Below are 115343 nucleotides of genomic sequence, written 5' to 3' on the forward strand. Positions count from 1 at the left end.
CCGCGCGTCGCGTCCCCGTGGGTGTCCCGCCCGGGGGGGGGGGGGGGGGGGGGTGGGGGGGGGGGGGGGGGCGGCGCCCGCCCCCCCCCCCCCCCCCCCCCCCCCCCCCCCGACAGGCTCTCAGTCCGAGGTCAGCCGCTGCTCGGCGAACTCGGCCAGGGAGCGTGCGCTGGGGTGGTCCATGACCTCGGACACCGTGGTCCGGCGGCCCAGCGCGGTGCCCAGCCGCCCGCTGAGCCGGGCGGCGGCCAGCGAGTCGAGGCCCAGGTCGAGGAAGTGCGCACCGGGCTCGATCTCCGCGGGGTCGTCGAACTGAAGCTCGGAGGCCATCAGCGCGCGGATGTGTCCGGTGAGGGCGGCGAGGCGTTCGGCCTGGCCCATGGAGAGCAGCCGTCCGGTGTCCAGCTCCGCCGGGCCGGTGGCGGCGGACCCGGCGGCGGACCCGGCCGGGGCACCGTCCGCCGGGCCGCCCCCGGCTCCGCTCTCCTGCCCGCCCAGTGCTGTCCTGGGCGAGGGGCGGCGGGGGTTGGCCGACCGGAGCCAGTACTCCTGGCGGTCGAACGCGTAGCCCGGCAGCACCACCCGGCGCATCCGCCGCTCCGCGTGGAAGCCGGTCCAGGACACCGGGTATCCGGCCGCGTACAGCTTGGCCACCGACGACAGCAGGGCCAGATCGTCCTGTTGGGCGGGGCGCAGGCTGGTCAGCCAGGTGTCGCTGCCCGGGGTGTCGAGGTTCTCCTTGGCCAGCGAGGACAGGGTGGCGGACGGCCCGATCTCGATGAACGCGTGCCGGCCGCGCCGGGCCACGGTCCGCATGCCGGCCGCGAAGTCCACCGGTTCGGCGATGTGCCGTACCCAGTAGTCGGGCTTGGAGATGTCCCGCCACCGGGCCACCTGGCCCGTGAGGTTGGAGATCAGGGTGAACTCGGGCTCGTGGAAGGTGATGCCGTCGAAGGCCGCGCGGAACTCCTCGGTGACCACGCCCATCAGCGGCGAGTGGAAGGCGTGCGAGACGGGCAGCCGCTTGACCCGTACGCCCCGGGCGGACAGCTCGGCGGTCGCCGCGTCCAGCGAGGCGGCACCTCCCGAAATGACGCACTGCGCCGGTGCGTTGTACGCGGCCACGGCGAGGTCGTCGTACGGCTCCACCAGGGCGGTGACCGTCTCCGCACCGGCGCCGACGGCCGCCATGCCGCCGGGTGCGGTGACCGAGTCCATCAGCCGGGCCCGGACCGCGACCAGCCGGACCGCGTCGGCCACGGTGAAGAGCCCGGCGACGGCTGCGGCGACCACTTCGCCGATGCTGTGCCCGATGACGGCGGAGGGCCGCACCCCCCAGGACAGCCAGAGCCGCGCCAGCGCGTACTCCAGGACGAACAGGGCGGGCTGGGTGTACCGGGTGCGGTGCAGCTCGGCGGAGTCCTCGGTACGGCCGAACATCAACTCCCGGATGGACCGGCCCAGATGCGGGGCGAACAGCTCGTCCAGCTCGTCGACGGTCCGGCGGAAGAGCGGGTGCCGCTCGTACAGGGCCAGGCCCATGCCCGGGTGCTGCGCGCCCTGCCCGGTGAACAGGAAGACCGCCTTGCGGACGGCCTCCGGCCTGACCGTCGCGGACCCTGCCGCGGCCGCCGACCGGGCGGCCCGGTCGGCGAGCAGCGCGGCGAGCCCGGCGTGGTCGCGGACGACTCCGGCGATCCGGTGGTCGAAATGGGCACGCCCGGTGCTGCCCGTGTAGCAGAGGGCGGCGACCGGCAGATCGGGGCGGTCGGCCAGCAGCCGCTGATAGCGCTCGATCTGCAGGGCGAGCGACCGGGCCGACTTGGCGGACAGCGTGAAGACATGACCGCCGGGCTCGTCCGCCGCCCCAGCCGGCGCGTCCTGCTCGTGGGCGCGATCGTCCGCGGCGGGCGGCGCCTCTTCCAGTACGGCGGACGCCAACGTGCCCGCGAAGCCGAAGGAGTTGACCATTGCCCGCCGGGTGCCGGACTTCCAGGGGCGGGTCTTCGTGGGGATCTCGACCGGGGAGACCTCCCAGGGGATGCGGGTCGAGGGCTTGTCGAAGTTGAGGTGCGGGAAGATCTCGCCGCTGCGCAGCTGGGCAACGGCCTTGATGACACCGCCGATCCCCGCCGCCGGCTCCATGTGCCCGACGTTGGTCTTGGCCGAGGCGACGATCACCGGGTCGTTCCTGCTGTGCGAGTCGGCGAAGACCTCGCTGATCGCGCCGATCTCGATCGGGTCCCCGAGGGGCGTTCCGGTGCCGTGCGCCTCCACGTACTGGATGTCACCGGGCTCCAGCCGGGCGCTGACGAGCGCCCGGCGCAACAGGTTCTCCTGGGCGGCGCCGTTGGGCACGGTGAGGCCGGCGCTCTCGCCGTCCTGCCCGACGGCGCTGCCCCGGACGAGTGCCAGGACGGTGTCGCCGTCGCGCCGGGCGTCCGACAGCCGCTTCAGCACGATCATGCCGCAGCCCTCGGCCCGGCCGTAGCCGTCGGCCGCATCGTCGAAGGTCTTGCACCGGCCGTCGGGCGAGAGCGCGGTCAGATCGGAGAAGAGCGCGGTGCTGCGGGGGTGGTGGATGGCGTTGACCCCGCCGGCCAGGGCGATGTCGCACTCGCGGTGGCGCAGCCCCTGGACGGCGAGGTGGAGTGCGACGAGGGAGGCGGAGCAGGCGGTGTCCACGGTGATGGAGGGGCCGCGCCAGCCGAGGAAGTACGAGAGCCTGCCGCAGATGCCCGCGTGCGAGACTCCGGCCGCTATCCGGCCGTCCAGTTCGTCGTCCGCGAGCTCGTCCATCTCCATCACGTAGTCGAGGGAGCTGGCCCCCACGTAGATGCCGCCGTTGCCGTGCCGCAGCGCCGTCGGGTCGATCCCGGCGTGTTCGAGGGACTCCCACGCGGTCTCCAGCACCAGCCGCTGCTGCGGGTCCAGGCAGTGCGCCTCGGCGGGGGCCGTCTTGAAGAACTTGGGGTCGAAGCGTTCGAGGCCGTCGAGGAATCCGCCGCCCGAGGTCCGGATGACGCCCCGGCCCTCGCCGGACGCGTATGCCTCGACGTCCCAGCGGTCCTTCGGGAGCGGGCCGATGGCACTGCGCCCCTCGCGCAGGAACTCGGTGAATTCCTCCAGGGAGTTGTTCCCGCCGGGGAAGCGCAGGCCGACACCCACGATCGCGATCGGCTCGTACTTCTCCCGCAGCAGCTCCTTCAGGAGCTCGCGCTGTCTGCTCAGTTCTTCGTGAGCCTGCTTCAGGGCGCGGTCGGTGGTCGTCGCGTCGTCCGGATCTGCCATGTCTCCTACCCCTGGTAGAGGTTCTTGAGGGCTTCGTCGACCAGGTCGTCCGCCGAGGGGCCGGCCGGGCCGGTGGCAGCGGCGGACGCGGGCCCTTCGGCGGGCGCGGACACGCCCGCGGGACCGGACACGCTCGCGGGGCGGAACAGACCGGGGAGCAGCTCGTCGCAGATGTGGTCCATCAGCTGGCCCACGGTGGGGCTGTTGAACAGCAGGCTCGCGCTGAGTTCGTGCCCGATCATCGACTCCAGGCTCTGCTTCAGATCGGTGATCGTCAGAGAGGTGAGCCCCAGATCGAAGTAGCTCTCGTCCAGAGGGAGTTCGTCGTCGTCCTCCATGAGAAGCACGATCTTGAACTCGGCGACGACGAGGTCCTCCAACGCCTGCCGCCGCTCGGACCGGGCCAGATCGAGCAGGTCGTCCACCACCGTGGTGGCGCCCGCCGTCCCGGGCCCCGAAGGGCGTTCGTCCACCGCACTCACTGCCATCGCCTCCGCCACGTCGAGCCTCCGCAAGAGCCCCCGTACCGCGTTCCGTGGGTGCCTGCTCCATTCCAGTCGACGAGCACGAGAGCAGTCCAGCGCCGTCGGAGCGGTGGTACGGGCATGTGCGCCCGGCGTCAGCGGCATGTCAGGGCGGTATCGGCGGGCACGGCGACGGCCCGCACGGAAGGAGCTTCCGTACGGGCCGTCGGGGCCGGGCGACCGAGGGGATCAGTGGTTGCGCGGGAAGCCCAGGTCCACGCCCGCCGGGGCGTCGGCCGGGTCCGGCCAGCGGGTGGTGACGACCTTGCCGCGGGTGTAGAAGTGCACGCCGTCGTTGCCGTAGATGTGGTGGTCGCCGAAGAGGGAGTCCTTCCAGCCACCGAAGGAGTGGTAGCCGACCGGCACCGGGATCGGCACGTTGACGCCGACCATGCCGGCCTCGATCTCCAGCTGGAAGCGGCGGGCGGCGCCGCCGTCGCGGGTGAAGATCGCGGTGCCGTTGCCGAACGGCGAGGCGTTCATGAGGGCGACGCCCTCCTCGTACGTCTCGGTGCGCAGGACGCACAGGACCGGGCCGAAGATCTCGTCCTTGTACGCGTCCGAGTCGGTGGAGACGTTGTCGAGGAGGGAGAGGCCGATCCAGTGGCCGTCCTCGAAGCCCTCGACGGTGAAGCCCGTGCCGTCGAGGACGACGTCGGCGCCCTGGGCGGCCGCGCCCGTGACGTAGGAGGCGACCTTGTCGCGGTGGGCGGCGGTGATCAGCGGGCCCATCTCGGACGCCGGGTCGTTGCCGGGGCCGATCTTGATCTTCTCGGCGCGCTCCTTGATCTTGGCGACGAGCTCGTCCGCGACGGAGCCGACCGCGACGACCGCGGAGATCGCCATGCAGCGCTCGCCGGCGGAGCCGTACGCGGCGGAGACGGCGGCGTCGGCCGCGGCGTCGAGGTCCGCGTCCGGCAGCACCAGCATGTGGTTCTTCGCACCGCCGAGCGCCTGGACGCGCTTGCCGTTGGCGGTGGCGGTCGTGTGGATGTACCGGGCGATCGGGGTGGAGCCCACGAAGGAGACCGCGGCCACGTCGGGGTGGGCGAGGAGCCCGTCGACGGCGACCTTGTCACCGTGCAGGACGTTCAGCACGCCGTCCGGCAGACCGGCCTCGGCGGCCAGCTCGGCCAGCAGGTTGGCGGCCGACGGGTCCTTCTCGCTGGGCTTGAGCACAAAGGTGTTCCCACAGGCGATGGCGAGCGGGAACATCCACATCGGCACCATGGCCGGGAAGTTGAACGGGGTGATACCGGCGACGACACCGAGCGACTGGCGGATCGAGGAGACGTCGACCCGGCTGGAGACCTGGGTGGACAGCTCGCCCTTGAGCTGGGTGGTGATGCCGCAGGCCAGCTCGACGATCTCCAGACCGCGGGCGACCTCGCCCAGCGCGTCCGAGTGCACCTTGCCGTGCTCGGCGGTGATCAGCGCGGCGATCTCGTCGCGGTGGGCGTCGAGCAGCGCGCGGTAGCGGAAGAGGACCGCGGTGCGGGCGGCCAGCGAGGACGTGCCCCAGGTGGCGTAGGCGTCCTTGGCGGCGGCCACCGCGGCGTCGACCTCTTCGAGGGAGGCGAGCGCGACCTGGGTGGTGACGGCACCGGTGGCCGGGTCGGTGACCGGGCCGTAGTTGCCCGACGCGCCCTCGACGGTCTTGCCACCAATCCAGTGGTTGACGGTCTTCATGACAGAACTCCTTCAGTGGCGTCTTCAGAGGTGGCGGCGTCGGTCGGCGACGTGTCGGTCGTACTCTTCGCGGGCTTTCACGGCCGACGGCCGGGTGGCCGTTTCGGCTACGGGAACATCCCACCACGCCTGCGCCGGAGGGGACCCCGACACTGTGTCTGCCGTTTCGGTCTCGACGTAGACACAAGTGGGACGGTCCGCCGCACGTGCCTCGGCCAGGGCTTCGCGCAGGTCACGCACGGTCTGGGCGCGCAGCACCCGCATCCCGAGCGAGCCGGCGTTGGCCGCGAGGTCGACGGGCAGCGGGGGGCCGGTGAAGGCGCCGTCCGCGGCGCGGTGGCGGTAGGCGGTGCCGAAGCGCTCGCCGCCGACCGTCTCGGAGAGGCCGCCGATGGACGCGTAGCCGTGGTTCTGGAGGACGACCAGCTTCACGGGGAGTTCCTGCTGCACGGCGGTGACGATCTCGGTGGGGTTCATCAGATACGTACCGTCGCCGACGAGGGCCCAGACGGGGCGGCCGGGGGCGGCCAGCTGGACCCCGATCGCGGCCGGGATCTCGTAGCCCATGCAGGAGTATCCGTACTCGACGTGGTACTGGTCCGGGGACCGGGTCCGCCAGAGCTTGTGCAGGTCGCCGGGGAGCGAACCGGCCGCGTTGATCAGGATGTCGTCCTCGGTGACCAGCGCGTCGAGGAGGCCGAGGACCTGTGCCTGGGTGGGGCGGGCGTGCGGGTCGTCGGCGGCGAACGCGTCGGTGACGCGCTGCTCCCACTCCGCCTTGGCCTCGGTGTACTCGGTCTCGTAGGCCGGGTCGACGCGGTGACCCTGCGCGGCGAGCGCGGCGGTGAGGGCTTCGAGGGCGGTGCGGGCGTCGGCGACGAGCGGGAGCGCGCCGAGCTTGTGGGCGTCGAAGTCGGTGATATTGAGGCCGACGAAGCGGACGGCCGGGTTCTGGAAGAGCGTGGCGGAGGCGGTGGTGAAGTCGGAGCAGCGGGTGCCGATGCCGATCACCAGGTCGGCGGTGCGGGCCAGTTCGTCGGCGGTCGCGGTGCCGGTGTGGCCGATGCCGCCGACGTCGGCGGGGTGGTCGTGGCGCAGGGAGCCCTTGCCGGCCTGGGTGGCGGCGACGGGGATACGGGTGGCGGCGGCGAACGCGGCGAGGGTCTCCTCCGCCGCGCTGTGATGGACACCGCCGCCCGCCACGATCAGCGGCCGGCGGGCGCTGCGCACGGCCCGTACCGCCCGGTCGAGCTCATGCGGATCGGGGGCGGGGCGGCGTACGTACCAGACGCGCTCGGCGAAGAACTCCTCCGGCCAGTCGTACGCCTGGGCCTGCACGTCCTGGGGCAGCGCCAGGGTGACGGCACCGGTCTCCGCCGGGTCGGCGAGGGTCCGCATGGCCTGGAGCGCGGCCGGGATCAGGGCCTCGGGGCGAGTGATCCGGTCGAAGTAGCGGGAGACGGGGCGCAGGCAGTCGTTGACCGAGATGTCGCCCGCGGCCGGGACTTCGAGCTGCTGGAGCACGGGGTCGGCGGGCCGGGTCGCGAAGGTGTCCCCGGGCAGGAGGAGGACGGGGAGGCGGTTGACCGTGGCGAGGGCGGCGCCGGTGACGAGGTTGGTGGCGCCGGGGCCGATGGAGGTGGTGACGGCGTGCGCGGACAGCCGCCCGGACTGGCGGGCGTAGCCGACGGCGGCGTGCACCATGGCCTGCTCGTTGCGGCCCTGGAGGTAGGGCATCGCACGGCCGGACTCGACGAGCGCCTGGCCGACTCCGGCGACGTTGCCGTGGCCGAAGATGCCCCAGGTGGCACCGATCAGCCGCTGCCGTCGGCCGTCGCGCTCGGTGTACTGGCGGGAGAGGAAGGACACCAGGGCCTGGGCGGTGGTCAGTCTGCGGGTACGCGGTGCGCTCATGCGGTCGCCTCCGTCCCGTACAGCGGGAGTCTGGGATCCACCGGCAGGGCCGGCCAGGTGTCGCGGATCCAGCGGTGGTCGGGATGGTCGGTGATCAGCCACTCCCGCTGCTCCCCCGGGCCCGCCATCACATTGAGGTAGTACAGGGTGCGGCCGGGGGAGGCGATGGACGGGCCGTGCCACCCGTCGGGGATGAGGACCGCGTCGCCGCTGCGGACCTCGGCGAGAACGTCCGTGCCGCCGGCCCGGGACGGCGACACCCGGTGGTAGCCGAGGCCGTCGCGCTCCACCTCGAAGTAGTAGATCTCCTCCAGCACGGATTCGGCACCGGGGCGGTGCTCGTCGTGTTTGTGCGGCGGGTAGGACGACCAGTTGCCGCCGGGGGTGAGGACCTCGACGGCGATCAGCCGGTCGCACTCGAAGGTGTCGGCGGCGGCGAAGTTGTTGACCTGGCGGGAGCAGTTCCCGGAGCCGCGCAGCTCGACGGGTACCTCCGGCGCGGGGCCGTAGCGAGCGGGGAGTCGTCGCTCGCACTTCGCTCCTGCCAGGGCGAAGCGGCCCCCTGCGCCGGAGGCGATCTGTGCACGGGCGTCACGCGGTACATAGGCGAAGTCGGATACGCCGCTGAACACGCCTTCCCGGCCCAGCAGTTCAAAGATCTCATCTGAGGTGTGCACCGTACAGCCACCGGTCAACGGCAGGATGATCCACTCGCTCTCTCCGGTGACGAGCGTGTGAACTCCGCCCGGCCCCAGCTCCAGCACCCGCAGGCTCGACCGGTCCCAGCCGGCGCGCTCCGGGCCGATGTCCAGGGTGTAGGGGCCGCTCGCCGCGGACCCGGCGCGGAGGTGGTGGCTGCGTTCCCGGCGTTCTTGGCGTTCTCGGCGTTCCCGGCGTTCTTGGCGTTCTCGGGCTTCTCGGGGTTCTCCGTCGTACATCGTCATACCCATCCCCTACCCGATACCCGGTCCCCGCCCGTTTCTCCGGGTTCCAGCAGCGATACGGCCGTGTCGACGGCCGCGGCCACCTTCCCGTCGGCCGGGTAGAGCAGCGAACGCCCCACCACCAGCCCCTGGACGGTGGGCAGTCGCAGCGCCGTGCGCCACTTCTCGAACGCGCCGTCGAGGTCGTCGCCCACCTCGCCGCCCAGCAGCACGGCGGGCAGCGTCGAGGACGCCATCACCCGGGCCATGTCGTCGGGGTTCTCGGTGACGGGGACCTTGAGCCAGGTGTACGCGGACGTCCCGGCCAGCCCCGAGGCGATGGCGATCGAGGTGGTGACGGCCTCCGCACCGAGGTCGTTGCGGAGCCGGCCGTCCGTGCGGCGGCAGAGGAACGGTTCGACGAAGACCGGCAGCCGGTGTGCGGCCATGGCGTCGATGGCGCGGGCGGTGGCGTGCATGGTGTCGAGCGAGCCGGGGTCGCCGTAGTCGATGCGGAGCAGCAGCTTGCCCGCGTCGAAACGGAGCCGGGCGAGGTCCTCGGGGCGGTGGCCGGTGAACCGGTCGTCGAGTTCGAAGGCGGCGCCCGCGAGGCCGCCGCGGTTCATCGAGCCGATGACGACCTTGTTCTCCAGCGCCCCGAGGAGCAGCAGGTCGTCGAGGATGTCGGCGGTGGCGAGGACGCCGTCGACGCCGGGGCGGGCGAGGGCGAGGCAGAGCCGTTCGAGGAGCTCGAAGCGGTTGGCCATGGCCAGTTCGCGGTCGCCGACGGCGAGGGAGCCACGGGCCGGATGGTCCGCCGCGATGATCATCAGGCGGCCGCCGTCGTCGACGAGGGGCCGTCTGCGGCGGCGCGCGGCGGCCTCGGCGACGGCCTCGGGGTGGCGCATGCGCAGCTGGACGAGTTCAAAGACCGAGGAGGCCGGGGGTGTCATGGGGTGGCTCCGGCGGGGCGGGGGGTGACGGCGCCCGCGGTCAGGGCCGCTTCGACCTCGTACGGGAACGGCATGGCGGGCGAGCAGGCGAGCCGGGACGCGACGATGGCACCGGCGGCGTTGGCGTACCGCATGACGCGGGCGGTCTCCCAGCCGGCGAGGAGCCCGTGGCAGAGCGCCCCGCCGAAGGCGTCACCGGCGCCGAGGCCGTTGACGACCTCGACGGGCAGCGGTGGCACCTCGGCCACCGTGCCGTCGTGGTGGACGGCGAGGACGCCTTTGGGGCCCTGTTTGACGACGGCCAGCTCGGCACCCGCGGCGATCAGGGCGCGTGCGGCCGCGTACGGTTCGCGCTCGCCGGTCGCGATCTCGCACTCGTCGAGGTTGCCGACGGCGACGGTGGCACGGGCGAGGGCCTCGCGGTAGCGGGCGGTGGGGGTGGCGGAGCCGGCGTCCCAGAACATCGGGCGCCAGTCGAGGTCGAAGACGGTGATGCCGGACCGGTCGCGGGCGTGGAGTGCCGCGAGGGTCGCGGAACGGCTCGGCTCGGCGCACAGCCCGGTGCCCGTCATCCAGAAGACCCGGGCCGAACGAATGGCGTGGAGGTCCAGCTCCGACGTGTGGATCTCCAGGTCGGGGGCCTTGGGGCGGCGGTAGAAGTAGAGCGGGAAGTCGTCGGGCGGGAAGATCTCGCAGAAGGTGACCGGCGTCGGATAGGCGTCGACGGGCGTCACCCACCGGTCGTCCACCCCGAACTCCCGCAACTGCTGGTGGAGATACTCCCCGAAGGCGTCCCGGCCGGTGCGGGTCACCACCGCGGTCCGCCGGCCGAGCCGGGCCGCCGCGACGGCGACATTGGTGGGTGAGCCGCCGAGGAACTTCCCGAAGGTGTCGACCCGGGCCAGGGGCAGACCGGTCTGCAGGGGGTAGAGATCCACACCGATCCGGCCCATGGTGATCACGTCGTACAGCTCAGGCATCTGCGTCCCTTCGACCGGCGGCCGGGCGGCTGTTCCCAGGTCTAGCCCTCCCCCGTACCCCTGTCAACGCTTTGTCCGGACATACGGACGAATCATTGACACCGCCCCCTCGGGGCCGGGACGCTGGGCGGCATGACCTCCTCCGCAGCGGCTCCGCCCCGTATCCGCATCGGTTCGGCACCCGACTCGTGGGGGGTGTGGTTCCCCGACGATCCGCGGCAAGTGCCCTGGCAGCGCTTCCTCGACGAGGTCGCGACGGCGGGTTACGAGTGGATCGAGCTCGGCCCGTACGGCTACCTCCCGACCGACCCGGCCCGCCTCGCCGAGGAGACCGGCCGCCGCGGACTCGCGGTCTCGGCCGGGACCGTCTTCACCGGATTGCACCACGGCCCCGGCGTCTGGGACCGGACCTGGGCGCATGTCGCCGACATCGCGGCACTCACCCGGGCGATGGGCGCCGGGCATCTGGTGGTCATCCCGTCGTTCTGGCGCGACGACAGGACGGGCGAAGTCCTGGAGGACCGCGAGCTCACCGCGGAACAGTGGCGCGACCTCACTACCCTGACGGAGCGGCTGGGCCGCGAGGTGCAAGACCGGTTCGGGCTGCGCATCGTCGTCCATCCGCACGCCGACACCCATATCGACGACGCGGAGAACGTCGCCCGCTTCCTCGACGCCACCGATCCCGGCCTGGTCTCGCTCTGCCTCGACACCGGCCACTACGCCTACTGCGGCGGCGACAGCGTCGAGCTGATCGAGACCTACGGCGAACGGATCGGCTATCTGCACCTCAAGCAGGTCGATCCGGAGGTCCTGGCCGAAGTCGTGGCGGACGAGGTGCCGTTCGGGCCCGCCGTGGCGCGCGGCGTGATGTGCGAACCGCCGCACGGGGTGCCCGCGCTGGAACCCGTACTCGACGCCGCCCGCAAGCTGGACGTCGACCTCTTCGCCATCGTCGAGCAGGACATGTATCCCTGCCCGCCCGACAAGCCCCTCCCCATCGCCCGCCGCACCCGGGACTTCCTCCGCTCCTGCGGCGGCCCGCACCGGGCCCGTGACACGCCGAACGGCTCCGGGATGTGACGTAGCGGCGGTACGCGGTGGTGTCCTCGGTGAGAAGCCGGCGCGCGGCCCTCGTCGCGCACCCCGCCATGCCGCACGAGGAGCAACTCACCATGATCCGGAAGATGCTGTCGTCCCGCAGGACGGCCGGGGCCCCGGCCCTGGCCGCGGTCGCCCTGGCCGTCGCCCTCGCCGCGGCCCCGGGCGCCTCGGCCGACGAGCGCAACCCGCTGCCCCCGCCCGGTTCCAGCCCGGTCTGCGTCTTCTACGACGGCGACGGTCCGACCGGCTACGGCGAGCGGGGCGAGCGGGTCTCCCAGGTGCAGTGCATGCTGGCCAACCGCCACTACCTGCCCTGGTCCGCGGTCGACGGAACCTTCGGAGTGCGGACCCTCCTCGCCGTACAGCGCTTCCAGGCGGACCACCCGCCGCTCACCCCGGACGGCCTGGTCACCCCGGCCACCTGGTCGGCGCTCTGGCACGCGGGGCCGAGCCGCGCGACACCCCTCCTCCTTCCGGCGGCGTGACGCCGCGGACCGCCCCTCCCTCCCGTCTCCCGCGACCCCGCGCCGCACGTGTCCGCGGGGCGTGGGGTCTTTCTGTTCACACCCCTCCCGGTGTTCATACCCCTCCTGGTGGGCGGCACGGACGTGATCGCGCCCGTCGCGCCGGCCCGGCCGCGGTCGTCGGCGCGCCCTGCGCGCGAGGGATGGCGGGGCGCTCGCATTCATACCCCCTAGGGGTATAGTGTGATGACCGTCGAGGAACACCGGATCTCCCGGGTTCCCGACACCACAGCCTTCCGCGCCCACCCAAGAGGAGAACACCATGACCGCCGAGACCCAGCTCCCCCAGGCCACCGGTTCCTGCTGCTCACCGAGCGGCTCCTGCCACGACGGCGCGGACAGCGGCGACGCGGCGGGCGCGGTGACCACCGTCTACCAGGTGTCCGGCATGACCTGCGGCCACTGCGAGGGCGCCATCTCCGAGGAGATCTCCAGCATCGAGGGTGTCACCTCGGTGAAGGCCGTCGCCTCCACCGGCCAGGTGACCGTCGTCTCCCATGCCCCGCTGGCGGAGGACGCCGTGCGCGCCGCCGTGGACGAGGCCGGTTACGAGCTCGTCGGCCGGGCCTGAACACCATCGGGCTCACCCGATACGCCGGATACACCCGTATCACCCCCCTTTGCCCTCCGGGCCGGACCGACCAGCAGATACTGGTGGGGTACGGCCCGGTCGGCGTTTCAGGAGTTCGGACATGCACAGCGCAACAGAGACGGAGACCCCGGCAGCGGAGACTTCCCGGGCAGAGCTCACGATCGGCGGGATGACCTGCGCCTCCTGCGCCGCCCGCGTCGAGAAGAAGCTCAACCGGATGGACGGCGTCACCGCCAGCGTGAACTACGCGACCGAGAAGGCCCGCGTCTCCTTCGGTCCGGGGACCGGCCTCGCGGACCTGATCGCCACGGTCGAGAAGACCGGTTACACGGCGCGGCCCGCCCACAGCCCCGGACCGGCGGCGCCCGCCGCACCCGCCGCACCCACCGCACCCACCGCACCCACGGACACCGTCGAGGGCGGATCCAGCGGCAGCGGCACGGAAGCCGGCACCGGAGTCACAACCGGCACCGGAGCCGGAACCGGAGCCGACAGCACCCCGGCCGACGCCGCCGACGCCGCCGCCGATACCGATGCCGATGCCGATGCCCGCGACCCGGCCGAGCGGAGCGCCGCCGCCGCGCTCGCCGCGCTGCGTCAGCGCCTGATCGTCTCGGCCGCCCTCGCCATCCCCGTCGTCGTGCTCGCGATGGTCCCGGCCCTTCAGTTCGACAACTGGCAGTGGCTCTCCCTCACTCTCGCCTCCCCCGTCGTCGTCTGGGGCGGGCTGCCCTTCCACCGCGCGACCTGGGCCAACCTCCGGCACGGCGCGGCCACCATGGACACCCTGGTCTCGATCGGCACCCTGGCCGCCTTCGGCTGGTCCCTGTGGGCACTGTTCTTCGGCACGGCGGGCATGACCGGGATGCGGCACGGCTTCGACTTCACCGTCTCGCGCGACGGAGCCTCCTCCACCATCTATCTGGAGGTCGCCGCCGGTGTCATCACCTTTATCCTGCTGGGCCGCTACCTGGAGGCGAAGTCCAAGCGGAAGGCCGGTTCCGCCCTGCGGGCGCTGCTGCACCTGGGCGCGAAGGACGTCACCGTCCTCAAGGGCGGTACGGAGGTACGCGTCCCCACCGGCCGGCTCACCGTCGGCGACCGCTTCGTCGTCCGCCCCGGCGAGAAGATCGCCACCGACGGCACCGTCGTCGAGGGCGCCTCGACCGTGGACGCCTCCATGCTCACCGGCGAGTCCGTACCCGTCGATGTCGGCGTCGGCGACGCCGTCACCGGGGCGACCGTGAACACCTCCGGCCGGCTCGTCGTCGAGGCGACCCGGGTCGGCGCCGACACCCAGCTGGCCCGGATGGCCAAGCTCGTCGAGGAGGCACAGAGCGGCAAGGCCGAGGTGCAGCGGCTCGCCGACCGGATCTCCGCGGTCTTCGTCCCCGTGGTACTGGTGCTGGCGCTGGCCACCCTGATCGTGTGGCTGCTCGTCACGGGCGACGTGACGGCCGCGTTCACCGCCGCCGTCGCCGTACTGATCATCGCCTGCCCCTGCGCCCTGGGCCTCGCCACCCCGACCGCCCTCATGGTCGGCACCGGGCGCGGCGCCCAGCTCGGCATCCTGATCAAGGGCCCGGAAGTCCTGGAAACCACCCGCCGCGTCGACACGATCGTCCTCGACAAGACCGGCACCGTCACCACCGGCCGGATGACCCTGCTGGACGTACACACCGCGCCCGGCACCGACGAGAACCAGCTTCTGCGACTGGCCGGCGCCCTGGAGCACTCCTCCGAGCACCCCATCGCCCAGGCCGTCGCCACCGGAGCCGCCGAACGCACCGGCGCCGCCCTGCCCGTGCCCGAGGACTTCGCCAACATCGCCGGACTCGGCGTCCAGGGGATCGTCGAGGGCCACGCCGTCCTCGTCGGCCGCGAGCAGCTACTCGCCAACGCGGGCATCGCCGTCCCCGGGGCACTGTCCGGTGCGGTGGCGGACGCGGCGGCCCGGGGCCGTACGGCGATCGCGGTCGCCTGGGACGGGCGGGCGCGCGGCGTCCTCGCCGTCGCCGACGCGGTCAAGGAGTCCAGCGCCGACGCCATCGCCGCACTGCGCGCGCTCGGTCTCCGTCCCGTCCTGCTGACCGGTGACAACCGGGCCGTGGCGGAATCCGTGGCCCGGGCCGTCGGGATCGACGAGGTCCACGCCGAGGTCCTGCCCGAGGAGAAGGTCCACGCCATCGAACAGCTCCAGGCCGGGGGGCACGCCGTCGCCATGGTCGGCGACGGCGTCAACGACGCGGCCGCCCTGGCCACCGCCGATCTCGGCCTGGCGATGGGAACCGGAACGGACGCCGCGATCGAAGCCGGCGATCTCACCCTCGTTCGTGGAGATCTCAAGGTGGCAGCCGATGCGATCAGGCTGTCCCGGCGCACCCTGGCCACCATCAGGGGAAACCTCTTCTGGGCATTCGGTTATAACGTTGCAGCCCTACCCCTTGCGGCATTTGGCCTGCTCAACCCTATGATTGCGGGAGCGGCGATGGCGTTCTCATCGGTCTTCGTCGTAACGAACAGCCTGCGGTTGCGTGCCTTCACGTAACATCCACAAAGAGATTTAGATCACACCGATTTCAGGGTAACCATCCGGTGGGTTCGCGAGTCTAAGAGTGCGATGCCAAGGATGTCTTGGGGGACGTCCGTTGAAGTGTCTTGGGGGACGCTTCGGGCAAGCGTTGGCCGGGGCACGTGCACCGGGGAGCTTTGAGCGGCCCTCCCGTGCGTACGTACCCCGGCAGATCGCACCGGAAGTACAGGTGAAGACCGCAGCACAGAGCGGGCGGAAATCGCCCGTGCGCAGGAGTGGGGAACGCTCAAGGAGCTTCGGCTCCCACAGACGCCCGGCCGGATCCCGTGGGGGGAATCCGCTCCGGGATATGGGAAGCGCCTCGCTGTCGGCCCGTGGGGGGATCGATGGCGGGGCGCTTCTCGCTGCCGGGCCCGGTGGACGGCCCGGACCCGTTGGGCCCGGTGGACCGCACGGGACTGCACGGCACTGCACGGCACGGCACGGCACTGCACACGACTGCATGGCACTGCACCGGACAAGGGACCCGTTGGGCCGGACCGGACCAGCACATCGCCCCGGACACCGCGCTCTGTGCGAAAGCGTGGTACACGGGGCGAAGAAGACCGGCCTCGACGGCCGGGGCGGTGCGGGGGGTGGTGCGGGACTCAGCGGCCCTCGACCGGGACGAAGTCGCGCAGGACCTCGCCGGTGTAGATCTGGCGCGGGCGGCCGATGCGGGAACCCGGCTCCTTGATCATCTCGTGCCACTGGGCGATCCAGCCGGGGAGCCGGCCGAGCGCGAAGAGCACGGTGAACATCTCGGTCGGGAAGCCCATGGCCCGGTAGATGAGACCGGTGTAGAAGTCCACGTTCGGGTAGAGGTTGCGCGAGACGAAGTACTCGTCGGAGAGCGCGTGCTCCTCCAGCTTCAGCGCGATGTCGAGCAGCTCGTCGGACTTGCCGAGCGCGGACAGCACGTCGTGCGCCGCGGCCTTGATGATCTTGGCGCGCGGGTCGAAGGACTTGTAGACGCGGTGGCCGAAGCCCATCAGCCGGACGCCGTCCTCCTTGTTCTTCACCTTGCGGATGAAGGAGTCGACATCGCCGCCGTTGGCCTGGATGCCTTCGAGCATCTCCAGCACCGACTGGTTGGCGCCGCCGTGCAGCGGGCCCCACAGCGCCGAGATACCGGCGGAGATCGAGGCGAACATGTTGGCCTGCGAGGAGCCGACCAGACGCACGGTGGAGGTCGAACAGTTCTGCTCGTGGTCCGCGTGCAGGATGAGCAGCTTGTCGAGCGCGGAGACGACGACCGGGTCCAGGTCGTACTCCTGGGCCGGGACCGAGAAGGTCATGCGCAGGAAGTTCTCGACGTACCCGAGGTCGTTGCGCGGGTAGACGAAGGGGTGGCCGATCGACTTCTTGTACGCGTACGCCGCGATCGTGGGCAGCTTGGCCAGCAGCCGGATCGTCGAGAGGTGGCGCTGCTCCTCGTCGAACGGGTTGTGGCTGTCCTGGTAGAACGTGGACAGCGCGCTGACGACCGAGGACAGCATGGCCATCGGGTGGGCGTCGCGCGGGAAGCCGTCGAAGAACCGCTTGACGTCCTCGTGCAGCAGCGTGTGCTGGGTGATCTCGTTCTTGAAGGCCGACAGCTCGTCGACCTTGGGAAGCTCACCGTTGATGAGCGTGTACGCGACCTCAAGGAACGTCGAGCGCTCGGCGAGCTGCTCGATCGGGTAGCCGCGGTAGCGCAGGATGCCCTGCTCACCGTCGAGGTAGGTGATGGCGGACTTATAGGCCGCAGTGTTGCCGTATCCGCTGTCCAGCGTCACCAGACCGGTATTGGCCCGGAGCTTCCCGATGTCGAAGCCCTTGTCGCCGACGGTGCTGTCGATCACCGGGTAGGTGTACTCGCCGTCGCCGTACCGCAGTACTACAGCGTTGCTGGTGTGCTCGCTCACGTCATCCCTCACCGACGTAGTGCCTCTTCTTCGAGGTTCCCTGACTGTCTCCACCCTCCCCCATTTGGCTCAGGAGAGTGCACTCGGGGTCGTCCATTGGACCTACTCGCGGCACTGAGTGCCGCGAGCTTACTCATCCTGCCCCCCTGACACCGGTTCCGGAAGGCCTCCGTGATGTTTCCCACCGATTTGATCGATCATTTTTTCCGCGGATCCTCCTCCCGAGCCCCCCGACAGCCGGTAATCCAGCGCCGTACAGCGCCTGCCCGCGGAAACCGTGCGGACGGCCTGGCCGATCGCCTGCCGTGACCCGACCAGCACGACGAGCTTCTTGGCCCTGGTCACGGCGGTGTACAGGAGGTTCCGCTGGAGCATCATCCACGCGCTCCTGGTGACGGGGATGACCACGGCCGGGTACTCGCTGCCCTGGGAGCGGTGGATCGTCATGGCGTACGCGTGGGCCAGCTCGTCCAGCTCGTCGAAGTCGTAGCCGATCTCCTCCTCCTCGTCGGTGAGGACGGTCAGCCGCTGTTCGTCCAGATCGAGGGCGGTGACGACGCCGACCGTGCCGTTGAAGACGCCGTTCTCCCCCTTGTCGTAGTTGTTGCGGATCTGGGTGACCTTGTCGCCGACCCGGAACACCCGGCCGCCGAACCGCTTCTCGGGGAGGTTCGGGCGGCCCGGGGTGATGGCCTGCTGGAGCAGCCCGTTGAGCGTGCCCGCGCCGGCCGGGCCGCGGTGCATGGGGGCGAGGACCTGTACGTCCCGCCTCGGATCGAGGCCGAATTTGGCCGGGATGCGACGGGCGGCGACATCCACCGCGAGAACACCCGCCTCCTCCGTCTCGTCCTCGACAAAGAGGAAGAAGTCGTCCAGGCCCTGAGTGAGGGGCGGCGTCCCGGTGTTGATGCGGTGCGCGTTGGTGACGACGCCGGACTTCTGGGCCTGCCGGAAGATCGTCGTCAGCCGGACCGCCGGAACGGGTCCGCCCTCGGCCAGCAGATCGCGCAGCACCTCCCCCGCGCCGACCGACGGCAGTTGGTCGACATCCCCGACGAGCAGCAGGTGGGCACCGGGTGCCACGGCCTTGAACAGCTTGTTGGCGAGCAGCAGGTCGAGCATCGACGCCTCGTCGACGACGACCAGATCGGCGTCCAGCGGCCGGTCCCGGTCGTAGGCCGCGTCCCCGCCCGGCTTCAGTTCGAGCAGCCGGTGCACGGTGGACGCCTCGGCGCCGGTCAGTTCGGAAAGCCGCTTGGCCGCCCGCCCGGTGGGCGCGGCCAGCACCACCTTGGCGCGTTTGGCGCGGGCGAGTTCGACCACGGAGCGCACGGTGAACGACTTGCCGCAGCCGGGCCCCCCGGTCAGGACGGCGACCTTGCGGCTGAGCGCGAGCCGGACGGCGGCCTCCTGCTCGGGGGCCAGCGTCGCCCCCGTCCGGCCCGCGAGCCAGGTCAACGCCTTGTCCCAGTCGACGTCCTGGAAGGCCGGCATCCGGTCCTCCGGCGTCCGCAGCAGCCGCTGCACCTGCGCGGCGAGCGCGACCTCGGCGCGGTGGAACGGCACGAGGTAGATGGCCGTGACCGGCTCGCCGCCCTCGGGCGACGGCACTTTCTCCCGTACGACGCCCTCCGGGTCCGCGGCCAGTTCGGCGAGGCACTCGATGACGAGCCCCGTATCGACCTGGAGCAGCTTCACGCCGTCGGCGATCAGCCGCTCCTCGGGGAGGAAGCAGTGCCCCTGGTCGGTGGACTGGGACAGCGCGTACTGCAACCCGGCCTTGACCCGCTCCGGGCTGTCGTGCGGGATGCCGACGGCCTGGGCGATCTTGTCGGCGGTGAGGAAGCCGATACCCCAGACGTCCGCGGCCAGCCGGTAGGGCTGGTTCTTCACGACGGAGATCGAGGCATCCTCGTACTTCTTGTAGATGCGGACGGCGATGGAGGTGGAGACCCCGACCCCCTGGAGGAAGACCATCACCTCCTTGATCGCCTTCTGCTCCTCCCAGGCGGCGGCGATCATCTTCGTCCGCTTCGGCCCGAGCCCGTCGACTTCGATCAGGCGCTTCGGCTCCTGCTCGATGATGTCGAGGGTGTCGACGCCGAAATGAGTGGTGATCCGGTCCGCCATGACCGGGCCGATGCCCTTGATCAGGCCGGAGCCGAGGTAGCGGCGGATGCCCTGGATGGTGGCGGGCAGCACGGTCGTGTAGTTCTCGACCGTGAACTGCTTGCCGTACTGCGAGTGCGAGCTCCAGCGCCCCTCCATCCGCAGGGACTCACCGACCTGGGCGCCGAGCAGCGAGCCGACCACGGTCAGCAGATCCCCCGCGCCGCGGCCCGTGTCGACGCGGGCGACGGTGTACCCGTTCTCCTCGTTGGCGTACGTGATGCGCTCGAGCACACCTTCGAGGACGGCCATGTTGGACATGTTCCGACGGTATCGGGTGCCGCTGACAACGCGGGGCCGGGCTTCGGAGCCTTCCCACCTTCCCACCTTCCCGCCGTCCCGCCGTCCCACCGTCCCGCCGTCCCTGGTGGATCAGCGCCCGGCGTCGGATGCGGTGCATCGCAAGGCGGAGAGGCGCGGCGCGTACTGGCTGCGTTCCGGCGCCCATGGCCTCATCTGTCGGTGATCCCGGAGAGCCATGCCGGGTCCTCCGGGCCCGGCGCTTCGGGGCCGGGCGCGGGCAGCCGGCGGACCTCGCCCGTTGCCAGGTCGACCGTGGCCCGTGGCCGCATGGGCCCGTCCCCCCTGCGTGAGAGCAGGACGAGTTCCCAGACCGTCGCCGTCATGGCATCGAGCCGGGTGGCGCAGTCGGCGGCAACGCGCCGCGGATCCCGGGTCCGGCCCAGGGACAGATGCGGGGTGAAGTTCTTGGCGGGCCCGCTGCAACGCGGGAAACGCTGCTGCAGTACGCGGTGCAGGCGGGCCCACGGCTCCTTGCCGGCTGCCGTCGGGTCGAGCCACACGGTGAAGTACGCCCTGTGCCGGAAGGTGCGCACCCCGTCCAGCCGGGCGGTGAAGACCGGCGTCTCGGCCGTCGCCGCAGTGAGCAGCGGAGCAGCCCGCTCGAAGTCGGGCTCCGGTACGAAGCCGAAGAGCACATTGACGTGCGGCGGCCACCGGTGGATCTGTGGATCGTGATCCCGGCGGATGTCCTGGATCGGCGGCCACAGCTCCGCAGGCGGGATCCAGGCCACCGCTGTGCGGGCCGTCGGGGACACGTCGAGGACGGCTGTCGGGGACACGGCGAGGGCGTCTGTCGGGGACACGTCGAAGGCGGCTGTCGGGGGCACGTCGAGGGCGTCGGCGGGCTCGCCCCTGCCCGGGTTCGTGTCGAAGCTCAGGTCGGCCTGCGGGTCCCGCAGCCGGCCGGCGCCCGACGCGTCGATGCGGTCCACGCCGGTGGCCCGGTCCCAGACCACCTCGCCGTCCGCCTCGATGAACACCACCCGGTGCCATGGGATGTCGCCCCCGGGCACGAATGAAGGCAGCGGGATGCGCTTGGCGGCATCCCCGCGCTGGCTGATCCCCAGCACGAACCGGGCCGGGTCGAACCGCGGGTCCCAGCGGACCCGGTGATAGATCTCGTCACTGGTTCGCATCACGCCTCCTCACCCGCTCGCACCGCGACCGGCCGGGCCGCCGCTTCAGTGGGGCTTCACATACTCCACCTTCACCGCGTCCGGCACGTCGGGCAGCTTCTCCCGGCCGGTCAGGAGTGCCTCCGCCGACGTGTCGCCCAGGAGGTACTGGCGGAAGAAGGCGACGGTGTAGCCGGTGGCGATCCGGCGCTGGGTGGCCTCGTCGAGCCCCTGGTGCTGCTGGTTCGTACCGTCCTGTGAGACGCACTGTCCGCGCTGTTTGCCGGGGATCGCGTCGTCCACACCGGCCACCTGGCCGCTGCTGGGAGACCACTGGGTGTTGAAGTAGTTGTGGTTGCCGCCGGTGAGGGTGATGCCGTGCAGGGGTGTCTTGTTGTCGCCCTTGTTCCACTTCACGTACTCACCGGTGTTGACCTGGTCGCACGTTCCCCACAGTACGGCCAGCGGGACCTCGGTGACCGGCTCGACGTCCCAGGTGGCGGTGGGCGCGAGGCCGAGCGCGGCCTTGACCTTCACTCCGGCGGGCCAGTCGCCGTGCCGTTTGTCGGAGACCTGTTGCATCACGCCTCCGCCGCCCATGGAGTGACCGAGGGTGCCGACGCGCTGGAGATCCAGGTGCCCCGTGAAGACGGCATCGTTGGCTCCACCGGTCTTCGGATCCTTGAGCTTGCCCTTCAACGGACCCTTGCCCGCGTCGAGTTGGCGCCACAGGTCCAGGTGCTTGTTGATGAGGGCGGCACGCGCCTGGTACACCGAATCCGCCTGGCCGGCGCTGGTCGCGTTGATTCCGTTGGCCCCCATGGAGACCACCACGAAACCCTGCCGAGCCAGGCTCTCGGCCAGATAGTCGTAGCCGGAACTGCTCGGCAGCGAGGGGATCCCCGCCTGGCACGGCCAGGCCCACAACCGGTCGCTCATCTTGCCGATGACCGCCTGCTGCCTGGCCACCTCGGCATCGTCCCCGGCCTCCTCCGCCAGGGCCAGCGCCTTCTGTGCCTTCACCAACGCGTCCTGTGCGGCACGATCCGCGCAGGTGGCCCAGTGCCCGTGCTGCATGACGATCAGCGGATGCCTGCCCCGGGCCAGCCCCTTGCCGCCCGGCCCGTCGGGATAGCGCACTACGGCGGCGATCTCGCTCTTCCCCTCGTACGGCGCGCCAGGAGCAAAGGCCAGGTCACCCAGGTCGTAGGTCGCCCGCCCCACCGATGGCGCACCGGCCTCCGCGGTACCCGAAGCGGGCGCGGACGCACCGTCCGCGGCCAGGGCGGGGGACATCGCCGTGAGCGCGACAACAGCGGCACCCGTGACAAGCGCCACCGCGCGACCTCGGCCGCCGAAAGCCCTGCCGCCGTGCTTCCCCACCGCCATGTACGGTCCTGCCTCTCAGTTCACTTCGCCGGAACGACCACCCGCGACCGGGCCGCCGTACCACGCACACCGCGTACGGACGCCCCCACACACTGACCAGCACTTGTCAGAAACCTGTGAGCACGGCGTAGGGATGCCGTTTACCCCGACACGCGACTTCCCCAGGAACACCCGCCGTTCACCCCCACGCGCTCCGACAACCGACGACGCTGCTCCGTTCCGCTCCGTTCCGCTCCGCTCCGCTCCGTTCCGCTCCGTTCCGCTCGTCTCCGTTCTGCTCGTCGCCGGAGCCGTGGTCGACGTGCTCGTGCTGATCGGGCCGGCCTTCTGGCCGGCCGCCGGACAGCGGTGTGGTGACCTCTACGTCACCGGGGTTCCCACGAGTCGCATGACGCCGCCCCCTGCCCGGTCAGCTGCGCCAGCCGGGCACCCCGGCTCTCCGCGACCCGTTTGACGTCATGCAGGGACTCGGTCAGCCGCGAGGCGAGATAGTGCAGTTCGTTGCCGGTCACCCGGCGGTTCGCCAGGAGATCGCCGGCGTGATCGAGAAGGTCGCCCGCCATGCCGAGCTGGACGCTCTCGATGCCATCCGCGACCCGTGACACGTAACCCGTACCGTCCCCGATGACGTAGCACGGCTTGCCCTCCGCCCCCGCCCAGGGCAACAACCGCATGGTGTCCGGCTCGCCCGTACCGCCGCTCACGCCACCGTCCCTGCTCCCGCTGCCCGGCGCATGTAACACACCTCGCCGTCCACGCCGCGCACAGCGACCCACAGCGTGCGCCGCCGCCGACGCCGCATCTCGGCCATCTGCCGTTCATGCGCCACGAGATACGGCCGGACCAGCGGGCTGTCCTCCCCACGCGGCGGACGTTCACCGGTGCGGCGCACGGTCGGCCCGGCCACGTACACACAGGAGTACGGGTGGACGGTGGCGGAGGCCGGACGTACCAGCCGCACCAGCGACTTGGTGAACCGGTGGACGAGATCCTTCATATCGACGCGCTCTCCCTCTGACTTGCCCACGAACGGATGCGTTCTGTGGCGAACTCATCACAGAGTGGGGTCACGAGTGCCTACGCTCCAGAGGTTCGGGCTTGACAGCCCGCCGGTCAGACGAGGGAGTTGGGGCTGTATGGCGATGAACCGGAAGCCGCGTACACCGAGGGAGAAGTACGGGGAGGAGCTGAGACTGCGACGGACGGCGGCGGGGCTGACTCAGGAGGCCCTGGGCGATCAGGCGACGCCACCGGGAGCCGATCCGACGGCGGTGACCTGCGAGGAGACCGGAGAGGTGTTGCAGGACGCGGCTGGACAGATCGATACCGGACGGGTAGACAAGCACGCGAATGCTCCTGGCGGACTGGTGATCTTGGTCGTGAACCCGTCTACCAGGAGCTTTCTTCATGCCCGCCGTCGGGGTCACCCGTCCAACCACCCGTCAGGTTGGAATCGGCTCAGATTTCGTGCCGGGTTCGTCGGGGTGCATGAACAGGCCGTCACGGATTCGTCGGCCTGGACCAACAGCGTTGCCTGATCTCCCTCCTAGGGTCGCACTGGAGACCAGCAGGTGCTCCAATGCGTCCTCGACGAGGAGACGAAAGCATGCAGACACTTTTGCGTGGCGGCCGTGTCATTGATCCGGGAACAGAGTTCGACGGCATCGCCGACGTCCTCGTATCCGACGGCGTGGTCAGCGCCGTCGCTGCAGGGCTCGACGCGCCACCGGGATGCGCGGTCGTCGACGTCACGGGTTTGGTCGTCGGTCCGGGGTTCGTCGACCTGCACAGCCACGTGCACTCCATCGCGGGGCAGCGGCTGCAGGCCATGGACGGCGTGACGACGGCCCTCGACCTGGAAGCGGGCCTCATGCCCATCGGGCGTGCGTACGCCGAGGCCGCCGCGGCCGGACGCCCGCTGCACTACGGCTTCTCCGCCTCGTGGGGTGATGCCCGGGCCCAGGTGCTCGCCGGCATCCAGCCCGACGCACAGATCGGGAGCGGCCTCGCGGTGCTGGGAAACCGCGCATGGCAGCGCTCCTCCACCGATCGTGAACTCGCCGAGTGGCTGGCCCTGATCGAGGGTGAGCTGAGCGCCGGAGCGCTCGGCATCGGAGTCCTCCTCGGGTACGCGCCCCACAGTGAGCCTGCCGAGTTCCTTGCTGTCGCCCGGCTTGCCGCGAAGGCCGGCGTGCCGACGTACACCCACGTCCGCGAGCTGGTCGAGGTGGATCCCGGAACTCCCGCAGACGGCTCCGAGGAGATCGTCATCGCCGCGGCCGAGACCGGCGCAGCGATGCACCACTGCCACGTCAACAGCACTTCGGGCCACCACATCGACCGGGTACTCGGCGCGTTGGACGGTTCACGGCGGTCGGGATCTCGGGTGACGGTCGAGGCCTACCCGTACGGGGCCGGCAGCACGGCCATCGGAGCGGCCTTCCTCGACGCCGAACGCCTGCGGATGAAGGGCCTGTCCCCGTCGAGCGTCGTGATGCTCGAATCGGGGGAGCGCATCGCCGACGAGGGGCGCCTGCGGCAGTTGCGGAACAGCGACCCCGGGGCGCCCTGCATTCTGGAGTTCCTCGACGAGGGCAACCCGCGCGAGCTCGCGATGCTGCACCAGGCGCTGGCCTTCCCGGACGCGATTGTCGCCAGTGACGCGATGCCCGTCTTCTGGCCCGACGGCAGCAACGACAGCACCGAGTGGCCACTGCCGCCCGGGGGAACGACGCACCCGCGCACCGCGGGAACGTTCACCAGGACGCTGCGCGTGATGGTGCGGGAGAGCGGTGCCTGGGACTGGCCGGAGGCGTTCCGGCGGTGTGCCCACCTGCCGGCGCGGGTCCTCGACGAGGTGGCGCCGGGCGCTCGGGCGAAGGGACACCTCGGGGTCGGGGCGGACGCCGACATCGTCGTACTCGACCCCGTGGCGATCACCGATTGCGCGACCTACTTCGACCCCACGCGGCCGTCCGTGGGCGTGCGTCACTTGTTTGTCGGTGGTGTCCCGGTGGTCAGTGAGGGGGAGCTGCAGGTCGACGCGCTTCCCGGACAGCCGCTGCGAGGTGAGCCGCGATGACCGCGACGCGCGCCGACGTGGCGGTGGAGGCCCTCCTCGCGGACATCGAAACCCTGGTGCGGCATCACGGTGACACGCCAGGTAAGCCCTGAAAGGACAGTCCCGTGACAGATCTTGCGACACATGAGTCAGGTCTGGTTTCCCCGGCCGTGAGCGCAGCCGCGCTGGCCGCCGCGACCGCTGCTGCCGCCGCCTCACGTGTGGAAATCCGGGACCTGACCGAGGTGTCCGATCTGACCGATGTCTGTCGGCTCTTCGCATCGATCTGGCAGCCGGGCGCCGGTGCCCAACCGGTGACGACAGAGCTGCTGAGGGCGATGGCCGCGGCCGGGAACTATGTCGCGGGCGCGTATGAGGGGGACGAGCTGCTGGGAGCCTGCCTCGGCTTCTTCGGCAGCCCGGCCAAGGCGAGCCTGCACAGCCACATCGCCGGCGTGGCGCCGCGAGGGCTCGGGAGGGGGATCGGATTCGTCCTCAAACTGCACCAGCGCGCCTGGGCGTTGCGCCAGGACGTCTCGCTCGTCACCTGGACGTTCGATCCCCTGGTGCGGCGGAACGCGTATTTCAACCTGGCCAAACTCGGCGCCGGCCCGGCGCGCTACCTGCCCGACTTCTACGGGCCGATGCGCGACGGCATCAACGGCGCGGGTGACACCGACCGGCTGATGGTCCGTTGGGAGCTTTCCGGCCCGGCTGCGTCCGCCGCTTCGCTCGGTGAGGCTGTCCGAGTCGACGCCGCCGCGCTGCGACAGCGCGGTGCGGCAGCTGCGCTGTCGGTCGCACCTGATGGGGGACCGCTGACCGCAGTGGCCGACGGGCCGGTCGTGCTGGTCGCCGTGCCGCCCGACATCGAGACACTCCGGCGCACGGACCCGGATCAGGGCCAGGCGTGGCGCATCGCGCTGCGGGAGGTTTTGGGAGGCCTGATGGCGGAGGAAGCCAGGGTCATCGGATTCGATCGTGCCGGCTGGTACGTGGTCTCAAGGGAGAAGTCGTCATGAAGCCCAGTGGTGTGGAACTTCTGCGTGTCCAGATGCCTTTGGTGGCACCGTTCCGGACGTCGTTCGGTACGCAGAACGTACGGGAACTACTGCTCATACGAGTCGTGACGCCGAACGGCGAGGGCTGGGGCGAATGCGTCACGATGGGAGAGCCGCTCTACTCCTCGGAGTACGTCGACGGGGCCGAGCACGTGCTGCGGAACTTCCTGGTCCCGGCCCTGATGGAGGGCGAGGTCACCGCGAGCCGAGTCGCGCCCCGCCTGGCCCGGTTCAAGGGGCACCGGATGGCGAAGGCCGCACTCGAAATGGCCGTGCTCGACGCTGAACTCCGAGCACACAACCTGTCCTTCGCCACCGCGCTCGGGTCCACCCGGGACTCCGTGCCGTGCGGGGTTTCGGTGGGCATCATGGACTCCGTCCCGCAACTCCTGGACGTCGTAGGCGGCTATCTCGACGCCGGCTACGTGCGGATCAAGCTGAAGATCGAACCCGGTTGGGACATCGAGCCGGTGCGAGCGGTGAGGGAGCGCTTCGGCGACGATGTGCTGCTGCAGGTCGACGCCAACACGGCGTACACGCTGTCCGACGTGTCCCAGCTCGCCCGTCTGGACCCCTTCGAGCTCCTCCTCATCGAGCAGCCCCTGGACGAGGAGGACCTCCTGGGCCACGCCGAGCTGGCCCGTCGCATCCGCACGCCGATCTGCCTCGACGAGTCGATCGTGTCAGCCCGTTCCGCTGCCGACGCGATCACGCTGGGCGCCTGTCGCATCGTGAACGTCAAGCCCGGCCGGGTCGGTGGTTACCTCGAGGCTCGGCGGGTGCATGACGTCTGCGCTGCCCACGGGATCCCCGTGTGGTGCGGTGGCATGATCGAGACTGGGCTCGGGCGGGCGGCCAACGTCGCCCTCGCCTCGCTGCCCGGGTTCACCCTGCCCGGCGACACCTCGGCGTCGGACCGGTTCTACCGGACCGACATCACTGAACCGTTCGTCCTGAAGGACGGACACCTGCCCGTGCCCCAGGGGCCGGGTCTCGGCGTCACCCCGATTCCCGACCTGCTGGCGGAGGTCACCACCTCGACGGAGTGGCTCGGTTCGTAGCACGCGACGAATTCGTTGTGAAATCCGGTCGGATCGGACCACCAGGTTCCGGTGCGGCCGGAGTTACCTTTGGGCGGTGCTGACACCGACGTCTGGCAAGCCACACACAAGCCTGGCGCGCGTTCTCGAAGACCTCGGGGACGTGTTGCTGGAGTCGATCGCCGGCGGCGGGAGCACGCGCCGGCAACTGAGCGCTGTACTCATCCACGACCCGCTCGACGAAGCGCAGTTCCCCGCACAGGCGGTCGTCCTGGGGGTGGGCGTCCACGAACCGGACGACGTGGTCCGCCTCCTGTACGACCTCGGCCGCAAGGGCGCGGCGGCGCTCGTCGTACGGTCACCCTTCACCGCGACCGTGGAAATCCGGCGGGCCGCCGACGAGTCCGGCGTCGCACTGCTCGGACTCACCCGCGGCGCCTCCTGGGCGCAGGTCGCCGCCATGCTCCGCACCCTGCTCGTCGAGGGAGACATCGGCGACATCTCACCGCAGACGCTGGGCGGCATGCCGTCGGGCGACCTGTTCGCGCTGGCCAACGCCGTGGCCGCGCTGCTGGACGCGCCGGTCACCATCGAGGACCGCAGCTCACGGGTGCTCGCCTTCTCCGGCCGCCAGGACGAGGCCGACCAGTCCCGAGTGGAGACGATCCTGGGCCGCCAGGTACCGGAACGCTTCACCCTCGACCTGGCGCGCAACGGCGTCTTCGAGCGACTCCATCGCGGCCATGCGCCCGTGTACGTCGATCCGCTCCACGACGAGACGATGACCGTTCCCCGCGTGGCGCTGGCGGTGCGGGCCGGCGACGAGATCCTCGGCTCGATCTGGGCGGCGGTGCCCGGGCCCTTGTCCAAAGAGCGCACGCAGGCGCTGATCGACGCCGGCAAGCTCGTCGCGCTCCACATGTTGCGCTTGCGTGCGGGCTCCGATGTCGAACGCCGCCTGCGCGCCGACCTGGTGAGCACCGCGCTCGAAGGCGGCACGGGGGCACCGGAGGCGATTGCGCGGCTCGGGCTGGTGGGGCAGCCCGCGATCGTGCTGGCACTGGGTCTGTTCGGCAGTTCGGACGCCGATCCGTCGACGGAGGACGGCCTGCGCCGGGTCGCGGACCGCCAGCGGGTCGCGGACGCGCTGGCCATGCACCTGAGTGCGGTCCAGGCGCGTTCGGCTGTGGCGCTGGTGGGCGACGTGGCCTACGGCATCGTGCCGATGCCGGGGAGCCAGGCGGACTGCCAGGAGCGGTCGATCCGCATTGCGTCGACCTTCCTGGAGCGCACCGGGCAGCGCGTGGATGCGGCGATCGGCATCGGCCCGCCCGCACTCGACGGCTCCGGACTCGGCCGCTCGCGCGACGGCGCGGACCGGGCGCTGCGGGTGCTGCTCGCCAACGGGGGCGCCCGGCGGGTGGCCACGGCGGAGGAAGTCCACGTCGACGCGCTCATGCTGGACCTCGCTGATTTGGCCGCCGCGCGCGGGGACGTGGCGACCGGGCCCGTCGCCCGTCTGCTCGACTATGACGCCCGGCACCAGTCGCAGCTCGTCCACACGCTGTCGTGCTGGCTGGACGCTTTCGGTGACGTGGGTGCCGCGTCCGCCACGGCGTACGTGCACCCGAACACCTTCCGGTACCGACTGCGACGGGTCGCAGAGGTCGGTGGGATCAATCTCGACGACCCCGGCGAGCGGTTCGCGGCGATGCTGCAACTCCGGCTTCACCCGGCCCGGCACCGCGAGTAGGAGCCGGACACTGCAACGGGACAACGTTCGTCCGCACCGCCCGAACACCACCTGAAGGTTTGTGGAACTCCACGAATCCGCTGCGTCAACTGATGTCCAGGATGGGCGATCAACCCCGACGCAGCGGTACGGAGGTAGCCATGACTGTGGTGGTCGCCGAGGACACCTGGACACCTAAGCGGGTCAACCGGACAGCAGCGATCACGATGGTGGTCATGCTGTGCGCCTGGTCGATCGACTACATCGACCGGTTCTCCATCAGCATGGCTCTGCCGTCGATCGGAGAGGAGTTCCATCTCGGCAAGACCGCACAGGGCTCGCTGGTCACTGTCTTCGCGCTGGTCTACATGATCTGCCAGATACCGGCGGGCTTCCTGGCCGATCGGTACGGCTCCCGCAAACCGATGCTGATCACGCTTTTGCTGTGGTCGCTGTTCACCGCGCTGACCGGGATGGCCGGCACGTTCGGTCTGCTCCTGCTGTTCCGTGGCCTGTTCGGTGCTTGTCAGGGTGCGTTCCCGGCGGCGTCGTTCAAAGCAATCGCGGAACGAACGACACCGGAGAGACGGGGGACCGCCACCAGCGTGATGTTGTCCGCCAGTGGGATCGCCGGCCTTGCCCCCTTGCTCGTCGCCCCCCTGCTGACGGGCATCGGCTGGCGGCACACCTTCCTCTGGATGGCGGGTTGTGGCGCTGCCATCGGCATCGGTTTGTGGGCGCTCCTGCCCAAGGCGTTGCCGGACCGGCTCAGCCGGCTCCCGCAAACGGTGGTGACGACGCCCGAAATCTCGCGGGCACAAGTGCTGAAGTCCCTGGCGGTGTGGAAGTTCGCGGTGCTGTTCTGCGCGATGAACATGCTCAGCTACGGCCTGGTCACCTGGGTGCCCAGCTATCTGCTCGAGGCCAGACACCTGTCGCTGAACGAGACCGGCGTGCTGTCGGCGATCCCGAGTCTGGTGGGCTTCGCGACGACCATCTTCGGCGGCTGGCTGTTCGACCGGTACTTCCATGACAAGGCCAGGTGGTACCTGGTGTCCATCGCGACGGTGACCGCGGTCCTGCTCGCCCTGATGGTGTCGGCGGGCAGCGCGGCGACATTCACGATCTACGGAACGCTGGCCGTCGGAGTGTTCGGGATGGCGACGATGTGCGTCTTCGGCCTTCCGCTGCGGGTGCTTCCCACGGCGGTGGCCGGACTCGCTTCCGGGATTAACAACTTCGGCGGCCAGGTCGCCGGAGTAATCGCGCCGCTGGCGATGGGCTGGCTGGCGGACGCGTTCTCCTACACCGCTGCGTTCAGCTTCCTGATCGGCACCACGCTGCTCACCGCGGTACTCGCGTTCTGGGTGCCGCAGCGCGCCGAACAGTTCAACTTCCCGTCGACCGGCACCAATTAGCCGGCCGGCGCACCCAGTAAACGGATCCGGTCCGGACAGACAGTCCACACCGGACAGACAGAAGGGACCACTCCATGGTCACCGAATCGGAACTGGTCGGGACAATCACCGCCCGAGCGGCGGAAGTCGGCGTCCAGGTCTGGCTGCACGCAGCTGATCTGGACGGCCCGCGACAGGTGGGCATCGACGCCGAGGAGCCGGTGGTCACCGCCTCCGTGTTCAAGGTTCCCGTAGCAGTGGAACTTGCCCGGCAGGCGGCCGACGGCGAAGTCGACCTCGCCGAGCGGATCGCGGTGGCACCGGGACATCCGACCGCCAGCCCGTACGGCCTCGCGACGTTCCGCCATGACGTCACGATGTCCTGGTACGACCTGGCCGTCCTGATGATCGGCATCAGCGACAACGTCGCCACAGACCTGATTCTCGGGAAGGTGGGAAAGGCCGCGGTCGCCAGGACGCTGCGGCGGCTCGACCTCCTGCATACGGCCGTCCCCCACGACTGTGGGGAGCTGTTGCGCACGATCGGCGAGGACCTTGGGATCGACTACCAGGACGACGAACGGATCCTGGCCGCGTTGTCGGCCGAACAACTCGCCAGGCTGCGTGCGTTGACGCCCGAAGAGACCTGCCGGACCACCGCTGCGGAAAGCACCCGGTTGCTGGGCCTGATCTGGCGTGACGAAGCAGCGCCCGCGGCGGCGTGCGCCGACGTCCGGCGCTGGCTGGAACTGCAGCTGTGGCCGCATCGGCTGCGTTCCGGCTTCGCGGACGACGACGTCAGGATCAGCGGCAAGACCGGAACGCTGCCCTCGCTGCGCAACGAGATCGGCGTGGTGGAGTACTCGGACGGCGGCCGGTACGCAGTCGGTGTCTTCACCAGGGCTGTCGACGCCCGATCGAGAGTTCCCGAGCGTGACGCCTTCATCGGGTTCGCCGCCGCCCAGGCGGTGGACTGGCTTCGGCGGTAACCCATACCGGCTGCCGGGTGTTTCGTCGGCCGCGATGAAGGTTTCGCCAGTTCTCGTCGTTTCTCACGAATCGGCCATGAGCGCGCAGGTCATACCCTCCCGGAAACACCCGTTCTCCCTCGCAGAGACAAGAGGTGCACATGTCCGAACTCAATCAACTCCGTGGCTGGTTGGAAAGTCGCCTTCCCGAGTTGCTGGCCGAGTACAAGGTGCCGGCCGCATCGATCGCCGTATACGCACACGGTGAGATGATCGACCGCGCGGCCGGGGTACTGAACAAGGACACCGGCGTCGAGGCCACTGCGGACTCCGTCTTCCAGATCGGTTCGATCACCAAGGTCTGGACGACCACGCTGGCGATGCAGCTCGCCGACGAGGGCGCGCTCGACATCGACGCGCCGGTCCGGGCGTACCTGCCCGAATTCGCCGTCGGTGACGAGACAGCATCCGCGAAGATCACCGTCCGTCAGCTGATGTGCCACACCTCCGGTTTTGAGGGCGACATCTTCCTCGACACCGGACGCGGCGACGACGCGGTGCGCAAGCTCGTCACCCTCCTCGCCGACGTGCCCCAGTTGTTCGCGCCGGGCGAGATGTTCTCGTACAACAACGCCGCCTTCTGTGTGCTCGGACGCATCGTCGAGGTGCTGCGCGGCAAGTCCTACGACGACTGCCTGCGCGACCACCTGTTCACGCCACTGGGGCTGACCCACGCCGCCCCCAGCCCGTACGAGGCTGTCAGGTTCCGTGCCGCGCTGGGGCACCTCTCGCCGGAGCAGGACGCCGAGCCGCAGCCCGCGCAGGCCTGGGCACTGCCCCGGTCGAACGCACCCGCCGGATCGATGCTGGCGATGCGACCGCAGGACCTGCTGACTTTCGCGCGGATGCATCTCGACGGGGGCAGGGGGCCCGACGGAACGGCGGTGCTCACGCCGGAGAGCGCGCTCGCCATGCGGCACCGCGAGGTGGAACTGCTGGATCTCGGCCTGATGGGCGACGCCTGGGGACTCGGCTGGTCGCTCTTCGACTGGCCAGGCGGCGCGGTGGTCGGCCACGACGGCGGCACGCTCGGCCAGTCCGCCTTCCTGCGGGTAGTTCCCGACCGCGACATCGCGGTGGCACTGCTGACCAACGGCGGCAACCCGCTCCCGCTCTACGTCGAACTCGTCGGCCGAGTGCTGCGCGAGCTGGCCGGAGTGGAAATGCCGGCGCTCCCGGTGCCGGACGCCAACGCCCCACGCGTCGAGACGGCAAGGTTCGTGGGCGAGTACTCGTCGTCCGTCAGCGACACCGTGGTCAGCGAGGACGCCGACGGCCGGCTCTGGGTCCAGCGGAACCCGAAGGGGGTGTTTGTCGAGCTCGACGGCGGTCCGTCGGAAAGGATCGAACTGGTCGCGTACGACGGCGACAAGCTGATCCCGGCCGAGCCGCAGCACGGCATGCACATGGTGCACGCGTTCGTCGGTGACGACGGGAACGGGCGGGCGCAGTTCCTTCACACCGGCCGGGCCGATCGGCGGGTGAGCAGGTGAACGCCATCGCTCGAAGAGATCGAAGCCGCCCGCACGCCGGCTGGCGGCTGGAAGCGTGACCAGCTTGCCGCCTGGGGCGTTCCGTGGCACCCGCCGAAGGGCTGGAAGGACAAGCTGACCGAGCTCTGGAAGGCCGCACAGCAGGACGGCGCACCACTGCCCCGCCTGACCCCGGCCGGGCCACGCCCCCGCGACCCAGCAGCGGTTCGGGGTACCAGCGACGAAGTCTCGGCCGAGGAGGTCCGGGGCTCGCCCGGCGGCCGGATCGGTGATCGCCGTGATCACCTTCTTGCCGCGGACGGCGCCGGTGATGCCGAGCTCGCGCATGAGGTGCTCGACGGTGCAGCGGGCCACGGCGTGTTCCTGCCGGTTCAGCTCGCGCCAGATCTTCCGGGCTCCGTAGACACGGTAGTTGGACGTGTAGCCCTCTTGGATCCGCTCCTTGAGTTCCTTGTCGCGCGCAGAACGGGCGGAGGGAGTTTCGAGGCGTTTCTTGTGGGCGTAGTACGTGGAAGGGGCGATCTTGCAGTCGTGCTCGGTGAGGGTTCTGCAGATCGGCTCGACGCCGCCGAAGCGGTCCCGGTGCACGTCGATGAACGCTATGAGCGTGTGTGTGGCCGGTCGAGCTCGGCCGCGAAGAAACCTGCCGAGGCCTTCAGGATCTCGTTGGCCCGCTTGAGTTCGGCGTTTTCCTTCTTCAACGCCGGGTCTTGCGGCGGCGTACTGCGACGGCGGTGCCGCCACCGGCGACGATCAGCGCGGCGGCTACACCAGTGATCGCCGGGGTGTTGATGCTGATCGACGCCCCCATCGGCGCGGACAACGTCTTCGTCGTCGTCACATCCGACGAAGACGCCGCACCGGCGCGCTTGTCGCAAGTCTGATTCTTCGTCGGCAGTTTGCCGGTAGCCAGGTACCTGTTGACCTCGGCGTCCACGCAGCCGTTGCCGTAGCGGCCGAAGAGGGCGTGCCGGTTTGCGCCCTTGAGGGTGAGCAGCTTGGAGCCGGGCAGTTGCTCGTGCAGGGTCACGCTGCTCTTGTAGGTGGTGCGGGGGTCGCCGGTGGCTGCCACGATCAGTACCGGGGCGTCGCGGCGGACCTGGGTGGGTTCCTCGCGGGGGCGGTCCCAGAAGGCGCAGGGGCCGATGTTGTTGGTCATGGGGCCGAACACCGGGTGCGCGGCCCGGCTGCGTTCGATGTCGCGCCAGTAGACCTCGGGGTCGCGCGGGGCGGCCACGTCCCCGCAGAGGACCGCGGCCTGGACTCCCGACGGTTCGGCCGCGCCGTGCAGTAGGTACCGGAGTGTCGCGGCGAACTCCGGCGAGAGCGGCGTCGGCGCCGTGCCCCGTGCGGCCCTGCTCAGCACGGCCAGCTGCTCGGCGAGGAACGCCCGGGTCGGGTCGGTGTCGTCCCCGATGCTGGAGTAGAGGAGGACCGGCACCTGGGTGTCGTCGATCCGGAAGGTGTCCGGGCCGGTGCCGACGGTCAGCGGGCCGCTGGCGGACGCGTTGAGGACGCGGTCGACGGTGGTGAGCACTTGGGCGCGGGTGCGGCCGAGGCCGTATTCGGCGTCGCGGTCCGCCGCCCACGCGGCCCAGGCGGACAGTGCCTTCTCGCTCGCGCGCTCGGTGCCCTTCGTCAGGCGGGGGCCGTAGTCGGCGGGGGCGACCGCGCCGTCGAGCACGAAGCGGTCGTAGCGGCCGGGGAACATCTGGGTGTAGACCGTGCCCAGGTAGGTGCCGTACGAGTAGCCGAGGTAGGAGATCTTCCGCTCGCCGAGCGCGCCGCGGATGACGTCCATGTCACGGGCCGTGTTGCGGGTGCTGATGTACGGCAGCACTGAGGCGTCGTGGGTGCGGCACTTCTTGGCAAGGCTCTTCTGCAGGGCGACCTGGCGGTCGAAGCCTGCCCGGCTGGTGCCGGCCGAGAACCAGGACGTACCGACGGGCCAGCCGCAGTCCAGTGGGGTGCTGCGGCCGACGAAGCGTGGGTCGAAGCCGACGATGTCGTAGCGCGCGCCGACGTCCTTCATCGCCTTGCGGACGTCCGGCGGCGACTGGACCGAAGGTCCGCCCGGCCCGCCGTTGTTCAGCAGGATCGAGCCGATGCGGTGGTGGGTGTCAGTGGCCTTGAGCCGGGATATCGCGACGGTGATCGTGCGCCCCGCAGGGCGGGCGTAGTCGAGCGGCACGGTGACGTCCGCGCACTGCACACCGGCCTTGTCCAGATCGCGGCCCGCCGTGTCGACGGGGCCCGTGACGCAGCTGCCCCAGCCGAGGTGTTGCCGGTAGTACTGGTCGAGCCCGGCTCCGGTGCCGTTCTTGGCGGGGGCCTCAGAAGCTGAGGCCAGGGCGGGGGAAGTGATGAAGCAGGCGGCAAGGGCGAGGCTCGCGGCGGAGGCGCGCCGCGCGGTGGGGCTGAGGATGGTCACGGGTTTCCTTGGGTTGGTGGGTCGGTGGCGCGGAACGCGGTGTCCAGGACGGCGCGGAAGCCGGCTTCGGCTCGGTACCAGGGACCTCGTGCTGTGGCCTTAGAAGTCCGATGAAGATCTTGTTTTGACTGCCTGACTCAACCGCTTCGCCCCTGAATATCGATCGGGGCAAACCTGCCTGGGCCGGGCGCGATTTCAAGATTTCCAGTGGGCTTCCAGGGTGTTTCTGACGGCTCTTGAAACATCTGGTGGCTGTCACGGGTGCGCACGCTCAACCATGCGAGGCCACGCCGGACAGATGAGGTGCTCACGGGTCACCTGAGCCGTTCGGTCAGTCCGCCATCACGACCCGGTCGGTTTCCGGGGCAGGTGCGTTCGCACGGTGCTGGCCGCCCTTGGTGGGCCGTGGGCGGACCGGCCACCAGATGCTCCGTCCGAGGAGTGCGGCAAGGGCGGGGACCAGCACCAGCGAGAGGACGAGCGCGGAGAGCAGGATGCCGAGCGTCATCGCGAAGGCGATCTGCTCGTTTCCCGGGGTCGTGGCGAGGGTGGCGAAGGAGCCGGCAAGGACCAGCCCGGCCGTCGCGATGGCCGGTGTCGTGTGCTGCAGCGCGCGGGCCACGGCGGCGCGGGCCGGGCCCGGCCGCTGCATCTCCTCCCGGATCCGGTCGCTGATCAGGATGTTGTAGTCGGTGCCCAGGGCCACGACGAACAGAAACAGCACGAGCGGGAGGGAGAAGTTGACGCCCGGATTGCCGAGGCCGTGCTGGAAGAGCAGGGTGGCGGCGCCGAGGGTGGCGGCGAAGCCGAGCCCGACGGAGAGCATCAGGACCACCGGTGCGAGCAGGCTGCGCAGGAGGAGCAGGAGGATGAGCGCGATGAGCGCGGCCGCGACCGGGAAAACGATCTTCAGGTCGTGATCGACGGCGGTGGAGATGTCGGCGTAGATCGCCGCCGTTCCGCCCACGTGTGCCGTCGTTCCGGCGGGTGTGTGCCGGGCGACCACTGCCCGCACGGGTCCGGAGGCCAGGTCGCGGGCCTGCTGGCTCTGCGGGTCCGCGGTCGGGTAGAGGTCGATCCGGGCGGCGCGGTGGTCCTTGTTCAGGACGGTCCGTGCGACCTGGCCCACGCCCTTGACCTGGGTGAGAGCACGGGAGAGGCCGTCGAGCCGGCCTGCGGTGAGGGTGCCGCCGTCAGTGGCGGTGACGAAGACGCTCGTCGGGTCCGACACTCCGGCCGGAAGCGCACGGGATATCTCGGTCGCGGTGGCCGCCGCAGCGGTCTTGGCAGCGGCGTTGCCCTGGCCGTAGTCCATGCGGATCCCCATCAGCCCGGCGGCCAGCGCGGCAAGCAGGGCGACGGAGGCGAACGTCATCGTCATCGGCCGTCGTGCGACCCTCGCCCCGAAGCGGGCGGCACGGCCCTCGCCGGGCTCGTGTCCAAGGGCCTTGGAGGGCCAGAACATCTTGCGCCCGGCGGCCGCGAGCAGCGCCGGCAGCAGGGTGAGGCTGCCGAGCAGCATCACCAGGACCGCGACGGCGATCGCGGGGCCCAGCGAGCGGAACTGGCCGAAGGTCGCCACGCCCAGCGTGGCGAACGCGGCCACGATGGTCAGCGCCGCCGAGGTGATCGCGGTGCCCACCCGTCCCGAGACCTGCCCGGCCGCCTCGCGGGCGGACTGCTCCGGCCGGGCGCGCAGTTGCTCGCGGAAGCGGAACAGCAGGAACAGCAGGTAGTCGATGCCGATGCCGAGCAGGACCACGCTGATCAGATCAGGGGTGCCCGCGTCGAGCTTGCGCCCGGTGAGTATCGCGGCACCCGCGACGGCTCCCCCCGCCACGCCGATGATCATGGCGACCGCGACCAGCGGCAGCAGGGCCGCCAGCACGCTGCGGAACACCAGCACGTTGATCAGCAGGATGAGCCCCATGAGGAGACCGCCCCCGACCTTCGCGGCGGTCTCGTGGGAATCGGTGGTATCGACGGTGTCGGCGAGACTTCCGGTGAAGCCGGTGCGCATCCCCGCCTCGGAGAACTGCGTCCGGGCGGCGTCCCGGAAGGCCCGGTAGACGCCCTGGACCCCCTTGTCCGTACGGTTCCCGATCAGCTCGACGGAGAGCAGTTCGAAACTCCGGTCGGGTGCCACCATCGCCGGGGCGATCCGGGGCGTCTGGGAGCGGTCCGGGACCAGGAATTTCGGCCTGTCGTCCTCCCTGGGCATCATCACCCGGCGCTGCGCCAGCTTCGCCGCCTCGGCCTCGACCCGCTTCTGGTCGGCGGCGCCGAGAGCCTTGCCGTCGGACCGGGCGACCAGCATCGTCACGGTGGTGGCGTCGGGGTTCACCCCGAACTGCTCCTCGGCGATCTCCAGGGCGGCGGCCGAGTCGTAGCTCTTGGGCAGGAAATCCCCGGTCTGGTTCTGGGTGACGCGGCCGATCAGTGTCGGGGCCAGGGCGCTCAGCACGACACCCAGCACCGCCCAGAGGGCGATGACCTTCCACGGGTGTCTGGTGGAATATCCGGTCAGGGCGCGGATCACGAGGTCCTCCGGCGGACGGACTTGAATGCGGACGGCTGCCGGGGGCCCCCGGCCGGTCTCCAGACCATCACCCCGAGAGGCCGGAAAGCGTCGTGGCAGCGGATGATCCGGACCGGGGCCCTGGGTCCTGCCCCGGCCAGAGACCAGGACCCAGGTCCTGGTCCCCATCCTGGTCGCGGGCCGCGAGCTGCCGCCGACGGTGCTGCCACTGCGGCTGCTGTGAAACTCTGTACCGGAGGCCGTAAGGCCGGACACAGGGAGAACAGACATGCGCAGGCGCCGACACATCGGGCCCGGCGATGCCCGGGAGCCGCTGCGCATCGACAGCGCCGGGCCGCCGTGGTCCCGCAACGACGCACTCGTGACCGGCGGGGCCTGCGCGATGAACCTGCTCAGCTACGTGTTCTTCGACGACCCCGACGGCCGATACGCCGTGAGCGTGGCCGGGTTCCTCCTCGTCGCCCTGGCGGCCCTGCCGCTGCTCGTCCGGCGCAGCCACCCGGTGGTGGCGCTCGCTGCCGTACTGGCACTCGATACGACAGCCACCCTGACCGCGCCGCTGCCCAGACACTTCGGTGCCGTCCTGCTGGTCGCCCTGTACTCAGTCGCCAGGGCCTGCACCGGCCGGGTGACAGCGGTCGCGGCCGTCGCGACGGTGTCGCTGACGTTGCTGAGCCAGAGCCACGGCCGGATTCCGCCCTGGCAGGACGCCGCTGTCACGCCCCTCTCCGCCCTGATCGTCGTCGGCACCGCCATGGCGGTCAACCGCTGGCAGCGGGAGGTGGCGGCGAACCGCAGACTTCTCGCCGACCGTGCGGTGGCCGACGAACGCCGCCGCATCGCACGGGAGCTGCACGACATCGTGGCCCACCACATCACCACCATGCAGCTGATGGCCGGCGGAGCCCGGGCCAACCTCGCCGAACCGGAGGTGGTCCGGGATGCCCTGGTCACCCTGGAATCCTCCGGGCGGCTCGCCCTGCGCGAGATGCGCCAGCTCCTCGATGTGCTGCGGGCCGGTGACGAACCGGAGTCCGCGCCGTCGCAGCCCCAGCCGGGCGTCGACGACCTCGACCGTCTGGTGGCCGAGTCCCGCCTTGCCGGACTGCCGACCGAGTTCAGCGTCCACGGGCCGCAGCGCCCGCTGCCGCCGACCGTCGGCCTCACGGTGTTCAGGATCACCCAGGAAGCCCTCACCAACGCCCGCAAGTACGCGGGGCCCGCCCGCGCGTCCGTAAGGCTGACGTATCGCCAGGATCGGGTCACGGTCGAAGTGCGGGACGACGGTGGGAGCACACCGCCGCAGGAGGGGGCGTCGTCGGTGGGCTCGGGCGGTTACGGCCTGATCGGCATGCGCGAGCGCGTCGCCCTGCACGGCGGCAACCTCGCCGTCGGCCCGCAGGCCGACGGCGGATTCGCAGTGGTGGCCGACCTGCCGCTGACCACGGACGAGGCGGCCGAAGCAGCCGTCCAGCACGAGGGGGCTCACCGATGATCGGGACCCGGCCGAACACACCGAGGATCAGAGTGCTGATCGCGGACGACCAGCCGCTGGTCCGGCGCGGCCTGTCGCTGATCCTCTCCCCCGACCCGTCCTTCGAGGTCGTGGGAGAGGCCGAGGACGGCGCGCAGGCTGTCGCCCTTGCCCGCCGACTGCGCCCCGACGTCGTGGTGATGGACATCCGGATGCCCGTCCTCGATGGTGTCGGCGCGACCGGGGAACTCGCCGCCACCGTGCCCGGCTGCCGGGTCCTGGCCCTCAGCACCTTCGACATGGACGAGTACGTCGTGGGTGCCCTGCGCGCCGGAGCCTGCGGGTTCCTGCCCAAGGACAGCTCGCCGGAGGACCTGAGCGCGGCGATCCGCACCGTCCACGCAGGCGAGGCCGTCGTCGCGCCCCGTCTGCTCACCCGGCTGATCTCCACCTACGTACGGGCCCCTCACGGCGCGTCGCAGCCACTCCCCACCGACCTGGGCGAACTCACAACCCGGGAGGTCGAGGTGTGGCGTCTGATGGCCACCGGTCTCGGCAACGCCGAGATCGCCCACACCCTGCACATCAGCGTCTCCACGGTCAAGAACTACATCACCAGCATCTTCGACAAGCTCGACGTCCGTGACCGCGCCCAGGCGGTCATCGCGGCCTACGAATCGGGGCTGGTCACCGCCCGCGCGGCAACCGGCAACCCGCGCGACGACGCAAACACCGCATAGCCGGGCCGACCGGTGCGCTCACTGCTTGCCCAGGGTGGTGCCGAGGAGGGCCGGGTCATCGGCAGGGCCTACCGGAACTCCCGTGCGGCCCGCCGCGAAACCGGGTAACTCCCCGATTTCCCATGGCCGGGCCCGCCCCGGCGGACGGCCGACAACTCCGGCGCGGCGGAGGTCTCGTGGGCTGCCGCCTGGCGCCCGATCGCCCTCGGAGTGCCCGGCGCCGACGCGGGAATCCGCGGCGATGACGCTGCGGGCGCGTGACGAGCAGGGGCCGCCGATCCCGTGCCGCGCCGAGTGATTGTGCGGACGCGGTGACGGCAGCGCCCGCTTCCAAGACGCAGCGACCGCGCCGGCCGGCGACGCGAGCCCGTCGGCCGGCCCCGGTCCGGGACCTCTTGAGTCCATCCGGATGCCGTCCACCGCGTGGGTGTGCCGGGTGTACGGGCCGAGGTGCGCGAGGCCGGCCGGATAGGGCGCGGCGCGCCCGGGATCGCCGATTGCGGATTCCTCAGGGAAGCCGCAGCACCAGCCCATCGACGACGCGCTGACGGCTGTGCACCGGGAAGCGACGCGCGGCAGATGAACGGCCCGGGCGAAGAGTGGCGCGCAGGACCCGGGCTCCGACCAGCGGGGTCAGAGCGCCGCGTGCTCGGCGGCGTACTCGGCGGCGGCGCCCGGTCCCGGGGGGTAGCCCTACCTGGAGCCCGCCGGGTAGCGGGATCGGCCCGGGCGGTCGCATCCGGAAATACTGGTTCCGGCACATACCGCTGTTTCGCATTGTTTGCAGAGGAGTTGGCTCGTGCGCGAGCAGGCATGGCAGAAGGTTCGTTCTTCCGGGCAGCGGCGGGGCCGCCGGCGCGCAGCCGCGGCCGCAATGGTCGTGGGCGTCATGACGATGGGTGTACTGACATCGCCCGCGGCGTCCGCCGCCCCCGGGCCGGACACCGTCCAGCAGGGCCTGAACGCACTGCTGCGCTCCGATGGTCTGCCCGCCGCGCTGGCGAGCGTCACGGACCGTGCGGGGCATACCGGTACCTACACCGCAGGAGTCGGCGATCTGGCCACCGGCTCGAAGGTGCCCAGGGACGGGCAGGTGCGGATCGGCAGCAACACCAAGACGTTCACCGCGGTGGTCGTGCTGCAACTGGTCGGCGAAGGGAAGATCCGCCTCGACGAACCGGTCGACACCTATCTGCCGGGGCTGGTGCACGGGGAGGGCATCGACGGACGCCGCATCACCGTCCGTCAGCTCCTCCAGCACACCAGCGGACTCCCCAACTACAGCAACTACCTCGGCGACGACGTCCGGTACTTCGCCCCCCGCGAGCTTCTCGGCATCGCTCTCCAGCACAAGGCCGACTTCGACCCCGGGAAGGGCTGGAAGTACAGCAACACGAACTACGTGCTGGCCGGGCTGATCGTCGAGAAGGTCACCCGCCACACTCTCGCCAGTGAGATGGACCGGCGCATCATCAAGCGCATCGGTCTGCACCACACCTACTTCCCCGCACCGGGCGACGCCACCATCCGTGAGGCCCATCCCAAGGGCTACTACCGGGTTTCGGCCGACGAGCCGTTGGTCGATGTCACGGAGATCGACCCCTCCTGGGGGTGGGCCGCAGGTCAGTTGGTCTCCACCGACTCCGATCTCAACCGGTTCTTCACCGCGCTCCTGTCCGGCGACCTCCTCCAGGAAGCCCAGCTCACCCAGATGCGCACCGGCACCAAACCCGCCGACGCCACTTTCGGCCCCGGCGCACGCTACGGGCTGGGGCTCGTGAGCAAACCACTGCCGTGCGGCGGCCTCTACTGGGGCCATGGCGGCAGCTTCCCGGGATACGAGACCAGGGGAGGCGCCACCGACGACGGCCGCGCCGCCAACGTCGCAGTGACCATGCAGTTGTCCGACGAGGCGGCCAGGAAGCGTGTCGACCATGTCGTGAACAGGGCCCTGTGCCGCTGAGCCACGCCTGACAGCGGTCCGCCCGCACCGACCGGGGGGCGCTCCCCGGCATCTCGTAATGCCCGCCATGCGCGCACCGGCGGCGGCCGGTGCGCGGGCCGGTGCGCGTGCGCGCCAACGGCCGGTCGCAGGGGCGCCCCGTCGTACGCGCGCGTCATCCCCTCCCTGCCCGGGTGAGGGCGTCCGCGGGCCCCGGCAGCAAGTGCGGCAACGAGACCGGGCGGTTCAGGCCCTTGGGCGAGCGGTGTTCGACCGACGGCATGGCGTCGCGGTGGGCGGCGCCGTAGGAGCGGAGCTCGTCCGTGACGATCACCCGGGGCACCGACCGGGTCGTGGTTCATCAGCGTTCGGGACGAGGACCTCGATGGTGCGGACGTTCCTCGCGAAATAGCCAGCGTCACTGTAGGCCCTGGCCAGGGTGTTGGGCGTGAGCTTCGCGTAATGGGTGGTTGCTTCTGGTGTCTGGTGACCGAGCCATTCCTGCAGCTCGAAGAGCGTCATCGGCTCCTTGGCGTTGTAGAGCTGACTGGCGATGGTGGACCGGGCCCGGTGGCTGGTGATGTTGCCGCGGATGTCTGCGGTGGGGACGCTGCCAGCCAGACGTGATCCGGACTGCCGCCGACGCCCTCTCAGTCGGCCAGCGCGGCAGTGACGATCGCCTGGATGTGCTGGAAGTCGGAGCCGGTCCCCGTCGGGTTCAGGGAGTACACCACGCGGTGACTGAGGCTTTTGGTGGCGAAGAACCCGTTGTCCCAGCCGGGGCGGGAACCCGTCTTGCCCCATGCGTACGCGCCGCCCGGCAGCTTGTAGCGCATCATCCCTCCGACGCTGAAGCAGGCATCCGTGCCGAAGCAGTTCTTGTTGTTTTCGGCGCTGTCCGCCTTGGGTACGTCGAACGCCAGCTTCTGCTGGGCGGGCGGGAGCAGACGGCCCCGGAACAGTGCCGTGATGAAGCGGTCCAGGTCGGCGGCGGTGGAGATCATGCCGCCCTCGGCCCACGGGTAGGGGCTCTGCTCGGACACGTCCTGCCCGTCCACAAAGACCTGCGCGTGGGGCGAGGGGATCCTCGGGTCGTCGGCGGCGGGCAGGCTCGTGTGGTTCAGGTGCAGCGGCTGAAGGATCCGGCGCTCCAGTTCGTGGGCGAAGGAGTGACCCGTGACCTTCTCGACGATCAGGCCGAGAACAAGGGAGTTGAGCCCGTTGTACTGCTGCTCGTCGCCGGGAGGGGGCGGCGTGCCAGGAGCTGCGGCGAACGAGTCACGCAGGGCGTCCTGGGGCGTCACGCTCATGAGCCACCATCCCGGCCCGTCGGCCGGGCCGGGAGTCGCGGCGGGTTTGGGCAGGCCGCTCGTATGATCCAGGAGTTGGCGCACGGTGACGCGGTCGTAGGCGGCGGGCATCAACCCGGGGACATACCGTCGCGCCGGTGCTTCCACGTCGATCCGGTGCTCGGCGACGAGTTGGAGCACCACCGTGTTGGTGAACACTTTGGTGACACTGCCGATCCGGAAATGCGCGTCAGCGGTGACCGGACCGGCAGTGGCCCCCACGCCGTCCCGTCTGATCAGCGCGCCCGCCACGACGTCGTCGGGCAGCTCGTCGAGGATGTCCTGGACCGTGGGTTTCGCAGAAGCCGGGGCGCTGGACGCGGCACTGTCGGCGGTCGCGGGCAGCGCGGTGCCGGCGGTGAGAGCAGTGGCCAGGGCGAGGGCGGTGACGGCAAGGCGGCTACGCATCGGGGTTCCTCCAGAGCGGTGTCGATGGACTTGGTGACAAGCTCAACTCTGGTGTGTGCAGCCGCCGTTACCCATCGGGATTACCCTGACCGGGCCCTGAACCGGCCCTGAGCCGCCCCTGAGAGACGCTTCCTGGTGCTGTCGCCACTGCTGAGCAGGGGCACTCGCCAGATCGATCCCCTTCGCGGTGAGCGCCAGGGCCTGATCGGCACCTGACGATCAGGACCGTGGAACTCGTCCCTGCTCAGGAGGCCACCCAGACCTGTTCACCTCAGTTCCTCAGGGCCTTGACCAGCGCCTCATCGGCCGCCGATACGCACGGCGGGCCCGCGCCCGCCCCGGCACAACGAAACGGGGCCCGGTCGAAACGACCGGACCCCCCTCGTATTCCCCCTCCGTCAGCGCTTCCCAATCCCCCCGGATCCCTCCCCGGAAGCGCCCGACGGGAGATATGACTCGGTGGAGTGCCGAACGGTTGCACTCCTTGGCGATCTCTTTACCCTGACGGCAAAATGCCCTGTCAGCAGGCGTGTTCGGCGTAGCGGGCGGCGACCTCCGCGAGGACTTCCGCGCCGTCCCGGGCCCAGAGGTCCTCGTTGAAGATCTCCACCTCGATGGGGCCGTCGAAGCCGGTGCCCTCGACCATGGTGCGGAACGCGCGGAAGTCCACGGCGCCGTCGCCCAGTTGGCCCCGGCCGACCAGGACTCCCGCCGGGAGCGGGGTGATCCAGTCGGCCAGTTGGAAGGAGTGGATGCGGCCGCTCGCGCCCGCCCTGGCGATCTGTGCGGGGGCCTGGTCGTCCCACCAGATGTGGTAGGTGTCGACGACCACTCCGACCTGGTCGGCGGGGAACCGTTCCGCGATGTCCAGGGCCTGGGAGAGCGTGGAGACGACGCAGCGGTCCGAGGCGAACATCGGGTGCAACGGTTCGATCGCGAGGCGTACTCCGCGTTCGGCCGCGTACGGCGCCAGTTGCCCCAGGGCGTCCGCGATGCGTTCGCGGGCGCCGTGCAGGTCCTTGCTGCCCGCCGGGAGGCCGCCGGAGACCAGGACCAGGGTGTCGGTGGACAGGGCCGCCGCCTCGTCGAGCGCGGCGCGGTTGTCGTCCAGGGCGCGGGCCCGTTCCGCCGGGTCCAGGGCGGTGAAGAAGCCGCCCCGGCAGAGGCTGGTGACACAGATGCCGGAGTCGGCGAGGAGCCGGGCGGCGCTCTCGATGCCGTACGACTGGACGGGGGCCCGCCACAGGCCGACCTTGTCGATGCCCGCCTTGACGCAGCCCTCGGCCAGCTCGGGCAGCGACCACTGCTTGATGGTCTCCTGGTTGATGGAGAGGCGACCGTCGCTCATCGGCTGCCTCCGTTGACCGCGAGCAGGGCGCGCATCCGGGACCCGGCCAGCTCCGGGTCGGGGAACAGGCCCAGCCGGTCGGCGAGTTCGTACGCCTTCGCCAGGTGCGGCAGCGAGCGGGCGGACTGGAGGCCGCCGACCATGGTGAAGTGGTCCTGGTGGCCGGCCAGCCAGGCGAGGAACACGACGCCCGTCTTGTAGAAACGGGTGGGGGTCCGGAAGAGGTGCCGGGACAGCTCGACCGTCGGGTCGAGGAGGTCGCGGAAGCCCTGGGTGTCGCCCGTGTCGAGGACCCGCACCGCGTGCGCGGCCAGCGGGCCCAGCGGGTCGAAGATGCCGAGCAGGGCGTGGCTGAAGCCGCGGTCGTCGCCCGCGATCAGCTCGGGGTAGTTGAAGTCGTCGCCGGTGTAGCAGCGGACCCCGCCGGGCAGGCGGCGGCGTACCTCGATCTCGCGCTCGGCGTCCAGGAGCGAGATCTTGATGCCGTCGACCTTGTCCGGGTGTTCGGTGATGACCTTCAGGAAGGTGTCGGTGGCGGCGTCGAGGTCCGAGGAGCCCCAGTAGCCCTCCAGAGCGGGGTCGAACATCGGGCCCAGCCAGTGCAGGACGACCGGTTCGGAGGCCTGGCGCAGCAGGTGGGCGTACGTCTCCAGGTAGTCCTCCGGCCCCTGTGCCGCCGCGGCGAGCGCGCGGGAGGCCATCAGGATGGCCTGGGCGCCGCTCTCCTCGACGAGGGCGAGCTGCTCCTCGTACGCCGCCCGCACCTGCGCGAGCGTGGCGGGCCCGGCGGGCAGCTGGTCGGTGCCGACGCCGCACGCGATCCGGCCGCCGACCGCCTTGGCCTCGGCGGCGGAGCGGCGGATCAGTTCGGCCGCGCCGGCCCAGTCCAGGCCCATGCCGCGCTGGGCGGTGTCCATGGCCTCGGCGACGCCGAGTCCGTGCGACCAGAGGTGACGGCGGAAGGCGAGGGTGGCGTCCCAGTCGACGGCCACGGGGTCGTCGGGGCTGATGTCGGCGTACGGGTCGGCGACGACGTGGGCGGCCGAGAAGACCGTACGGGAGGCGAGCGGTGTGCCGCCGGGGGCGAGGCCGAGCGGGGTGGTCCGGGGTTCGTACGGCCCCTGCGGGAGGTGGATGGTCATGGGATCAGCTCCGTTGTGCCGTACGCGAGGCGGCTCGTCACAGTGTCAGCTCCGGTACGTCGAAGCGGCGTCCCTCGGCGGAGGACTTCAGGCCCAGTTCGGCGAGCTGGACACCGCGGGCACCGGCCATCAGGTCCCAGGTGTACGGCTCGTCGAGCACGATGTGGCGCAGGAAGAGCTCCCACTGGGCCTTGAAGCCGTTGTCGAAGACGGCGTTGTCGGGGACTTCCTGCCACTGGTCGCGGAACGGCTCGGTGACCGGGAGGTCGGGGTTCCAGACCGGCTTGGGGGTGGCCGAGCGGTGCTGGACGCGGCAGTTGCGCAGACCGGCGACGGCGGAGCCGTGCGTGCCGTCGACCTGGAACTCGACGAGCTCGTCGCGGTTGACCCGGACCGCCCAGGAGGAGTTGATCTGCGCGACGGCACCGCTCTCCAGCTGGAAGGTGCCGTACGCGGCGTCGTCGGCGGTGGCGGCGTACGGCTTCCCCTGCTCGTCCCAGCGCTGCGGGATGTGCGTCTGGACGTGCGCCTGGACGGTGGAGACCCGGCCGAACAGCTCGTGGAGCACGTACTCCCAGTGCGGGAACATGTCGACGACGATGCCGCCGCCGTCCTCGGCGCGGTAGTTCCAGGACGGGCGCTGGGCCTCCTGCCAGTCCCCCTCGAAGACCCAGTAGCCGAACTCTCCGCGCACGGAGAGGATCTCGCCGAAGAAGCCGCCGTCGATGAGGCGCTTCAGCTTCAGCAGACCCGGCAGGAAGATCTTGTCCTGGACGACGCCGTGCTTGATCCCGGCGTCGCGGGCCAGACGGGCCAGCTCCAGGGCGCCCTCGACGTCCGTGGCGGTGGGCTTCTCGGTGTAGATGTGCTTGCCCGCGGCGATCGCCTTCTTGATCGCCTCGACACGGGCCGAGGTGACCTGGGCGTCGAAGTAGATGTCGATGGTGTCGTCGGCGAGGACCGCGTCGAGGTCGGTCGACCACTCGGTCAGGGCGTGCCGCGCGGCGAGCTCCTCCAGGGCGTGGGCGCGGCGGCCGACCAGGACCGGCTCGGGCCACAGCACGTCGCCGTCGCCGAGATCGAGGCCGCCCTGCTCGCGGATCGCGAGGATCGAGCGCACCAGGTGCTGCCGGTATCCCATGCGACCCGTGACGCCGTTCATGGCGATGCGCACTGTCCTGCGTGTCACGAAGTTCCCTCCATACAGCCGTAGCAAGCGCTTTCTATCTCGTATGACGCTAGCCTGCCGACAGCGGCCCGGACAAGAGGGGTCGGTCCAAAACCCTCGGAGGAAGCGATGACAGTCACCCTGGCGGATGTGGCGGCTCGCGCCCGGGTGTCCGCGGCCACCGTCTCCCGCGTGCTGAACGGCAACTACCCGGTGGCCGCGTCCACCCGGGAGCGGGTGCTGCGTGCGGTGGACGACCTCGACTACGTGCTGAACGGGCCGGCCAGCTCGCTCGCCGCCGCCACCTCCGACCTGGTCGGCATCCTGGTCAACGACATCGCCGACCCGTTCTTCGGGATCATGGCGGGCGCGGCGCAGACCGAGATCGGCGGTCCGGGTGACGGCTCCGGGCGGGCCGGCGGCGAGAAGCTCGCCGTCATCTGCAACACCGGCGGCTCCCCCGAGCGCGAGCTGACCTACCTCACTTTGCTCCAGCGCCAGCGTGCCGCCGCCGTCGTCCTCACCGGCGGCGCGGTGGAGGACCCGGCGCACCAGGCGGCGATCTCCGCCAAGCTGGCGAAACTCGCGGACGCGGGCACCCGGGTGGTGCTGTGCGGGCGGCCCCCGCTGCCGGGCAGCGAGGCGGTGGTGGCCGCGCTCGCCTTCGACAACCGGGGCGGCGGGCGTCGCCTCACCGAGCATCTGCTCTCGCTCGGCCACCGGCGGATCGGCTACGTCGCGGGTCCGTTGGAGCGGACGACGACCCGCCACCGGCTCGAAGGCCACCGGGACGCGCTGAGGGCGGCGGGGCTCATCGGCGACGGGAGGGGGGCGAAGGGACGCGCGGCGGGCGCGTACGACGAGGAGCGTCTCACCGTCCACGGCCCCTACGACCGCCGCTCCGGCTACGACGCCACCCTCGAACTCCTGCGCCGTGAACCGGAGGTGACGGCGATCGTCGCCGCCAACGACACCGTGGCCCTGGGGGCGAGCGCGGCGGTCCGGGACCGTGGTCTGCGCATCCCCGAGGACGTCTCGGTGGCGGGCTTCGACGATCTGCCGTTCTCGGTGGACGCGGTCCCGGCGCTCACGACCGTACGGCTGCCGCTCTTCGAGGCGGGCGCGCGGGCCGGGCGGCTGGCGATGGGCAAGGAGTCCCCGCCGCCGGGAGGCATCGCGACGATCGCGGCCGAGCTGATGATCCGGGGGTCGACGGCGCCGCCGCGGGCGCAGTAGGCCCGCGGGGCGCCCGGGTGCGGTGCGCCCCACTCACGGCTGTGGCCGCTTCGGGCCGCCCGGGTGCGGTGCGGCCCGCGGCCGCCGCGGCGCTGCGGGTGGTGTCCTGCGCTCCGGCCGACGCGGTCCGGCCGGAGCCGGGCGAGCGGCTGGGACCGCGGCAGCGGGCGGACGCGCTGAGGCTGCTGGGTAACCTGGAGCAGCTGCTCCGGGAGCCCTGCCGACCCCGGCCCGACCAGCGGCGGCCGGTGGATCCGATGGAAGGAACACGCACGTGAAGCTCGCTTTCTCGACCCTCGGGGTGCCGGGCATGCCGATCGCCGACGTCGTCCGGCTCGCCGCCGGGCACGGCTATCAGGGGGTGGAGCTGCGCGCCCACCCCGAGGAGCCGGTGCACCCGGGCCTTTCGGCGCCCGAACGGGCCCGTGTCGTGGAGGAGTTCGAGAACGGTGGCGTCGAGATCCTGACCGTCGCCGGGTACGTCCGGGCCGCCGCCGAGGGCGACGACGAGCCCGTGCTGGCCGAGCTCGCCGGGCTGGTGGAACTGGCCCACGACCTGGGCGCGCGGAACGTCCGGGTGTTCCCGGGCGGCGGCGGCCAGGACCCCGCCGCGGCCGACGCGGCCGCCGCCCGCCGACTGGCCGCCGCCGCCCCGCACGCCGCCGACAAGGGCGTACGCATCCTGCTGGAAACCCATGACTCGCACCGGGCCGGGGTCGACGTGGCCCGGGTCGTCGGCGCGGTCGGGCACGGGTCGGTCGGTGCGCTGTGGGACATCATGCACACCTGGCTGGCGGGCGAGGACCCGGCCGCGAGCCATGCGGTGCTGGCCCCGCATCTGGGCTACGTACAGGTGAAGGACATCGCGTCGGCGGAGGAGACCGAGCCGTTGGCGCTGGGGGCCGGGGTGCTCCCGCTGAGGGCCTGTCTGGACACCCTGGACGCGGACAGCTGGGTCTGCTGGGAGTACGAGAAGCGGTGGCACCCGGGCGCGGCGGAAGTGCCGGGGCTGCTGGCCGCCGGGCGGGAGCACCTGCTGCGGGCGGGACGGTAGCCGCTGCCCGACCCGGCGGCGTACCCGCTCGCGGGTGACCGCCGTGACGCCCCGCGAGCGGGCGGATCTCACCCCTGGTCACGCATCTCGGCCAGGCGGACCGCCCGGGTCTGCTGCAGCCAGAGCAGGTCTGCCAGAACCGGGTTGTTCTTCGCCTTCTGCTCGTCCTCCGCATCTCCCTTCCGGCGGGCTGCCTCGTCCCTGCGAGGAGTGGGCTCGGTGGGCGTTATGTTGCTCAAGATCGCTCCTCGCGTGGTGGGCTGGTGCAGGTGTGGCAGGGACAGGCACAGCGGAGGCGCTCGACAACCACGTCGCGGACCCTCACGGTGACCGGCCCTGGGCATTCCGCATGAATCCCTACGCGGCACGCGGGCGCGAGGGCTCTACGGACCGGCGCGGTCACCGCTGCTCAGACGCCAGGCGAAGGCCCCGCTGCTCCCGGCACGGCGCGCACGCGTACCGGGGAGTCGCGGTGCCCGACCCCTCGCTGATGACATCGATCGGGACGGCGGTACCGGACGGACCCTTGTGCCAGTCGCACCAGCCGGTCGTGCCGGTGCACCGCTTGCACCAGCACGCCGGGAACACGTGGCAGAGGGGGATGAAATCGGCCGGGGCGACCTCGGTCTTGGGCTTCACGACGCGCGTCGTGAAACCGTGCCGGTTGACCTCGTACACCTTGATCGTCATCGACATGCCGGCCACCGGAGCGGGCATCCGCACGAGACGGCCGGCCAGACACGTTCCAAGCCCTTCAGGACTGCTGCCTCGGCCGACGCAAGCCGCCGAGCCACGGCAGCGCAGTGCCAGCAGTCTGCGCTGCTGAGCCGGGCGACACTCACTCGCCCGGCCACGAGCCCAAGTGCGGTCATGGCCCCTCCTCTACCTGTGTGGTGTGGACAGGTAGAGCGTGGCCCCAGGGAAGGGAGGTAACTGCTACAAGGTGTAGCAGTTCTCAGACGGCACCGATCCAATGTGCGAAGTGCGACAGGGACTCGGCATCGGCGCGGTGGAACCGCCTGAGGCTGCTGGTGACTTCGCGCGCCCACGGGTGTTCGCGGGTGTGCTGAGGGGCGGCCGCGCGGGCGGCCTTCAGACTCTCGAACGCGTCACCCGGGAGGTTGGCCCACTCCTGCGCGCGGGCCAGTTCAATGTAGAAACCGCTCCGGCGCTCGGCCGGGAGACTGGCGGGCGGCATCCACTCGGTGGCCACGCGCAACGCACGATCGACGTGGTTCGACCCGAGGCTGACGGCGACGGACATCTCGTGGATGCGGACCGAGTCCGGGCCGAAGGTAGTGCCCAGGTAGACGCCCTCGCGCGCGACTTGGTCACCGAGCTGCCGGGCATGCGTCAGGTGGGTGTCGGCTCCGTTCGCATCTCCACCCCGTCCGGCGATCACGGCTGCCCGCATGTGAAGGGCGCCGCGAGCAGCAGCGGCCGAGCGGGACGACGGTGCCGGAGCCGCGTGGATAGCCTGCTCCAGCGCGGCGAGACCAACGGCATGGGCCCGAGCGGCAAAGAAGATTTCGGTTCGGACGTACGCAGCGGCGGCTTGGACGAGGGGGTCGGCGGCACGGTCGGCGGCCCACCGCATCAGGTCGATCAGCCGGGCGGAGAGGTCGTGCTCCCGGTACTTGAAGGCGATCGCGTCGCCCGCGCGTGCGGTGGCGACCAGCATCCGGGCCGCCGTCTGTTGCTCGGCGGCCCGTGCGGTGTGGACGTACCTGATGACGTCGCACAGCAGGGCGGGGACCTCCGTGGCGATCCGGCCGTACTGTGCTCCGAGCCGCCAGTCGACCACCTCGTCGACCGCCACGGCCAGTTCGGCGTGGCCACGGGTCGGAGGACCCTGCGGGATGTCATACCCGGCGATCACCGCGGACAGTGCGGGCAGGGCCTGATGCACGCGGCGCTCGGTTCCGACGTATCCCGTACGCAGCTGCGTGGCGTCCACCGCGAGGGCAGCGGCGAGCGCTTCGAGCACCTCGTCGCTGGGGCGTCGGGCCCCGCGCTCGACAGCTCGAACGGTGGCGTAGGAGACGTGCGAGGCGGTGGCGAGGCCGGTTTGGGTGAGGCGGCGCGCCCGTCTGCGGGCGGCGATCCGCTCACCGACTTCTCGCAAGGAGTCGACGGACATGACCTGACCGTATCCGGGCAGTCACTGAACGGGGGCGGGAATGGGGTTGGTGCCTACTCGCTGACGATTGCGGTCAGATCCATGAGCGAGTCGATCACCCAGTCCGCGGCCTCATGCACCCGCGGATCGTCGGCCCACAGGTGCCCCCACGGCCCGCGGCGCAGATGTGCCGCGCGGAGACCGGCCGCACGGGCAGGGAAGACATCGTTCATGGGATGGTCGCCCACATAAAGGGTTTCCCGGGCCAGGGCCCCGGAGACATCGAGCACACGAGTGAAGAACTCAGGGTTCGGCTTGGCACAGCCCCATTCCCCGGAGGTGGCGACGAGGTCGGCCGGCAGATCCAGCGCTCGCAGCAGTTGCCCGGCCTTCACTGTCTGGTTGCCCGCGACGACGACCCGCACGCCGAGGTCCCGCAGCTCGCCGAGCGCGGGACGTACATCGTTGTACAGGTCGGTTTCGTCGAGGTGCTCGCCGTGCCCGGCGGCCTCGCGTGCGGCGTACTCGGCCGCGATATCGATGCCGGGCTTCAGGAGGCGGAGGGCTTCGGCGTTGTCGAGGCCCTGCGCGGTGACAGCGCCGACGAGCGCGGACAGGGTGTGCCGAGGGACACCCAACCAGTCGGCCCAGGAAGCCCAGTACCGATCGTCGCGCACGAGGGTCTCGCCGATGTCGAACACGATCGTCTTCACCCGGACGAGCCTACGAAACCCGCGGCGGCTACCGCCCGGCCGCGACCGGTTCGGAGCCGACCAGGTCCGCCGCGGGTGTCACCGCCGCCCGGCCCCGCCGTCCCCCCGCCAGCGACGTCAGGGCCACCCCGCCCACCAGCAGCACCGCCGCGCACCACCGCAGCGGGCTCACCGACTCGCCGAGGAACAGCGCGGCCGAGGACATTCCGAAGACCGGGACGAGCAGGGTGAACGGGGCCACCGACGAGGCCGGGTGGTGGCGCAGCAGGAAGCCCCAGGCGCCGAAGCCGAAGACGGTGGTGATCCAGGCGACGTAGACGATGATGCCGACGCCGCTCCAGTCGAGCGCGGCGAGCGCGTCGGCGTCGCGGTCCCAGCCCTCGAAGAGGAGGGAGAGGCCGAGCAGCGGGAGCACGGGGACGGTCGAGACCCAGACCATGAAGTTGAGGGAGTCGGGCGGGGCGGCCTTGCGGGTCAGTACGTTGGAGACGCCCCAGCAGGCCGCCGCCGCGATCACCAGGACGAAGGCGAGTACTGGTCCGCCCGCGCCCTCGTCGACCGCCGCCACCCCGATGCCCGCGAGAGCCACTCCCATCCCCAGCACCCGTATTCTGCCCGGCCGTTCACCGAGAGCGAGCGCCGCGAAGAGGGCCGTGAAGACCGCCTGGACCTGGAGCACGAGGGAGGAGAGGCCGGCGGGCATGCCGCGGTCCATGCCGATGAAGAGCAGCCCGAACTTCGCCACCCCGAGGGCCAGCCCGACGCCGACGATCCATTTCCAGGCGACCTTGGGCCGGCCGACGAAGAAGACCGCGGGCAGCGCGGCGACCAGGAAGCGCAGGGCGGAGAAGAGGAGCGGCGGGAAGTGCCCGAGGCCGATCTCGATGACGACGAAATTGACACCCCAGACGGCGGCGACCAGCGCGGCCAGGGCGATGTGGAGGGGACGCATGCAGCGAGGATCACCCGCACCGACCATGTAGCACCAGCACGGATTTCTTCATGGTGGAATTGAGTGTTGCTAATGAATCGCGAGATCCTACGTCCGGGAGGTTCCGGTGCTCGATCTGTCCCGGCTGCGCGCACTGCACGCCATCTCCGTCCATGGCTCCGTCGCGGGCGCCGCCACGGCGCTCGGTTACACCCCGTCGGCGGTCTCGCAGCAGATCACCAAGCTGGAACGGGAGACCCGTACGACACTTCTCGAACGCCGCGGGCGTGGTGTCGCGCTGACCGAGGAGGCGCTCCATCTCGCCGCGACGGCCCAGCAGTTGCTGGCGATCGTGGAACGCGCGGAGACCACGCTGGAGGAGCGCAGGGGGCTGCCGACCGGGCGGCTGTCGATCGGCGCGTTCGCGTCCGCGGCGCGCGGACTGCTGCCCGGGGTGCTGGCCGGGCTGGACCGGGACCACCCCGCCCTGGATGTCCGGATGACCGAGGTCGATCCGCACCTCTCGGTCGACCTGGTGGCCAAAGGCGTGATCGATCTGGCGGTCGCGCACGACTGGGACATCGCCCCGCTGCCCGCCCCGGAGGGCGTCGCGCAGGCGGTGGTCGGGGACGACCGGTGCGATCTGCTGGTGCCCGAGGGCCATCGGCTCGCCGGGCGGGACTCGGTGCGGCGCGAGGAACTCGCGAAGGAGCGGTGGATCTGCCAGCCGCCGGGGACGGTCTGCCACGACTGGCTCGTACGGACGCTGCGCGCGGCGGGGTACGAGCCCGACATCCGGCATCAGGCGGAGGAGAACCACACCCAACTGGCCCTGCTCGCCGCCGGTCTCGGGGTCGCGATGATCCCCCGGCTGGGGCGGGGGCCGCTGCCCGCGGGCGTGGTGGCGGTGCCGCTCGATCCGGTACCGGTACGCAGGCTGTACGCGCTGTGGCGCACAGAGGCGGCCCGGCGGCCCGCGATCACGGCGGCGGTGTCGGCGCTCCAGGCGCACGGGGCAGCGGTGGGGCTGAGGTAGGGGGCCGGCGGGGGCCCTGGCACCGGGCCCCGATCGCCGGACGGGACCGGATCGCCCGCGCCCCCGCAAGCAGCGGACAGGCCGGAAACGGTCCAGACCCTTGACCGGAAGTTATTTTCTGTATATCCGTGCTCCTTGGAAGTTTCTTTCACCACCCCCCTCTCGTCCCCCGAGTACGGCCGAAGGAGCTCACGTGCACCACCGCACCTCCAGACGCACCCTCCTCACCGCCACCGCCGCGGCCGCCGCAGTCGCCGTCACGGGCGGGGTCCTCGCCCCCGGCGCCGTCGCCGCCGAGAGGTCCGCGAGCAGCGGGCCCGGTGCCGGGCACCACACCTCAGCCGCCACCACCCGTCGCCTCAAGCGGCTCATCTCCCGGATGAGTCTGGAGGAGAAGGTCGGGCAGCTCTTCGTGATGCGGGTGTACGGGCACTCCGCCACCGAGCCCGACCAGACCGACATCGACGCCAACATGGCCGAGATCGGGGTCCGTACCGCCGCCGAGCTGATCGCCAAGTACCACGTCGGCGGGATCATCTACTTCGCCTGGGCGCACAACACCCGCGACCCGCACCAGATCGCCGACCTCTCCAACGGCATCCAGCGCGCCGGTCTCGCCGGCCCCACTCCCCTGCCGCTCCTCGTCTCCACCGACCAGGAGCACGGCATCGTCTGCCGCGTCGGCGCGCCCGCCACCCTGATGCCGGGCGCGATGGCCCTGGGCGCGGGCGGTTCGCGCTCCGACGCCCGCCGGGCCGGGCAGATCGCGGGCGCCGAACTCGCCGCGGTCGGCATCAACCAGAACTACGCCCCGGACGCCGACGTCAACGTCAACCCGGCCAACCCGGTGATCGGCGTACGCTCCTTCGGCTCCGACCCGCAGTCCGTGGCGGGGATGGTCGCCGCCCAGGTGAAGGGGTATCAGAGCAGCGGCATCGCCTCGACGGCCAAGCACTTCCCGGGCCACGGCGACACCAACACCGACAGCCACACCGGCCTGCCCGTCATCCGCCACACCCGGGAGCAGTGGGCGGAGCTGGACGAGCCGCCGTTCCGGGCCGCGATCGCCGCGGGCATCGACTCGATCATGACCGCGCACATCGTCGTCCCGGCCCTGGACCCGGCGGAGGACCCGGCGACCCTGTCCCACCCGATCCTCACCGGCATCCTGCGCGAGGAGCTCGGCTACGAGGGCGTCGTGGTGACCGACTCGCTCGGCATGGAGGGCGTGCGGACGAAGTACGGCGACGAGCGCGTTCCGGTACTCGCGCTGAAGGCCGGTGTCGACCAGCTGCTCAACCCGCCGGACCTGGACCTCTCCTGGAACGCCGTTCTGGAGGCCGTGAAGAGCGGTGAGATCAGTGAGGCCAGGATCGAGGAATCGATCCTGCGCATCCTGCGGCTGAAGACGAAGCTCGGACTGTTCGACGACCCGTTCGTCGGCCACAAGGGCGTGGACCGTACCGTCGGGACGCGGGCCCATCTCGCCGCCGCCGACCGGATCGCCGAGCGGACCACCACGCTGCTCGCCAACGACGGCGCGGTGCTGCCGCTCTCCCGCCGCTCCCACAAGAACCTGCTGGTGGTCGGCGCCGACCCGGCCTCCCCGTCCGGCACCACCGGACCGCCGACCACCACCCTGGCCACCGCCTTCGGCGAACTGGGCCACACGGCCACCGCGCTGTCCACCGGCACCGCCCCCACCGGGGCGAAGATCGACGAAGCGGTGGCGGCCGCCCAGGGCAAGGACGCGGTGATCGTGGGGACGTACAACGTCTCGGCGGCCGGCTCGCAGCGCACCCTGGTGAGCGCGCTGGCCGCGACCGGCGTCCCGGTGATCACGGTCGCGATCCGCAATCCGTACGACATCGCCCAGCTGGCCGGGACCGGGTTCGCGGCGAACCTGGCCACGTACTCCTGGACCGATGTCGAACTGCGGGCCGCCGCCCGGGTGATCGCGGGCCACGCCGAACCCGAGGGCACCCTGCCGGTGCCGGTGCAGCGCGCGGACGATCCGGCGCGGGTGCTGTACCCGGTCGGCTACGGGCTGACGTATTAACGCCCCTGCGATCGCGGCACCGGAGAAGGCCCGGGGAAGGGGCTGCGCACCCGCGCAGCCCCTTCCCCGGCACGACCCGGTGGAGCGGGGAGCGGTTACGGCCGCAGCCCGCGTTCGTTCATCACGTCCCGCTTGTCGAGCCGCGCGTCGAACTTCGCGAGCGGCTTCGCCTTCGCCGGGTCCTCCTGCACCGCGGCCGGGGCGACGCCCGCCCAGCGCAGGATGGCCGCGGTGGCCTTCGCCTTGTCGTCGTCGGCGAGCCCGGCCACGTTGGAGCCGTGGTTGCCGCCCGCCACGGTCATGACGTAGCTGTCACGGGCGCCCGCCCCGAGCCGGAAGCGCTCCGCGCCCCACGGGTCGTTCTGCCCGTACACGTACAGCATGCGGTGGGCGTGGTGCTTCACCCAGTTGTCGACGTCGCGCATCACCGACGGCTGGAACTTCATCGGGATGGAGCGGGGCACGTAGTTGCGCGGCGGCTGGTACCCGTACCGGCTCAGCTTGCCGAGCCACGGCTGCTTGATGTCCGGCGAACCGAGCTGGGTGCCCGCCTGGTAGTAGTACGGGGTGTACTTCTCCAGGCCCTGGTCGGTGTAGGCGGAGAATCCGGAGATCGAGTCGATCGAGTCCCAGATCGCCTGGTCGGGGGCGTTCTCGGCGTCGGCGGGGATGGTGTCGCAGCCGGACAGCAGGCTGTACTGCCAGTACGCCCAGACGTAGTCCATGACGACGGCCTCGTACGCCCGGTCGAGCGAGCCGACCGTCTTGAAGGTGTAGCTGTTCGCGGCGGCGTACTCCCGGAACTTCTTCTCCAGCGGCTCGCGGCGGACCAGTGCCTCGCGCTGCACCCCGTTCAGCCTGTCGCGGCACTCCTTGGTGCCGACATTCTCGAAGAACCGGTCGTACGCCGAATCCTCCTTGTCGACCACGTCGTTGGGCGCGACGTACGCGACGACGCCGTCCATGTCCTCGGGGTAGAAGCGCTCGAAGTAGGTGGCGGTCATGCCGCCCTTGGAGCCGCCGGTGGTCAGCCAGTTCTTGCTGTAGATCTGCTTCAGCGCGGTGAAGACGCGGTGCTGGTCGCTGGCGGCCTGCCAGATGTCGAGCTTGGACCAGTCGGCGGGTGCCGGGCGGGACGGGGTGAAGAACCGATACTCCAGAGAGACCTGGTTGCCGTCGACGATCCGGGTCGGCTCGGAACGGCTGGGGTTCGTGGAGACGTTGTAGCCGCTGGTGTAGAAGACCGTCGGGCGGGAGGTGTCCTTGTGCAGCAGGGTGATGCGCTGCTGGAAGGTGCCCTTGGACGGGTGCCGGTGATCGATCGGCTGGGTGTATTCGAGGACGAAGTAGCGGTAGCCGTCGTACGGCTTCTCCTCGACGAGACTCATTCCCGGGATGGCCAGGATGCGGTCCTTGATGTCCGTGCTCGTGCCGCTGTCACTGCCGGCCGCATTCCGGAACGCGGTCGGTTCGGCGGCGGTGGCCGCCCCGGCCGAGGCGCCCGTCGCACTCACCGTGCCGATGAGCACCGCGAGCGACAGGAACCCTCTGAGCGCCTTGCGCATGCACCCTCCCCATGATTCACAACATTCGTCGTGAACCTAGCGGCGCAACACCTGTGCCGCCAGACCCTGTTGGTACGGGGATTGGTACGGGGAAAAAAACGGGGCGGGTGCGTCAGCAGAGAATCCAGCCCGTGGAGCCGGACTTTCCGGAAATCGTGGCCGATGCCCGGACGCACCGGTTCAGCGCGTGCACCGTCACCGGGCCGGCCTGTTTCGTGAACCGGCCGCTGTCGACGACGGGGTTGCCGCCGCGCGGCTGGAGCGTCACGGACATCGGGCGGCGCGACCCCGGCTTCTTGGCGACCGCGACGGCGCAGGCATAGGAGCGGGTCTTGAAGACGCGCAGCTCACCGGTCTTGAACGAGACCGTCTTCACGGGTCGTCCGGTGCAGGCCGTCGCGGCGTCGGCGCTGCTCACCGCAGCACCGGTCAGCACCAGACCGACGGCCACCAGCGGCGGGACGAACAGCCGTACAAGCGTCCCGCGTGGCCCGCCGCGTTCGCTCCCGCCGGCTCTTCCGGTCTCTCTGGTCACCAGCCGCCCCATCATCCGATCGAACGCATGTGCCCTTATTCGGCACATGCACATACATGTGTACGACGCAGGAGGCCATCCGGAGGTTGCACCCGGCGCGCCCCGCCTCCCGGGCCACCGAATCGCCACCGCATGAATCAACTGCGGACCGGCCAGATCTGCGTCATCGGCGGGTGAACCGGTGGACGGGCCCGTCTCTCACACCCCCGCGGGCTCGTCCTCCCCGATGAACGTGCGCCACAACGCGGCGTAGTACCCGTCACGGGCGAGGAGTTCGTCGTGCGCGCCGTCCTCGACGACCCGGCCGTGGTCCATCACCACGACCCGGTCGGCGCGGGCCGCGGTGGTGAGCCGGTGGGCGACGACCAGAGTGGTGCGGCGGCCGGTGAGGCGGTCGGTCGCCTGGTTGACCAGGGCCTCGGAGGCCAGGTCCAGGGAGGCGGTCGCCTCATCGAGCAGCAGGACGTCCGGGTCGACGAGTTCGGCGCGGGCCAGCGCGATCAGCTGACGCTGTCCGGCCGAGAGGTTGCGGCCCCGCTCGGCGACCCCGTGCAGATACCCGCCGTCCAGGGTGGCGATCATGTCGTGGGCGCCGACCGCCCGCGCCGCCGCCTCCACCTCGGCGTCGGTGGCCTCGGGCCGCCCGTAGGCGATGGCGTCGCGGACCGTACCGGCGAAGAGGTACGCCTCCTGCGGTACGACTCCGAGCCGGTGCCGGTACGCGGTGAGGTCGAGGCGGCGCAGATCGGTGCCGTCCACCGTGACCCGGCCGCCCGTCGGGTCGTAGAACCGGGCGACGAGCTTGACGAGGGTGGACTTCCCGGCGCCCGTCTCGCCCACGAAGGCGACCGTCTGACCGGCCGGTATGCGCAGGTCGACGGCGGTGAGGGCGTCCTCCGCGTCGTCGCCGGAGCCGTACGCGAAGGACACGTCCTCGAAGGCGATCTCGCCGCGCAGCGACAGCACGTCCAGCGGTTCGTCCGGGGCTTCGGTGGAGGTCGGCTCCCGCAGGAGTTCCTGGATGCGGCCGAGGGAGACGGTGGCCTGCTGGTAGCCGTCGAAGACCTGGGAGAGCTGCTGCACCGGGGCGAAGAACAGGTCGATGTAGAGGAGGTACGCGACCAGCGCACCGGTGGTGAGCGTGCCGTTGTCGATCCGGCCCGCGCCGACGATCAGAACGGCGGCCGCGGCCACCGACGACAGCAGCTGCACGAACGGGAAGTAGACCGAGATCAGCCACTGACCGCGGACCCTGGCCTCGCGGTAGTGGTCGCTGCGCCCCGCGAACCGGTCCGCGCCGTCGCGCTCGCGGCGGAACGCCTGCACGATCCGCAGCCCGGAGACGGACTCCTGGAGGTCGGCGTTGACGGCGCTGATCCGCTCCCGGGCCAGTTCGTACGCCTGGACGCTCTTGCGGCGGAAGAAGAACGTACCGATGACCAGCACCGGCAGCGTCGCGAAGACGACGAGGGCCAGCTGCACGTCCAGGACGAGCAGCGCGACCATGATGCCGAAGAAGGTGACGACGGAGACGAAGGCCGTGACCAGACCGGTCTGCAGGAACGTCGACAACGCGTCCACGTCCGTCGTCATCCGGGTCATGATGCGGCCGGTCAGCTCGCGCTCGTAGTAGTCCAGGCCGAGCCGCTGGAGCTGCGCGAAGATCTTCAGCCGCAGCGAGTACAGCACCCGCTCGCCGGTGCGGCCCGTCATCCGGGTCTCGCCGATCTGGGCCGCCCACTGCACGAACACGACCACCAGGGCCAGCGCGGACGCCGCCCAGACGGCACCGAGGGCGAGCTGCGAGACACCCTGGTCGATGCCGTGCCGGATCAGTACGGGCAGCAGGAGCCCGCCGCCCGCGTCCACGGCCACCAGCGCCAGGCTCACCAGCAGCGGCAGCCCGAAGCCGCGCAGCAGTCTGCGCAGTCCGTAGGACTGCTCGGCGCGGACGGCCCGTGCCTCGTCGATGCCGGGTGTGTCGGTGGCCGGCGGCAGCGCCTCGACCTGGGCGAGCAGCTCGGGGGTGGCGGGCATGCCGGCCGCCCCGGTGTCGTGCGGCTCGTCCTTGCGGACCCACAGGTGCGGGCTGATGCCGCGCTCGGCGTCGAACTCGGCGTCCAGTTCCTCCTGGAGCGCCCGGTCGTCCTCGGGGGCCGGATCGGCGACGGCCGACGGCTGGTGTCCGGGCGAGGTGCCGCCCAGCTCGTCCGGGTCGGTGAGCAGCCGCCGGTAGAGCGCGGAGCGGCGCTCCAGCTCCTCGTGCGTGCCGATGTCGGCGAGCCTGCCGTGCTCCAGGACGGCGATCCGGTCGGCGAGGCCGAGGGTGGAGCGGCGGTGGGCGATCAGGAGGGTCGTCCGCCCGGCCATCACCTGGCGGAGCGCCTCGTGGATCTCGTGCTCGACGCGGGCGTCGACGGCGGAGGTGGCGTCGTCGAGGAGGAGCAGCCGGGGGTCGGTGAGGATGGCGCGGGCGAGCGCCACGCGCTGGCGCTGTCCGCCGGAGAGGGTGAGTCCGTGTTCGCCGACCTTGGTGTCGTAGCCCTCGGGCAGGTCCGCGATGAACCGGTCGGCCTGGGCGGCGCGGGCCGCCTGCTCGATCTGTTCCTGCGTGGCGTCCGGGAACCCGTAGGCGATGTTGGCGCGGACGGTGTCGGAGAACAGGAAGCTGTCCTCCGGTACGAGGCCGATGGCGGCGCGCAGGGACTGCTGGGTCAGCTCGCGGACGTCGTGGCCGCCGACCAGGACGGCGCCGTGCGTCACATCGTAGAAGCGGGGCAGCAGCAGCGAGACGGTGGATTTGCCGCTGCCGGAGGCTCCGACGACGGCGACGGTCTCACCGGGCTCGATGGTCAGCGAGAACCCGTCAAGGACGGGACGGTCCGAGGCTCCGTCTCCGGGGTCCTCGTTGCGGGCGTAGCCGAACCGTACGTCGTCGAATTCGACGCTCGCGGGGGCGTCGGCCGGGAGTTCCTTGGTGCCGTCCTTCATGGTCGGCTCGGTGTCGATCAGCTCCAGTACGCGTTCGACGCCGGCCCGGGCCTGCTGTCCGACGGTGAGGACCATGGCGAGCATCCGGACCGGGCCGACGAGCTGGGCGAGGTAGCTGGAGAACGCGACGAACGTGCCGAGGGTGATCTCACCGCGGGTGGCGAGCCAGCCGCCGAGGGCCAGCATCGCGACCTGGCCGAGCGCGGGGACGGCCTGGAGGGCGGGGGTGTAGCGGGAATTCAGCCGGATCGTCCGCAGCCGCCCGGCGAACAGCTTCCGCCCGACCTCGCGCAGCTTGCCGGTCTCCTGCTCCTCCTGTCCGAACCCCTTGACGACCCGGACCCCGGAGACGGCCCCGTCGACGACCCCGGCGACGGCGGCGGCCTGCCCCTGGGCGTACCAGGTGGCGGGGAAGAGACGGGCGCGGGAGCGGCGGGCGATGTACCAGAGGGCGGGGGCGACGGCGACCGCGACCAGGGTGAGCAGGGGCGAGAGCCACGCCATGATCACCAGCGAGACGAGGAAGAGCAGCACGTTCCCGATGGTCATCGGGAGCATGAACAGGAGCCCCTGGATCAGCTGGAGGTCGCTGGTGGCCCGCCCGACGACCTGCCCGGTGGACAGTTCGTCCTGGCGCCTCCCGTCGAGGCGGGTGATCGTCCCGTACATCTCGGTACGGAGGTCGTGCTGTACGTCGAGGGCGAGCCGGCCGCCGTAGTAGCGGCGGATGTACGTGGCCACGTACACCAGCACGGCGGCGGCTATGAGGAGCCCGGTCCAGGCGGCGAGGGACCGCGTGTGGTCGCCGACGACGTCGTCGATGATCACCTTGGTGATCAGCGGGACGAGGGCCAGCACCGCCATGCCGGCGAGCGACGAACCGAGCGCCAGCAGCACATTGCGCCGGTAGCGCCACGCGTAACCGCTCAGCCGCCGGGCCCAGCCCGGTGCCCGCACCGTGCGTTCCGCGCCCTCTGCTTCCGTCACCGGTGCCTCCCGTTCGACCTGGTCTACCGGATGGCACCAACGCGGTGGGCAGCGGATTTCATCCCGCCGTCACAAAGACGGGTCCTTCGGCGTAGTACGGTCCGCCGGCCGGCCTACGCCCGGCTGCGCCGAACCGGCGGGACGTGCCCACCCGTCCGGACCGGGGCGGTCTCCCCGGCCTCTCCCCGTCCGGACCGGGACGGCCTCCCCGGCCTCCCCCGTCCGGGGCCTTCCCCGTCCGGGGCCTTCCCCGGCCCCGGACGGGCGGTGCCGCGTCCGGGCGGCCGGGGACGGCCGCGGACGCGTCCGCTACGGCTGCGGCGTCGCGGTGAGCATCCGTACCGCCGGAGCCTCCGGCACCGCGGGCACCGCTTCCTGCGGGGCGGCGGGCGGGGCGATGGTCGCGTTCGCGGCGGCCACCGGACTGAGGTCCTTGTGGACGGCGCGGGCGACGGCCTGAATGGTGTCGATGCCGTCGTTCATCGTCTTGTTGTCATGGGTGAGCACGGTGATCGCGTAGTCGTGCCCCTTGCCGGTGAACGCGCCGGTGCTGTGCACCCGCCAGCCATGCGTGGCGCGGGGCAGCCAGCCGTTCTTGAGCTGGGCGGTCACTCCGGACGGCGCGCCGGCGGGCGTGCCCCAGCGCTGGGAGGAGACGACCTTGCGCATCAGGTCCAGCTCGTACGTCCGCGCGCTGTCGCTCAGCACGGAGTTCTTGGCGGTCAGCAGGGTCAGCAGCCGCTGCTCGTCCTGGGCGGTGATCTGGGTCAGCCCCCAGTAGCCACCGGAGCCGGGCACGGTGTGCGTCATCCCGGCGGCCTTCAGGAACGCCTTGACCTTGGCCGCCCCGAGCTGCTTCCACAGGCTGGTGGTCGCGTTGTTGTCGGACTTGGTGATCATGGCGGTGGTGAGGTCGATCTCGCGCTGGGTGAGATAGCGGTTGTGCTTCTTGTTGTCCCAGAGGAGCGTCGCCAGCACGGTCGCCTTCACGACGCTGGCGGAGTCGTACGTCGTCGTCGCCCGCAGGGAGCAGTTCGTCTGGGTGGTCCGGTCGTAGAGCGCGACGGCGGTCGTGGACTTCCGTCCCTTGAGCGCGGCGGTGATGTCCTTCGACAGCTTGGCCGCCAGCCCCGCCTTGCCGGAGGTGCAGCTCACCGTCGGCGTCGCGGCGACGGCGGGCGCGGCGCCGAGCACGACGGGTGCCAGTACGCCTGCGGCGAGGGCGAGGGACAGCGCGCCCCGCGCGCGGCCGGATATTCGGGATGTACCGGTCTGTTTCATAGGGCTTTTCCCCCTGGTTGGATTCGCGTGGTGCGCCCCCCCGGCGCACCCGACACTGATGACTTCCGACGGGCGGAAAGGTTGTACGGCGTAAGCCGGTGTTCCCCGGCCGCGCGGGCCGGGTAGGCATGGCCTCCGCCATCGGAACGGGGCGGAACGAGGAGGGACCATGCCGGACGACCGGCCGACCGACGCCCATCTCTGCGGGCAGCTGTACGCCGCCCTGGAGGTGCTGCAGCAGCTCGGCGACATCGGGTTCCGCGCGCTGGGGCGCGAGGAGTCGAGGCAGAAGGCCGCGAAGAGACCGCGTACGGAGATGACCGTGCCTCTGCACACGGTCGGCAAGTCCCTGTACTGGGCCCGGCTGCGTGGCCGCGGCGCCGCGGCGGGAGCCGTCTTCAGGTCGATCCCGGACCTGATGCCCTCGGCCAGGGACCTGCCGGCCGCGCTGAGCCCCGCGCAGCAGGAGGAGTTCCTCCGGGGCCGGCGGGCGCAGCTGGACGCCATCGCGAAGACCGGGGCGGAGACCGCAGGCCGCTGAGAGCCTGTCGGGTGACCTTCGATCGGGTAGCGGACGCGGTCTGGTGCGTGCGATTCCAAGGCGCCGGGATGTCCTTGGATGGGGTCTCCCCTGCTCGAACGAAGCTGAGAGCTTGGGGATGGAGCTACTTGGGCATTTCGGCAACGCGGGAAGCGTGCGTGCCAGGGCGTGGCCGCCCGATCAGAGGTCACCCGACAGGCTCTGAGCCATCCCGTGCCCCCGGCAACCGGGGGCACGGGGCGGGAAGTTGCCCGCGGACGGTTCGTGTTCATAGATGCGTCGGCCCGAACATCCTCAGCAGGGCCGGGAGCACCACCACCGAGGGGCCCGGCTCCGCGAGGGACTTCGCCAGGTCGTCGGCGAGCGCCTCGGGGGTCGTACGGACCGCCGGGACGCCGAAGGACTCGGCGAGGGCGACGAAGTCGGGGCGGGCGAGTTCCGTCGCCGTGGTCTCGCCGAAGGCGTCCGTCAGGTACTCGCGCAGGATGCCGTAGCCGCCGTCGTCGACGATCAGCCAGGTGACCGGGAGGTCGTACTGGCGGGCCGTGGCCAGTTCCGCGATCGAGTACATCGCGCCGCCGTCGCCGGAGACCGCCAGGACCGGCTTCGTACGGTCGGCCGCCGCCGCGCCGAGGGCGGCCGGGAAGCCGTAGCCGAGGCCGCCCGCGCCCTGGGCCGAGTGCATCGTGTTCGGGCGGCGGGCGTCGAAGGCGGACCAGGCCCAGTAGGCGAGGATCGTCATGTCCCAGAAGCTGGGGGACGTGTCGGGCAGCGCCTGGCGGACCGCGGCGACGAGCCGCTGTTCCAGGGCGAGTTCCTGGCCGGCGATCCGGTCGCGTACCGCTGCGAGGACCGCGCGGACCCGGTCCGGTGCCGACGGGTCCGCGCGGCGGCCGACCGCGTCGAGGAGGTCGGCCAGGGCGTTGCGGGCATCGGCGTGGATGCCGAGTGCGGGGTGGTTGGACTCCAGCTTGCCGGCGTCGGCCTCGATCTGGATCACCCGGCCGCGCGGGGCGAACGTGTGGTAGTTCGAGGAGAGTTCGCCGAGTCCGGAGCCGACGACCAGCAGCACGTCGGCGGACTCCAGGAAGTCCGTCGTATGCCGGTCCTCCAGCCAGGACTGGAGCGAGAGCGGGTGCTCCCATGGGAAGGCGCCCTTGCCGCCGAAGGTGGTGACGACGGGTGCGTCGATCTTCTCCGCGAGCGCGAGCAGCTTGCCGGAGGCGTCGGACCGTACGACTCCGCCGCCCGCGATGATCGCCGGACGCTCGGCCCCCGACAGCAGACCGGCTGCCACGGCGGTCAGTTCGGGGCGGGCGTGCAGGGCGCGCGGGGTGGCGTCCATCGCCGTGACGACGGGCAGCGTGGTCTCGGCGAGGAGTACGTCCTGCGGGATCTCGATCCAGACCGGTCCGTGCGGGGCGGTCAGCGCGGACTCCCAGGCGTCGACGATCGCCGACGGGATCTGGGAGGCCGTGCGGACGGTGTGGACCGACTTCACGACATCGCGGAACGACGCCTTCTGGTCCCGCAGTTCGTGCAGGTAGCCGTGGCGGCCGCCGCCCAGGCCCGCGGTCGGGATCTGGCTGGAGATGGCCAGGACGGGGGCGGAGGCGGAGGCCGCTTCCTGGAGGGCGGCGAGGGAGGTGAGGGCCCCCGGCCCGGTGGAGAGCAGCAGCGGCGCGACCTCGCCGGTGATCCGGCCGTACGCGTCGGCGGCGAAGCCCGCGTTGTTCTCGACCCGCAGGCCGAGGTACGTCAGCGAGGAGCGGCGCAGCGCGTCGAACATGCCCAGCGCGTGCTGACCGGGCAGGCCGAAGACGGTGGTCGCGCCGAGGCCCTGGAGGGTCTCGACGACGAGATCGCCGCCGTTGCGTCCGGCCGGGGGGTTCAGGGCGGCCGCGATCTGCTCGGGGGTGAGCTGCGGCCGCTCGTCGTGGTGGTCGTGGCTCACTGCGAACGGGCCTCCGCGATCTGGCGGGACATGACCGTCGTCAGCTCGTACGCCGTGTGGGAGGCGGCGACGGAGGTGATCTCAGCGTGGTCGTAGGCGGGGGCGACCTCGACCAGGTCGGCGGAGACCAGGTTGCAGGAGGACAGCCCGCGGACGATTTCGAGCAGCTCGCGGGAGGTCAGGCCGCCGGCCTCCGGGGTGCCGGTGCCGGGCGCGTGCGCCGGGTCCAGGACGTCGATGTCGATGGAGATGTAGAGCGGCCGGTCACCGATGCGCTGGCGCAGCTGGTCGGCGACCTCGTCGACACCGCGCCGCATGACGTCCGCGGAGGTGACGATGCCGAAGCCCATCTTGGCGTCGTCGTCCAGGTCCTGCTTGCCGTAGAGCGGGCCGCGGGTGCCGACGTGGGAGAGCGCGGAGGTGTCGAGGATGCCCTCCTCGACGGCGCGGCGGAACGGGGTGCCGTGGGTGTACTCGGCACCGAAGTAGGTGTCCCAGGTGTCGAGGTGGGCGTCGAAGTGGAGCAGGGCGACCGGGCCGTGCTTCTTCGCGACGGAACGCAGCAGCGGCAGCGCGATGGTGTGGTCGCCGCCCAGCGTCATCAGCCGGGCGCCGGTGGAGAGGAGGTCGTCCGCGGCGGCCTCGATCGTCTCGACGGCCTCGTCGATGTTGAACGGGTTCGCGGCGATGTCACCGGCGTCGGCGACCTGCGCGAGGGCGAACGGCGAGGCGTCCTGCGCCGGGTTGTACGGGCGCAGCAGACGCGACGCCTCACGGATCGCGTTGCCGCCGAAACGGGCACCGGGGCGATAGGAGACACCTGTGTCGAAAGGCACACCGACGACGGCGACATCGGCGGCGGGGACCTCGTCGAGGCGGGGCAGCCGGGCGAACGTCGCGGGTCCGGCGTACCGCGGGATGCGGGAGGAGTCGACGGGGCCGCGCGGCGTTTCGTTGCTGCTCATGAAGGGTGCCTTTCTTGTTGCGATGCGTGGTGACGCTTCTCGTTGAGATGCGCGGTGACGCTTCTTGCTGCGATGCGTGGTGACACCGAGGCGGTGCGCGCCCTGTGTCACATGCGCGCACGTCATACGTGGTGAAGACGGTAAGCGACCCGCAGGCGGCACTGAAGTGTACGTTTCATCCACAATCGCAGTCACCGATGGATGGACCGTCCATGCCGGAAGCCTTGACCGGGCTCACCCCTCCCACTCCCCCCACTCCCTCCGCTCCCCTCACGCCCCCGATCCGGCTGACCGAGCTGCTCGCCCATGAGGAGCTCGGGCTGCGCCGGATCGCGGGTCCGGCCGAGGCGGACCTGCTGTGGGTGCACGCCTCGGAGATGGCCGACCCGTACCCGTATCTGCTCGGCGGTGAGCTGCTGCTGAGCGCCGGAGTACTGCTCAGGGACCCGGACGCCTATGTGGCCCGGCTGGTGGAGGCGGGAGCGGCGGCGCTCGGCTTCGGGGTGACGCCGGTGTTCGACACGGTGCCGGAGGCACTGACCGAGGCGTGCGACCGGCACGGTCTGCCGCTGCTGGAGGTGGAGCCCGAGACCCCGTTCGCGGCGATCGCGCGGGCGGTGTGGCGGCTGATGGCCGAGGCCCGGCACCGCGAGCTGCGGCGGGTGACCCGGGCGCAGCAGGCCCTGGCCACGGCGGCGGCCCGGCCCGACCCGGTCCCCGCGGTGCTGCACCAGCTGGCGGGCCGGCTGGGCGGCCGGGCGGTGCTGCTCGCCGCGGACGGCGAGGAGCTGCACGCGGCGGGCCACCGCCCGGCCCCCGATGTCGGCGCGGCGCTGGCCCGGCTCACCCGGGTGGTCTGCGCCGTGACGCGCCCCGCGCCGGCGTCCGCCACCGACACGGTGCGGGACGCGCACCTGTCCGCGTACGCGCTGGGCGGCGGCCAAGGTCTCGTGCTGGCACTGGCGACGGACCGGCGCGAGGCGGGCGACCACACCATCGCCGGGGTCGCGGTCGTCCTGCTCTCCCTGCTGGTCGCCCCGCACCAGGGCACCGACGCGGCGGGCCGGTCGGCCGCCCTCGTACGGCTGCTGCTGGGCGCGGACCCGCAGGACGTCGCCCCGCTGCTCGGCGGCGCCGAGCGGTGGACGGTGGTGCACGCGCGCCGCAGCGACGGCGGCCCGGTGGACCCGCTGGCCGACGGCGCGCTGGGCGCCGCCCTGGGCTCGGCCCTGGTCGACGCGGGCCGGGGCGGCGACGCCGTCAGGGTGCTGGTCCCCGGCGGCGACCGGATCACCCCGCAGCCCGGCTGGACGCTCGGCGCCTCCGCCCCCGCGCCCATCACCGCGCTCGACCTCGCCGACGGCCAGGCGTCCCGCGCCCTGGGCCGCGCGATGGCCACCCGCACCCCGCTGGCCCACCACCGCACCGGCCCCGGTCTCGGCCTGACCGCCCTGATCCCGCCCGACCAGGCCGAGGCCCATGCCCGTGCCCTCCTCGCGCCGCTCACCGAGCCGCTGACCGAGACCCTCCGCTGCTGGCTGAGCCTGCACGGCAGCTGGGACCGCACGGCCACCGCCCTCCGGGTCCACCGCAACACGGTCCGCCAGCGCATCGCCCGGTGCGCGGCGCTGCTGGACGCGGACCTGGACGACATGGACGTACGGACGGAGCTGTGGTTCGCGCTGCGGGGGAGGTGAGGGGCGCGCCGGGCGGTCGGGTGCGCCGGGCGGCGGTCGGTGCCCCCGTGCTCGGTTCAGTCCCGCGACCGGGGCGAGTTGCTCCCGTCACAGGCTGCGGCAGCGAGCCGGTCGCCACGACTCCGGGCGATCCGGTGCACATCGCGCAGGGCCTCGGCCATGCGGGCCACGACATAGCGGAGCTGCGCCGAAGTGACCTGGCGGTCGTCGAGCATGTCGTCGGCGTGGCCGAGCAGTTCGAGAGCCATGCCGAGCTGCACGCTCTCGATGTTGTCGGCTACGCGGGAAACGTATCCGGTCCCGTCACCGATGACGTAGCAGGGCTTGCCCTCCGGGCCGGCCCACGGAAGCAGTCGTGCCGAGGCGTCGGGGGGCCGGGAGATCACGCGCGCACCTCGATGCCGTGGATCGGACGTGGCCCGATGTCGATGCCATGCACGGCAAGCCACAACGTCCTCCGTCGCGCCCGCCGGAGACGCACCTCCTCGCACCGTTCGTGGGCGACCAGGTACGGGCGTACGAGAGGGCTGTCCTCGCCCCGCAGCATGGGATCGGGGCGCCGGTCGAGCGTGGGGCATACGTCTGGCGGAGGCGCGGTGGGGTACGGCTCCGTGGGGCGGTGACGCCCCTGGGCGGGCCGGAGGAGCCGTAGCAGCGGCTCGAAGATACGGCGGATACGGTGCAGCACGTCGTCAACTCCGTTGAGGTTGAAGGCCATGCCCCCGGACCGTGCACAGCGGTCGCGGGGGTCTTACGCGTTCGCGGCCGGCCTCCAGGGGCCGGTCCCATCGCGATGACAGCGGTCGATGCCTGGACGATCCACCTCTGTGTAGCGATCCACTCACAGAGTGAGACGGGCCGGGCTAGGCTCGCCAGGGGGTTTCGGGTGACGGAACCGTTGTCGCACGGGAGTTGGCCATGAGTAATACCTACGGCGATTGGTTGAAGGCGCAGCGCGAGGCGGCAGGCCTGACACAGCAGCAGCTGGCCGACGCGGCGATCATGACGCGGTCGCACATCTCGCACATCGAGGCGGGGCGCCGCATCCCGTCCCCGGAGGACGCGCAGCGCCTGGACAAGGCCCTGAATACGGGGAACGTGCTGAGCAGCTTCCTGCCCGGCAGGGATGACGCACGATTGCCGACTACTTCGAACCCGCACGCCAGCTCGAACAACAGGCGACGATGATCAGGGAGTTCGGCCTGAACTTCGTGCCAGGCATCCTCCAGACAGAGGGATACGCGCGTGCGGTTCTCGGCTCGACGTTCCCTCCCAGGAGCGACGAAGAACGTGACAGGCACGTCGTCACGCGGCTTGAGCGCGGGAAGATCCTCGCCGATCCGGTAACGCCCGTAGTGTGGGCGCTGTTGGACGAGGTGGTATTACGGCGTCTGGTCGGTACCCCGGAGATCATGGTCGAACAGATCAAGCACATCATCCGCCTGGTTGAGAGCGGGCGGGTGCGTGTGCATGTCCTGCCCCTCAGCGTCGGCATCCACCCGATCAGCCAAGGCATGGTGTCGCTCATGTCGTTTGAAGACCAGCCACCGGCCGCCTACAGCGAGGGCCTGTCTATCGGCAAGGTCCACGACTCCCCGGCCGTTGTCGCACGACTGCAGGGCATCTACGATCTCGCACTGAGCGACGCACTGCCGCTGAAAGAGTCACTCGCCATGCTGCGAACGACAGCTAAGGACTACGGACATCATGACTGACCACACCCTCCCGAACGCGTCAGTGCTGGCAGGCTGGCGCAAGTCCTCCTACAGCGGACCCGAATCCGGCAGCTGCGTCGAGGTGTTGGACAACTACCCGTCAGGCATCCCGGTCCGCGACTCCAAGAACCCTCACGGGCCCGCGGCAGTCTTCTCCGCAGCTTGCTGGTCATCGTTCACGGCAGCTGTCAAGGCCGGGGACATCCCCGCCTGACCTCCGGGCGGCATCCCCGACAGGTCTGGCGCGGGTCGGACCGCCGCCACAGCTGGGGGTCCCAGTAGTTCTCCGGAAAAGACAACGCTAATGGTCGGCCCCCGGCGCTGCCCCCCGGGGGGAGGGCGGCCCTCGGGCGAGCGGGCTGCGGAGCGTGCGGACGTGTGAGCCAGATCATCACTTCCGTGCGGTGAGCACCAGGGGCCGAGTCCGAGCCGGCATAGGGATGGTCCTCTCTACTTCTCGGTCTCAGCACCGTGCGTGTGAGGGGTGATGGGAGCATTGGGCGTGCGCCGGATGGCAGGCTGCGGAGGCGATCCAGGCAGGGCAGGCCGGCCCAGGATGCGCCCTGGCGGCCGGGGGTGAGGGGGTGGTGGCGGGTCCGGGGTCCGGCTACTGTCTTCGAGTCGCAGGGTGAGCAGGGGGCCGCTGAGGGTGCCCGTGTCGAGTACGGCTCCGGTGTGGTGGGCTACCGCTTCCAGCAAGGGAACCAGGCCGGGGTACTCCTCACCTGTTGCGTCGAGCCGTTCCTGGACCGCATCCCACCAGGGGTGCGGAGGCTTTGGTTTGGTGTGGGTGAAGCCGGGCTCGAACCGCTCGGTGCACTGTCCGTCACGCCAGTGAGCGAAGCCGTTCGTGCCGTCCCCTCCTCGCAGGACGCTGAAGGTTTCCCTGCCGTGAGACAGAGCGGACAGAGGGCCTGGCATCGCGCCCATCACCCCGTAGTCCTCAGAGCAGAACGACCAGGCACCCAGCGCCCCAGCACGCAGCACCGAGCCCTCTGGCAAGCTGCTGTCATTCAGATGGTCGGCTTGTTGTCGGGTGAGGAACTGAGCGGCTCGTGCATCAGCCCCGTACCGGGCGAGTACGTCTTCCGGTGTGATGCCGCGCGTAAACGTCACGCACCACATCACGGCGCGCGGATCTCCGGCCCATGCCCACGGCCTGGTCGTGGAGTCTTGCACGTGTATCTCCTTTGGCTGCTACGGGCCGGGGCCCCGGGGATCGTCCTCAGGGCCCCGCCGTGGTGCTGTGATGTGCGTCAGGCGACGATGTTGACGTTGTACTTTTCGGTGTCGAGGACGCGCTGGCTCTTCACGAACGCACCGTACTTGCCGCCGGCGGACTCGTTGGAGTCCAGGGCGACGTGGCCGCGCACGCACGGCTCGTTGTAGGTGACCGGTTTGTCGGTGCGGGCCTCGTAGATCATCCACTGGCCGTTCTCGTACAGGGGGAGGATGTCTGCGCACTGGGCACCGTCGGTTCCCCCCTCGAACGAGCCGGCGAAGGGGAACTCATCGCACGAGTCGTTCGGAACGTAGTCGGGCATGGGTACGAACGGGTCGCTGCTCTGAGAACCGCACGTGCGTGCACGGTTGGCAGCAGAGAGGCCGTCTGCCCGGCTCAGCGGGGCCCAGTCACGCAGGTAGCCCTGGGCAAAGCTGTAGGCGGCGGCAGCCGAACCGTGCGGCGCGGCGGTGGCGCGGCGCGGTGGCGGCCCGCGGGGCGGTGATGTCGCCCCGCTACCGCAGGCCGAGGCAGGGCAGCCAGTCGCGCGAGGTGTCGTGGGTGGCGGTGAGCAGGGCGCTCAGGGCGCCCGGGGCTCCGTCGAGCAGAGAGGTCCGGACGCACCGGGGTGCGCCCGGGGCGAGGGCTTCCGGCAGCCTGCTGCTCAGGTGCTCGGTCAGGCGGTCGCGGAGCGTCGTGGCGGCCGGCAGGCGGGCCCACCGGTGGAAGGCGTCCGCCACGGCCAGCACGCCCGCGGCTCCGTGGCACAGTCCGAGCCGGTCGGTCAGGGGGTCGCCGAAGAGGTGGAAGTCCTCGTCGTACCGCTCGGCGAGGGTACAGAACGCGGCCGCCGCCCAGTCGGCCGTCGACTGGTCGCCCAGCGCGTCGGACGCGTCCCACAGCGCCCAGGCGACGCCGGGGGTGCCGTAGCACCATGCCTGGCGGACCCGTGCCCCGGCGGGCGGCGGGCTTCCGTCGAGCCCGGCGCCGTCCCAGCTCCGGATGGACCGGGCGTCGTCGAAGGACTGCCGGACCAGCCAGCGGGTCGCGCCGCGCAGGGCGTCCAGCAGCTCCGGCCACGGGCCGACGCGGCGGACCGCGGCGGTGAGCCCGGCGACGAGCCCGGCCACGCCATGGCCCATTCCGGTGTTCACCCGGCCGTGCAACCAGCCCAGACGCGGATGGTTGGAGTACCGGCCGATGCGCAGTCGGCGCAGGTCGCCGCTGTCGCACAGCTCCGTCAGGTGAACGGTGAAGGGGATGAGCTGGCCCCGCCTCGGCTGCGAGGTCCCGGCGCAGAGCGCCAGCAGCGTGCCGGAGGGCCCGCTGACGAGGTCGTAGTCGGGCAGGCCGACGTCGACCGTCCGCCAGGGACGCGTCCACGCCTTGTCCAGGAGATGGTCGCGCAACCGGTCGGCGGCACGGTGCAGGGGCGGGTGGATCCGGGCGCCGAGCCGCAGGCCGACGAGGGTTCCGGCCAGCCCGCCGTCGTACAGCCCGGAATGACACGCACCGCGGCCGACGGTCCGGGCCCACGCCGCCGCCGCGCGTGCGGCGCTCGCCACCGCCGCCGGGTCGTCCGTGTCCGCGACTACGGAGGCCAGTACCGGAATGCCCGGGTCGGGCGTCGCGCCCCCGGTATCCGGGAAGCCGTCGAGGAGTTGGCGGGACATGTCGAGAGCCGGATGGTTCGGGTCGTGGCCGTGCGGGGTCATCGGACCTCCGGATCGGGAAGCCACCCGGGAAAGGGCCCGAGGCGGCGTCCGGGGCGGGAGGCCACCCGGGAAAGGGTCCGAGGCGGCCTCCGGGGCGGGGAGCCACCCGGGCCGGTCCGGGTGGCTCCGTTCAACTCGGCGGTGGACGTTTCACATCCACCTGGGCGCGGTTGACCGCCCCGGCAACGCCCGCACGGGGTGCGGGTGTTTCCGGGGACGTCTTGGGTGAGCGCGACGGCAGCGGCTGCCGCCAGTTCCTCGGCGGTACGGTCGAAGGGCAGCCTGGGCATGGCCTCGGCGGCCACCGGCGCCCCCGTACAGGGCGTCGCGGCCGCCGGGCACATCGCGACGGGCAGGGGTACGGGGACCGGCGCCCGGTTCGACGGGACCGGTGCCGTTCCGGGCCCTGGTCATGTCAGTCCACCGCCCCGTACCCGGCCAGGGCCTCGGTGACCAGGCTCTGCCGCGCATGCGAGAGCCGTCCCCGGTTCCAGTGGAAGATCACGGCGTGGGCGGCGGCCCGGCGCGGGCCGCTCACCGCGTCGCCGGACTCGAAGTAGCCCGTGCGCCAGCGGTCCGCGGCCCTGCGCACCGCCTCGCCATGGAGCTCCTGCGCCGCGCGCCGCTCCTCGGGCACATTGTCGAGCAGCCGCGCGCGAGGCCGTTCCCAGTAGTCACGGATGTCCTGGGCCGCCCGGCGGAGCCCGGCGTCCCGAAGGCCATCGGCGAGGCCGCGTCCGGTGTCCGTGCGCACCGCCTCCCAGACACCGCGGTGTTCCCAGCCGACGATGTGCAGACCATCGAACATCTCGCGCAGCAGGGCCAGCGAGAACCGCCAGTCGGCCGGGGCCTGTTCGCCGCCTCCCCCGCTCCGGGCGTGGTGGTCGAGCCAGGCCAGCGAGTCCGCCGTGAAAACCCCGTGCACCCACGGCATGGAGGCGGGGCCGCCGAAGAGGTAGGACTCCGGCTCGTACACCGCGCACACCGGCGGTGCGGTGAGCCCGCCGAACTCCGTCAGCCGGCCGAGGAGTTCGACCCGCAGCCCTACGGCGTCGTCCGCCCCGGACGCCTGGAAGCGCATGCGCAGGCCCGGCGGCTTGTGCATGAAGAAGAAGGCACGTGCGGTGTGCGCGTCGAGGAGGTCGCGCGCGGTGTCGGCGATCCAGGCGTACAGGCCCGGCCACGCACTCGACCGCGGGGCCAGGTTCACCTGTACCCAGCTCGCCTCCGGGTGCTCCACCCTCAGCATGGGACCTCCGTGTGTGGTGTGCGCCCGGCTGTCTGACTGCCTGGCTGACTTGCTGACTTGCTGGCTTGCTGGCTTGCTGGCTTGCTGACTTGCTGGCTTGCTGGCTTGCTGGCTCATGGCAGGGCGTCCCGCGGACCGCGGAGTGCTGCCGCGGAATCGTTCGGATATCGGGAGGAGCCCTTGGTTCGCTCTGTGTCGCCTGCGGAATCACGGGACGCGCGAGGTGCCCGCAGCGCCTGTCGGTCGATCGGATGCACCGAGCCGGGCGGGAACCACCCCGCCCTCTGGCACAGGCGCCCTCCCGGGCCTTCATTCAGCTCATTTCCCGCTTTCGCACCAGCTGAAAGAGATAGAGCAATTAGTCACATCATGGACGGGTGTGCGCTTGGCGCGGCCTTGAGGAAAACGCGCAGCCGTCCGCGCCGTCGCACGGACGAGTGGCCACGGTCACCTCTGATGCGACCCGGCGCGAAGCCAAGGGCCGTCTCCTCGTCCCGGCTCGATCTCCCCGAGTGTCTTCGGTGAGACACGTGCGTCGAGCGCGATCTCGAACATCGAGCGTTCTCCCCGGGCCCGACGCAGGAGGGCGCCGAGGCGCTGTCCACGTACAGCCTCTGTGGGGGTGAGCGGCAGTCCGACCACGAACCCCAATTCTCATACCGGTATAGTATGGCCGGTATAGTTATTGGTTCCGTGAGGAAAGCGGCGCATGATCGAGATCCTGAACCCCACCCTGCTGACCCGAGCAAAAGACACAGGCGCCCTGGTCGCAGACATCCTGCAGACACTGAAGGGCCGTAGCACGATCGGCACGAACCTCCTGGACATCGACCGGTGGGCCAAGACCATGATTGCCGAGGCGGGAGCGCTGTCCTGCTACGTCGACTACGCGCCGTCCTTCGGACGCGGCCGGTTCGGCCACTACATCTGCACGGCCGTCAACGACGCCGTGCTCCATGGACTGCCCTACGACTACACGCTCGCCGACGGCGATCTGCTCACGCTCGACCTTGCCGTCTCCAAACGCGGAGTCGCCGCAGACGCCGCCATCAGCTTCATCGTGGGCGACGCGCAGCCCCCGGAGAGCGTCGCGATGATCAGTGCAACCGAACGCGCACTGGCCGCAGGGATCGCCGCCGCCGGCCCCGGGGTTCGCATCGGCAACATCTCCCATGCCATCGGCACCGTCCTCAGCCAGGCCGGTTACGCGATCAACACCGAGTTCGGAGGACATGGCATCGGATCAACGATGCACCAGGACCCGCACGTTGCGAACACCGGACGTCCCGGCCGTGGATACAAACTGCGCCCCGGGCTGCTGCTGGCGCTGGAGCCGTGGGTCATGGCGGACACCGCCGAACTCGTCACCGACGCCGACGGGTGGACGCTCCGGAGCGCAACGGGCTGCCGGACGGCACACAGTGAGCACACGATCGCCATCACCGAGGACGGAGCCGAAATCCTCACGTTGCCGAAGCCATCGCAGCCGTAAGTTCGAAACCGCCTTGGGCCGCCGGATCCCGGCCCTTCCGGCCGAAGGCCCGGGTGCCCTCCGGATCCGACTGCTGCCGATTCTTCCGCCCGAGTCCGTATCGGTCGACGCCACAGTGTGATCGTGACGTCGACCGATGGCCGGGCCTCCGCTCGATGGCCGTATGGCCGTATGGCCGTATGGCCGTATGGCCGTATGGCCGTATGGCCGTATGGCCGTCACTGACCGGCCGGAATCAGTGGATCAGTGGATCAGTGGATCAGTGGATCAGCGGATCAGCGGATCAGCGGATCAGCGGATCAGCGAGGCAGGGTGCCCGGGTTGGTCGCCCAGCCGGTGTCGGCGCGGTCGCTCAGCTCGAACGACAGGGAGCCGCCCCGGCGCACGAGCGAGCCGTCCACCCAGGAGGAGTCGTGCTTCCTGTCGTCGAGGGTCACCGAGTCCACGTACAGGTGGGTGCGGGATGTCCGGGGAGCGTCGATCGTGATGCGCGCCCGGTCGCCGGCGCCCGCGATGACGGCATGCGGGAAGACCGGAGCACCCAGCAGCAGGTCGGCCGAGCCCGGCGCCTTCGGGTAGATGCCGAGCGCCGCGAAGACGTACCACGCCGACATGGTGCCGAGGTCGTCGTTGCCGGGGAGACCGGCCGGACCCGTCCCGTACACGGTGTCGACGATCTGGCGGACGGTCTCCTGGGTCTTCCACGGCTTGCCCAGTGCGTTGTACATCCACGGAGCGTGGATGCCCGGCTCGTTGGTGGGGTCGTAGCGCAGCGCGTCGCCGCCCCGGACCGACCAGGAGCCGTCGGGCTTGTGGAAGAAGTCGTCCAGACGGGCCGCTGCCTTGTCGCGTCCGCCCATGGCGGTGGCGAGTCCCTGGATGTCCTGCGGCACCATCCACACATAGGTGGCGGCGCTGCCCTGGGCGAAGCCGAGGTCGGAGGCGGGGTTGAACGGAGTCACCCAGGAACCATCGGCATTGCGTGCCTGGATGTAGCCGGCGGTCGGGGTGGCCGCGGGGTTGAACACGTTCCGCCAGTAACCGCCGCGCTCACTCAGCGTCTTGTACTCCTCGTCACGGCCGAGTTGCTTGGCCCACTGTGCGAGAGCCGCGTCGGCGACGGAGTCCTCGAGCGTCTCGGCGGCGCCGCCCCAGCAGTGGCACTGATCCTGGGCGGCGTATCCGGACTTCATGTACTGGGCGAGGTTGGGACGATTGCCCTCGCACTGGCCGGGGCAGCCCGCATCGGACAGCCCGGACGGGTGCGGCACGGTGGCCTGGCGGTACAGGGAGTCGAAGGCGCCCTGGGCGTCGAAGTTGCGCACGCCCATCGCGTAGAACGTCGCCAGGGTGGCCGCCGAGGGGTCGCCGGTCATCACGTGGGTGGCGCCGCTGATGTGCACCCAGCGGTCCCAGATCCCGTCGTTCTGCTGCGCGAAGTTGTACAGCGACTGGGCGAAGTCGCCCGCGACACGCGGCTTGAGCAGGGCGAGCAGCTGCACCTGGGCCCGGTACTGGTCCCAGCCGGAGAAGTTGCTGTACTGCGCCTTCTGGCCTCGTGCGAGGGCGTGGACCTTGCGGTCCATGCCCACATAGGTGCCGTTGCGGTCGCTGATCAGGTTGGGCTGCTGCAGGGCGTGGTAGAGGGCGGTGTAGAAGGCGGTACGGCGGTCCTCGTCGCCACCGCTGATCTTGACGGACTTCAGCGCCCGGTCCCAGGCACCCTTCCCGGCCTTCGCCACGTCCCCGACGCTCGCGTTCGGGGCGATCTCACCGCGCAGGTTCGCCTCCGCACCGGCCGGGGAGACGTAGGAGATCCCGACACTCATGTTGACATCGTTGTCAGTCGCCGTGTCGAAGGAGACGTAACCGCCGGAACCCCGCCCGGCCCGGGCGGAGCCGGTCAGGTAGCCCTCGCCGCCGTCGGCGCTGGTGGACCCGGGGGAGAGCTGGTCGTCGTGCCAGGTACCCACGCTGGAAAAGCTGCGGTCGAAGGCGGCGGTGAAGTACAGGCGGTAGTAGCTCTTGCGGTTGTTGTTGGGGGTGCCGCCGTTGGCGCGCCGGCCGCAGAACGCGCCGGTCTCCACCCAGCCGGTGACCTTGTTGCGCGCGGTGTCGATGTCGACGTGGGCGTCCTCGCTGCCGTTCAGGGAGTTGGAGACCCGGAACAGCAGGCTGGCGGGCTTGTCCGCGGGGAAGGTGAAGTCGGCCACGCCGGCGCGCTCGCTGACCGCCAGGTCGGTGGTGACACCCGAGTCGAGCCCCACTCGGTAGCGGCCCGGCTCGGCCGTCTCGTCGGTGTGCGAGAAGTTCGCCGCGTACTTCGCGTCCTTGGTGTCGGCGGTGGGTGAGGAGTCCACGCTGCCGGCGAACGGCATGATCGGCACGTCACCAGCTGCTCCGGGGTGACACCCCGCGCCGTTGACGTGAGTGAGGGAGAAGCCCCGCAGTCGGGTGGTGTTGTAGGAGTACCCGTTGGCGGCGGCGGTGTTGGTCTGGTCGCCCGCGGTGCTGGTGGGCGACCAGGCGATCATCCCGAACGGCACATTGGCGCCGGGGTAGGTGTTGCCGCCGTTGCTGGTGCCGATGAGCGGGTCCACGTACTGAACGGGGTGCGAAACCGGGGCCGCCGCGGTGGAGTCGGCTATCGCCGCGGGACTTCCCAGGAGCGGGAGGAGCAGCCCGGCCGAGATCACGGCGACGCCGGCGGCGGTGGCCGGACGGTGGTCCCGTCTTCTCCGGAACTTATTCATGATGAAGCACTGTCCTTTCGTGCGTACGTGGAACTCCGGGCGCCCCTTGTGGAGCACAAGCTTCCGGAACGGTCCTGAAGATAGACGGAACGCGCAGGCATGACGAGGCCCTTGACGCTACGTAGGGTGAATTCGTCGTGAATCGCGGCATGTCGAGGTGTGACGAACCAGCGGGTGCGGGCCGGGCCCTCAAGGGGCGTGGGCTGCTGTCGGTTTGGTGCGTGGTCAGGCAATGAAGGAGGCAGCCATGCCTCCGCCTCATGCGATCACGCCGGGCGCACGTTCACGCCGGTGCGCGCAGGAGTGCCCCACCTCCCCGAGCGGGCTTCGAGCGCCCCTTTCCGCGCCTGTCTGCGCAGGTCACAGCCGTGCCAGGCTGCCGGTGATCAGGGACAGAACTCTGATCGCCGTCAGGAGAAGAGGTCTCCGTCATGAACCGCATCACCGCGCTCGCCGTCACCTCGATCGCCTTGGCCCTGGGGCTCGGCACCGGGCCCGCCGCCGCCGGGGCCGCCGAGAACACCGCCGCACAGAACACCGCCGTGAAGAGCACCGCCGTGAAGAGCACCGTCGCGAACGCCACCGTCGAGAGCGCCCGCGCTTCCTACAGTTGCAGTCCCGGTTACTTCTGTATCTACAGCGACTGGAACGGAGGTGGTACCCGCTGCCAGTGGTCGGACAAGCAGCGGGCGAATACCGCCGACAACTGTTCCTTCATCCAGCGGGGCCAGAACGTCCGCTCCGTGTGGAACGCGACCGGACATCGCGTGCAGTACTACACCCAGACCAACTACAACGCCCGGGTCGGCTCCACCCCCGCCGGAAAGGGCGGCAACCTCCAGGGGAACTACCAGATCCGCTCGTTCAAGCCTCAGTAGGCAGCAGCGGAGAAGGCGTGAGGAGCCCTTCCCGGCCACCGGCCGGGAAGGGCTCCGGCGCGTCCGCGGCCGGAACACCAACCGGAACACCGACCGGAAGGCCGGCCGGAACGCCGGCCGATCCATCAGGGCGAGCGTGCTGAGTATCACCCTGGACAGCGCCAATGACTGCCGGGTAACTTTTGATTCAGGACTGAGCAAGCGCTTAGCCAACCTGGCCGAAGCTCGCCCGAAGCTCGCCCGAAGCCGATCGCAGCTGACCAAGGAGGCACCCCCGTGCGCCGTACGGTATTCAACGAGGACCACGAGGCGTTCCGGGAGACCATCCGCGCCTTCATCGAGGCCGAGGTCGCCCCCGTCTACGACGAGTGGTTCGCGGCGGGCCAGGTGCCCCGCGACTTCTACTACAAGCTCGCCGAGCTGGGCATATTCGGCATCGAGGTGCCGGAGGAGTACGGCGGCGCCGGGATCGAGTCGTTCAAGTTCGAGGCGATCATCTCCGAGGAGTGCGCCCGCGCGGCCGTCAACTTCGGCGGCTCCGGCGTGCACGTCCTGCTCTGCCTGCCGTACATCAAGGCGTACGCCACCGAGGAACAGAAGAAGCGCTGGCTGCCGGACTTCGTCAGCGGCAGGACGATGTACGCCATCGCCATGACCGAGCCGGGCACCGGCTCCGACCTGGCGGGCATGAAGACCACCGCCAAGCTCTCCGAGGACGGCACGCACTACGTCCTCAACGGCGCGAAGACGTTCATCACCGGCGGCGTCCACGCCGACCGGGTCATCGTCTGCGCCCGTACGGACGCGCCCAAGGCGGACGACCGCCGGCACGGCATCTCCCTGCTCGTCGTCGACACCAAGGCCGCGGGCTACTCGGTCGGACGCAAGCTCGACAAGCTGGGGCTGCGCACCTCCGACACCGCCGAGCTGGCATTCGTCGACGTGAAGGTGCCGGTCGAGGACCTCCTCGGTGAGGAGAACAAGGGCTTCTCCTACCTCGGCCAGAACCTGCCGCAGGAGCGCCTCGGCATCGCCGTCGGCGCGTACGCGCAGGCCAAGGCCGCCGTCCGGTTCGCCCAGCAGTACGTGCAGGAGCGCACCGTCTTCGGGAAGACCGTCGCGTCGTTCCAGAACACCAAGTTCGAGCTGGCCGCCTGCCAGGCCGAGGTGGACGCCGCCGAGGCCGTCTGCGACCGCGCCATCGAGGCCCTCGACGCCGGGGAGCTGACCCCCGCCGAGGCCGCCTCCGCGAAGCTGTTCTGCACCGAGGTCGCACACCGCGTCATCGACCGCTGCCTCCAGCTGCACGGCGGCTACGGCTACATGAACGAGTACCCGGTCGCCCGCCTCTACGCCGACAACCGGGTCAACCGCATCTACGGCGGTACCAGCGAGGTCATGAAGTCGATCATCGCCAAGTCCATGGGCCTGTAGAACGGTTACGTTCCCTCCATGAGCTCAGCACTTGACTCCCTGCTCGATCTGCTCGACCTGGAGCAGATCGAGCGGGACATCTTCCGGGGCACGAGCCGTTCGGCGGTCGTTCCCCGTGTCTTCGGCGGCCAGGTCGCGGCCCAGGCCCTGGTCGCCGCGGGCCGCACCGTCCCCGCCGATCGCACGGCCCACTCCCTGCACTCGTACTTCCTGCGGATGGGCGACCCGGGCGTGCCGATCGTCTACAGCGTCGACCGCATCCGGGATGGCCGGTCCTTCACCACCCGCCGGGTCGTCGCCGTCCAGCACGGCCAGCCGATCTTCCATCTGTCGGCGTCCTTCCAGACGTACGAGGAGGGCCTGGAGCACCAGGCGGCCATGCCGCCCGCCCCGGACCCGGAGACGCTGCCCACGGCCGCCCAGATGCTGCCCCGGTACGCGGACCGCTTCAGCGATCCGCAGGTCGTGGACCGGCTGATCGAGGCGCGGGCCGCGGTCGACCTGCGCTATGTGGACGACCCGCCCTTCGGCACGGTCGGCGAACCGCGCGAGCCCCGTTCCCAGGTGTGGTTCCGCACGAACGGCAAGCTCGCGGACGATCCGCTGCTGCACGTCTGCATGGCGACGTACGTCTCCGACATGACGCTGCTCGACTCGGTGCTCCTCGCCCATGGGCGCGGAGGCTGGGCGGTCGGCGACGTGGTCGGGGCGAGCCTGGACCACGCGATGTGGTTCCACCGGCCGTTCCGGGCCGACGAATGGCTGCTGTACGACCAGGAGTCGCCGTCCGCGTCCGGCGGGCGCGGGCTCGGCCAGGCCCGTATCTACACGCAGGACGGCCGGCTGGCGATCAGCGTCATCCAGGAGGGCGTGGTCCGCGTCCCCCGGGACTGACCGGAGAGCGGTACCCGTCCGTCCGCCGGAGCCGTCCGTCCGCCAGGTCCGTCCGTCCGCCGGGTCCGTCCCGCCCCGGCGCCGGGGCGGGGCCAGCGGCGCCGGGCCCCGGTCCCGCGGCCGCCCGGCGGGTGAGCGGCCGGAGCCGCACCCGCAGCGCGCCGCCCCGGTGACGTCAGATCAGCCCCGCCGCGTCCAGCAGATAGTCCGTCAGCGGGTCGTAGTACCGCGGGTCCAGCACATGGTCGTCCAGCGGCACGGCCACCTGGAGCGTCCCCTCCGCCTCACCGAGGAAGAGCGCCGGGTCGTTGCAGTCCGCGTACCCCACCGCGTCCAGCCCGCGCTGCGCCGCGCACCCCGCCCAGCCGTGGTCGGCGACCACCAGGTCCGGCAGCGGCCGGCCCTCCCGCTCCAGACCGTCCAGGATCGCGGCCATCGGGGCGGGCGAGTGCGTGTGCCAGAGCGTCGCGCCACGCTCCTGCACCGCGACGTCCGCGAACTGGAACACCATGCCCTCGTCGGCCACCAGCCCCGAGGGGATCCGGACGATCTCGCACCCGGCGGCCCGCAGTGCCTGTGCGGTCTGACGGTGCACATCGAGGAGCCCGCCCGGGTGGCCGGTCGCGAAGAGCACGCGCTGCGCGCCCTCCGCCGCCTTCCGCAGCCGCGCCGCCATCCGGTCCAGGGCGTCGACCGTCAGCTCCGGGTCGATGGTGTCCTGGCCGAACCGGTGCTCCGGGTCGTCGCTGACCCCGCAGCGCTCGGCCATCACGGCCAGCACGTCCTGCTCGTCGGACCACCGGTCCCCGAGCTCCAGGCCCAGCCAGTAGTGACGGTCGCCGTTGGCGAGCTTGCGGTAGTGGGAGAGGTTGTTGTCGCGGGGTGTGGCGACGTCTCCGGCGATGCGCGTACGGACGAGGTGCTCGACGAGGGCGGCACGGCTGGGTATCGGCATGAACCCATTGTGCCGTCAGGTGTGCGCAGTGTGCCGGGTGTCTTGCACCACGGCCGGTCCGGCCGCCCGCTCGTCGCCTGCTCATCGCCCGCTCAGGGAAGCTGGGTCGAGTACGTGATCTTCTTGAGGTGGTAGTACTGGGCGACGCACTGCCCGGGCCACAGCCTCTTGCCGTGGTCGCCGAACGGCTCCCCCATCGAGCTGACCGACACCGGTGTGTACGGAAGCACCTGGGCGCCGTGCGCCACCTGTTCCCTCAGCCACCGGTCCTGCCGGTCCCAGCGCTGGGCGCGCACGTCCATCCGCTGTTCCAGCTGGAGCAGCGGGACGGCGAGGCCGACGCAGGCCGCGACGCACACGGTTCCGGCGGCCACCGCCGTCCCCGCGCGGATCCCCCACCGGCGGGCCCGCAACGCCCGTCCCAGCAGGGCCCCGACGCCGACCAGGAACAGCACGTACAGCAGGAGGAAGTCGCCCCAGATGCGCGACGCGGTCACCACACTCGCCCCGAAGGCGGGGTAGGCGACGACGATGCAGAGGTAGCCGGAGACCAGGAAGGCGAGGAATCCGACCAGGACCAGGAGGAAGGGCCTGCGGCGCAGGGACCCCTCCGGCCCGTCCGCTCCTCGCTCGCCCCCGCGCACCAGCAGGCCCAGCAGCACGCCGACGGCGACCGCTCCCAGGTACTGCCAGGTCGTGAAGATCGTCCCCAGGATGTGCCCGAACGCCCGCAGCGCCGTGGCCAGCGCCTCCGGACCGAACATGGAGGAGCTGTCGGCGCCGAACCGTTCACGCCGATGGCGTGCGCCGGGCGACAGGTACAGGATGGCCGTCCCGACGGCGACCCCGGCGAAGGCGACCACGCACCAGACGCGGGTACGGGTCCGGCCGGCCCCGGGAAGGGCCCACCGGCTGAGCAGCAGGACGGCGGCGAGCGCGACGAACGCGACGACCGCCGTCTCCTCCGACAGGGTGCCGATGAAGATCCCCACCAGGTACGCGGCGCCCAGCGCGAAGGCGCGTCCCCACCGCGTCCGTGCGCGCAGCAGGGGGATCACGGCGGCGCAGGCCAGTACCGGTGCGACGGTGTGCGAGACGGAGGAGGCGGGCCAGTAGAACGTCTTGTACGGGTTGGGCGTCGCGAGGAAGAAGAGCGCCGCCGTCGTCGCGGCCACCAGCAGCGCCAGCCCGCGTGGGGCGGTCAGCCCGGCCTTCTTGAGTGCGGAGGCGATCAGCGCCCAGAGGATGCCCAGCATGAGCACCCCGCTGACCAGGGCGAACCATTGGTGGCCGGGGACGCCGAAGGCCCCGTACGCGATGACGAGCAGCGCGTTGGCGATGCGTCCGTTGTCGTGGAGGAAGAACTTCCCGATCATCCCGGCGGCACCCTCGTCCCGGACGACCGGGAGGAAGCACCAGTCGTCCCCTCCGGGGCGGACCAGCCGGCCGATCCAGAAGGCCGCGCCGAGCAGAGCGAGCGGCAGCAGGGCGAGGCCCGCCGTCCCGGTCGTCACCCACCGGCGCGCGGGGCGCGGGCGGGCTCCGGGCCGGGGGGATTCCCCTCCCGCCGCCTGTGTGCCGGTGGATTTCGACGTGTCCGTGGTCATGTGCGCTGGTGCCCTTCGTACGTTGCTCGCGCGTGGCGCGCCAAGAGGTTCAGGCGGTGTGGGTTCACGGTGTGGTGTGTCCGGCGCTGCTCTCGGCCGGGCCGGCGCTCTGCCGGGCCAGGGCGGCACCGGAGTCGATGGCCCAGCGGGCGAGCAGGAACGAGAAGGGGGTGGCGAGGATCCCCGCGGCCACGGCGGCGACGTTCTTGTCCATGCCCAGCCTGCTCACGCCGAGGTAGAGCAGGACGCCGGTGAGTACGAGGTTGACGACGCTCGACAGCGGATACCGGACGAAGGCGTGCCAGGTCGGCTTCGTCCGGCAGGTGATGTAGGAGTTGAGCAGGAACGACCCCACGATGCTGACCACGTATCCGATGACATGCGCGGCCAGATAGGGAATCCAGGTATTCAGCGAGACGTACACCCCGAGATATACCGCCGTATTGATGACACCGATCATCCCGAAAACGAGGAACTGGCGTACGGTGCGGAACCTGGACGCTCCGATCGCGGTCGACCCGGCGCGTCCCGCCCTGGGTCTCCCGGCCGCGGGGGCGGACAGGCCCGAATGGCCCCCTGCCGGAATATCGAACGGTGCCGCTTTCGGGGATTCGCTCGTCTCGCGCACCACATAGTGCGGGCGGCGTTTCACTTCGTAGTAGATGCGTCCCACGTATTCGCCGATGACGCCGAGCGTGGCGAGCTGGATTCCGCCGATTGCCACGACGGCGGTCAGCAGGGTGGTGTAGCCGGGTACGGCGACGCCGTGGAGCACGACGCCGGCGATGGTCCACAGGGCGTATCCCAGTGCCGCCAGCGCGAGCGCGAGGCCGATGTGGATGGCCAGGCGCAGCGGGCGGCTGTTGAAGGAGATCAGCCCGTCGATTCCGTAGTTGAACAGGCGTCTGCCGCCCCACTTCGAACGTCCCGCCGCGCGCTGGATGTTCCGGTAGGTGAAGCCGACGGTGTCGAAGCCGATCCAGGAGAAGATCCCCTTGGAGAACCGGTTGGTCTCGGGCAGTGCGAGCACGGCGTCCACGGCGGTGCGCGACAGCAGCCTGAAGTCGCCCTCGCCGTCGACCACCTCGACGTCCATGCACCGGCCCATGGCCCGGTAGTAGAAGGCGCTGAGAAGGGTGCGCAGGACCCCTTCCCCCGCACGGTCGCGCCGCGCGACGACCTGGTCGTAGCCGCGCTGCCGCAGCTCCAGCATGCGGGGCAGCAGTTCGGGCGGGTGCTGGAGGTCGGCGTCCATGAGGACGACGGCGTCGCCGCGGGACATGCGCAGTCCCGCGAGCATGGCGGCCTCCTTGCCGAAATTTCGGCTGAAGGAGGTGTAGCGGACCCGTCGGTCCGCGGTGGCGAGCGAACCGATCCGGAGCCTGGTCCGGTCGCTGCTGCCGTCGTCGACATAACAGATCTCGAAGGTCCGCCGAGTCGGTTCGAGGGCGGAGATCAACGCACGGTGGAATACCTCGATGACCTCGTCCTCATTGAAACAGGGGACAACGATCGAAACCTGACATGTTTTCATTTAAATTCCCCATCAGGCGTGGGTGAGACAGATCAAACCATATGCCTGAGGGACACGCGACACCGCGACCGACGGAGCTCGTCGAGGAAAAGGAAAGGGAATATGCGGGAGCTCCTCACTCCTCCCGCATCAATTCATATATTCAAGGCCGGGCGGAAATCGGCGGACGCACCCGCCGGGCGCCCGCCGGCACGCCCTATGGACGGGCCGCCGCCTCGAACGCCCCGCGTGCCAGCCGGTGCAGCAGCGCCGCCGTGCCGACGCGGTCCGGCTGTGCGCCCGGACGGCCCAGGTGCGGGGTCGAGTTCAGCAGCCCGAAGACGGCGTGGACGGCCGCGCGGGCCTCGTGCTCGGGCAGCTCCGGATACAGCTCGCGGACGACCTCCACCCACACCTCGACGTACTGCCGCTGGAGCTGGCGGACCCGCTTGCGGTCGGCGTCCCGGAGACGGTCCAGCTCGCGGTCGTGAAGGGTGATCAGCGGGCGGTCGTCGAGGGCGAAGTCGATGTGGCCCGCAATGAGCGCGTCGAGCAGCGCCTGCGGCGAACCGTCCCCACGGGCCGCGTCCTCCGACACGCACAGCTGCCCGCCCGCCAGCAGCCGCTCACTGATGCCGACCAGCAGCTCGGCGAGCATCGCGTCCTTGCCCGGGAAGTGCCGGTAGAGACCGGGGCCGCTGATACCGACGGCGGCACCTATCTCGTCGACGCCGACGCCGTGGAAGCCTCGCTCGGCGAAGAGCCGGGCGGCCTCCTTGAGGATCTGCTCGCGGCGGGTGGGGGCGTCCGTCCTGGTGGTCATGGATTCGATTCTAGACAGTCGGGTTAGCGAGCGTTAACCCAAGCGCGGGCGGGCGAGGGCCGCACGCGGCGTCACAGGCGCGCATGCTGCTCGATGCCCTCCCCGAACTCCGCGAGCGCCCGGTCGGTGAGTGTGGGACGGGTGTCCGCGATGGCGGCCACCCCGCCCGCTTCCGGCCCCACCCATTCTCCGCGCCGGCCGGACACCCGTCGACCGGGCGGGCGGACGTCGTCCCCTCGGGCAAGCCCCGGCAGCCGGCAGCGGCCCCGGCCGCTCGAAGCCGAGGGCCGAGAGCCGAGGGCGGAGGACCGAGGGCCGAGGGCTGCCGATGAATTCCGACCCGGCGCCCGGGATGCCCGGCGACACCCCCGAGCACGACCCCCACCACAGTCGCGGGCGAACACCGGGCGAGCGGCCGACCCCCGTGCGATGCCCCCGTTCAGCGGCCTCCCGCCGCCCTCGGGGGCCACGCCCACAGTGTCACCGCGCGCAACACCCACTCCACGGGCCCGAGCCGGTGACGCCGCATCAGCCACCCGCTGAGCGCGAGCTGGCAGGCGTAGAGCACGAGCGCCCCGCCGACCGCCGCCGCCGCGCCCGTACGGCCGTACAGCCCCAGGCCGTACCCGGAGAAGACGAGGGCCATGACGAGGGACTGGGTCAGGTAGTTGGTCAGCGCCATCCGCCCGGCAGGCGCGAGGGCCCGCGCCGTCGCGGCGCCGCTCGGCGTGGCGAACCACAGCAGCAGCCCCGTGGCGTACGCGGCCGAGAGCGCCGGGGCCGCGGCCAGGCCGACTGCCAGGCCGAACAGTTCCCAGCGCTCCGGCAGCGGCCCCGCCATCGCAGCCGCGGAGCAGACCGCCCCGGGGACTCCGATGGCGAGACCTGTCAGAAAGATGCGGAGCAGCCGCGCCCGGTCGGTGAGCGCGGCTGCTCCGAGCCACTGCCGCCGGCCGGCTACGAACCCCACGAGGAAGGCGGCGACGACATAACCGCCCATCAGCGCAAGGGCTGCCACGCTGTCGGGCAGAGCCCTGATGTTGGCGCTGACGACCTCGGTGAAGCCACCCGTGTAGGCGGCGGTCAGCTCGGCCTTCACCGCGGCGGATTCGCTCAGGTCACCGGGATCGAACAGCGCGGCGCCCAGACCGACGAGCAGCAGGAACCCTCCGGCGACGCCGTACACCCAGAGCGCCGCCCGCCAGACCTTCGCGGGCCCGGCGTTCCGGGCGGCCAGCAGGACCAGTCCACACAGGGCATACATCATGAGGATGTCGCCGGTGTAGAGCAGCACCGCGTGCGTGAGTCCGAGCACGAACAGTCCGGCCAGCCGCCGCGACATCCGGGGGACGAAGCGTGCCCCGGCGCGGGTGGCCGAGTCCATCTGAAGGGTGAAGCTGTAGCCGAAGAGGAAGGAGAAGAGCAGGTAGAACTTCGACTGCGCGAGGAGAACGACCAGCCATTCCACGGCCCCGTCCGCCGCGTGCACCTGCGCGAGCCCGCCCCTGACGCCCGGAGGCCCGGCCGTCGTCAGCACGTTCACGACCAGGATCCCGGCGAGCGCGAATCCGCGCAGGGCGTCCACTTCGAGGATGCGCGGCCTCTCCATCTCCCCCTCGGCCGTCCCCCGGCCCGCCCCTCGCACCGGCTTCGACTGCTGCGTCATCCGCTGATTCCCCCACCCGATCGGCCGTCGGCCGTTACAAGCCCCCGGCCATGACGACCGGAGCCCCCCACACGCGCCAGGCAACTCGCTCGGTCACGGCCCTCGTCGGACCCGCGACCGGTGCCGCTCCGGGTCGGGGAGCGGCGCGGGTCATTATTCCGGGCCCACCGCGCGCCCCGCCCTCCGCGGACGTATATGACCGATACCTGCCGGAACCACTGCGGGTACCGGCAGAGCGCCCTGGACAAGCCTGTTAGCGGTCGTTAACCTTGAGGCAGACGTTAACGGTCATTAACCACTGCGGTACGGGCAAGGGGGCTCGACAGGATGCAGCAGGCACCGGTGCTGGCGAGCGCGGCCGATCCCGCCTCCGAGGCCTGGCAGGCCAACGAGGCGGCGCATCACGCGCTCGCCGACGAGCTGCGCACGCGGCTCGCCACGGCCAGGCTCGGCGGGGGTGAGAAGGCGCGCGCCCGGCATGTGGCGCGCGGCAAGCTGCTGCCCAGGGACCGGGTGGACACCCTGCTCGATCCGGGTTCCCCGTTCCTGGAGCTGGCCCCGCTGGCGGCCGAGGGGCTGTACGGGGGCGCCGCCCCGGCGGCCGGGGTGATCGCCGGAATCGGCCGGGTCAGCGGCCGGGAGTGCGTGATCGTCGCCAATGACGCGACCGTCAAGGGCGGCACGTACTACCCGATGACCGTGAAGAAGCACCTCCGCGCCCAGGAAGTGGCGCTGGAGAACCGGCTTCCCTGCCTGTATCTCGTCGACTCGGGCGGCGCGTTCCTGCCGATGCAGGACGAGGTCTTCCCGGACCGGGAGCACTTCGGGCGGATCTTCTACAACCAGGCGCGGATGTCGGGGGCCGGCATCCCGCAGATCGCGGCCGTGCTGGGGTCGTGCACGGCGGGCGGGGCGTACGTCCCCGCGATGAGCGACGAGGCCGTGATCGTACGGAACCAGGGCACGATCTTCCTGGGCGGTCCGCCGCTGGTGAAGGCCGCCACCGGCGAGGTCGTGACGGCCGAGGAGCTCGGCGGCGGCGAGGTGCACTCCCGTACGTCGGGGGTGACCGACCATCTCGCCGAGGACGACGCGCACGCGCTGCGGATCGTGCGGAACATCGTCGCCACACTGCCGGACCGTGGGGCGCTCCCGTGGTCCGTGCGGCCGGCCGAGGAGCCGAAGGTCGATCCCGCCGGGCTGTACGGGGCCGTCCCGGTCGACTCCCGGACGCCGTACGACGTGCGCGAGGTGATCGCCCGGGTGGTGGACGGCTCGCGGTTCGCGGAGTTCAAGGCGGAGTACGGCACGACGCTGATCACCGGCTTCGCCCGGATCCACGGCCACCCGGTCGGGATCGTCGCCAACAACGGCATCCTGTTCTCCGAGTCCGCCCAGAAGGGCGCCCACTTCATCGAGCTGTGCGACCAGCGCGGCATCCCGCTGGTCTTCCTGCAGAACATCTCGGGCTTCATGGTGGGGCGGGACTACGAGGCCGGCGGCATCGCCAAGCACGGCGCCAAGATGGTGACGGCGGTCGCCTGCACCCGCGTACCGAAGCTGACGGTGGTGGTCGGCGGGTCGTACGGGGCCGGCAACTACTCGATGTGCGGGCGTGCCTACTCCCCCCGCTTCCTGTGGATGTGGCCCAACGCCAAGATCTCCGTCATGGGCGGCGAGCAGGCCGCGTCCGTCCTCGCGACGGTCAAGCGCGACCAGCTGGGCGACGACTGGAGCGCGGCGGACGAGGAGGCCTTCAGGGCCCCGATCCGCGAGCAGTACGAGACCCAGGGCAACGCCTACTACGCCACGGCCCGGCTGTGGGACGACGGTGTGATCGACCCGATGGAGACCCGGCAGGTGCTGGGACTCGCACTGACCGCGTGTGCCAACGCCCCGCTGCCCCAGAAGGACTACGCGGCGCCCGGCTTCGGCGTCTTCCGGATGTGAGGAACAGATGACGATGTTCGACACCGTTCTTGTCGCCAACCGCGGCGAGATCGCGGTACGTGTCATCCGTACACTGCGCGAGCTCGGCGTCCGCTCGGTCGCCGTGTTCAGCGACGCGGACGCGGACGCCCGGCATGTCCGGGAGGCCGACACGGCCGTACGGATCGGGCCCGCGCCCGCCTCGATGAGTTATCTGAGCGTGCCCGCCCTGCTGGACGCGGCCCGTCGCACCGGCGCGCAGGCCGTCCACCCCGGGTACGGGTTCCTCGCCGAGAACGCGGGTTTCGCGCGGGCGTGCGCGGAGGCGGGGCTGGTCTTCATCGGCCCCTCCGCCGACGCCATCTCGCTGATGGGCGACAAGATCCGGGCCAAGGAGACGGTCGCGGCAGCCGGGGTCCCGGTGGTTCCCGGCTCCTCGGGCAGCGGGCTCACCGATGCCCAACTGGACGACGCGGCCCGGGAGATCGGGACGCCGGTGCTGCTGAAGCCCTCGGCGGGCGGCGGCGGCAAGGGCATGCGGCTGGTGCGCGACGAGACGCTGCTCGCGGACGAGATCGCGGCCGCCCGGCGCGAGGCGAGAGCCTCGTTCGGCGATGACACGCTGCTGGTGGAGCGGTGGATCGACCGGCCCCGGCACATCGAGATCCAGGTGCTCGCGGACACCCACGGCAACGTGGTCCACCTCGGTGAGCGCGAGTGCTCGCTCCAGCGCCGCCACCAGAAGATCATCGAGGAGGCGCCGTCCGTCCTGCTCGACGAGGAGACCCGGGCGGCGATGGGCGAGGCGGCCGTCCAGGCGGCCCGCTCCTGCGGCTACGTGGGCGCGGGCACGGTGGAGTTCATCGTCCCGGGCAACGACCCCGCCTCGTACTACTTCATGGAGATGAACACCCGCCTCCAGGTCGAGCACCCGGTCACCGAGCTGATCACCGGCCTGGACCTGGTGGAGTGGCAGCTGAGGGTCGCGGCGGGCGAGCGGCTCCCGTACGGACAGCGGGACATCCGGCTCACCGGCCATGCGATCGAGGCCCGGATCTGCGCCGAGGACCCGTCCCGCGGCTTCCTGCCGTCCGGAGGCACGGTGCTCGCGCTGCACGAACCGCAGGGCAACGGCGTACGGACGGACTCCGGGCTCGCCGCGGGCGGCGAGGTCGGCAGCCTGTACGACCCGATGCTGTCGAAGGTCATCGCGTACGGCCCCGACCGCGCCGCCGCCCTGCGCGGGCTGCGCGCGGCGCTCGCGGACACGGTCATCCTCGGCGTCCCGACGAACGCCGGCTTCCTGCGCCGGCTGCTCGCCCACCCGGCGGTGGTCGCGGGCGATCTGGACACCGGCCTGGTGGAGCGCGAGGTGGCCGGGCTGGTGCCGGAGGGAGTGCCGGAGGAGGTGTACGCGGCGGCGGCGCTGCTGCGGCAGTCGTCCCCGGCGAGCGCCTCCCCCGTGGACGGCTCCGGCTGGACAGACCCGTTCTCGGTGGCGAGCGGCTGGCGCCTGGGCGGCACCCCGGCCCGTACGGTGCGTCACTTCCGGCTGCCGGGCCATGACCCCGTGGAGGTATCGCTGCGCTCCTGCCCGACGGGCACCGAGCTGACGTTCGGCCATGTCGGGGAGAGCGCACGGCCGCCGGAGCCCGCGACGGGCCCCTGCGGCCCGCTGGCCCCGATGCCCGGCGGCAGGGAGACGGCCGGACCGGTCGAGCTGTCCGCGCACCGCCTCACCCTCGAACTGGCCGGTGTCACGCACACGTTCACCCATGCGGCGTCCCCGGAAGGGACCTGGCTGGGCCGTGACGGCGACGCCTGGCACGTACAGGATCACGACCCCGTGGAGGCGTCGCTGGCCGGCGCCGCCCGGTCCGGGGCGGACACCCTCGCCGCGCCCATGCCCGGCACCGTCACCGTCGTGAAGGTGGCGGTCGGGGACGAGGTCGTGGCCGGGCAGAGCCTGCTCGTCGTCGAGGCGATGAAGATGGAACACGTCATCTCCGCCCCGCACGCCGGGACCGTGACCTCGCTGGACGTCACCGCCGGCGCCACGGTCGCCATGGACCAGATCCTGGCCATGGTGGCCCCCGTCGACGCCCCCGGGGAGGACGCGTGACACCCCGTACCCTGCCCATGACCGTACCGGCCCAGGATCTGCCCCCGCGGGTGCGCATCCACGAGGTCGGCGCCCGCGACGGGCTGCAGAACGAGAAGGCCGTCGTACCGACCGAGGTGAAGGCGGAGTTCATCCACCGCCTGGCCGCCTCGGGTCTGTCCACCATCGAGGCGACCAGTTTCGTGCACCCCAAGTGGGTGCCCCAACTCGCCGACGCGGAGGACCTGTTCCCCCGGCTCGCCGACATCGGGGAGGTCGCCCTGCCCGTGCTCGTACCGAACGAACGCGGCCTGGACCGGGCCCTGGCGCTCGGTGCGCGGCGCATCGCCGTGTTCGGCTCGGCGACCGAGACGTTCGCCGCCCGCAATCTCAACCGCACCGTCGACGAGTCGCTCGCCATGTTCGAGCCGGTCGTCGCCCGGGCGAAGGCCGGCAAGGTGCACGTCCGGGGCTATCTGTCGATGTGCTTCGGCGACCCGTGGGAGGGGCCGGTCCCCGTCCACCAGGTCGTTCGGGTGGCCAAGGCGCTGATGGACCTCGGCTGCGACGAGCTCTCCCTCGGCGACACCATCGGCGTCGCCACCCCCGGCCATGTGCAGGACCTGCTCTCCGAGCTGAACGAGGAGGGCGTGCGCACCGACACCATCGGCGTGCACTTCCACGACACCTACGGCCAGGCCCTGTCCAACACCCTCGCCGCGCTCCAGCACGGGGTGACCACCGTGGACGCCTCGGCGGGCGGCCTCGGCGGCTGCCCGTACGCGAAGAGCGCGACCGGAAACCTCGCCACCGAAGACCTCGTGTGGATGCTCGACGGCCTCGGCATCGAAACCGGGGTCGACCTCGACGCGCTCACCGCCACCAGCGTGTGGCTCGCCGAACAACTGGGCCGCCCCAGCCCGTCCCGTACCGTCCGCGCGCTCTCGGTGCGATAGACACCGTCCCACAAGGAGTGACACCTGCCATGTCCCTGGACCACCGGCTGACCGCCGAGCACGAGGAACTGCGTCGCACCGTCGAGGAGTTCGCGCACGATGTGATCGCCCCGAAGATCGGCGACTTCTACGAGCGCCATGAGTTTCCGTACGAGATCGTGCGGGAGATGGGACGGATGGGCCTGTTCGGGCTGCCGTTCCCCGAGGAGTACGGCGGCATGGGCGGCGACTACCTCGCCCTCGGGATCGCCCTGGAGGAGCTGGCCCGGGTCGACTCGTCCGTGGCGATCACCCTGGAGGCCGGGGTCTCGCTGGGGGCGATGCCCGTGTACCACTACGGCACGGAGGAGCAGAAGCGGCAGTGGCTGCCGAGGCTCTGCTCGGGCGAGGCGCTCGGCGCGTTCGGGCTGACCGAGCCGGACGCCGGTTCGGACGCGGGCGGCACCCGCACGACGGCGGTGCGCGACGAGGCGACGGGCGAGTGGGTGATCAACGGCTCCAAGTGCTTCATCACCAACTCCGGTACGGACATCACCGAACTGGTCACGGTCACGGCGGTGACCGGCCGCAAGGCGAACGGCGCCCCGCTGATCTCCTGCATCATCGTGCCGTCCGGCACCCCCGGCTTCACGGCCGCCGCCCCGTACTCCAAGGTCGGCTGGAACGCCTCGGACACCCGCGAGCTGTCCTTCACCGACGTCCGTGTCCCGCTGGGGAACCTGCTGGGCGAGGAGGGCCGCGGCTACGCCCAGTTCCTGCGCATCCTCGACGAGGGCCGGATCGCCATCGCCGCCCTGGCCACGGGCCTGGCGCAGGGCTGCGTCGACGAGTCGGTGAAGTACGCCAAGGAGCGCCACGCCTTCGGCAGGCCGATCGGTGCGAACCAGGCCATCCAGTTCAAGCTCGCGGACATGGAGATGCGCGCCCACATGGCCCGTACCGGCTGGCGCGACGCGGCGTCGCGCCTGGTGGCGGGCGAACCCTTCAAGAAGGAGGCGGCGATCGCCAAGCTGTATTCCTCGACGGTCGCGGTCGACAACGCCCGCGAGGCGACCCAGATCCACGGCGGCTACGGCTTCATGAACGAGTACCCGGTGGCCAGGATGTGGCGCGACTCCAAGATCCTGGAGATCGGCGAGGGCACGAGCGAGGTCCAGCGGATGCTGATCGCACGGGAGTTGGGCCTGCCGGCCTGACACGTACGGACGGGGCTCCGCCGGGGCCCGGCGGGGCCCGTTGCCCGTATCCGTCGGTGCCGCCCAATTCGTTCGACGGCGCAGGGACCCGCGAGGCAGAGTCCGTACATGAAGCCGCACCACTGGCCCCTGTACGGGCTCCGCCTCCGCACGCCCCGACTGGAACTGCGCCTGCCCGACCTGGAGTTGCTGGACGGTCTCGCCTCGGTGGCCGCCGGCGGGGTGCACGCGCCGGACAGCATGCCGTTCGCGGTCCCCTGGACCGACGTGCCGCCCGCCGGGCGCGGCAGGGCCGTGTTCCAGCATGTGCTGGCCACCGTCGCCGACTGGTCCGTGCGGGACTGGACGCTGAGCCTCGTCGTGCTGCACGAGGGCGAGGTGGTCGGGCGGCAGGACGTGATGGGCAAGGAGTTCGCCATCACAGGCGAGGTGAGCACCGGCTCGTGGCTGGGCCTCGCCCATCAGGGGCGGGGCATCGGCACCGAGATGCGGGCCGCCGCCCTGCATCTCGCCTTCGCCGGACTCGGGGCGCGGACCGCGGTCTCGGCCGCGATGACCGACAACCCGCGCTCGCTGGGTGTTTCGCGGCGGCTCGGATACCTGCCGGACGGGCTGGAGGTTGCCGCGGTACGGGGTGCCCCCGTCACTCTGCAGCGGCTGCGGCTGGACCGGGCCCGCTGGGAGGAGTACCGGGACGTCGAGGTGACGGTCGAGGGGCTCGACGGCTGCCGGGGAGAGTTCGGGGCATGACGCTTCCGGTGCGTGTGTCCGTGTACGAGGAGGACGGGACGCCGCGCATCCTCGACGGCCCCGAGGACGGCAGCGACATGGCCGGGGCCGAGGTCTGCCGGCCCGAGCCGAGAGGCGGCGGGGTCCTCGTCCGGTGAGCGGCCCGGAGGTACCCCGTAGAACCCGTCCGGCGGCCGACGGCACGTACGACGGCCGCCGGGCGGGCCCGCTCACCTCACTCCGCGGCCCAGGGGACCTGCGGCGCGCGGTAGTAGTTGATGCCGAGCGCGGAGAGCCTCGGCCCCTGCGCACCGAGCCGCACCTTGTACGTGTCCCAGTCGTGCGTGGACGCGGGGGACCAGCCCAGCTCCGCCACCCCCGGCAGCCTCGGGAAGGCCATCTGCTCGATCTCGTCGCTGTCGGTCAGCGTCTCCGACCAGAGCGGCGCCTCGACGCCGAGGACCGAGCCCTCCGGGGCGCCGTCCAGGTAGGTCGCCGGGTCCCAGTCGTAGGAGCGCTGGACGGAGACGTAGCCGGCCCAGGCCAGCCCCAGCTTCGTGTCCTTGTCGTACTTCATGTCGAGGTAGCTCCGGTCGGCCGGGGACAGCACCAGCTTCGTGCCGTTCACGGCGGCGTCCGCCACCTGCTTGCGCTCGGCCGCACCCGTCCGGTCGTAACCCCAGTACTGGGCGACCGCGCCCTTCACCGGCGTGGCCCCGGTCAGCTGGTGCCAGCCGATCACGGTCTTGCCGTACGTGCCGACGACGGCCTGCGCCTTGTTCATGAAGGTCACGTAGTCGTCGTGGCTGGTGGAGTGCGCCTCGTCGCCGCCGATGTGGAGATAGCGGCCGGGGGTGAGCGCGGCCAGCTCCCGGACCACGTCGTCCACGAAGTCGTAGGTGATCGCCTTCGGGACGCACAGCGAGCTGAAACCGACGCTCGTGCCGGTGTAGAGCGGCGGCGCGACGCCGTCGCAGTTCAGCTCCGCGTACGAGGCGAGCGCCGCGTTGGTGTGGCCGGGCAGGTCGATCTCCGGCACGACCTCCAGATAGCGGGAGGAGGCGTACCGGACGATCTCCTGGTAGTCGCTCTTCGTGTAGAAGCCGCCGGCTCCCCCGCCGACCTCCGTCTGCCCGCCGTACGTGGCCAGGCGCGGCCAGGAGTCGATGGCGATCCGCCAGCCCTGGTCGTCGGAGAGGTGCAGGTGGAGCTTGTTCATCTTGTAGAGGGCGAGCTGGTCGATGTAGCGCTTGACCTCCGTGACGGAGAAGAAGTGCCGGGAGACGTCCAGCATCGCGCTCCGGTAGGCGTAGCGGGGTGCGTCCTTCACCGTGCCGCCCGCGACTTTCCAGGGGCCCTTCTGGGGGCTGTTCCTCTCCACGTGGGCCGGGAGCAGCTGGCGCAGTGTCTGGACGCCGTGGAAGAGCCCCGCCGGGGCGCGCGCGGTGATGGTGACGGAGCCGGGGCCCGACTTCAGGGTGTAGCCCTCGGTGCCCGGCCCGCTGTCGTGCGGGTCGAGCCGGAGCCGGATGCCGTCGCCGCCGCGGCCGGTGACCGGCAGGGCGTACCCGGTGGACGGGCGCAGCACGCCCGCCAGGTAGTCGCCGACCTGCCGGGCCTCGCGGGAGTCGCCCTCGACGCGGATCCTGGTGTCCGCGGTGATGGCGTACGGGGAGCCGCCGGGCTTCGTCTCGGCGGGGGCGGGCAGTATCTGCCCGAGCGGACGGGGTGAGGGGGCGGCGGCCGGGCTGCGGCTCGCCGCATGGCCTTCCTGCGCCGCGCCGACACCGGAGACACCGGCCGCCGTGACGAGCAGCAGCGAGCCGAGAAGACGGGGAAGGGCGGTGTGCTGTGTCCTGTGCAGTCTCACAAGCCGGGTCCCTTTCGACGGGTTCACACCTGTGGATCTCCTGACCGAACCTTCACCATGCGTATCGCCTGTCTCACACATGGTCAAGGCGTGGACCACTTCCCCGTTCTGCGGCTGCGAGAATCTGTCTCATGACGGAAATAACTCAGCGCGACGGAACGTGGACCTTCGACGGCGAGACGGTGCGGATCGTGCCGGGGAGGGGCAAGGGCATCCATCCCCTCCGGCAGGAGCTGGGCGAGCGCGCCGTGCCCCTGCGGGCGCTGGCGGGCATCGCCTTCGAACCGGACCGCCGGGGCGGCCGGCTGCGACTGCGGCTGCGCGACGGCGCCTGCCCGGTCCTGCGTGCCGCGGACGGCCGGCTCAAGGACGCCGCGGATCCGTACCAGCTGGCCGTGGAGAAGGACCGCGGTGGCGTGGCGGAGTACTTCGCCGAGGAGGTGCGCAACACCCTGCTGATCGAACAGGTGCCCGCCGGTCCGGTGGACGGCTTCCTGCTGCCCGGGCCCGCGGTGCCGGTCGCCGGGGGCGGCGGGGACGGCACGGCCTCGTTCGACGGGGAGACCATCCGCCTCACCTGGAACTGGACGGCCGAGGAGGCCAAGAGCTCGGGCGGCCCGGTCGCCTTCCCGCTCTCGGAGGTGACCGGGGTGCACTGGCTGCCCTCCATCGGCATGGAGAACGGGCACCTGCGCTTCGTACGGGGCGAGGGGCGGGCGTCGGTTCCGGCACCGGCGCCGGAGTTCGACCCGTACGCGCTGGATCTGTGGGGGCTGTCCAAGAAGGAGTACACGGCGGTACTGGTGGCGGCGGCGGTGCTGGTCCGGCTGCCGGTCACAGCGAAGGCGCGGGCTGCGGCTGAAGCCATCACGGGGGCCGCGGACGCCCGGCCCGCGGAGATCACACCGCCGCCCGCCGATGATCACGACGTGCTGCTGCGTCGGCTGCGGGAGCTGGGCGAGCTGCGGCAGGCGGGGATTCTCACCGACGAGGAGTTCACCACCGCCAAACAGGCCGTCCTGAAGCGTCTCTGAGGGCTGCCCCGTCATCCCTGGTGGGCCGCTGACGGGCCGACCGAGAGCGTCATCACACTCCAGCCTGCCCGATATCGGGCAGAATTGTTGCGTAAGCGCCCCGTTCACCGCAATATCGACGAGTGCTCGAACGCCGCCCGTCACATGACGACCTCATCGACCACCTGGTGCGCAGCACCGCGCTCCAGCGCGGTGAAGCCACCCGGGTGATCCTCGACGTGCTGGCGTACTTCGACGAGACGACCGACGACTTCGTCCGCCGCCGCCACCGCGAACTGCAGTCCGGCGGCCTGGTGAACGCGGAGATCTTCGAACGGATCGCGGCCGAGCTGCCGCACCGGGCGGTCGCGCCGCCGGAGCTGTCGCTCCGCCAGCTGCGACGCATCGTCTACGGCTGAGCAACGGGCACTACAGGTACGTCGATGGAGGGGCAGAGACTCTATGTGCGGAATCGTCGGATATATCGGGAAGCGTGATGTGGCTCCGCTGCTGCTGGAAGGGCTGCAGCGGCTGGAGTACCGGGGTTACGACTCCGCCGGCATCGTCATCACCGGCAAGGCGTCGGCCGGGAAGCCCGCCGCCCTGAAGATGGTCAAGGCGAAGGGCCGGGTCCGCGAGCTGGAGGCCCGCGTTCCCAAGCGTTTCACCGGCACCACCGGTATCGCCCACACCCGCTGGGCCACCCACGGCGCCCCGAGCGACGAGAACGCGCACCCGCATCTGGACGCCGAGAACAAGGTCGCCGTCGTCCACAACGGCATCATCGACAACGCCTCCGAGCTCCGTGCGAAGCTCGTCGCCGACGGTGTCGAATTCCTCTCCGAGACCGACACCGAGGTGCTGGTCCACCTGATCGCCCGCGCCCAGGCGGGGGCCCTGGAGGAGAAGGTCCGCGAGGCGCTGCGCTCGGTCGAGGGCACGTACGGCATCGCCGTCCTGCACGCCGACTTCAACGACCGCATCGTGGTCGCCCGCAACGGCTCCCCGGTCGTCCTCGGCATCGGCGAGAAGGAGATGTTCGTCGCCTCCGACGTCGCCGCGCTGGTCGCCCACACCCGCCAGGTCGTCACGCTCGACGACGGCGAGATGGCCACCCTCAAGGCCGACGACTTCCGTACGTACACGACGGAGGGCTCGTCCACGACGGCCACGCCGACCACCGTGGAGTGGGAGGCCGAGTCGTACGACATGGGCGGCCACGACACGTACATGCACAAGGAGATCTCCGAGCAGGCCGACGCCGTCGACCGGGTGCTGCGCGGCCGGATCGACGACCGGTTCGCCACCGTGCACCTGGGCGGTCTCAATCTGGACGCCCGCGAGGCGCGCGGGGTCCGCCGGATCAAGATCCTGGGCTGCGGCACCTCGTACCACGCGGGCCAGATCGGCGCGCAGCTGATCGAGGAGCTGGCCCGTATCCCCGCGGACGCCGAGCCCGCCTCCGAGTTCCGCTACCGCAACCCGGTCGTCGACCCGGACACCCTGTATGTCGCGGTCTCCCAGTCCGGTGAGACGTACGACGTGCTGGCCGCCGTCCAGGAGCTCAAGCGCAAGGGCGCCCGGGTGCTCGGTGTCGTCAACGTGGTGGGTTCGGCGATCGCCCGCGAGGCTGATGGCGGTACGTACGTCCACGCCGGCCCCGAGGTCTGCGTCGTCTCCACCAAGTGCTTCACCAACACGGTGGTGGCGTTCGCGCTGCTCGCCCTGCACCTGGGCCGGATCCGGGATCTGTCGGTCGCCGACGGCAAGCGGATCATCGAGGGGCTGCGCAGGCTGCCCGCCCAGATCAGCGAGATCCTGGCGAACGAGGACGAGATCAAGAAGATGGCCGCGGAGTACGCGGACGCCAAGTCGATGATGTTCATCGGCCGGGTCCGCGGCTATCCCGTCGCCCGGGAGGCCTCGCTGAAGCTCAAGGAGGTCTCGTACATCCACGCGGAGGCGTACCCCGCCTCCGAGTTGAAGCACGGACCGCTGGCGCTGATCGAGCCCGCGATGCCGACGGTCGCGATCGTGCCGGACGACGATCTGCTGGAGAAGAACCGCGCCGCGATGGAGGAGATCAAGGCCCGCAGCGGCCGCATCCTCGCTGTCGCCCACCAGGTGCAGGAGAAGGCCGACCACACCATCGTCGTGCCGAAGAACGAGAACGAGCTGGACCCGATCCTGATGGGCATCCCGCTCCAGCTCTTCGCGTATCACACGGCCCTGGCCATGGGCCGCGACATCGACAAGCCCCGCAACCTGGCGAAGTCCGTCACCGTCGAGTAGGCGCCCGGTCCACACGAGCGGCCCCGCACCCACCGCCACCGCGGGTGCGGGGCCGCTCGCGTGCGGTCCGGCGAACGCCGTGCCGGTGAAGCCGCCGCCGGCACGGAACTCCAGGGGTCCGGCGACCCTCGGGGCAATACCGCGGGCATGGGGCGCGAGCGGGACCGTGTCGGCCGCCGTCACACCGCCCACACCCCCGGCGTGACCGATATCGAACGCCAACAGGGCGATTCCCGGGGCGAGATGACCGCGGACAGAGGTACCGGCACCTCCCGCGGAGACGTCGTCGTCCACGGCCGGCCCCCTTCATCTGCGGTGAACTTGCTCACTGATGCCCCTTATGCACCCTTCGTAAGCGCACATTCCCCCTCCGCGCATCAACGGATTGCCCGTTTCCACAGGCGAGTTGACGCCACGTCGACCGCGAGGGTGCACCTCGGCGACAGGGGTGACGGCAGGGACGGCCGGGACGGGGGCCGCTCAGGGAATGACGACGACCGGGCGCTGCGCGCGGCGCGCGAGGCGCCCCGCCACCGAGCCGAAGATGCGTCCGACGATGCCATGCGTGGAACCGACGACGATGGCGTCGGCCGAGTACTCCCGGCCGACCTCCTCCAGCTCGTGACAGATGTCCCCGCCGCGCTCGACGAGCACCCAGGGAATCTCGGAGAGGTAGTCCGCGCAGGCGAGCTCCAGGCCGAGCACCTCGGTGCGATGGTCGGGCACATCGACGAAGACGGGCGGCTCGCAGCCTGCCCAGACGGTGGTCGGCAGCCGATTGGCGACGTGGACGATGATCAGGCCGGAACCCGATCTTCGGGCCATCCCGATGGCGTACGCGAGGGCACGCTCACTGGATGTCGAACCGTCGAAGCCGACGACGACACCATGCCGGAAGGCGGGATCGCAGGAATGACGCGTTTCTTCGGCCGCCTGCGGGCCCGACATGGGGTCGGCTACCTGCTTGCGGTCGGCGGGTTCGGGGATTTCGTGACCGGCCATCGGTGTCTCGGCGAAGAGAGTCCTCGTGAGGAGAGCGACGTGGGGAAGCTGCGTCAGCGGGCGGTGTTGCGGTGTCCGGGAATCATCTTCCCAACCCCTTACCCCCAAGGGTACGGCGCCACTCCTCCACTGCCCAGACCCGCGCAAAGCGCGCGCGACGTTTCACGGAGCATGCCCGAGGCGGACCCGTATGGCAATGCCGGTTGTGCCGTACATCGACGCCGAAGGGGCGAGGCAACTCCTCTGCGCAACCGGACCGACCGCCTCCGTAGCCGCCCGCGCCCCGCCGCAGACCGTCGCGGAACCCCCGCGGACCCCCCGGGGAGCCGTCGCGGAACCCCTCGCTCCGGATCGGCCGCCACCCTCTCGCCGATCGCCGGCGCGGCGATCCGCTCCCCGGGAGTCACGCCGCATCCGCCCCGGCCCGTCCGCCCCGTCCACGACCCTCCGCCCGGCCGACGGACCGATACCGGCCCACCGGTCGGGATCCGGCTGCCGCCGACGCCGCCGCACCGGTCCGCACGATCGGCCGCCCGACCTGCTAAGGGGGCGTAAAGAAGCATCGGTTCATCGGGGTTGTGCGCCGGTTCACTGACTGAATCACGTACGCACAACCATCTATTTTCAGCCAACTTCACACCCCTGTCACTTCCTTGCCGAAATGGCCGATCAACCCCCTTGCCACCAGGCAGGAAGAGACCGCGCGGTACGCTTCCACCCGACGGGGACGGGCCATCAAGGCGAGGCGCACTTCCCTGCACGGCCGCCGAGTGAAACCCTTCGTGATCGAAAGCTTCCCGCCAAGTTGCCTTGTCGACATAACGCCGGTTGGTGAACTTGTCACGCGGGCATCGCGGGACACAGTAGATTCGATCTTGGGTATCGAAGACGGGGGTCTCGTGCAGGACCGAGGGGAAAAGTGCAGGAGCGACAGGCCCGTAAGGACCAGGGAGACGCGAACACCGAGGGGGGCTTAGCGTCATGAGCCAGGACTCCGCCGCCGCAACGGAGGCTGTACGGAAGCTCAGTGGACGACGACGACGAGAAGTCGTCGCCGTACTGCTGTTCAGCGGCGGCCCCATCTTCGAGAGCTCGATCCCGCTCTCCGTGTTCGGAATCGACCGACAGGACGCGGGAGTTCCGCGGTACCGACTCCTCGTCTGCGGCGGGGAAGAGGGACCGCTGCGGACCACCGGGGGACTCGAATTCACCACGCCCTACGGGCTGGAGGCGATCAGCAGGGCCGGCACCGTCGTGGTGCCCGCCTGGCGTTCGATCACCTCGCCGCCGCCCGCGGAGGCGCTGGACGCGCTGCGCCGCGCCCATGAGGAAGGGGCCCGCATCGTCGGGCTGTGCACCGGGGCGTTCGTGCTCGCCGCGGCAGGTCTGCTGGACAGCCGTCCGGCGACCACGCACTGGATGTACGCACCGACGCTGGCCAAGCGCTATCCGTCGGTCCACGTCGATCCGCGGGAGCTCTTCGTCGACGACGGCGACGTGCTCACCTCCGCGGGCACGGCGGCCGGGATCGATCTCTGCCTGCACATAGTCCGCACGGACCACGGCACGGAGGCCGCCGGGGCACTGGCCCGCCGGCTCGTCGTGCCGTCGCGGCGCAGTGGCGGTCAGGAGCGCTACCTCGACAGATCTTTACCCGAGGAGATCGGCTCCGACCCGCTCGCCGAGGTCGTGGCCTGGGCACTGGAGCATCTCCACGAGCAGTTCGACGTGGAGACGCTGGCCGCGCGCGCCTACATGAGCAGGCGGACCTTCGACCGCAGGTTCCGCTCGCTCACCGGCAGCGCGCCGCTCCAGTGGCTGATCACCCAGCGGGTGCTGCAGGCACAGCGGCTGCTGGAGACGTCCGAGTACTCGGTCGACGAGGTCGCGGGCCGCTGCGGCTTCCGCTCGCCGGTCGCGCTGCGCGGACACTTCCGGCGTCAGCTGGGCTCCTCCCCCGCCGCGTACCGGGCCGCCTACCGGGCCCGTCGTCCGCAGAGCGGTGGCGTGGAGGGCCTCACCCCGGGGATCGACCCGGTCGTGCCCGCCCAGGGCTCCTCGGCGGGCCGGCGGGCCACGGCCGCGGCCGCCCCGCCGGGTCCGTCCGTCGTCACATCGGTGACGGTCGGGGCGGGGCAGCCGGAGCACGGGAAACCGGGCCCCGACGCGTACGCCGCCGGACGCCCGGCCCTGCCGGGTCAACGGAGTGCCCCGTAGGCTGGGGCCATGAACGACCGCATGGTGTGGATCGACTGCGAGATGACCGGGCTCTCGTTGACGGAAGACGCACTCATCGAGGTGGCCGCGCTGGTCACCGACTCGGAGCTGAACGTGCTCGGCGAAGGGGTGGACATCGTGATCCGCCCGCCGGACGCGGCCCTGGAGACGATGCCCGAGGTGGTGCGCGAGATGCACACCGCCTCGGGCCTCCTCGACGAGCTGGCCGGGGGCACCACCCTGGTCGACGCCGAGGCCCAGGTGCTGGCCTATGTCCGCGAGCACGTGAAGGAGCCCGGCAAGGCCCCGCTCTGCGGAAACTCGGTCTCCACCGACCGCGGTTTCCTGGCGCGGGACATGGCCGCCCTGGAGGGTTACCTCCACTACCGGATCGTCGATGTGTCCTCGATCAAGGAGCTGGCGCGCCGCTGGTACCCGAGGGCGTACTTCAACAGTCCGGCCAAGAACGGCAACCACCGGGCACTCGCGGACATCCGCGACTCCATCACGGAGCTGCGCTACTACCGCGAGGCGGTCTTCGTGCCGCAGCCCGGGCCGGACTCGGAGCGCGCCAAGGCGATCGCGGCACACGTCGCGCCGCCCGCTCCGTAGCAGTCTGCGAAGCCGCTGGTCACAGACCTTTCGAGGGCTGTGGTCAGCGGCTGAACAACGGGGGCGCGAGCACCCTCTCGGACCCTGTACACTTTTTCTCGGCCGGTCAGAAAAAGACCGGGCGTGGTGGGTATAGCTCAGATGGTAGAGCACCTGGTTGTGGTCCAGGATGTCGCGGGTTCGAGTCCCGTTACTCACCCTGAAGGGAAGGGCCCCGGTCGATGACCGGGGCCCTTCTCGTGTCTGAGCCCCCCTCACCGGGGCGGGCCGGGGCCGCGGGGGCTACACCGCCCGCAGACGGGCCAGGGTGGATTCCAGTTCGGCCTGTGCGGCGCGGCCCGCCGAGTCCGCGTCACCGGCCACCACGGCCCGTACCAGCACGTCATGGGCCGCGTCACCGTGGTCCGGGTCCTCGCGGCGCAGGCCGAACAGCTCCACGAGGTCGACGAGCCCCTGCCGCAGCGCCGGGGCGAACTCACCGAAGAGGTCGGTGAGTACGGGGTTGTGGGCCGCGGCCACCACGGCCCGGTGCAGGGCGATATCCGCGTCGACGAACTCCGCGTCTCCCCCGGCCCCCGCCGCCCGCCGTGCGGTGAGCGCCGCATCGAGGGCGGCCAGGTCCTCGCCCGTACGGCGCCGCGCGGCCAGCCGGGCGGCCTGGACCTCGATCAGCATGCGCACTTCGTAGACATCGGCGGCCGAGGCCCGGCGCAGCCGGGCCGGCCAGTCCTCCGTCGCATGGTCGGCGATGACGAAGACGCCCGCGCCCTGCCGGGACTGGAGCAGCCCGAGCGTGGCCAGGGTGCGCACCGCCTCACGGACCGTGGAGCGGCCCACGCCGAGCGTCCTGGCCAGGGTGGTCTCGCCGGGAATCTTCGTGCCGACCGGCCAGTGCCCCTCGGTGATCTGCTCGCGCAGTTGGTGTGTGGCCTGTTCGACCAGGGGGCTGGGGCGGAGCGGACCGAGCGAGGGCACGAATTCACCTGTCAGGTTGTCTGAGGACTTTCTTTCTGGCTACTGTACCGGCATGACGCACTGCGGTCTCCTTCTTCTCGGCTGCCGCGGCGGGGCCTGAAGCGACCGGCACCCCGCCGCGGGGCGCCGTGCTGTGCCGGTCGCATCCGGCGATGCGAAATGAGTCCGCCTTCATGTCCGACCGTCTGTCACCGATGCACAGCTTCCCCACGATCTGCACCCCGCGCGGGCCCGTGCCCGCCGACGCGCCCCGCTGGAACCCGCAGCGCACCAGTTCCATGCCGTCCCACCGCTACCGTTCCGCCTTCGACCGCGTCGAGGTCCCGCTGACCGGCCGCAGCTGGCCGCAGGCCCGTATCGAGAAGGCCCCGCTCTGGGTACCCGTGGATCTGCGGGACGGCAATCAGGCACTGGCCGAACCGATGGACACGCCGCGCAAGCGCCGGATGTTCGATCTGCTCGTCGCCATGGGATTCAAGGAGATCGAGGTCGGCTATCCGTCCGCGAGCCGCACCGATTTCGACTTCGTCCGGCATCTGGCCGGGAGCGGCGCCGTGCCGGACGACGTCACCGTGGTCGTCTTCACCCCGGCCAAACCGGATCTGATCGAGCGGACCTTCGAGTCCATCGAGGGGATGGACCGCGCGGTCGTCCATCTGTACACCCCGACCGCCCCCGTCTGGCGCGATGTCGTACTCGGCCGCGGCCGAGCCGAGGTGCACGACCTGGTGCTGGACGCGGCGGCGCGGATGGAGCGGCTGGCCCGGGCGCGGCCCGGCGCCGACATCCGGTTCGAGTTCTCCCCCGAGGTCTTCATCCTCACCGAGCCGGACTTCGTCCTGGAGCTCTGCAACAGCCTCACCGAACTGTGGGACGCCTCCCCGGACCGGCCGGTCGTCCACAATCTGCCCGCCACGGTGGAGATCGCGACGCCGAACGTCTACGCCGATCAGATCGAGTACATGCACCGCCACCTGGACCGGCGCGACGCGGTGATCCTCTCCGTCCATCCGCACAACGACCGCGGCACCGGCACCGCGTGCGCCGAGCTCGCCGTCCTGGCGGGCGCGCAGCGCGTGGAGGGCTGCCTGTTCGGCAACGGGGAGCGCACCGGCAACGTCGACCTGGTCAACCTGGCCCTCAATCTGCACGCCCAGGGCGTCGACCCGATGATCGACTTCTCCGACATCGACGAGATCCGCCGCACGGTCGAGCACTGCAACCGGCTGCCGGTGCCGCCCCGCCACCCGTACGGCGGCGACCTGGTCTACACGGCGTTCTCCGGCACCCACCAGGACGCCATCAGCAAGGGCTTCGCCCATCGCGCGAGCAGTGGTTCCGAGCTGTGGTCGGTGCCGTATCTGCCGATTGACCCGGCGGACGTCGGGCGGACGTACGAGGCGGTCATCCGGGTCAACAGCCAGTCGGGGAAGGGCGGTATCGCCCATCTGCTGCAGAGCAATTACGGGGTGCATCTGCCGGCCCGGCTGCGCGCGGACTTCTCCCGCACGGTGCAGACGGCGACCGACGACAGCGGTCTGGAGGCCACCCCGAAGGATCTGTGGGAGCTGTTCGAGGCGACGTACCTGATGCCCGGACGGGACGGGAACGTGGCCCTGACCTCCTGGTCCACGGACCGGAACCCGGCCGGTGAGCACCGGTTCGTCTGCACGCTGCGGGTGGACGAGCGGGAGGGTGACTACGAAGGCACGGGCAACGGCCCGGTGTCGGCGTTCACCCGTACGCTGGCCGCCGCGGGGATCGAGGTGGACGTCCTCGACTTCACGGAGCACGCGACGGCGAGGGGGCAGGGCAGCCCGGCGATGGCGTACGCGGAGTGCCGGGTCGGCGGGGAGCTGTACTGGGGGGCCGGCCAGGACACGTCCGTCCTGACGGCGTCGATCCTGGCGGTGCTGTCGGCGGTGAACCGGGCCGGATAGCGGGCCGGTCGCCCCGTGGATGGGGCGCGTCCCGCCCCACGCCTTCGGCCTTGCGGGACGGCCCTCAGCCGAACGCCGAAGGCGGCGGAGCCGGAGACGGCCTGGCGTCCGCGTCGCTCACCGCCGCCGCGCCGCCGGTGAAGTCGGCGAGGGCGCGCCCGTGTTCGACGCGTCCGGGGTGCGGGTCGGTCGCGACCCGGCGGGTCAGCTCCGCGGTCTTCGGCGGCAGGTCCGAGGCGAGCAGCACCGCGTTGCCGAAACGGCGGCCACGCCACACGGTCGGGTCGGCGGCGAGTGCCAGTTCGGGGAAGACCGCGGCCGCGGTGGCGATCTGGCCGCGGAGATGGGTCAGCGGCGGCCCGTCCGCGAGGTTGGCCACGTAGCTGCCGCCGGGTCCGAGGACCCGGCGGACCTCGGCGAGGAACTCGATGCTGGTGAGGTGCGCGGGGGTACGGGCCCCGCTGAAGACATCGGCGATGACGAGGTCCGCCCAGCCGTCCTGGATCTTCCCGAGCCCGGCACGGGCGTCGGTGGCACGGACCCGGATCCTGGCCTGCGGGTCCAGCGGCAGCTCACGGCGGACCAGTTGGACGAGCGCGGCGTCCACCTCGACGATCTGCTGGGTGGAGCGGGGCCGGGTCGCGGCGATGTAGCGGGCGAGGGTGAACGCGCCGCCGCCCAGGTGCACCACGTGCAGGGGCTGCCCGGCGGGTGCGACGAGGTCGGCGATGTGGCCGATCCTGCGCTGGTACTCGAAGGACAGATACGTGGGGTCGTCCAGATCCACATGGGACTGAGGGGCGCCGTCGAGCGTCAGCGTCCAGGCGTGCGGGCGCTCCCGGTCGGGCACCAGCTCGGCGAGACCGCCGTCCACCGGTACGGCAACGGGCTCCGCCCGGCGCCCGGCCCCGCGTCCGGTCCCGCGTCCGGCTCCGCGCTCGGCCCTGCTGTCGGCCTTGCGGTCGGACCGCTTGCGGGCGCCCGCGCCCGACGCTCCTCGACGTGCCACTGCTGTTCGTGCCCGCTCACTGCTCATCGCTCCGGGCCGGTACGGAACCGGCCGCGCCGGAAGGTCCCGGCCACCGGCCCATTATGAGCACGCGGGCAGGCCCCGGCGGTCAGCGGCAGTTGTCGGCCGCCTCGATCAGCCGGGCCGCCTGGTCGAGAGCGGCTCGCAGCGCGGTCGGGTCGGTGACCGGGGCGTCGTCCTCGGGCGGCAGCAGCCAGTCGCTGCCGGTGCCGGGCGGTTCGGCGGGGATGCGTAACCCGCGGCCCGCGGTCTGCGTACAGGCGCTGCCCGGTACGTCCCACGCCGCCGCGGTTCCCGGCGGCACCAGGAAGCCGAGGGTGTCGCAGGCGCCGTCGTGCAGGACCGGTCCGACGGCCTCCTGATCGGTGCCGCGGCGCAGGATGTCCACGGCCTCCAGTCCCTGACGGGCGGGGACGGTCACCAGGTCGCAGGGTTCGGCGCCGTGGTCCACCGGGGGCGCGGCGGGCGCCGTGGCACCCGTTGCGGCCGGGGTCGTCGCAGTCGTCCGCGAGCCGGTCTCCGTGCCGAGATGCAACAAGGAACCTCTCCTCTCATCGCCGGGCGGAGCCGGGTTCCGTCTCCACGGGGACCAACGCGCCGACCGCGTCAAGGGCTACGGTGCCACGCCGCCGCAAAGGGTGGCAGTTCATGGCGGATCGCGGGCGAGATGCCCCTTTTATTAGCAAACGCAGCGTGTGTGCCCGGCCACAGCCGGTACGTTCTTGCTCCGCCGGGGCACCGGAAGCAGGAACCCCGGCTGCAGAAGAGAGGTCCTCGCCCATGGTGTCGACAGGGGCAGTTCCCAACCTCACCTTCCGGCGGCTGCGCGGCCGGCGCTCCGCCGGGGAGTTCGCTGCCGCGGTACGCAGGTCCGCCCGCGAGATCGGCGAGCAGGTCGCGTGCGACGCCCGGTACATCGGGCGCGTGGAGTCCGGCGAGATCCGCTGCCCCAACTACGCGTACGAGCGGGTCTTCCTGCACATGTTCCCCGGAACGACCCTGGCGGACCTGGGCTTCTCGCCGCGTGAATCCGTACGCGGCCGGGGGGCGCGGGCCACCGCCGGACCTCCACCGCCCCCTGCGTTCCCCAGCGAAACCGACGAGGAGAGCGACGTGCTGCGTCGCGTATTCATGACGAGCGGCACCACCACGATGGCGGCCGCGACCCTGGGGCTCGGCCTCGGCGGCACGTCCGCCGCCGCGCCCCTGCCCGAGCCGCGCCGGGTCGGCGAGGCCGAGGTGAGCGCCGTCGAGAAGGCGGTGCGGCAGATCCGGCTGCTCGACGACCGGCACGGTGGTGACGGCCTGTACCGCAAGGCGTCCCGGCCGCTGCGGGCGGCGTACGCGCTGCTCGACGCCGGGGCCGCCACCAGGCGCTCCACCGCCGACCGGCTGCACGCCGGAGCGGGCGAACTGGCCATCTCGGTGGGCTGGCTGGCCCATGACTCGGGCCGGTTCGAGGACGCCCGCTCGCACTACGCGGAGGCGCTCGCCACGGCGCGCGTGGCGGGTGACGCGGCGCTGGAGGCGCACGCGTTCTGCAACGCGTCGTTCCTGGCCAGGGACGCGGGGCGGCCCCGCGAGTCCGTACGGGCGGCCGAGGCCGGACAGCGGGTGGCACGGTCGCTGGGCTCGCCGCGGCTGCTGGCGCTGCTCGCGCTGCGGGAGGCGGGGGGCCGGGCTGGGCTCGGGGACCGTAGGGGCTGCGAACGGGCGATCGGCCGGGCGCACACCGCGTTCGGACGCGGTCCGTCCGACGCCGATCCGGAGTGGATGACATTCTTCCGGGAGGCGGAGCTGGAGATGCTGGAGGCGCAGTGCTGGTCGGCGCTGGGCGACTGGTCGCGGGCGGCCCGCCACGCGCTGCGGGCGACGCGCCTCCAGGACCCGCACTTCACCCGGAACCTGGCGCTCTACCGGGCCGAGCTGACCACGGACCTCGCCAGGGCGGGCCGGGCCCCGGAGGCGGCGTCGGCGGGCCACCAGGTGCTGGACCTGCTGGACCGGGTCCAGTCGTCCCGCATCCGGGCGATGCTGGCGGGCGCGGCGGGGGTGCTGGCGCCGCACGGGGGCGCGGCGGTACGCGGGTTCCTGGAGCGGTACGGGGAGGTCGCGGGGGCGGAGGCGGAGGCGTAGGGCCTCTCGTTTGGATCGTGCCGGGCCCGTCCGGTGGCCGGGACCTCCTCCGCCGCCGGGACGGCCGGGCCTACCGCTCCAAGTGGCCCGTGTCGTTCCAGCGTTCCACCGCGGGCGCCCCGTACGCCCATCCCAGCACCGAAAGTGACGTCGGGTCGAGCCGGATGCGCGCCGCGAAGGACACGTCCTCGCCCAGCCACCGCGCCCCCAGTGCCCGCAGGATGTGGCCGTGGGCGAAGACCAGGACGTCGCGGTCGGCCGAGCGGGCCCAGTCGACGATCTCGTCGGCGCGGGCGGACAGTTCGGCCAGGGTCTCTCCCTCCGGCACCCCGTCGCGCCAGATGAACCAGTCGGGGCGGATCGCCTTGATCTCGGCCGGGGTCATCCCCTCGTACGCCCCGTAGTCCCACTCCAGCAGCGCGTCCCACGGCTCGGCCCGGTCCGCGAATCCGGCGATGTCGCAGGTCTCCTTGGCCCGCAGCAGCGGACTGGTGCGGACTTCGAGGCCCGGCAGGTCCGCCCACGGCCCACGGTGCAGCCGCTCGCCGAGGAGCTTGGCGCCCGCCCGGCCGGTGTCGAGCAGCGGGATGTCCGTCCTGCCGGTGTGATTGCCCTTGACGGACCATTCCGTCTGGCCGTGCCGGGCGAGCAGGATACGCGGTGCCATGACGGCTCTCCCTGAACTGAGATCTGAGGCCGGAGATCGAGACAGAACGGATCATCCGGTTCTCCCATCATCGCGCACGGGTCCGGGAGGCAACCTGCGGGGCAGCAGCGGCGTCCCTCTCTGCACGGAGAAATCTGCACGGGGAAATCCGTACACACACCGGGTAGCCGACAAGGACCCCCGGGGGAATCGGGTCCGACCCGCACCGTACGGTTGAACGCCCGCCGTCGGTCGCATGAACACATGATGGAGAGCTTCCGGATGCAGCCTGCCAGCACCGCGCCCGTGGCGCGCCCGCGGCCCCGTTGGTGGACCGAGCTGCCGCTGCTGGCCCTGGTGTACGGAGCCTACTCCGCGGGCCGGCTGGTGGTGCGCGGCGACGTGTCCACGGCCGTCGACCACGGCCTGAGCATCCTGGACCTGGAGAAGACGCTCCACATCAACTTCGAGCATCCGCTCAACCGGCTGTTCACCGCGCACCCCTCGATCGGCATACCCGCCGACTTCGTGTACGCGTCCCTGCACTATCTGGTCACCCCGGCCGTCCTGGTCTGGCTCTTCCGCCGCCGCGAGGCCCTGTACCGCAGGGCCCGCACCTGGCTGATGACCTCGACGCTGCTGGGCCTGATCGGCTTCACGCTGCTGCCGACCTGCCCGCCCCGGCTGCTCGACGCCACGCACGGCTTCGTCGACACCATGGCGCAGTACAGCTCCTACGGCTGGTGGGGCACCGGGGCGAGTGCCCCGCGCGGCATGAGCGCAATGACGAACCAGTACGCGGCGATGCCGAGCCTGCACGTCGGCTGGGCGCTCTGGTGCGGAATCCTGCTGTGGCGTCACGGCCGGCACCCGCTGGTCCGGGCCGCGGGCATCGCGTACCCGCTGCTCACCACGTTCGTGGTGATGGGCACGGCCAACCACTACTTCCTCGACGCGGTCGCGGGCGTCGCGGTGATGGGCGTCGGAGCCCTGCTGACCGGACCGGTGATGCGTCTCGGCGACCGGGTCAGGACCCGGCTCGGGGCCCGCTTCCCGCGGCTCGCCCCGGCCGCGGAGTCCCTGGTTGTCAGTACCGGATGCGAGACTTCGGCGGGTGAGCGAATCCCTGGCCAGCGGACCACCTCCGCAGACTCCACCGATGCCGCGGCATCGGCCGACGCAGACGCCTCGGCCGGTCGCACACCCCGGGCCGAACCCGCCGCCCCCGCAGGCGCGCGAGCAGCAGGGGACGACGCTCCGGCAACGGCTCGCTGAGCTGCGGGGCCCGGCCGTCGCACCGCGCCCGCTGGACGCCCGCGCGCTGGCCGCCCTCGCCGCCAACCCCGGCTGCCGGCGCCGCGCCCTGCTGGACGGCGCCGGGGTGGACAAGGCGGCGCTGGCCGAGGCGCTCGGCTCACCGGCCCCCTTCGGCCAGTCGCAGTTCGCTCTCGTCCGGGGCAACGCCTTCGAGGCCAAGGTCAAGGCCGACGGCGGTACGGAGCTGATGCGGCTGCTGTACGAGCATCTCGGCGGCGGTGCCGCGGCGCCGGGCGAGGTCCTGGTGCCGGACCTGACCGCTGCCGGACCCGAGGGCCGCGCGGCGCGTACCGCGCTCGCCCTGCGGGAGGCGACCGAGGCGGGCGGCTGGGCGCTGCTGGACCACCCGATGCTGGCCCTGGAAGTGGCGGGCTCCCCGGCCTATCTGGAGCCGGACGCGGTGGCGGTGCATCCCGACGGCACCTGGACGGTCGTCGAGATCAAGTCCTTCCCCATGATCGACGGCTCGGCCGACGCGGCGAAGGTCGGTGCGGCGGCCCGGCAGTCCGCCGTCTACGTACTGGCGCTGGAGCGGATCGCGGAGCTGACCGGGGGCGCCCGGGTCGCGCACCGGGTGCTGCTGGTCTGCCCGAAGGACTTCTCCAATCTGCCCACCGCCTCGGTCGTGGACGTACGCAAGCAGCGTGCGGTCACCCGGCGTCAGCTGACCAGGCTGGTCCGGGTCGAGGACATCGCGGCGGCCCTGCCCGGGGGCACCACCTTCGATCCGGAGTGCCCCCGGGAACAGCTCGACGCCGCGGTCGAGTCGGTCGGCGCCGCGTACGCCCCGGAGTGCCTGGCCGCGTGCGAGCTGGCCTTCCACTGCCGGGCGAAGGCGCGTGCGGCGGGTGCGGTGGAGGCACTGGGGCGGAGCGTGCGCGGTGAGCTCGGCGGGCTGACGACGGTGGGTGCGGTGCTGGCCGCCGCCGCGGGCAAGGAGGGCGACCCGGCGGATCCGACGGTCGCGGCCCTGCGGCGGGCGGCGGCGCTGCGCGCGGAGGCGCTGGAGGGCGGGGCGGCATGTCGCTGATCAGCACGCTGGCCCGGCTGGAGGCGGTGGAGAGCGGCCGGGCGCAGCCGATGACGACGGTCCGGCACCGCCATCTCACCGACCGGCCGCTGGTCCTGGTGCCGCTGACCACCGCGGGTGAGGCGGGCGCCCCGCTGGGGGCGCTCGTCGGGACCGACCGGGAGGCACCCCGGCTGCTGACGGTGTCGCAGCCGCGCGACCGGGACCTGCGGTTCGCGTTCCTCGCCGAGCTGGCAGAGGCGGTGCTGCCGCACATCGAGGCGTACGAGGATGTCGTCGAACCCGCCGAACGCAACGAGACGGATCCGGAGACCGGGAAGAAGGCCAAGGTCGAGGTCGAGCTGTGCGCGGACGCAGCGCAGTTGGTCGTGCCGAGCCGGGCGGGCATCGAGTTCGTCCGGCTGCTCGGCCGCTCCATGCGGTTCCGGCGCACCGCGGAGGACGACCCCGACACCCCCTACCCCGCCCCGGCCCGGGTGCCGCTGCTGGGCCGCTGGCTGACGCACTACGGGGAGCGGGCCAGGGTGCCGGGCTCTTCGCTGCTGCTCGCCGCGACGGATCTGCTGAACCGGCACTGGGCGACCGGGCAGAGCAGTCTGGAGGATCAGCATCTGGGCGCGCTGCTGGCCTGGATCGACGCTCCGGCGGGCGAGTCGGGGGCGTCAGCGGCGCTCCGTGCGGAGCGGGACCGGGACGGCGCGGGCCAGCTGCTGTGCCCGCCGGCCGGTCCGGCCACGGACCCGGCCTTCGACAACCGGCTGCTCGCACCCGCCATCGAGAAGTACGACCGGGCGCGCGCCTCGCTCGCCGCAGCCGAGGACGGTCTGGCGGCCGATGCCCGGCTCGCCGAACTGACCGGTGCCGAGCGGGAGATCAGGGCACTTCTGGCCGGGGTGATGCGGCCGACGTGGGACGCGGTGTGGCGGGGGCTCGATCTGCTGAAGGAGCTGCCCGGGGGTGCTCGGGCCGAGGACCGCTGGACCAGGGACCGCTGGTCGTTCACCGGCCACCGGGACCGGGTGCGGTCCGGCGAGCCGCCGCAGCCGCGCCGGGACGACGCGGTGACGGCGGCGCAGAAGCTGGCCTCGCGGGAGACGGCGCAGGCACAGCTGGACGCGCAGGAGGCGCTGGACGATCCGCTGGTGCTGGCCGGGCGGCGGCTGGCCGGTGAGGCGTTCGTCGGCGAGGTGACGGAGGTGGTGATGGCGTACAGCGAGTCGAAGCGCCCGTCCCCGCGCCCGCTGGTCACCGTCCGCACGGACGAGCGCCCGCATCTCGGCGAGCGCACCAAGGTGTACCGCTCGCTGGACGGCAGGCCGCAGACCGCCGAGTTCGTGTCGTACGCCGAGGAGCCGGCGGACGGGGGCACGTCCGCGCTGGTGCTGCGGATCACCGACCGGATGGGCCGGAGCAAGGAGCCGGCCCCGGGTTCGGTGCCGGAGCCGGGCGACCGGATCTCCTGGACGCTGT

General features: G+C 71.2%; 90 protein-coding genes, 1 tRNA gene and 7 pseudogenes (1 of these 98 running past the window's edge). 45 read left to right on the forward strand and 53 right to left on the reverse strand.

Annotated features, from left to right (window positions below; all coding sequences use genetic code 11):
- Positions 1–120: 120 nt before the first annotated feature.
- The 7 genes from ACF08M_RS01305 to iolC form a co-directional block, all read right to left on the reverse strand.
- The gene (locus ACF08M_RS01305; RefSeq protein WP_392183174.1) at positions 121–3291 is read right to left on the reverse strand and encodes a type I polyketide synthase; all 3171 of its coding nucleotides are present in this window, start codon (positions 3289–3291) and stop codon (positions 121–123) included.
- Between the two features lie 5 nt (positions 3292–3296).
- Entirely contained in the window at positions 3297–3791 is a 495-nt protein-coding gene (locus ACF08M_RS01310; RefSeq protein ID WP_392183175.1) for an acyl carrier protein, read from the reverse strand.
- A gap of 213 nt (positions 3792–4004) precedes the next feature.
- Complete coding sequence (gene mmsA / locus ACF08M_RS01315; RefSeq protein ID WP_392183176.1) at positions 4005–5504, reverse strand: CoA-acylating methylmalonate-semialdehyde dehydrogenase; 1500 nt, start codon at positions 5502–5504, stop codon at positions 4005–4007.
- A gap of 24 nt (positions 5505–5528) precedes the next feature.
- A complete protein-coding gene (iolD, locus tag ACF08M_RS01320) occupies positions 5529–7418 on the reverse strand; it encodes a 3D-(3,5/4)-trihydroxycyclohexane-1,2-dione acylhydrolase (decyclizing) (protein ID WP_392183177.1) in 1890 nt (629 codons plus the stop codon).
- Positions 7415–8362 (reverse strand): 5-deoxy-glucuronate isomerase, encoded by a 948-nt coding sequence (gene iolB / locus ACF08M_RS01325; protein ID WP_392183178.1) that lies wholly within the window; start codon positions 8360–8362, stop codon positions 7415–7417. The genes iolD and iolB overlap by 4 nt, the downstream gene beginning before the upstream one ends.
- Positions 8359–9294, reverse strand: coding sequence for a deoxyribose-phosphate aldolase (locus ACF08M_RS01330; RefSeq protein ID WP_392183179.1), 936 nt, complete (start codon positions 9292–9294; stop codon positions 8359–8361). Before ACF08M_RS01330 ends, iolB begins: the two co-directional genes overlap by 4 nt.
- Positions 9291–10274 (reverse strand): 5-dehydro-2-deoxygluconokinase, encoded by a 984-nt coding sequence (iolC, locus tag ACF08M_RS01335; RefSeq protein WP_392183180.1) that lies wholly within the window; start codon positions 10272–10274, stop codon positions 9291–9293. Before iolC ends, ACF08M_RS01330 begins: the two co-directional genes overlap by 4 nt.
- A 132-nt stretch (positions 10275–10406) precedes the next feature.
- Here iolC and ACF08M_RS01340 point away from each other — a divergent pair, with 132 nt between their 5' ends.
- From ACF08M_RS01340 to ACF08M_RS01355, 4 genes are all read left to right on the forward strand, one after another.
- Positions 10407–11357 carry a sugar phosphate isomerase/epimerase family protein gene (locus ACF08M_RS01340; RefSeq protein ID WP_392183181.1) on the forward strand — a complete coding sequence of 317 codons (951 nt, stop codon included), beginning with the start codon at positions 10407–10409 and terminating at the stop codon, positions 11355–11357.
- 29 nt (positions 11358–11386) lie between these two features.
- Positions 11387–11863: a peptidoglycan-binding protein gene (locus ACF08M_RS01345; RefSeq protein WP_392183182.1), complete on the forward strand. Its 477-nt coding sequence runs from the start codon at positions 11387–11389 to the stop codon at positions 11861–11863.
- Between the two features lie 301 nt (positions 11864–12164).
- On the forward strand, positions 12165–12473 hold the full coding sequence (locus ACF08M_RS01350; RefSeq protein WP_392183183.1) for a heavy-metal-associated domain-containing protein: 309 nt from the start codon (positions 12165–12167) through the stop codon (positions 12471–12473).
- Between the two features lie 121 nt (positions 12474–12594).
- Positions 12595–15042 carry a heavy metal translocating P-type ATPase gene (locus ACF08M_RS01355; protein WP_392183184.1) on the forward strand — a complete coding sequence of 816 codons (2448 nt, stop codon included), beginning with the start codon at positions 12595–12597 and terminating at the stop codon, positions 15040–15042.
- Between the two features lie 632 nt (positions 15043–15674).
- Here ACF08M_RS01355 and ACF08M_RS01360 read toward each other — a convergent pair.
- The 6 genes and pseudogenes from ACF08M_RS01360 to ACF08M_RS01385 form a co-directional block, all read right to left on the reverse strand.
- A complete protein-coding gene (locus tag ACF08M_RS01360) occupies positions 15675–16973 on the reverse strand; it encodes a citrate synthase (RefSeq protein WP_392183185.1) in 1299 nt (432 codons plus the stop codon).
- 129 nt (positions 16974–17102) lie between these two features.
- Positions 17103–19403 (reverse strand): ATP-dependent RecD-like DNA helicase, encoded by a 2301-nt coding sequence (locus ACF08M_RS01365; RefSeq protein WP_392183186.1) that lies wholly within the window; start codon positions 19401–19403, stop codon positions 17103–17105.
- 269 nt (positions 19404–19672) lie between these two features.
- Positions 19673–20581 (reverse strand): annotated as a pseudogene (locus ACF08M_RS01370) (RNA repair domain-containing protein); the annotation flags it as partial.
- Between the two features lie 45 nt (positions 20582–20626).
- Positions 20627–21898: an alpha/beta hydrolase family protein gene (locus ACF08M_RS01375; RefSeq protein ID WP_392183187.1), complete on the reverse strand. Its 1272-nt coding sequence runs from the start codon at positions 21896–21898 to the stop codon at positions 20627–20629.
- 416 nt (positions 21899–22314) lie between these two features.
- Entirely contained in the window at positions 22315–22623 is a 309-nt protein-coding gene (locus tag ACF08M_RS01380) for a hypothetical protein (protein ID WP_392183437.1), read from the reverse strand.
- A gap of 26 nt (positions 22624–22649) precedes the next feature.
- Complete coding sequence (locus ACF08M_RS01385) at positions 22650–22946, reverse strand: hypothetical protein (RefSeq protein ID WP_392183188.1); 297 nt, start codon at positions 22944–22946, stop codon at positions 22650–22652.
- 139 nt (positions 22947–23085) lie between these two features.
- Here ACF08M_RS01385 and ACF08M_RS01390 point away from each other — a divergent pair.
- A pseudogene (locus tag ACF08M_RS01390) lies at positions 23086–23185 on the forward strand (transcriptional regulator); the annotation flags it as partial.
- Between the two features lie 2 nt (positions 23186–23187).
- Here the strand turns inward: ACF08M_RS01390 and ACF08M_RS01395 are convergent.
- Positions 23188–23295, reverse strand: a pseudogene (locus ACF08M_RS01395) (IS5/IS1182 family transposase); the annotation flags it as partial.
- 260 nt (positions 23296–23555) lie between these two features.
- Between ACF08M_RS01395 and ACF08M_RS01400 the strand changes: the two are divergent.
- From ACF08M_RS01400 to ACF08M_RS01430, 7 genes are all read left to right on the forward strand, one after another.
- Positions 23556–25031, forward strand: a complete 1476-nt coding sequence (locus tag ACF08M_RS01400; RefSeq protein ID WP_392183189.1) for an amidohydrolase family protein — start codon at positions 23556–23558, stop codon at positions 25029–25031.
- A gap of 104 nt (positions 25032–25135) precedes the next feature.
- Positions 25136–26032, forward strand: a complete 897-nt coding sequence (locus ACF08M_RS01405) for a GNAT family N-acetyltransferase (RefSeq protein ID WP_392183190.1) — start codon at positions 25136–25138, stop codon at positions 26030–26032.
- A complete protein-coding gene (menC, locus tag ACF08M_RS01410; protein ID WP_392183191.1) occupies positions 26029–27132 on the forward strand; it encodes an o-succinylbenzoate synthase in 1104 nt (367 codons plus the stop codon). The genes ACF08M_RS01405 and menC overlap by 4 nt, the downstream gene beginning before the upstream one ends.
- A 76-nt stretch (positions 27133–27208) precedes the next feature.
- Positions 27209–28864, forward strand: coding sequence for a PucR family transcriptional regulator (locus ACF08M_RS01415; protein ID WP_392183192.1), 1656 nt, complete (start codon positions 27209–27211; stop codon positions 28862–28864).
- 140 nt (positions 28865–29004) lie between these two features.
- Positions 29005–30261: an MFS transporter gene (locus tag ACF08M_RS01420; protein WP_392183193.1), complete on the forward strand. Its 1257-nt coding sequence runs from the start codon at positions 29005–29007 to the stop codon at positions 30259–30261.
- Positions 30262–30335: 74 nt separating this feature from the next.
- Positions 30336–31229 carry a serine hydrolase gene (locus tag ACF08M_RS01425; protein WP_392183194.1) on the forward strand — a complete coding sequence of 298 codons (894 nt, stop codon included), beginning with the start codon at positions 30336–30338 and terminating at the stop codon, positions 31227–31229.
- A 140-nt stretch (positions 31230–31369) separates the two neighbouring features.
- Positions 31370–32761: a serine hydrolase domain-containing protein gene (locus ACF08M_RS01430; RefSeq protein WP_392183195.1), complete on the forward strand. Its 1392-nt coding sequence runs from the start codon at positions 31370–31372 to the stop codon at positions 32759–32761.
- 297 nt (positions 32762–33058) lie between these two features.
- On the opposite strand, the pseudogene ACF08M_RS01435 reads toward ACF08M_RS01430, so the two are convergent.
- From ACF08M_RS01435 to ACF08M_RS01445, 3 genes and pseudogenes are all read right to left on the reverse strand, one after another.
- A pseudogene (locus ACF08M_RS01435) lies at positions 33059–33505 on the reverse strand (IS3 family transposase); the annotation flags it as partial.
- Positions 33459–35192: an alpha/beta fold hydrolase gene (locus ACF08M_RS01440; RefSeq protein WP_392183196.1), complete on the reverse strand. Its 1734-nt coding sequence runs from the start codon at positions 35190–35192 to the stop codon at positions 33459–33461. The pseudogene ACF08M_RS01435 and the gene ACF08M_RS01440, both read right to left, overlap by 47 nt.
- 331 nt (positions 35193–35523) lie before the next feature.
- Positions 35524–37731 carry an MMPL family transporter gene (locus ACF08M_RS01445; protein WP_392183197.1) on the reverse strand — a complete coding sequence of 736 codons (2208 nt, stop codon included), beginning with the start codon at positions 37729–37731 and terminating at the stop codon, positions 35524–35526.
- Positions 37732–37999: 268 nt separating this feature from the next.
- On the opposite strand from ACF08M_RS01445, the gene ACF08M_RS01450 reads away from it, so the two are divergent.
- From ACF08M_RS01450 to ACF08M_RS01460, 3 genes are all read left to right on the forward strand, one after another.
- On the forward strand, positions 38000–39226 hold the full coding sequence (locus tag ACF08M_RS01450) for a sensor histidine kinase (protein WP_392183198.1): 1227 nt from the start codon (positions 38000–38002) through the stop codon (positions 39224–39226).
- On the forward strand, positions 39223–39945 hold the full coding sequence (locus tag ACF08M_RS01455) for a response regulator (RefSeq protein ID WP_392183199.1): 723 nt from the start codon (positions 39223–39225) through the stop codon (positions 39943–39945). Before ACF08M_RS01450 ends, ACF08M_RS01455 begins: the two co-directional genes overlap by 4 nt.
- Positions 39946–40744: 799 nt before the next feature.
- On the forward strand, positions 40745–41908 hold the full coding sequence (locus tag ACF08M_RS01460) for a serine hydrolase domain-containing protein (RefSeq protein WP_392183200.1): 1164 nt from the start codon (positions 40745–40747) through the stop codon (positions 41906–41908).
- Positions 41909–42107: 199 nt separating this feature from the next.
- On the opposite strand, the pseudogene ACF08M_RS01465 reads toward ACF08M_RS01460, so the two are convergent.
- From ACF08M_RS01465 to ACF08M_RS01490, 6 genes and pseudogenes are all read right to left on the reverse strand, one after another.
- Positions 42108–42227: pseudogene (locus ACF08M_RS01465) on the reverse strand (IS6 family transposase); the annotation flags it as partial.
- Positions 42218–42409: a hypothetical protein gene (locus tag ACF08M_RS01470; RefSeq protein WP_392183201.1), complete on the reverse strand. Its 192-nt coding sequence runs from the start codon at positions 42407–42409 to the stop codon at positions 42218–42220. The pseudogene ACF08M_RS01465 and the gene ACF08M_RS01470, both read right to left, overlap by 10 nt.
- A 128-nt stretch (positions 42410–42537) precedes the next feature.
- Positions 42538–43644: a serine hydrolase domain-containing protein gene (locus tag ACF08M_RS01475; protein ID WP_392183202.1), complete on the reverse strand. Its 1107-nt coding sequence runs from the start codon at positions 43642–43644 to the stop codon at positions 42538–42540.
- 520 nt (positions 43645–44164) lie between these two features.
- Positions 44165–44992 carry a sugar phosphate isomerase/epimerase family protein gene (locus ACF08M_RS01480; RefSeq protein WP_392183203.1) on the reverse strand — a complete coding sequence of 276 codons (828 nt, stop codon included), beginning with the start codon at positions 44990–44992 and terminating at the stop codon, positions 44165–44167.
- Positions 44989–46134, reverse strand: a complete 1146-nt coding sequence (locus ACF08M_RS01485; protein ID WP_392183204.1) for a dihydrodipicolinate synthase family protein — start codon at positions 46132–46134, stop codon at positions 44989–44991. The genes ACF08M_RS01480 and ACF08M_RS01485 overlap by 4 nt, the downstream gene beginning before the upstream one ends.
- A 37-nt stretch (positions 46135–46171) precedes the next feature.
- Entirely contained in the window at positions 46172–47323 is a 1152-nt protein-coding gene (locus ACF08M_RS01490; RefSeq protein WP_392183205.1) for a Gfo/Idh/MocA family protein, read from the reverse strand.
- A gap of 108 nt (positions 47324–47431) precedes the next feature.
- Between ACF08M_RS01490 and ACF08M_RS01495 the strand changes: the two genes are divergently transcribed.
- Genes ACF08M_RS01495 through ACF08M_RS01505 form a run of 3 tightly spaced genes read left to right on the forward strand, consistent with a single transcriptional unit; the run spans position 47432 to position 49592 of the window.
- Positions 47432–48538 (forward strand): LacI family DNA-binding transcriptional regulator, encoded by a 1107-nt coding sequence (locus tag ACF08M_RS01495; RefSeq protein ID WP_392183206.1) that lies wholly within the window; start codon positions 47432–47434, stop codon positions 48536–48538.
- Positions 48539–48579: 41 nt separating this feature from the next.
- Positions 48580–48816, forward strand: coding sequence for a hypothetical protein (locus ACF08M_RS01500; protein ID WP_392183207.1), 237 nt, complete (start codon positions 48580–48582; stop codon positions 48814–48816).
- Positions 48813–49592 (forward strand): sugar phosphate isomerase/epimerase family protein, encoded by a 780-nt coding sequence (locus ACF08M_RS01505; RefSeq protein ID WP_392183208.1) that lies wholly within the window; start codon positions 48813–48815, stop codon positions 49590–49592. The genes ACF08M_RS01500 and ACF08M_RS01505 overlap by 4 nt, the downstream gene beginning before the upstream one ends.
- A gap of 68 nt (positions 49593–49660) precedes the next feature.
- Here ACF08M_RS01505 and ACF08M_RS01510 read toward each other — a convergent pair whose 3' ends face one another.
- From ACF08M_RS01510 to ACF08M_RS01530, 5 genes are all read right to left on the reverse strand, one after another.
- The gene (locus ACF08M_RS01510) at positions 49661–49831 is read right to left on the reverse strand and encodes a hypothetical protein (protein WP_392183209.1); all 171 of its coding nucleotides are present in this window, start codon (positions 49829–49831) and stop codon (positions 49661–49663) included.
- A gap of 160 nt (positions 49832–49991) precedes the next feature.
- Positions 49992–50288: a hypothetical protein gene (locus ACF08M_RS01515; protein ID WP_392183210.1), complete on the reverse strand. Its 297-nt coding sequence runs from the start codon at positions 50286–50288 to the stop codon at positions 49992–49994.
- A gap of 259 nt (positions 50289–50547) precedes the next feature.
- Positions 50548–51732, reverse strand: coding sequence for a helix-turn-helix domain-containing protein (locus tag ACF08M_RS01520; RefSeq protein ID WP_392183211.1), 1185 nt, complete (start codon positions 51730–51732; stop codon positions 50548–50550).
- Between the two features lie 53 nt (positions 51733–51785).
- Complete coding sequence (locus ACF08M_RS01525) at positions 51786–52424, reverse strand: HAD family hydrolase (protein ID WP_392183212.1); 639 nt, start codon at positions 52422–52424, stop codon at positions 51786–51788.
- A gap of 28 nt (positions 52425–52452) precedes the next feature.
- Positions 52453–53376, reverse strand: coding sequence for an EamA family transporter (locus ACF08M_RS01530; protein WP_392183213.1), 924 nt, complete (start codon positions 53374–53376; stop codon positions 52453–52455).
- Between the two features lie 106 nt (positions 53377–53482).
- Here ACF08M_RS01530 and ACF08M_RS01535 point away from each other — a divergent pair, with 106 nt between their 5' ends.
- Positions 53483–54391 (forward strand): LysR family transcriptional regulator, encoded by a 909-nt coding sequence (locus ACF08M_RS01535; protein ID WP_392183214.1) that lies wholly within the window; start codon positions 53483–53485, stop codon positions 54389–54391.
- Between the two features lie 193 nt (positions 54392–54584).
- Entirely contained in the window at positions 54585–56450 is a 1866-nt protein-coding gene (locus tag ACF08M_RS01540) for a glycoside hydrolase family 3 protein (RefSeq protein WP_392183215.1), read from the forward strand.
- 95 nt (positions 56451–56545) lie between these two features.
- Here the strand turns inward: ACF08M_RS01540 and ACF08M_RS01545 are convergent, their stop codons facing one another.
- The 4 genes from ACF08M_RS01545 to ACF08M_RS01560 all read right to left on the reverse strand — a co-directional run bounded on the left by ACF08M_RS01545 (position 56546) and on the right by ACF08M_RS01560 (position 63809).
- Positions 56546–58015: a S28 family serine protease gene (locus ACF08M_RS01545; RefSeq protein ID WP_392183216.1), complete on the reverse strand. Its 1470-nt coding sequence runs from the start codon at positions 58013–58015 to the stop codon at positions 56546–56548.
- 112 nt (positions 58016–58127) lie between these two features.
- Entirely contained in the window at positions 58128–58550 is a 423-nt protein-coding gene (locus ACF08M_RS01550; protein WP_392183217.1) for a hypothetical protein, read from the reverse strand.
- A gap of 198 nt (positions 58551–58748) precedes the next feature.
- The gene (locus ACF08M_RS01555) at positions 58749–62528 is read right to left on the reverse strand and encodes an ABC transporter ATP-binding protein (protein ID WP_392183218.1); all 3780 of its coding nucleotides are present in this window, start codon (positions 62526–62528) and stop codon (positions 58749–58751) included.
- 309 nt (positions 62529–62837) lie between these two features.
- Positions 62838–63809, reverse strand: coding sequence for a serine hydrolase (locus tag ACF08M_RS01560; RefSeq protein ID WP_392183219.1), 972 nt, complete (start codon positions 63807–63809; stop codon positions 62838–62840).
- Between the two features lie 169 nt (positions 63810–63978).
- On the opposite strand from ACF08M_RS01560, the gene ACF08M_RS01565 reads away from it, so the two are divergent.
- On the forward strand, positions 63979–64350 hold the full coding sequence (locus ACF08M_RS01565) for a hypothetical protein (RefSeq protein WP_392183220.1): 372 nt from the start codon (positions 63979–63981) through the stop codon (positions 64348–64350).
- 268 nt (positions 64351–64618) lie between these two features.
- Here the strand turns inward: ACF08M_RS01565 and ACF08M_RS01570 are convergent, their stop codons facing one another.
- The gene (locus tag ACF08M_RS01570) at positions 64619–66304 is read right to left on the reverse strand and encodes a thiamine pyrophosphate-binding protein (protein ID WP_392183221.1); all 1686 of its coding nucleotides are present in this window, start codon (positions 66302–66304) and stop codon (positions 64619–64621) included.
- Positions 66301–67269, reverse strand: coding sequence for an agmatinase (speB, locus tag ACF08M_RS01575; protein WP_392183222.1), 969 nt, complete (start codon positions 67267–67269; stop codon positions 66301–66303). The genes ACF08M_RS01570 and speB overlap by 4 nt, the downstream gene beginning before the upstream one ends.
- A gap of 212 nt (positions 67270–67481) precedes the next feature.
- Between speB and ACF08M_RS01580 the strand changes: the two genes are divergently transcribed.
- Positions 67482–68966: a PucR family transcriptional regulator ligand-binding domain-containing protein gene (locus ACF08M_RS01580; RefSeq protein ID WP_392183223.1), complete on the forward strand. Its 1485-nt coding sequence runs from the start codon at positions 67482–67484 to the stop codon at positions 68964–68966.
- A gap of 56 nt (positions 68967–69022) precedes the next feature.
- On the opposite strand, the gene ACF08M_RS01585 is transcribed toward ACF08M_RS01580, so the two are convergent.
- A complete protein-coding gene (locus ACF08M_RS01585; protein WP_392183438.1) occupies positions 69023–69349 on the reverse strand; it encodes a hypothetical protein in 327 nt (108 codons plus the stop codon).
- Entirely contained in the window at positions 69349–69684 is a 336-nt protein-coding gene (locus ACF08M_RS01590) for a hypothetical protein (RefSeq protein ID WP_392183224.1), read from the reverse strand. Before ACF08M_RS01590 ends, ACF08M_RS01585 begins: the two co-directional genes overlap by 1 nt.
- A gap of 200 nt (positions 69685–69884) precedes the next feature.
- On the opposite strand from ACF08M_RS01590, the pseudogene ACF08M_RS01595 reads away from it, so the two are divergent.
- Together ACF08M_RS01595 and ACF08M_RS01600 are read left to right on the forward strand one after the other, a co-directional pair.
- Positions 69885–70681: pseudogene (locus ACF08M_RS01595) on the forward strand (helix-turn-helix domain-containing protein).
- Entirely contained in the window at positions 70674–70895 is a 222-nt protein-coding gene (locus tag ACF08M_RS01600; protein WP_392183225.1) for a DUF397 domain-containing protein, read from the forward strand. The pseudogene ACF08M_RS01595 and the gene ACF08M_RS01600 overlap by 8 nt, the downstream one beginning before the upstream one ends.
- 236 nt (positions 70896–71131) lie before the next feature.
- Here ACF08M_RS01600 and ACF08M_RS01605 read toward each other — a convergent pair whose 3' ends face one another.
- The 5 genes and pseudogenes from ACF08M_RS01605 to ACF08M_RS01625 all read right to left on the reverse strand — a co-directional run.
- Positions 71132–71860: a DUF6461 domain-containing protein gene (locus ACF08M_RS01605; RefSeq protein WP_392183226.1), complete on the reverse strand. Its 729-nt coding sequence runs from the start codon at positions 71858–71860 to the stop codon at positions 71132–71134.
- A 77-nt stretch (positions 71861–71937) separates the two neighbouring features.
- Positions 71938–72225: a hypothetical protein gene (locus ACF08M_RS01610; RefSeq protein WP_392183227.1), complete on the reverse strand. Its 288-nt coding sequence runs from the start codon at positions 72223–72225 to the stop codon at positions 71938–71940.
- 193 nt (positions 72226–72418) lie between these two features.
- Positions 72419–73618 carry a lanthionine synthetase LanC family protein gene (locus ACF08M_RS01615; protein WP_392183228.1) on the reverse strand — a complete coding sequence of 400 codons (1200 nt, stop codon included), beginning with the start codon at positions 73616–73618 and terminating at the stop codon, positions 72419–72421.
- A gap of 415 nt (positions 73619–74033) precedes the next feature.
- A complete protein-coding gene (locus ACF08M_RS01620; protein WP_392183229.1) occupies positions 74034–74867 on the reverse strand; it encodes a thiopeptide-type bacteriocin biosynthesis protein in 834 nt (277 codons plus the stop codon).
- Between the two features lie 489 nt (positions 74868–75356).
- A pseudogene (locus ACF08M_RS01625) lies at positions 75357–75509 on the reverse strand (transcriptional regulator); the annotation flags it as partial.
- A gap of 67 nt (positions 75510–75576) precedes the next feature.
- Between ACF08M_RS01625 and map the strand changes: the two are divergent.
- Positions 75577–76359 carry a type I methionyl aminopeptidase gene (gene map, locus ACF08M_RS01630; protein WP_392183230.1) on the forward strand — a complete coding sequence of 261 codons (783 nt, stop codon included), beginning with the start codon at positions 75577–75579 and terminating at the stop codon, positions 76357–76359.
- A 299-nt stretch (positions 76360–76658) separates the two neighbouring features.
- Here the strand turns inward: map and ACF08M_RS01635 are convergent, their stop codons facing one another.
- A complete protein-coding gene (locus ACF08M_RS01635) occupies positions 76659–79112 on the reverse strand; it encodes a GH92 family glycosyl hydrolase (protein WP_392183231.1) in 2454 nt (817 codons plus the stop codon).
- A 431-nt stretch (positions 79113–79543) separates the two neighbouring features.
- On the opposite strand from ACF08M_RS01635, the gene ACF08M_RS01640 reads away from it, so the two are divergent.
- The 3 genes from ACF08M_RS01640 to tesB all read left to right on the forward strand — a co-directional run bounded on the left by ACF08M_RS01640 (position 79544) and on the right by tesB (position 82318).
- The gene (locus tag ACF08M_RS01640) at positions 79544–79990 is read left to right on the forward strand and encodes a peptidase inhibitor family I36 protein (RefSeq protein WP_392183232.1); all 447 of its coding nucleotides are present in this window, start codon (positions 79544–79546) and stop codon (positions 79988–79990) included.
- A 276-nt stretch (positions 79991–80266) separates the two neighbouring features.
- Positions 80267–81424 carry an acyl-CoA dehydrogenase family protein gene (locus tag ACF08M_RS01645; RefSeq protein WP_392183233.1) on the forward strand — a complete coding sequence of 386 codons (1158 nt, stop codon included), beginning with the start codon at positions 80267–80269 and terminating at the stop codon, positions 81422–81424.
- Positions 81425–81442: 18 nt separating this feature from the next.
- Positions 81443–82318 (forward strand): acyl-CoA thioesterase II, encoded by an 876-nt coding sequence (gene tesB / locus ACF08M_RS01650; protein ID WP_392183234.1) that lies wholly within the window; start codon positions 81443–81445, stop codon positions 82316–82318.
- 175 nt (positions 82319–82493) lie between these two features.
- On the opposite strand, the gene ACF08M_RS01655 is transcribed toward tesB, so the two are convergent.
- The 5 genes from ACF08M_RS01655 to ACF08M_RS01675 all read right to left on the reverse strand — a co-directional run bounded on the left by ACF08M_RS01655 (position 82494) and on the right by ACF08M_RS01675 (position 88882).
- Positions 82494–83273, reverse strand: coding sequence for a phosphatase (locus ACF08M_RS01655; protein ID WP_392183235.1), 780 nt, complete (start codon positions 83271–83273; stop codon positions 82494–82496).
- A 92-nt stretch (positions 83274–83365) separates the two neighbouring features.
- On the reverse strand, positions 83366–84880 hold the full coding sequence (locus tag ACF08M_RS01660; protein ID WP_392183236.1) for a DUF6056 family protein: 1515 nt from the start codon (positions 84878–84880) through the stop codon (positions 83366–83368).
- A gap of 64 nt (positions 84881–84944) precedes the next feature.
- Complete coding sequence (locus ACF08M_RS01665; RefSeq protein WP_392183237.1) at positions 84945–86414, reverse strand: glycosyltransferase; 1470 nt, start codon at positions 86412–86414, stop codon at positions 84945–84947.
- Positions 86415–86610: 196 nt separating this feature from the next.
- Complete coding sequence (locus ACF08M_RS01670) at positions 86611–87216, reverse strand: TetR/AcrR family transcriptional regulator (protein ID WP_392183238.1); 606 nt, start codon at positions 87214–87216, stop codon at positions 86611–86613.
- 439 nt (positions 87217–87655) lie between these two features.
- Positions 87656–88882, reverse strand: a complete 1227-nt coding sequence (locus ACF08M_RS01675) for a DUF418 domain-containing protein (protein WP_392183239.1) — start codon at positions 88880–88882, stop codon at positions 87656–87658.
- A 327-nt stretch (positions 88883–89209) separates the two neighbouring features.
- Here ACF08M_RS01675 and ACF08M_RS01680 point away from each other — a divergent pair, with 327 nt between their 5' ends.
- From ACF08M_RS01680 to ACF08M_RS01705, 6 genes are all read left to right on the forward strand, one after another.
- A complete protein-coding gene (locus tag ACF08M_RS01680; RefSeq protein WP_392183240.1) occupies positions 89210–90832 on the forward strand; it encodes a carboxyl transferase domain-containing protein in 1623 nt (540 codons plus the stop codon).
- A 7-nt stretch (positions 90833–90839) separates the two neighbouring features.
- On the forward strand, positions 90840–92933 hold the full coding sequence (locus ACF08M_RS01685) for an acetyl-CoA carboxylase biotin carboxylase subunit (RefSeq protein WP_392183241.1): 2094 nt from the start codon (positions 90840–90842) through the stop codon (positions 92931–92933).
- A gap of 17 nt (positions 92934–92950) precedes the next feature.
- Entirely contained in the window at positions 92951–93868 is a 918-nt protein-coding gene (locus ACF08M_RS01690; RefSeq protein ID WP_392183439.1) for a hydroxymethylglutaryl-CoA lyase, read from the forward strand.
- 29 nt (positions 93869–93897) lie between these two features.
- Positions 93898–95064, forward strand: a complete 1167-nt coding sequence (locus tag ACF08M_RS01695) for an acyl-CoA dehydrogenase family protein (protein ID WP_392183242.1) — start codon at positions 93898–93900, stop codon at positions 95062–95064.
- Positions 95065–95172: 108 nt separating this feature from the next.
- A complete protein-coding gene (locus tag ACF08M_RS01700; protein WP_392183243.1) occupies positions 95173–95814 on the forward strand; it encodes a GNAT family N-acetyltransferase in 642 nt (213 codons plus the stop codon).
- Positions 95811–95951, forward strand: a complete 141-nt coding sequence (locus ACF08M_RS01705; RefSeq protein WP_392183244.1) for a hypothetical protein — start codon at positions 95811–95813, stop codon at positions 95949–95951. The genes ACF08M_RS01700 and ACF08M_RS01705 overlap by 4 nt, the downstream gene beginning before the upstream one ends.
- A gap of 77 nt (positions 95952–96028) precedes the next feature.
- Here ACF08M_RS01705 and ACF08M_RS01710 read toward each other — a convergent pair whose 3' ends face one another.
- Positions 96029–97744, reverse strand: a complete 1716-nt coding sequence (locus ACF08M_RS01710) for a beta-N-acetylhexosaminidase (RefSeq protein WP_392183245.1) — start codon at positions 97742–97744, stop codon at positions 96029–96031.
- Positions 97745–97794: 50 nt separating this feature from the next.
- On the opposite strand from ACF08M_RS01710, the gene ACF08M_RS01715 reads away from it, so the two are divergent.
- The 3 genes from ACF08M_RS01715 to glmS all read left to right on the forward strand — a co-directional run bounded on the left by ACF08M_RS01715 (position 97795) and on the right by glmS (position 100968).
- Positions 97795–98697, forward strand: coding sequence for a DUF4429 domain-containing protein (locus ACF08M_RS01715; protein WP_392183246.1), 903 nt, complete (start codon positions 97795–97797; stop codon positions 98695–98697).
- Positions 98698–98819: 122 nt separating this feature from the next.
- A complete protein-coding gene (locus tag ACF08M_RS01720; protein WP_383206943.1) occupies positions 98820–99095 on the forward strand; it encodes a hypothetical protein in 276 nt (91 codons plus the stop codon).
- 43 nt (positions 99096–99138) lie between these two features.
- Entirely contained in the window at positions 99139–100968 is a 1830-nt protein-coding gene (glmS, locus tag ACF08M_RS01725; RefSeq protein WP_392183247.1) for a glutamine--fructose-6-phosphate transaminase (isomerizing), read from the forward strand.
- A 480-nt stretch (positions 100969–101448) separates the two neighbouring features.
- Here the strand turns inward: glmS and ACF08M_RS01730 are convergent, their stop codons facing one another.
- Positions 101449–101970: a universal stress protein gene (locus tag ACF08M_RS01730; protein WP_327367562.1), complete on the reverse strand. Its 522-nt coding sequence runs from the start codon at positions 101968–101970 to the stop codon at positions 101449–101451.
- Positions 101971–102951: 981 nt separating this feature from the next.
- On the opposite strand from ACF08M_RS01730, the gene ACF08M_RS01735 reads away from it, so the two are divergent.
- The 3 genes from ACF08M_RS01735 (at position 102952) to ACF08M_RS01745 (ending at position 104998) form a co-directional block, all read left to right on the forward strand.
- Positions 102952–104187 carry a helix-turn-helix domain-containing protein gene (locus ACF08M_RS01735; RefSeq protein ID WP_392183248.1) on the forward strand — a complete coding sequence of 412 codons (1236 nt, stop codon included), beginning with the start codon at positions 102952–102954 and terminating at the stop codon, positions 104185–104187.
- 9 nt (positions 104188–104196) lie between these two features.
- On the forward strand, positions 104197–104799 hold the full coding sequence (gene orn / locus ACF08M_RS01740; RefSeq protein WP_392183249.1) for an oligoribonuclease: 603 nt from the start codon (positions 104197–104199) through the stop codon (positions 104797–104799).
- A gap of 126 nt (positions 104800–104925) precedes the next feature.
- Positions 104926–104998, forward strand: a tRNA-His gene (locus tag ACF08M_RS01745).
- 83 nt (positions 104999–105081) lie between these two features.
- Here the strand turns inward: ACF08M_RS01745 and ACF08M_RS01750 are convergent.
- Complete coding sequence (locus ACF08M_RS01750) at positions 105082–105774, reverse strand: FadR/GntR family transcriptional regulator (RefSeq protein WP_392183250.1); 693 nt, start codon at positions 105772–105774, stop codon at positions 105082–105084.
- Between the two features lie 173 nt (positions 105775–105947).
- Here ACF08M_RS01750 and leuA point away from each other — a divergent pair, with 173 nt between their 5' ends.
- Entirely contained in the window at positions 105948–107714 is a 1767-nt protein-coding gene (gene leuA / locus ACF08M_RS01755) for a 2-isopropylmalate synthase (protein ID WP_392183251.1), read from the forward strand.
- 64 nt (positions 107715–107778) lie between these two features.
- Here leuA and ACF08M_RS01760 read toward each other — a convergent pair whose 3' ends face one another.
- Both ACF08M_RS01760 and ACF08M_RS01765 read right to left on the reverse strand, forming a co-directional pair.
- Positions 107779–108723, reverse strand: a complete 945-nt coding sequence (locus ACF08M_RS01760) for a spermidine synthase (RefSeq protein WP_392183252.1) — start codon at positions 108721–108723, stop codon at positions 107779–107781.
- Between the two features lie 109 nt (positions 108724–108832).
- Positions 108833–109282, reverse strand: coding sequence for a hypothetical protein (locus ACF08M_RS01765; protein ID WP_392183253.1), 450 nt, complete (start codon positions 109280–109282; stop codon positions 108833–108835).
- A 242-nt stretch (positions 109283–109524) separates the two neighbouring features.
- Here ACF08M_RS01765 and ACF08M_RS01770 point away from each other — a divergent pair, with 242 nt between their 5' ends.
- On the forward strand, positions 109525–110880 hold the full coding sequence (locus ACF08M_RS01770; protein ID WP_392183254.1) for a tetratricopeptide repeat protein: 1356 nt from the start codon (positions 109525–109527) through the stop codon (positions 110878–110880).
- 70 nt (positions 110881–110950) lie between these two features.
- Here the strand turns inward: ACF08M_RS01770 and ACF08M_RS01775 are convergent, their stop codons facing one another.
- Positions 110951–111547 carry a histidine phosphatase family protein gene (locus ACF08M_RS01775; RefSeq protein WP_392183255.1) on the reverse strand — a complete coding sequence of 199 codons (597 nt, stop codon included), beginning with the start codon at positions 111545–111547 and terminating at the stop codon, positions 110951–110953.
- A 261-nt stretch (positions 111548–111808) separates the two neighbouring features.
- On the opposite strand from ACF08M_RS01775, the gene ACF08M_RS01780 reads away from it, so the two are divergent.
- The 3 genes in view from ACF08M_RS01780 to ACF08M_RS01790 are tightly spaced (each overlapping or abutting the next) and all read left to right on the forward strand, a layout consistent with a single transcriptional unit that may run on beyond the window.
- Positions 111809–112801, forward strand: coding sequence for a phosphatase PAP2 family protein (locus ACF08M_RS01780; protein ID WP_392183256.1), 993 nt, complete (start codon positions 111809–111811; stop codon positions 112799–112801).
- Complete coding sequence (locus ACF08M_RS01785; protein WP_392183257.1) at positions 112686–113873, forward strand: hypothetical protein; 1188 nt, start codon at positions 112686–112688, stop codon at positions 113871–113873. Before ACF08M_RS01780 ends, ACF08M_RS01785 begins: the two co-directional genes overlap by 116 nt.
- A protein-coding gene (locus tag ACF08M_RS01790) for a hypothetical protein (RefSeq protein ID WP_392183258.1) crosses the window boundary here: on the forward strand, positions 113864–115343 show its 5' portion. It continues 134 nt past the right edge of the window; 1480 of the gene's 1614 nt are visible here — the first part of the coding sequence; its start codon is at positions 113864–113866; its stop codon lies off the right edge, out of view. Before ACF08M_RS01785 ends, ACF08M_RS01790 begins: the two co-directional genes overlap by 10 nt.

Origin of the sequence: Streptomyces sp. NPDC015032, assembly GCF_043080425.1 — a bacterium.
Classification (GTDB): domain Bacteria; phylum Actinomycetota; class Actinomycetes; order Streptomycetales; family Streptomycetaceae; genus Streptomyces.

Bases quoted from the DNA above. Each gene is read 5' to 3' on its own strand.
- ACF08M_RS01305 (WP_392183174.1), bottom strand. From the start codon at position 3,291: ATGGCAGATCCGGACGACGCGACGACCACCGACCGCGCCCTGAAGCAG.
- mmsA (WP_392183176.1), bottom strand. From the start codon at position 5,504: ATGAAGACCGTCAACCACTGGATTGGTGGCAAGACCGTCGAGGGCGCG.
- iolD (WP_392183177.1), bottom strand. From the start codon at position 7,418: ATGAGCGCACCGCGTACCCGCAGACTGACCACCGCCCAGGCCCTGGTG.
- iolB (WP_392183178.1), bottom strand. From the start codon at position 8,362: ATGACGATGTACGACGGAGAACCCCGAGAAGCCCGAGAACGCCAAGAA.
- ACF08M_RS01330 (WP_392183179.1), bottom strand. From the start codon at position 9,294: ATGACACCCCCGGCCTCCTCGGTCTTTGAACTCGTCCAGCTGCGCATG.
- iolC (WP_392183180.1), bottom strand. From the start codon at position 10,274: ATGCCTGAGCTGTACGACGTGATCACCATGGGCCGGATCGGTGTGGAT.
- ACF08M_RS01340 (WP_392183181.1), top strand. From the start codon at position 10,407: ATGACCTCCTCCGCAGCGGCTCCGCCCCGTATCCGCATCGGTTCGGCA.
- ACF08M_RS01350 (WP_392183183.1), top strand. From the start codon at position 12,165: ATGACCGCCGAGACCCAGCTCCCCCAGGCCACCGGTTCCTGCTGCTCA.
- ACF08M_RS01355 (WP_392183184.1), top strand. From the start codon at position 12,595: ATGCACAGCGCAACAGAGACGGAGACCCCGGCAGCGGAGACTTCCCGG.
- ACF08M_RS01365 (WP_392183186.1), bottom strand. From the start codon at position 19,403: ATGTCCAACATGGCCGTCCTCGAAGGTGTGCTCGAGCGCATCACGTAC.
- ACF08M_RS01380 (WP_392183437.1), bottom strand. From the start codon at position 22,623: ATGCGGTTGTTGCCCTGGGCGGGGGCGGAGGGCAAGCCGTGCTACGTC.
- ACF08M_RS01385 (WP_392183188.1), bottom strand. From the start codon at position 22,946: ATGAAGGATCTCGTCCACCGGTTCACCAAGTCGCTGGTGCGGCTGGTA.
- ACF08M_RS01400 (WP_392183189.1), top strand. From the start codon at position 23,556: ATGCAGACACTTTTGCGTGGCGGCCGTGTCATTGATCCGGGAACAGAG.
- menC (WP_392183191.1), top strand. From the start codon at position 26,029: ATGAAGCCCAGTGGTGTGGAACTTCTGCGTGTCCAGATGCCTTTGGTG.
- ACF08M_RS01420 (WP_392183193.1), top strand. From the start codon at position 29,005: ATGACTGTGGTGGTCGCCGAGGACACCTGGACACCTAAGCGGGTCAAC.
- ACF08M_RS01425 (WP_392183194.1), top strand. From the start codon at position 30,336: ATGGTCACCGAATCGGAACTGGTCGGGACAATCACCGCCCGAGCGGCG.
- ACF08M_RS01430 (WP_392183195.1), top strand. From the start codon at position 31,370: ATGTCCGAACTCAATCAACTCCGTGGCTGGTTGGAAAGTCGCCTTCCC.
- ACF08M_RS01450 (WP_392183198.1), top strand. From the start codon at position 38,000: ATGCGCAGGCGCCGACACATCGGGCCCGGCGATGCCCGGGAGCCGCTG.
- ACF08M_RS01455 (WP_392183199.1), top strand. From the start codon at position 39,223: ATGATCGGGACCCGGCCGAACACACCGAGGATCAGAGTGCTGATCGCG.
- ACF08M_RS01470 (WP_392183201.1), bottom strand. From the start codon at position 42,409: ATGACGCTCTTCGAGCTGCAGGAATGGCTCGGTCACCAGACACCAGAA.
- ACF08M_RS01475 (WP_392183202.1), bottom strand. From the start codon at position 43,644: ATGCGTAGCCGCCTTGCCGTCACCGCCCTCGCCCTGGCCACTGCTCTC.
- ACF08M_RS01480 (WP_392183203.1), bottom strand. From the start codon at position 44,992: ATGAGCGACGGTCGCCTCTCCATCAACCAGGAGACCATCAAGCAGTGG.
- ACF08M_RS01485 (WP_392183204.1), bottom strand. From the start codon at position 46,134: ATGACCATCCACCTCCCGCAGGGGCCGTACGAACCCCGGACCACCCCG.
- ACF08M_RS01495 (WP_392183206.1), top strand. From the start codon at position 47,432: ATGACAGTCACCCTGGCGGATGTGGCGGCTCGCGCCCGGGTGTCCGCG.
- ACF08M_RS01515 (WP_392183210.1), bottom strand. From the start codon at position 50,288: ATGTCGATGACGATCAAGGTGTACGAGGTCAACCGGCACGGTTTCACG.
- ACF08M_RS01520 (WP_392183211.1), bottom strand. From the start codon at position 51,732: ATGTCCGTCGACTCCTTGCGAGAAGTCGGTGAGCGGATCGCCGCCCGC.
- ACF08M_RS01530 (WP_392183213.1), bottom strand. From the start codon at position 53,376: ATGCGTCCCCTCCACATCGCCCTGGCCGCGCTGGTCGCCGCCGTCTGG.
- ACF08M_RS01545 (WP_392183216.1), bottom strand. From the start codon at position 58,015: ATGCGCAAGGCGCTCAGAGGGTTCCTGTCGCTCGCGGTGCTCATCGGC.
- ACF08M_RS01560 (WP_392183219.1), bottom strand. From the start codon at position 63,809: ATGAAACAGACCGGTACATCCCGAATATCCGGCCGCGCGCGGGGCGCG.
- ACF08M_RS01565 (WP_392183220.1), top strand. From the start codon at position 63,979: ATGCCGGACGACCGGCCGACCGACGCCCATCTCTGCGGGCAGCTGTAC.
- speB (WP_392183222.1), bottom strand. From the start codon at position 67,269: ATGAGCAGCAACGAAACGCCGCGCGGCCCCGTCGACTCCTCCCGCATC.
- ACF08M_RS01580 (WP_392183223.1), top strand. From the start codon at position 67,482: ATGCCGGAAGCCTTGACCGGGCTCACCCCTCCCACTCCCCCCACTCCC.
- ACF08M_RS01590 (WP_392183224.1), bottom strand. From the start codon at position 69,684: ATGGCCTTCAACCTCAACGGAGTTGACGACGTGCTGCACCGTATCCGC.
- ACF08M_RS01600 (WP_392183225.1), top strand. From the start codon at position 70,674: ATGACTGACCACACCCTCCCGAACGCGTCAGTGCTGGCAGGCTGGCGC.
- ACF08M_RS01610 (WP_392183227.1), bottom strand. From the start codon at position 72,225: ATGCCCGACTACGTTCCGAACGACTCGTGCGATGAGTTCCCCTTCGCC.
- ACF08M_RS01615 (WP_392183228.1), bottom strand. From the start codon at position 73,618: ATGACCCCGCACGGCCACGACCCGAACCATCCGGCTCTCGACATGTCC.
- ACF08M_RS01620 (WP_392183229.1), bottom strand. From the start codon at position 74,867: ATGCTGAGGGTGGAGCACCCGGAGGCGAGCTGGGTACAGGTGAACCTG.
- map (WP_392183230.1), top strand. From the start codon at position 75,577: ATGATCGAGATCCTGAACCCCACCCTGCTGACCCGAGCAAAAGACACA.
- ACF08M_RS01635 (WP_392183231.1), bottom strand. From the start codon at position 79,112: ATGAATAAGTTCCGGAGAAGACGGGACCACCGTCCGGCCACCGCCGCC.
- ACF08M_RS01640 (WP_392183232.1), top strand. From the start codon at position 79,544: ATGAACCGCATCACCGCGCTCGCCGTCACCTCGATCGCCTTGGCCCTG.
- tesB (WP_392183234.1), top strand. From the start codon at position 81,443: ATGAGCTCAGCACTTGACTCCCTGCTCGATCTGCTCGACCTGGAGCAG.
- ACF08M_RS01655 (WP_392183235.1), bottom strand. From the start codon at position 83,273: ATGCCGATACCCAGCCGTGCCGCCCTCGTCGAGCACCTCGTCCGTACG.
- ACF08M_RS01660 (WP_392183236.1), bottom strand. From the start codon at position 84,880: ATGACCACGGACACGTCGAAATCCACCGGCACACAGGCGGCGGGAGGG.
- ACF08M_RS01665 (WP_392183237.1), bottom strand. From the start codon at position 86,414: ATGAAAACATGTCAGGTTTCGATCGTTGTCCCCTGTTTCAATGAGGAC.
- ACF08M_RS01670 (WP_392183238.1), bottom strand. From the start codon at position 87,216: ATGACCACCAGGACGGACGCCCCCACCCGCCGCGAGCAGATCCTCAAG.
- ACF08M_RS01675 (WP_392183239.1), bottom strand. From the start codon at position 88,882: ATGACGCAGCAGTCGAAGCCGGTGCGAGGGGCGGGCCGGGGGACGGCC.
- ACF08M_RS01680 (WP_392183240.1), top strand. From the start codon at position 89,210: ATGCAGCAGGCACCGGTGCTGGCGAGCGCGGCCGATCCCGCCTCCGAG.
- ACF08M_RS01685 (WP_392183241.1), top strand. From the start codon at position 90,840: ATGACGATGTTCGACACCGTTCTTGTCGCCAACCGCGGCGAGATCGCG.
- ACF08M_RS01690 (WP_392183439.1), top strand. From the start codon at position 92,951: ATGACCGTACCGGCCCAGGATCTGCCCCCGCGGGTGCGCATCCACGAG.
- ACF08M_RS01695 (WP_392183242.1), top strand. From the start codon at position 93,898: ATGTCCCTGGACCACCGGCTGACCGCCGAGCACGAGGAACTGCGTCGC.
- ACF08M_RS01700 (WP_392183243.1), top strand. From the start codon at position 95,173: ATGAAGCCGCACCACTGGCCCCTGTACGGGCTCCGCCTCCGCACGCCC.
- ACF08M_RS01705 (WP_392183244.1), top strand. From the start codon at position 95,811: ATGACGCTTCCGGTGCGTGTGTCCGTGTACGAGGAGGACGGGACGCCG.
- ACF08M_RS01710 (WP_392183245.1), bottom strand. From the start codon at position 97,744: ATGTGTGAGACAGGCGATACGCATGGTGAAGGTTCGGTCAGGAGATCC.
- ACF08M_RS01715 (WP_392183246.1), top strand. From the start codon at position 97,795: ATGACGGAAATAACTCAGCGCGACGGAACGTGGACCTTCGACGGCGAG.
- glmS (WP_392183247.1), top strand. From the start codon at position 99,139: ATGTGCGGAATCGTCGGATATATCGGGAAGCGTGATGTGGCTCCGCTG.
- ACF08M_RS01730 (WP_327367562.1), bottom strand. From the start codon at position 101,970: ATGGCCGGTCACGAAATCCCCGAACCCGCCGACCGCAAGCAGGTAGCC.
- ACF08M_RS01735 (WP_392183248.1), top strand. From the start codon at position 102,952: ATGAGCCAGGACTCCGCCGCCGCAACGGAGGCTGTACGGAAGCTCAGT.
- orn (WP_392183249.1), top strand. From the start codon at position 104,197: ATGAACGACCGCATGGTGTGGATCGACTGCGAGATGACCGGGCTCTCG.
- leuA (WP_392183251.1), top strand. From the start codon at position 105,948: ATGTCCGACCGTCTGTCACCGATGCACAGCTTCCCCACGATCTGCACC.
- ACF08M_RS01770 (WP_392183254.1), top strand. From the start codon at position 109,525: ATGGTGTCGACAGGGGCAGTTCCCAACCTCACCTTCCGGCGGCTGCGC.
- ACF08M_RS01775 (WP_392183255.1), bottom strand. From the start codon at position 111,547: ATGGCACCGCGTATCCTGCTCGCCCGGCACGGCCAGACGGAATGGTCC.
- ACF08M_RS01780 (WP_392183256.1), top strand. From the start codon at position 111,809: ATGCAGCCTGCCAGCACCGCGCCCGTGGCGCGCCCGCGGCCCCGTTGG.
- ACF08M_RS01785 (WP_392183257.1), top strand. From the start codon at position 112,686: ATGCCGCGGCATCGGCCGACGCAGACGCCTCGGCCGGTCGCACACCCC.